Annotated in this window: 107 protein-coding genes (2 of these 107 cut by a window edge); 75 read left to right on the plus strand and 32 right to left on the minus strand. The window is 71.7% G+C overall.

Annotated elements, in window-relative coordinates:
- On the minus strand, nt 1–136 hold the start of the coding sequence (locus FBY23_RS12515; protein ID WP_141798444.1) for a DUF418 domain-containing protein. It extends 1,013 nt beyond the left edge of the window; 136 of the gene's 1,149 nt are visible here — the first part of the coding sequence; it begins with the start codon at nt 134–136; the stop codon falls past the left edge of the window.
- Between the two features lie 291 nt (nt 137–427).
- Between FBY23_RS12515 and FBY23_RS12520 the strand changes: the two genes are divergently transcribed.
- From FBY23_RS12520 to FBY23_RS12540, 5 genes are all read left to right on the plus strand, one after another.
- Nucleotides 428–1,369: a helix-turn-helix domain-containing protein gene (locus tag FBY23_RS12520; RefSeq protein ID WP_141798445.1), complete on the plus strand. Its 942-nt coding sequence runs from the start codon at nt 428–430 to the stop codon at nt 1,367–1,369.
- Between the two features lie 11 nt (nt 1,370–1,380).
- Nucleotides 1,381–2,733, plus strand: coding sequence for a PucR family transcriptional regulator (locus FBY23_RS12525; RefSeq protein ID WP_141798446.1), 1,353 nt, complete (start codon nt 1,381–1,383; stop codon nt 2,731–2,733).
- Nucleotides 2,734–2,844: 111 nt separating this feature from the next.
- Nucleotides 2,845–4,167: an NAD(P)/FAD-dependent oxidoreductase gene (locus FBY23_RS12530; RefSeq protein WP_141798447.1), complete on the plus strand. Its 1,323-nt coding sequence runs from the start codon at nt 2,845–2,847 to the stop codon at nt 4,165–4,167.
- Complete coding sequence (gene speB / locus FBY23_RS12535; protein WP_141798448.1) at nt 4,164–5,102, plus strand: agmatinase; 939 nt, start codon at nt 4,164–4,166, stop codon at nt 5,100–5,102. Before FBY23_RS12530 ends, speB begins: the two co-directional genes overlap by 4 nt.
- A gap of 279 nt (nt 5,103–5,381) precedes the next feature.
- A complete protein-coding gene (locus FBY23_RS12540) occupies nt 5,382–6,488 on the plus strand; it encodes an HNH endonuclease signature motif containing protein (RefSeq protein WP_141798449.1) in 1,107 nt (368 codons plus the stop codon).
- 8 nt (nt 6,489–6,496) lie between these two features.
- Here FBY23_RS12540 and FBY23_RS12545 read toward each other — a convergent pair whose 3' ends face one another.
- From FBY23_RS12545 to serA, 3 genes are all read right to left on the minus strand, one after another.
- Nucleotides 6,497–7,030, minus strand: a complete 534-nt coding sequence (locus FBY23_RS12545; RefSeq protein WP_141798450.1) for a PKD domain-containing protein — start codon at nt 7,028–7,030, stop codon at nt 6,497–6,499.
- A 202-nt stretch (nt 7,031–7,232) separates the two neighbouring features.
- Nucleotides 7,233–7,811, minus strand: coding sequence for a DUF6318 family protein (locus FBY23_RS12550; RefSeq protein ID WP_141798451.1), 579 nt, complete (start codon nt 7,809–7,811; stop codon nt 7,233–7,235).
- 126 nt (nt 7,812–7,937) lie between these two features.
- On the minus strand, nt 7,938–9,131 hold the full coding sequence (serA, locus tag FBY23_RS12555) for a phosphoglycerate dehydrogenase (protein ID WP_141798452.1): 1,194 nt from the start codon (nt 9,129–9,131) through the stop codon (nt 7,938–7,940).
- Nucleotides 9,132–9,267: 136 nt separating this feature from the next.
- Between serA and FBY23_RS12560 the strand changes: the two genes are divergently transcribed.
- Nucleotides 9,268–9,909, plus strand: a complete 642-nt coding sequence (locus FBY23_RS12560; RefSeq protein WP_160158227.1) for a hypothetical protein — start codon at nt 9,268–9,270, stop codon at nt 9,907–9,909.
- 33 nt (nt 9,910–9,942) lie between these two features.
- On the opposite strand, the gene FBY23_RS12565 is transcribed toward FBY23_RS12560, so the two are convergent.
- Genes FBY23_RS12565 through gabT form a run of 3 tightly spaced genes read right to left on the minus strand, consistent with a single transcriptional unit; the run spans nt 9,943 to nt 13,978 of the window.
- The gene (locus FBY23_RS12565) at nt 9,943–11,325 is read right to left on the minus strand and encodes an NAD-dependent succinate-semialdehyde dehydrogenase (protein ID WP_141798454.1); all 1,383 of its coding nucleotides are present in this window, start codon (nt 11,323–11,325) and stop codon (nt 9,943–9,945) included.
- A gap of 26 nt (nt 11,326–11,351) precedes the next feature.
- Nucleotides 11,352–12,623, minus strand: coding sequence for a Glu/Leu/Phe/Val dehydrogenase (locus FBY23_RS12570; RefSeq protein WP_141798455.1), 1,272 nt, complete (start codon nt 12,621–12,623; stop codon nt 11,352–11,354).
- A complete protein-coding gene (gene gabT, locus FBY23_RS12575) occupies nt 12,623–13,978 on the minus strand; it encodes a 4-aminobutyrate--2-oxoglutarate transaminase (protein WP_141798456.1) in 1,356 nt (451 codons plus the stop codon). The genes FBY23_RS12570 and gabT overlap by 1 nt, the downstream gene beginning before the upstream one ends.
- Before the next feature lie 84 nt (nt 13,979–14,062).
- On the opposite strand from gabT, the gene FBY23_RS12580 reads away from it, so the two are divergent.
- Both FBY23_RS12580 and FBY23_RS12585 read left to right on the plus strand, forming a co-directional pair.
- On the plus strand, nt 14,063–15,541 hold the full coding sequence (locus tag FBY23_RS12580; protein ID WP_141798457.1) for a PucR family transcriptional regulator: 1,479 nt from the start codon (nt 14,063–14,065) through the stop codon (nt 15,539–15,541).
- A gap of 49 nt (nt 15,542–15,590) precedes the next feature.
- Nucleotides 15,591–16,043: a hypothetical protein gene (locus FBY23_RS12585; RefSeq protein WP_141798458.1), complete on the plus strand. Its 453-nt coding sequence runs from the start codon at nt 15,591–15,593 to the stop codon at nt 16,041–16,043.
- 8 nt (nt 16,044–16,051) lie between these two features.
- On the opposite strand, the gene FBY23_RS12590 is transcribed toward FBY23_RS12585, so the two are convergent.
- Nucleotides 16,052–17,326 (minus strand): class I adenylate-forming enzyme family protein, encoded by a 1,275-nt coding sequence (locus FBY23_RS12590; protein WP_141798459.1) that lies wholly within the window; start codon nt 17,324–17,326, stop codon nt 16,052–16,054.
- Nucleotides 17,327–17,439: 113 nt separating this feature from the next.
- On the opposite strand from FBY23_RS12590, the gene FBY23_RS12595 reads away from it, so the two are divergent.
- Both FBY23_RS12595 and coaE read left to right on the plus strand, forming a co-directional pair.
- Nucleotides 17,440–20,205 carry a PQQ-dependent sugar dehydrogenase gene (locus FBY23_RS12595; protein WP_141798460.1) on the plus strand — a complete coding sequence of 922 codons (2,766 nt, stop codon included), beginning with the start codon at nt 17,440–17,442 and terminating at the stop codon, nt 20,203–20,205.
- Between the two features lie 17 nt (nt 20,206–20,222).
- Nucleotides 20,223–20,813: a dephospho-CoA kinase gene (gene coaE / locus FBY23_RS12600; RefSeq protein WP_141798461.1), complete on the plus strand. Its 591-nt coding sequence runs from the start codon at nt 20,223–20,225 to the stop codon at nt 20,811–20,813.
- A gap of 83 nt (nt 20,814–20,896) precedes the next feature.
- Here coaE and FBY23_RS12605 read toward each other — a convergent pair whose 3' ends face one another.
- The 3 genes from FBY23_RS12605 to FBY23_RS12615 all read right to left on the minus strand — a co-directional run bounded on the left by FBY23_RS12605 (nt 20,897) and on the right by FBY23_RS12615 (nt 25,541).
- The gene (locus FBY23_RS12605) at nt 20,897–21,871 is read right to left on the minus strand and encodes an RNA polymerase sigma factor RpoD/SigA (RefSeq protein WP_260805936.1); all 975 of its coding nucleotides are present in this window, start codon (nt 21,869–21,871) and stop codon (nt 20,897–20,899) included.
- 183 nt (nt 21,872–22,054) lie between these two features.
- Nucleotides 22,055–24,208 (minus strand): S9 family peptidase, encoded by a 2,154-nt coding sequence (locus FBY23_RS12610; protein WP_141798462.1) that lies wholly within the window; start codon nt 24,206–24,208, stop codon nt 22,055–22,057.
- Between the two features lie 10 nt (nt 24,209–24,218).
- Entirely contained in the window at nt 24,219–25,541 is a 1,323-nt protein-coding gene (locus FBY23_RS12615) for a DNA polymerase IV (protein ID WP_141798463.1), read from the minus strand.
- 296 nt (nt 25,542–25,837) lie between these two features.
- Between FBY23_RS12615 and FBY23_RS12620 the strand changes: the two genes are divergently transcribed.
- Nucleotides 25,838–26,851 carry a DUF4192 domain-containing protein gene (locus FBY23_RS12620; RefSeq protein ID WP_160158228.1) on the plus strand — a complete coding sequence of 338 codons (1,014 nt, stop codon included), beginning with the start codon at nt 25,838–25,840 and terminating at the stop codon, nt 26,849–26,851.
- 18 nt (nt 26,852–26,869) lie between these two features.
- On the plus strand, nt 26,870–28,333 hold the full coding sequence (locus tag FBY23_RS12625) for a glutamate-cysteine ligase family protein (RefSeq protein WP_141798465.1): 1,464 nt from the start codon (nt 26,870–26,872) through the stop codon (nt 28,331–28,333).
- Here FBY23_RS12625 and FBY23_RS25965 read toward each other — a convergent pair.
- On the minus strand, nt 28,330–28,773 hold the full coding sequence (locus FBY23_RS25965; RefSeq protein ID WP_160158229.1) for a hypothetical protein: 444 nt from the start codon (nt 28,771–28,773) through the stop codon (nt 28,330–28,332). The genes FBY23_RS12625 and FBY23_RS25965 overlap by 4 nt on opposite strands.
- Nucleotides 28,774–28,851: 78 nt before the next feature.
- Here FBY23_RS25965 and FBY23_RS12635 point away from each other — a divergent pair, with 78 nt between their 5' ends.
- Nucleotides 28,852–29,673 carry a sulfurtransferase gene (locus FBY23_RS12635; protein WP_141798467.1) on the plus strand — a complete coding sequence of 274 codons (822 nt, stop codon included), beginning with the start codon at nt 28,852–28,854 and terminating at the stop codon, nt 29,671–29,673.
- Here FBY23_RS12635 and FBY23_RS12640 read toward each other — a convergent pair.
- The 5 genes from FBY23_RS12640 to FBY23_RS12660 form a co-directional block, all read right to left on the minus strand.
- A complete protein-coding gene (locus FBY23_RS12640; protein WP_141798468.1) occupies nt 29,654–31,699 on the minus strand; it encodes an SDR family oxidoreductase in 2,046 nt (681 codons plus the stop codon). The two genes, FBY23_RS12635 and FBY23_RS12640, sit on opposite strands and share 20 nt — an antisense overlap.
- 47 nt (nt 31,700–31,746) lie before the next feature.
- Complete coding sequence (gene sepH, locus FBY23_RS12645) at nt 31,747–32,739, minus strand: septation protein SepH (RefSeq protein ID WP_141798469.1); 993 nt, start codon at nt 32,737–32,739, stop codon at nt 31,747–31,749.
- Nucleotides 32,740–32,833: 94 nt separating this feature from the next.
- On the minus strand, nt 32,834–33,238 hold the full coding sequence (locus FBY23_RS12650; RefSeq protein WP_141798470.1) for a YchJ family protein: 405 nt from the start codon (nt 33,236–33,238) through the stop codon (nt 32,834–32,836).
- Nucleotides 33,231–34,571, minus strand: coding sequence for a D-arabinono-1,4-lactone oxidase (locus FBY23_RS12655; protein ID WP_141798471.1), 1,341 nt, complete (start codon nt 34,569–34,571; stop codon nt 33,231–33,233). Before FBY23_RS12655 ends, FBY23_RS12650 begins: the two co-directional genes overlap by 8 nt.
- Nucleotides 34,519–35,766, minus strand: coding sequence for an MFS transporter (locus FBY23_RS12660; protein WP_141798472.1), 1,248 nt, complete (start codon nt 35,764–35,766; stop codon nt 34,519–34,521). Before FBY23_RS12660 ends, FBY23_RS12655 begins: the two co-directional genes overlap by 53 nt.
- A gap of 32 nt (nt 35,767–35,798) precedes the next feature.
- Between FBY23_RS12660 and FBY23_RS12665 the strand changes: the two genes are divergently transcribed.
- From FBY23_RS12665 to FBY23_RS12675, 3 genes are all read left to right on the plus strand, one after another.
- Complete coding sequence (locus FBY23_RS12665; RefSeq protein WP_141798473.1) at nt 35,799–36,893, plus strand: ferrochelatase; 1,095 nt, start codon at nt 35,799–35,801, stop codon at nt 36,891–36,893.
- The gene (locus FBY23_RS12670) at nt 36,890–37,693 is read left to right on the plus strand and encodes an inositol monophosphatase family protein (protein ID WP_141798474.1); all 804 of its coding nucleotides are present in this window, start codon (nt 36,890–36,892) and stop codon (nt 37,691–37,693) included. The genes FBY23_RS12665 and FBY23_RS12670 overlap by 4 nt, the downstream gene beginning before the upstream one ends.
- A gap of 137 nt (nt 37,694–37,830) precedes the next feature.
- Nucleotides 37,831–38,121, plus strand: coding sequence for a DUF4193 domain-containing protein (locus FBY23_RS12675; protein ID WP_141798475.1), 291 nt, complete (start codon nt 37,831–37,833; stop codon nt 38,119–38,121).
- 68 nt (nt 38,122–38,189) lie between these two features.
- On the opposite strand, the gene FBY23_RS12680 is transcribed toward FBY23_RS12675, so the two are convergent.
- Entirely contained in the window at nt 38,190–38,480 is a 291-nt protein-coding gene (locus tag FBY23_RS12680; protein ID WP_141798476.1) for a DUF4235 domain-containing protein, read from the minus strand.
- A 20-nt stretch (nt 38,481–38,500) separates the two neighbouring features.
- On the minus strand, nt 38,501–38,965 hold the full coding sequence (locus FBY23_RS12685; RefSeq protein ID WP_141798477.1) for a DUF3093 domain-containing protein: 465 nt from the start codon (nt 38,963–38,965) through the stop codon (nt 38,501–38,503).
- Between the two features lie 61 nt (nt 38,966–39,026).
- Here FBY23_RS12685 and dut point away from each other — a divergent pair, with 61 nt between their 5' ends.
- Genes dut through FBY23_RS12705 form a run of 4 tightly spaced genes read left to right on the plus strand, consistent with a single transcriptional unit; the run spans nt 39,027 to nt 41,317 of the window.
- Complete coding sequence (gene dut / locus FBY23_RS12690) at nt 39,027–39,488, plus strand: dUTP diphosphatase (RefSeq protein WP_141798478.1); 462 nt, start codon at nt 39,027–39,029, stop codon at nt 39,486–39,488.
- A gap of 40 nt (nt 39,489–39,528) precedes the next feature.
- The gene (locus FBY23_RS12695; RefSeq protein ID WP_260805937.1) at nt 39,529–40,182 is read left to right on the plus strand and encodes a DUF3710 domain-containing protein; all 654 of its coding nucleotides are present in this window, start codon (nt 39,529–39,531) and stop codon (nt 40,180–40,182) included.
- An 8-nt stretch (nt 40,183–40,190) separates the two neighbouring features.
- Entirely contained in the window at nt 40,191–40,550 is a 360-nt protein-coding gene (locus FBY23_RS12700; protein ID WP_141798479.1) for an OB-fold nucleic acid binding domain-containing protein, read from the plus strand.
- A 2-nt stretch (nt 40,551–40,552) separates the two neighbouring features.
- The gene (locus tag FBY23_RS12705) at nt 40,553–41,317 is read left to right on the plus strand and encodes a DUF3159 domain-containing protein (RefSeq protein WP_141801022.1); all 765 of its coding nucleotides are present in this window, start codon (nt 40,553–40,555) and stop codon (nt 41,315–41,317) included.
- A 1-nt stretch (nt 41,318) separates the two neighbouring features.
- Here the strand turns inward: FBY23_RS12705 and FBY23_RS12710 are convergent, their stop codons facing one another.
- Both FBY23_RS12710 and FBY23_RS12715 read right to left on the minus strand, forming a co-directional pair.
- Nucleotides 41,319–41,993, minus strand: a complete 675-nt coding sequence (locus tag FBY23_RS12710; RefSeq protein ID WP_141798480.1) for a TrkA family potassium uptake protein — start codon at nt 41,991–41,993, stop codon at nt 41,319–41,321.
- 13 nt (nt 41,994–42,006) lie between these two features.
- Nucleotides 42,007–42,672 carry a TrkA family potassium uptake protein gene (locus tag FBY23_RS12715; protein ID WP_141798481.1) on the minus strand — a complete coding sequence of 222 codons (666 nt, stop codon included), beginning with the start codon at nt 42,670–42,672 and terminating at the stop codon, nt 42,007–42,009.
- A 44-nt stretch (nt 42,673–42,716) separates the two neighbouring features.
- Here FBY23_RS12715 and FBY23_RS12720 point away from each other — a divergent pair, with 44 nt between their 5' ends.
- Genes FBY23_RS12720 through FBY23_RS12745 form a run of 6 tightly spaced genes read left to right on the plus strand, consistent with a single transcriptional unit; the run spans nt 42,717 to nt 50,422 of the window.
- The gene (locus FBY23_RS12720; protein ID WP_141798482.1) at nt 42,717–44,759 is read left to right on the plus strand and encodes an APC family permease; all 2,043 of its coding nucleotides are present in this window, start codon (nt 42,717–42,719) and stop codon (nt 44,757–44,759) included.
- On the plus strand, nt 44,756–45,892 hold the full coding sequence (locus tag FBY23_RS12725; protein WP_141798483.1) for a class I SAM-dependent RNA methyltransferase: 1,137 nt from the start codon (nt 44,756–44,758) through the stop codon (nt 45,890–45,892). The genes FBY23_RS12720 and FBY23_RS12725 overlap by 4 nt, the downstream gene beginning before the upstream one ends.
- A gap of 49 nt (nt 45,893–45,941) precedes the next feature.
- A complete protein-coding gene (locus FBY23_RS12730) occupies nt 45,942–46,679 on the plus strand; it encodes a cysteine hydrolase family protein (protein WP_141798484.1) in 738 nt (245 codons plus the stop codon).
- A gap of 2 nt (nt 46,680–46,681) precedes the next feature.
- The gene (locus FBY23_RS12735; RefSeq protein WP_141798485.1) at nt 46,682–47,854 is read left to right on the plus strand and encodes a M20 family metallopeptidase; all 1,173 of its coding nucleotides are present in this window, start codon (nt 46,682–46,684) and stop codon (nt 47,852–47,854) included.
- Between the two features lie 22 nt (nt 47,855–47,876).
- A complete protein-coding gene (locus FBY23_RS12740) occupies nt 47,877–48,488 on the plus strand; it encodes a hypothetical protein (protein ID WP_141798486.1) in 612 nt (203 codons plus the stop codon).
- Nucleotides 48,485–50,422: a YhgE/Pip domain-containing protein gene (locus FBY23_RS12745; RefSeq protein ID WP_141798487.1), complete on the plus strand. Its 1,938-nt coding sequence runs from the start codon at nt 48,485–48,487 to the stop codon at nt 50,420–50,422. Before FBY23_RS12740 ends, FBY23_RS12745 begins: the two co-directional genes overlap by 4 nt.
- Before the next feature lie 4 nt (nt 50,423–50,426).
- Here the strand turns inward: FBY23_RS12745 and FBY23_RS12750 are convergent, their stop codons facing one another.
- Nucleotides 50,427–51,002, minus strand: a complete 576-nt coding sequence (locus FBY23_RS12750; protein ID WP_141798488.1) for a dihydrofolate reductase family protein — start codon at nt 51,000–51,002, stop codon at nt 50,427–50,429.
- A 158-nt stretch (nt 51,003–51,160) separates the two neighbouring features.
- Here FBY23_RS12750 and FBY23_RS12755 point away from each other — a divergent pair, with 158 nt between their 5' ends.
- The 13 genes from FBY23_RS12755 (at nt 51,161) to FBY23_RS12820 (ending at nt 67,983) form a co-directional block, all read left to right on the plus strand.
- Nucleotides 51,161–53,080, plus strand: coding sequence for an ABC transporter ATP-binding protein (locus FBY23_RS12755; protein ID WP_141798489.1), 1,920 nt, complete (start codon nt 51,161–51,163; stop codon nt 53,078–53,080).
- Between the two features lie 131 nt (nt 53,081–53,211).
- The gene (acnA, locus tag FBY23_RS12760) at nt 53,212–56,031 is read left to right on the plus strand and encodes an aconitate hydratase AcnA (RefSeq protein WP_141798490.1); all 2,820 of its coding nucleotides are present in this window, start codon (nt 53,212–53,214) and stop codon (nt 56,029–56,031) included.
- Nucleotides 56,032–56,139: 108 nt separating this feature from the next.
- Nucleotides 56,140–56,946, plus strand: coding sequence for a nucleotidyltransferase domain-containing protein (locus FBY23_RS12765; protein WP_141798491.1), 807 nt, complete (start codon nt 56,140–56,142; stop codon nt 56,944–56,946).
- Nucleotides 56,947–56,970: 24 nt separating this feature from the next.
- Nucleotides 56,971–57,270 (plus strand): thiamine-binding protein, encoded by a 300-nt coding sequence (locus FBY23_RS12770; RefSeq protein WP_141798492.1) that lies wholly within the window; start codon nt 56,971–56,973, stop codon nt 57,268–57,270.
- A gap of 125 nt (nt 57,271–57,395) precedes the next feature.
- The gene (locus tag FBY23_RS12780) at nt 57,396–57,989 is read left to right on the plus strand and encodes a DUF3105 domain-containing protein (protein ID WP_160158230.1); all 594 of its coding nucleotides are present in this window, start codon (nt 57,396–57,398) and stop codon (nt 57,987–57,989) included.
- Nucleotides 57,986–58,420 carry an NUDIX domain-containing protein gene (locus FBY23_RS12785; RefSeq protein WP_141798494.1) on the plus strand — a complete coding sequence of 145 codons (435 nt, stop codon included), beginning with the start codon at nt 57,986–57,988 and terminating at the stop codon, nt 58,418–58,420. The genes FBY23_RS12780 and FBY23_RS12785 overlap by 4 nt, the downstream gene beginning before the upstream one ends.
- 10 nt (nt 58,421–58,430) lie before the next feature.
- Nucleotides 58,431–59,369 carry an SMP-30/gluconolactonase/LRE family protein gene (locus FBY23_RS12790; RefSeq protein WP_141798495.1) on the plus strand — a complete coding sequence of 313 codons (939 nt, stop codon included), beginning with the start codon at nt 58,431–58,433 and terminating at the stop codon, nt 59,367–59,369.
- Nucleotides 59,370–59,387: 18 nt separating this feature from the next.
- Nucleotides 59,388–61,307 carry a 1-deoxy-D-xylulose-5-phosphate synthase gene (gene dxs / locus FBY23_RS12795; protein WP_141798496.1) on the plus strand — a complete coding sequence of 640 codons (1,920 nt, stop codon included), beginning with the start codon at nt 59,388–59,390 and terminating at the stop codon, nt 61,305–61,307.
- Entirely contained in the window at nt 61,288–62,553 is a 1,266-nt protein-coding gene (locus FBY23_RS12800; protein WP_141798497.1) for a hypothetical protein, read from the plus strand. The genes dxs and FBY23_RS12800 overlap by 20 nt, the downstream gene beginning before the upstream one ends.
- Complete coding sequence (locus FBY23_RS12805; RefSeq protein ID WP_141798498.1) at nt 62,550–64,031, plus strand: amino acid permease; 1,482 nt, start codon at nt 62,550–62,552, stop codon at nt 64,029–64,031. The genes FBY23_RS12800 and FBY23_RS12805 overlap by 4 nt, the downstream gene beginning before the upstream one ends.
- A 9-nt stretch (nt 64,032–64,040) precedes the next feature.
- Nucleotides 64,041–64,991 carry a PAC2 family protein gene (locus tag FBY23_RS12810; protein ID WP_141798499.1) on the plus strand — a complete coding sequence of 317 codons (951 nt, stop codon included), beginning with the start codon at nt 64,041–64,043 and terminating at the stop codon, nt 64,989–64,991.
- Nucleotides 64,988–65,851: an acyl-CoA thioesterase II gene (locus FBY23_RS12815; RefSeq protein WP_260805938.1), complete on the plus strand. Its 864-nt coding sequence runs from the start codon at nt 64,988–64,990 to the stop codon at nt 65,849–65,851. Before FBY23_RS12810 ends, FBY23_RS12815 begins: the two co-directional genes overlap by 4 nt.
- Nucleotides 65,852–65,904: 53 nt before the next feature.
- Complete coding sequence (locus FBY23_RS12820) at nt 65,905–67,983, plus strand: elongation factor G (protein WP_141798500.1); 2,079 nt, start codon at nt 65,905–65,907, stop codon at nt 67,981–67,983.
- 5 nt (nt 67,984–67,988) lie between these two features.
- Here FBY23_RS12820 and FBY23_RS12825 read toward each other — a convergent pair whose 3' ends face one another.
- Nucleotides 67,989–68,834: a MaoC/PaaZ C-terminal domain-containing protein gene (locus FBY23_RS12825; RefSeq protein WP_260805939.1), complete on the minus strand. Its 846-nt coding sequence runs from the start codon at nt 68,832–68,834 to the stop codon at nt 67,989–67,991.
- An 11-nt stretch (nt 68,835–68,845) separates the two neighbouring features.
- The gene (locus FBY23_RS12830; RefSeq protein WP_141798502.1) at nt 68,846–70,180 is read right to left on the minus strand and encodes a 3-oxoacyl-ACP reductase; all 1,335 of its coding nucleotides are present in this window, start codon (nt 70,178–70,180) and stop codon (nt 68,846–68,848) included.
- 96 nt (nt 70,181–70,276) lie between these two features.
- Between FBY23_RS12830 and FBY23_RS12835 the strand changes: the two genes are divergently transcribed.
- A complete protein-coding gene (locus FBY23_RS12835; RefSeq protein WP_141798503.1) occupies nt 70,277–71,557 on the plus strand; it encodes an acetyl-CoA C-acetyltransferase in 1,281 nt (426 codons plus the stop codon).
- Between the two features lie 60 nt (nt 71,558–71,617).
- Here FBY23_RS12835 and FBY23_RS12840 read toward each other — a convergent pair whose 3' ends face one another.
- The 3 genes from FBY23_RS12840 to FBY23_RS12850 are packed head-to-tail and all read right to left on the minus strand — an operon-like array spanning nt 71,618 to nt 74,486.
- Entirely contained in the window at nt 71,618–72,304 is a 687-nt protein-coding gene (locus FBY23_RS12840) for a TetR/AcrR family transcriptional regulator (protein WP_141798504.1), read from the minus strand.
- A gap of 47 nt (nt 72,305–72,351) precedes the next feature.
- Nucleotides 72,352–73,866 carry an ATP-dependent DNA ligase gene (locus tag FBY23_RS12845; RefSeq protein WP_141798505.1) on the minus strand — a complete coding sequence of 505 codons (1,515 nt, stop codon included), beginning with the start codon at nt 73,864–73,866 and terminating at the stop codon, nt 72,352–72,354.
- 14 nt (nt 73,867–73,880) lie between these two features.
- Entirely contained in the window at nt 73,881–74,486 is a 606-nt protein-coding gene (locus FBY23_RS12850) for a TetR/AcrR family transcriptional regulator (RefSeq protein ID WP_222117811.1), read from the minus strand.
- A 121-nt stretch (nt 74,487–74,607) separates the two neighbouring features.
- On the opposite strand from FBY23_RS12850, the gene FBY23_RS12855 reads away from it, so the two are divergent.
- The 16 genes from FBY23_RS12855 to FBY23_RS12930 all read left to right on the plus strand — a co-directional run bounded on the left by FBY23_RS12855 (nt 74,608) and on the right by FBY23_RS12930 (nt 91,813).
- On the plus strand, nt 74,608–75,564 hold the full coding sequence (locus FBY23_RS12855) for a DNA-3-methyladenine glycosylase (protein WP_141798506.1): 957 nt from the start codon (nt 74,608–74,610) through the stop codon (nt 75,562–75,564).
- A gap of 102 nt (nt 75,565–75,666) precedes the next feature.
- Nucleotides 75,667–76,491: an ABC transporter permease gene (locus tag FBY23_RS12860; RefSeq protein ID WP_141798507.1), complete on the plus strand. Its 825-nt coding sequence runs from the start codon at nt 75,667–75,669 to the stop codon at nt 76,489–76,491.
- Nucleotides 76,491–77,360 (plus strand): ABC transporter permease, encoded by an 870-nt coding sequence (locus FBY23_RS12865; protein WP_260805940.1) that lies wholly within the window; start codon nt 76,491–76,493, stop codon nt 77,358–77,360. The genes FBY23_RS12860 and FBY23_RS12865 overlap by 1 nt, the downstream gene beginning before the upstream one ends.
- Nucleotides 77,361–77,369: 9 nt before the next feature.
- The gene (locus FBY23_RS12870) at nt 77,370–78,428 is read left to right on the plus strand and encodes an MlaD family protein (RefSeq protein ID WP_141798508.1); all 1,059 of its coding nucleotides are present in this window, start codon (nt 77,370–77,372) and stop codon (nt 78,426–78,428) included.
- Nucleotides 78,425–79,441 carry an MCE family protein gene (locus tag FBY23_RS12875; protein WP_141798509.1) on the plus strand — a complete coding sequence of 339 codons (1,017 nt, stop codon included), beginning with the start codon at nt 78,425–78,427 and terminating at the stop codon, nt 79,439–79,441. The genes FBY23_RS12870 and FBY23_RS12875 overlap by 4 nt, the downstream gene beginning before the upstream one ends.
- 5 nt (nt 79,442–79,446) lie before the next feature.
- On the plus strand, nt 79,447–80,421 hold the full coding sequence (locus tag FBY23_RS12880; protein WP_160158231.1) for an MCE family protein: 975 nt from the start codon (nt 79,447–79,449) through the stop codon (nt 80,419–80,421).
- Nucleotides 80,418–81,446, plus strand: coding sequence for an MCE family protein (locus tag FBY23_RS12885; RefSeq protein ID WP_141798511.1), 1,029 nt, complete (start codon nt 80,418–80,420; stop codon nt 81,444–81,446). Before FBY23_RS12880 ends, FBY23_RS12885 begins: the two co-directional genes overlap by 4 nt.
- 8 nt (nt 81,447–81,454) lie before the next feature.
- On the plus strand, nt 81,455–82,681 hold the full coding sequence (locus tag FBY23_RS12890) for an MCE family protein (protein WP_141798512.1): 1,227 nt from the start codon (nt 81,455–81,457) through the stop codon (nt 82,679–82,681).
- A 1-nt stretch (nt 82,682) separates the two neighbouring features.
- The gene (locus tag FBY23_RS12895; protein WP_141798513.1) at nt 82,683–83,771 is read left to right on the plus strand and encodes an MlaD family protein; all 1,089 of its coding nucleotides are present in this window, start codon (nt 82,683–82,685) and stop codon (nt 83,769–83,771) included.
- Complete coding sequence (locus tag FBY23_RS12900) at nt 83,768–84,334, plus strand: hypothetical protein (protein ID WP_141798514.1); 567 nt, start codon at nt 83,768–83,770, stop codon at nt 84,332–84,334. The genes FBY23_RS12895 and FBY23_RS12900 overlap by 4 nt, the downstream gene beginning before the upstream one ends.
- A gap of 30 nt (nt 84,335–84,364) precedes the next feature.
- Nucleotides 84,365–85,627: a phosphatidylserine/phosphatidylglycerophosphate/cardiolipin synthase family protein gene (locus tag FBY23_RS12905; protein WP_260805941.1), complete on the plus strand. Its 1,263-nt coding sequence runs from the start codon at nt 84,365–84,367 to the stop codon at nt 85,625–85,627.
- A gap of 594 nt (nt 85,628–86,221) precedes the next feature.
- Nucleotides 86,222–86,818: a TetR/AcrR family transcriptional regulator gene (locus FBY23_RS12910; RefSeq protein WP_141798515.1), complete on the plus strand. Its 597-nt coding sequence runs from the start codon at nt 86,222–86,224 to the stop codon at nt 86,816–86,818.
- Between the two features lie 21 nt (nt 86,819–86,839).
- Nucleotides 86,840–87,721, plus strand: coding sequence for an SDR family oxidoreductase (locus FBY23_RS12915; protein ID WP_141798516.1), 882 nt, complete (start codon nt 86,840–86,842; stop codon nt 87,719–87,721).
- A complete protein-coding gene (locus tag FBY23_RS12920) occupies nt 87,718–88,269 on the plus strand; it encodes a carboxymuconolactone decarboxylase family protein (RefSeq protein WP_141798517.1) in 552 nt (183 codons plus the stop codon). The genes FBY23_RS12915 and FBY23_RS12920 overlap by 4 nt, the downstream gene beginning before the upstream one ends.
- Nucleotides 88,270–88,314: 45 nt before the next feature.
- Nucleotides 88,315–90,444, plus strand: coding sequence for an excinuclease ABC subunit UvrB (gene uvrB, locus FBY23_RS12925; RefSeq protein ID WP_141798518.1), 2,130 nt, complete (start codon nt 88,315–88,317; stop codon nt 90,442–90,444).
- Between the two features lie 58 nt (nt 90,445–90,502).
- Nucleotides 90,503–91,813: a nitrate/nitrite transporter gene (locus tag FBY23_RS12930; RefSeq protein WP_260805942.1), complete on the plus strand. Its 1,311-nt coding sequence runs from the start codon at nt 90,503–90,505 to the stop codon at nt 91,811–91,813.
- On the opposite strand, the gene FBY23_RS12935 is transcribed toward FBY23_RS12930, so the two are convergent.
- Nucleotides 91,794–92,480 (minus strand): ion channel, encoded by a 687-nt coding sequence (locus FBY23_RS12935; protein ID WP_260805943.1) that lies wholly within the window; start codon nt 92,478–92,480, stop codon nt 91,794–91,796. The genes FBY23_RS12930 and FBY23_RS12935 overlap by 20 nt on opposite strands.
- 197 nt (nt 92,481–92,677) lie before the next feature.
- Between FBY23_RS12935 and FBY23_RS12940 the strand changes: the two genes are divergently transcribed.
- Genes FBY23_RS12940 through FBY23_RS13010 form a run of 15 tightly spaced genes read left to right on the plus strand, consistent with a single transcriptional unit; the run spans nt 92,678 to nt 106,406 of the window.
- Nucleotides 92,678–93,436 (plus strand): ABC transporter permease, encoded by a 759-nt coding sequence (locus FBY23_RS12940; protein WP_141801029.1) that lies wholly within the window; start codon nt 92,678–92,680, stop codon nt 93,434–93,436.
- Nucleotides 93,436–94,272, plus strand: coding sequence for an ABC transporter permease (locus FBY23_RS12945; protein WP_141798519.1), 837 nt, complete (start codon nt 93,436–93,438; stop codon nt 94,270–94,272). Before FBY23_RS12940 ends, FBY23_RS12945 begins: the two co-directional genes overlap by 1 nt.
- A gap of 7 nt (nt 94,273–94,279) precedes the next feature.
- On the plus strand, nt 94,280–95,593 hold the full coding sequence (locus FBY23_RS12950; RefSeq protein ID WP_141798520.1) for an MCE family protein: 1,314 nt from the start codon (nt 94,280–94,282) through the stop codon (nt 95,591–95,593).
- Complete coding sequence (locus FBY23_RS12955; RefSeq protein WP_141798521.1) at nt 95,590–96,681, plus strand: MCE family protein; 1,092 nt, start codon at nt 95,590–95,592, stop codon at nt 96,679–96,681. The genes FBY23_RS12950 and FBY23_RS12955 overlap by 4 nt, the downstream gene beginning before the upstream one ends.
- A complete protein-coding gene (locus FBY23_RS12960; protein WP_141798522.1) occupies nt 96,678–97,667 on the plus strand; it encodes an MCE family protein in 990 nt (329 codons plus the stop codon). The genes FBY23_RS12955 and FBY23_RS12960 overlap by 4 nt, the downstream gene beginning before the upstream one ends.
- Nucleotides 97,668–97,675: 8 nt before the next feature.
- A complete protein-coding gene (locus FBY23_RS12965) occupies nt 97,676–98,902 on the plus strand; it encodes an MCE family protein (RefSeq protein ID WP_160158232.1) in 1,227 nt (408 codons plus the stop codon).
- Complete coding sequence (locus FBY23_RS12970) at nt 98,899–100,239, plus strand: MCE family protein (protein WP_260805945.1); 1,341 nt, start codon at nt 98,899–98,901, stop codon at nt 100,237–100,239. The genes FBY23_RS12965 and FBY23_RS12970 overlap by 4 nt, the downstream gene beginning before the upstream one ends.
- Nucleotides 100,236–101,507 (plus strand): MCE family protein, encoded by a 1,272-nt coding sequence (locus FBY23_RS12975; protein ID WP_141798524.1) that lies wholly within the window; start codon nt 100,236–100,238, stop codon nt 101,505–101,507. Before FBY23_RS12970 ends, FBY23_RS12975 begins: the two co-directional genes overlap by 4 nt.
- A gap of 2 nt (nt 101,508–101,509) precedes the next feature.
- Complete coding sequence (locus FBY23_RS12980; RefSeq protein ID WP_141798525.1) at nt 101,510–102,094, plus strand: hypothetical protein; 585 nt, start codon at nt 101,510–101,512, stop codon at nt 102,092–102,094.
- Nucleotides 102,095–102,116: 22 nt separating this feature from the next.
- Nucleotides 102,117–103,028, plus strand: coding sequence for a hypothetical protein (locus FBY23_RS12985; protein WP_141798526.1), 912 nt, complete (start codon nt 102,117–102,119; stop codon nt 103,026–103,028).
- Nucleotides 103,029–103,047: 19 nt separating this feature from the next.
- On the plus strand, nt 103,048–104,049 hold the full coding sequence (locus FBY23_RS12990) for an NAD(P)/FAD-dependent oxidoreductase (RefSeq protein ID WP_141798527.1): 1,002 nt from the start codon (nt 103,048–103,050) through the stop codon (nt 104,047–104,049).
- Nucleotides 104,050–104,055: 6 nt separating this feature from the next.
- Entirely contained in the window at nt 104,056–104,523 is a 468-nt protein-coding gene (locus FBY23_RS12995) for a pyridoxamine 5'-phosphate oxidase family protein (RefSeq protein ID WP_141798528.1), read from the plus strand.
- A gap of 13 nt (nt 104,524–104,536) precedes the next feature.
- Nucleotides 104,537–104,737 carry a ferredoxin gene (locus FBY23_RS13000; RefSeq protein ID WP_141798529.1) on the plus strand — a complete coding sequence of 67 codons (201 nt, stop codon included), beginning with the start codon at nt 104,537–104,539 and terminating at the stop codon, nt 104,735–104,737.
- Nucleotides 104,734–105,648, plus strand: a complete 915-nt coding sequence (locus FBY23_RS13005; RefSeq protein WP_141798530.1) for a 3-oxoacyl-ACP reductase — start codon at nt 104,734–104,736, stop codon at nt 105,646–105,648. Before FBY23_RS13000 ends, FBY23_RS13005 begins: the two co-directional genes overlap by 4 nt.
- Before the next feature lie 2 nt (nt 105,649–105,650).
- Nucleotides 105,651–106,406, plus strand: a complete 756-nt coding sequence (locus tag FBY23_RS13010) for a glucose 1-dehydrogenase (RefSeq protein WP_141798531.1) — start codon at nt 105,651–105,653, stop codon at nt 106,404–106,406.
- Here the strand turns inward: FBY23_RS13010 and FBY23_RS13015 are convergent, their stop codons facing one another.
- On the minus strand, nt 106,407–107,018 hold the full coding sequence (locus tag FBY23_RS13015) for a TetR family transcriptional regulator (RefSeq protein WP_141798532.1): 612 nt from the start codon (nt 107,016–107,018) through the stop codon (nt 106,407–106,409).
- A 151-nt stretch (nt 107,019–107,169) separates the two neighbouring features.
- On the opposite strand from FBY23_RS13015, the gene FBY23_RS13020 reads away from it, so the two are divergent.
- From FBY23_RS13020 to FBY23_RS13030, 3 genes are read left to right on the plus strand one after another with little or no spacing between them, the layout of a single operon-like run.
- Nucleotides 107,170–108,456, plus strand: a complete 1,287-nt coding sequence (locus tag FBY23_RS13020) for a glycosyltransferase family 4 protein (RefSeq protein ID WP_141798533.1) — start codon at nt 107,170–107,172, stop codon at nt 108,454–108,456.
- Between the two features lie 11 nt (nt 108,457–108,467).
- Nucleotides 108,468–109,217, plus strand: coding sequence for a class I SAM-dependent methyltransferase (locus FBY23_RS13025; RefSeq protein WP_141798534.1), 750 nt, complete (start codon nt 108,468–108,470; stop codon nt 109,215–109,217).
- Nucleotides 109,214–110,356: a prenyltransferase gene (locus tag FBY23_RS13030; protein ID WP_141798535.1), complete on the plus strand. Its 1,143-nt coding sequence runs from the start codon at nt 109,214–109,216 to the stop codon at nt 110,354–110,356. The genes FBY23_RS13025 and FBY23_RS13030 overlap by 4 nt, the downstream gene beginning before the upstream one ends.
- 17 nt (nt 110,357–110,373) lie before the next feature.
- Here the strand turns inward: FBY23_RS13030 and FBY23_RS13035 are convergent, their stop codons facing one another.
- Entirely contained in the window at nt 110,374–111,048 is a 675-nt protein-coding gene (locus tag FBY23_RS13035; protein WP_260805946.1) for a class I SAM-dependent methyltransferase, read from the minus strand.
- Between the two features lie 91 nt (nt 111,049–111,139).
- On the opposite strand from FBY23_RS13035, the gene FBY23_RS13040 reads away from it, so the two are divergent.
- A complete protein-coding gene (locus tag FBY23_RS13040) occupies nt 111,140–113,131 on the plus strand; it encodes an acyl-CoA dehydrogenase family protein (RefSeq protein WP_141798536.1) in 1,992 nt (663 codons plus the stop codon).
- On the opposite strand, the gene FBY23_RS13045 is transcribed toward FBY23_RS13040, so the two are convergent.
- Both FBY23_RS13045 and FBY23_RS13050 read right to left on the minus strand, forming a co-directional pair.
- Nucleotides 113,128–113,568, minus strand: coding sequence for an iron chaperone (locus tag FBY23_RS13045; RefSeq protein WP_141798537.1), 441 nt, complete (start codon nt 113,566–113,568; stop codon nt 113,128–113,130). The two genes, FBY23_RS13040 and FBY23_RS13045, sit on opposite strands and share 4 nt — an antisense overlap.
- Before the next feature lie 101 nt (nt 113,569–113,669).
- Nucleotides 113,670–114,083, minus strand: partial view of an alpha/beta hydrolase gene (locus tag FBY23_RS13050; protein WP_141798538.1) — the 3' portion only. The gene runs 837 nt beyond the window's last position; only the last 414 of its 1,251 coding nucleotides appear in the window; its start codon lies beyond the right edge, outside the window; its stop codon occupies nt 113,670–113,672.

Genomic DNA, 114,083 nt, shown 5'->3' on the forward strand with positions numbered 1-114,083 from the left:
CGAGGCCGGGCTGGCCGGCGAAGGCGCAGTTGCCTGCGTTGGCGAGCGCGATGAACAGCAGCATCGCGCCACGGATCAGGTCGGGGGCGAGCGCACGCTCGCTGCGTCGGGTGGGCCCGAGAGTGGTGGTGGTCATGGCTCCACGCTCGTCGCCGCAGGCGGTGACCGCGCGGAGTCCAGGCCCCGAACCGGAGGTGGGGATATCCCCACCTGCCCGTGCGGGTCAGTCGAACCAGGTGGGCTGCTGGCGGATGAGCAGCCCGTCGCGGTGTGCCCAGTGGAGGAGCCCGCCGAGCCCGGCGAGAAGCAGGAGGAGGATCAGTGCGATGGTCATGGCAGAAATCATGCTCTGGCGCAGTTCCTGCCACCAGTGGCAGAAAAGACGCACTGCATTGATTATCTGCCACTCTGCTGCGAGAGTGGTCCGGTGCTGACCAACGTGGCCGTGATCGCCTTCGACGGCGTCGCTCCGTTCGAGCTGGGGATCCTGTGCGAGGCCTTCGGGATCGACCGCACCGACGACGGCGTGCCGGCGATCGACTTCGCCGTGTGCGCCGAGGACGACCGCCCGATGCGCACCTCGATGGGCTTCACCCTGCAGGCCGCCCACGGTCTCGACCGGGTCGCCGAGGCCGATCTGGTGGCGATCCCCGCGATCAAGAACGGCGATGCGTCGCCGGCCGTCCTCGACGCGATCCGCGCCGCCCACGACCGCGGTGCCCGGCTGATGTCGGTCTGCAGTGGCTCCTTCGTGCTCGGCCAGGCCGGCCTGCTCGACGGCCGCGAGTGCACGACGCACTGGATGCACACCGAGCGGCTGCAGCGCGAGTACCCGCTCGCGAAGGTGATCCCCGAGGTCCTCTACGTCGACGCGGGCCAGGTGGTCACCGGCGCCGGCAGTGCGGCCGGGCTCGACGCCGCGCTGCACATCTGGCGCCAGGAGTACGGCGCCGGCATCGCCAACATCGTCGCGCGTCGGGCCGTCGTGCCGCCGTACCGCGACGGGGGACAGGCCCAGTACATCGCCCGCGCCGTGCCCGACTGCGACGCCGACACGCTCCGCCCGCTGCTCACCTGGATCCTGGAGAACCTCGGCGAGGACCACTCCGTCGAGGCGCTCGCCAAGCGCGCGCTGATGTCGCCACGCACCTTCGCCCGCCGCTTCCGCGACGAGACCGGAACGACCCCGCACCACTGGGTCACCCGGCAGCGGGTCAGTGCCGCCGAGGAGCTGCTGGAGCGCACCGAGCAGCCGGTCGAGTGGATCGCCGGCGAGGTCGGCTTCGGCAACGCCGCGACGCTGCGCCACCACTTCGTGCGGGTCCGCGGCGTCAGCCCGCAGAGCTACCGCCGCCAGTTCGCCTGCTGAGCGGGGCGGACGTGCTGCTCCACGAGCTGCTCGACGACCCGGCGCTCGGTCTCGAGGTCCTGGTCCCCGGTGCTGTGGACCGGGAGGTGCGCATGGTGCACAGCATCGAGGTCGCCGACCCGGGGGAGTTCCTCCGTGGTGGCGAGGTCGTGCTGACCACCGGTGCCTGGCAGCGACTCGGTCAGGCGCCCGCGGCATGGGTGGACGAGGTCGCCGATGCCGGTGCGATCGCGATCGGCTTCGGCCGGCTCGCAGCCGACGACGAGGCGCCCGCCGACCTGGTGGCCGCCGCCGCGGCGCGCGGGCTGACCTGCTTCGCCGTACCCGTCGCGGTGCCCTTCGTCCAGGTGGCGGAGGTGTTCGTCGCCGCCAAGCGGGTCGAGTGGGAGGCGCCGCTGCGCCGCCAGCTCGAGCACCACGGCGCCATCGTGGCCGCGCTGCGCGCCGAACGGGGTGTCGACTCGGTGCTGCGCGTGCTGCGTCGCCGGCTCGGCATCGAGGTCGCCGTCGTCGCCGGTACGACGACCCACGGCCCGGTCCCCGAGGGCGGCTGTCCGGTCACGCTGATCGGTGAGGGGCTCGCCGACGCGTCACTGGTGCTCCCGCGCCCGCTCGCCGCGCTCGACGTCGACGTCCAGGCCGCCGTCTCCAGTGCGATGCCCTTCCTGGCGCTGGAGCTGGAGCGGGAGCGGGCGGTGCGTGCCACCGAGCAGCGCTACGCCCGGGAGGTCGTCGAGTGGATCGCCACCGGCGCACCGGCCGCGACGGTGACCGCGCGGCTCGAGGCGCTGGGTGTCCCTCTCGGCCGCATGCTGCGCTGCGTGGTCGCCCGGGGCGTGACCCCGGCTGCGGTCGCGGCCGCGCTGGCGCCGTACCTCGTCGTGGAGCGGGCCGATGACGTCGTGTGCCTCGTGGGGGACGACGTCGCCCGGGTGCCGGTCGTGGGCTATGTCGGTGTCGGACAGGCCGCTGCCGCGGAGGACCTGCGGGTCAGCCTGCTCCAGGCGCGGCACGCGGCCGACGCCCTGGTGGCACGCGGTGTCGAGGGCTGGCTGACCCACGAGGAGCTCGCCAGCCCGGCGGTGCTGCTCGCCGCACAGGACCCGGCGGTGCTGCAGGCGCTGGCCCGCACGGTGCTCGGCGGGGTGCTCGACAGCGACCGCGACCGTGGGACCGAGCTGGTCGCCACCCTGCGTGCCTTCCTCGACGGCGGCGGGCGCTGGCAGGAGACGGCCGACGCGCTGCACGTGCACATCAACACGCTGCGCCACCGGATGAAGCGCGTCGAGGAGCTGACCGGACGCTCGCTGGCCTCCACCGCCGACCGGGTCGACCTCTTCCTGGCGCTGCGCGCCCTGCCCTGAGGTGGAGGATCCTCCAACGCTGGTCGACGAGATTGGAGGATCCGACCCTGCCCTCCGGGCGTGGCATGGGTCATCCTGAACGGGCATTCAGTTTTCGACCAGGAGCGCCCGATGAACCAACCGCACTACGACGTCATCGTGATCGGCGCCGGCTTCTCCGGCCTGACCGCGGCCCGCGAGCTGGGGGAGGCCGGCCGGAGCGTCCTCGTCCTGGAGGCGCGTGACCGGATCGGCGGCTCCACCTGGTACCGCACCGACCTGCTCGGCGGCGTCGGCCTGGAGATGGGCGGCACCTGGATCGTCCCGCAGCAGACCCACGTCTGGGGTGAGGTGGAGCGCTACGGCGTACCGATCCAGGACTCGGTGCTCCCGGACCGGATGACCTGGTCGGACCACGGCAAGGTGCTCGAGACACTGCTGCCCTGCACGCCCGCGGAGTACGGCGACCTCGAGCACGCCGTGCGCCAGCTGCTCGCCGCCGGCGACCGCCTCGACTACACCCGGCCGCTGTCCGAGCAGGACCTCGCGGACCTCGACGTGCCGATCGAGGAGTGGGCCGACAGCGTCGGGATGAAGGGCAACGCCCGCGAGCTGCTGATCTCGTGGTTCTGCGGCTGCGCGAACGCGCACGAGTCGATCGGCTCGGCGCTCGACATCATCCGTTGGTGCGCCTCGATGGACAACTCGCTGTGGGGCATGGTCCAGGCCTCGGTGCTGGGCCACACCTTCACCGACGGCACCCGGTCGCTGGCCGACGCGATCCGCGCGGACCTGGCCGGTGAGCTGAAGCTGTCCTCCCCGGTGCGCTCGGTCGTGCAGGACGCCGACGGCGTGACGGTGACCTACGACGGCGGCACCGCCACCGCCGGGCGGGTCCTGGTGACGGTGCCGATCGGCGTACTCAAGGACATCGCGTGGGAGCCCGCGCTTCCCGCCGACAAGCTCGCCGCCTCGCAGGAGAACCACGCCGGCCAGGGCCAGAAGGTCTGGGCGCTGGCGACGAACGTGCCCGACGACATCAGCGGCTACGGCTGGGGCACGTCGTTCGACTACGTCGGCGCGATGCACGAGTCGCCCGAGGGCACCGTGCTCGTCTGCTTCGCGCCCGAGCACGACCGAGTCGACGCGAGCGACCTCGCCGACGTCCAGCGCGCCGTACGGGAGTACGCGCCGGACGCCGTCGTCGTGGACGCCGCCACCCACGACTGGGTGCACGACGAGTTCTCGTACGGCACCTGGGCGACCTTCCGGGCCGGCCAGTTCGCGAAGTACGAGCAGGCGCTGGCCCGCCCCGAGGGCCGGGTGCACTTCACCGGCTCGCACACCGCGACCCGGTGGCGCGCCTTCATTGACGGCGCCATCGAGTCGGGGAAGCGTGGAGCCCGCGAGATCATGGACGCAGCAGACAACCAGAGCCAGGGAGGCGCAGCATGACCGTCGGACCCGTCGACGCGACCCAGATCCCGCGGTACGCGGGGGACACCACCTTCGCGCGCCTGCCGCGGCTCAGTGACGTCGGCGACGCCGACACCCTCGTGTGGGGCGTGCCGTTCGACGGCGGCGTCTCCTACCGGCCCGGCGCCCGCTTCGGCCCGAACCACATCCGCCAGTCCTCGCGGCTGCTGCGTCCCTACAACCCCGCCAACGACAGCGAGCCCTTCGCCCGGGCACAGGTCGCCGACGCCGGTGACCTCGGCGCCAACCCGTTCTCGCTCGACGAGGCGATCGCCTCCATCGAGGCCGGCGCCCGCGAGCTGTCCGGTACCTCGCGCACCCTGCTCACCATCGGCGGCGACCACACCATCGCCCTGCCGCTGCTGCGGGTCCAGGCCGAGCGGCACGGGCCGATCGCCGTCCTCCACTTCGACGCACACCTCGACACGTGGGACACCTACTTCGGCGCGCCGTACACCCACGGCACGCCGTTCCGGCGCGCCTCCGAGGAGGGGCTGATCGACTTCACCCACGCGATGCACATGGGCATCCGCGGGCCGCTCTACAGCAAGCTCGACCTCGACGAGTCCGAGGCGCTCGGCTTCTCCGCCGTCCACGCCCGCGACTTCGTGCGCTCGCCCATCGACGACATCATCAACCGGATGCGCGAGCGCCTCGGCGACCGCCCCGTCTACGTGTCGCTCGACATCGACGTCCTCGACCCCGCCTTCGCGCCCGGCACCGGCACCCCCGAGGCCGGCGGCCTCTCCAGCGCCCAGCTGCTCGAGGTGCTGCGCGGCCTCGAGGGTCTCAACGTCGTCGGCGCCGACATCGTTGAGGTGTCCCCGGCGTACGACCACGCCGAGATCACCGGCATCGCCGCCGCCCACGTCGCCTACGAGCTGTTGTCGGTGCTGCCGGGCAAGCCCGCCTGACCCTCGTCGGCCCGGGGGCGGGACGCGGGGGTTTGTGTCGGACCCCTCGTGTTCGATCGGGGCATGGTCACCGATCGGGCGGTGGCAGACCTGAAGGGTCTGCCTGCAGTGGGGGTCCTCGACTTCGTCGAGGCTGCTCATGCTGCCCGGGTGGAGGCCGAACGCCGGATCCTGCAGGCGGCCTACCAGTGGGCGGTGCTGCACCATCCTGATCGGCTTCCTGTCTCGGATCGACGTGGCCGGACGCGTGCTCGTCGGGTCGGCGGAGCGGGCACTCCGTTGATCACCGAGCATGCGGCCGCTGCCTTCGGCGCGCGGATCCAGACGAGTCCGTACGGCGCACGCCGGCTGATCGCGGACGCGGTCGACCTGGTGCTGCGGCTGCCGAAGCTGTGGGCCGGCGTGCAGGCCGGGACGGTGCGGGTCTCGCACGCGCGATGGGTGGCTGCGGCGACCCGCGAGCTCGCCGTCGACGAAGCAGGGTGGGTCGACGGCGAGGTGGTCCAGGTCGCGGACGGCCGACTGGCGTGGTCCCGCTTCGAGCTGCTGGTCCAAGGCAAGGTCGCCGCCGCGGCGCCCGAGCTGGCCCGCGTCCGTGAGCAAGCAGCCGCCAAGGAGCGCTGTGCACGGGCCTCGCGGGTCAACCTGCACGGCATGGCGACCTTCACCATCCGCGCCGATGCCGTGACCATCGCGGGCATCGACGCCGCGGTCACGGCGGTCGCGGAGCGGTTGAAGGGCGCGATGCCCGATGCCGCGCTCAACGATCGTCGGGTCGCGGCTGCTGCGTTGTTGCTCAACCCCGCCGCCCACCGCGACCTCGACGAGGTGGACGCGACAGCGGGCCCGGTGAAGGTGCGGGCCAAGGTCTACCTCCACCTCTACGCCGACTCACCGGTCGCCCGGCTCGAGGGCCATGGACCGGTCACGGTCGGCCGGATCGTCGAGCTGCTGGCCGGCACCGCCGCGCGAGTGCAGGTGACGCCGGTCCTCGATCTTGCGGGGATGGCGCCGGTCGACGCCTACGAGATCCCCGCCCGCATGCGTGAGGCGGTCCACCTGGTCCATCCCGGCGACGTGTTCCCGTTCGCGGCCAACACCGGCCGGCGGATGGACCTGGACCATGCCGTCCCTCACGCCCAGGGCGGTCCGACGAGTGTCGACAACCTCGCGCCGCTGACGCGGACCCATCACCGGATCAAGACCCATGCCGGCTGGCACGTACGACATCCGTTCCCCGGGATCGTGATCTGGCGCGATCCCTACGGGGCTCACTACCTGGTCGATCCGAGCGGCACACGACGCATCACCGCCCCGCGGGCGGATGAGGTACCGACGCGCGCCGACATCATGGTGACGACGTTGCTGCTCGACAACGCCGCCTGAGACGCCGGTCAGTAGCCGACCAGCTTGGGTTGGGCCTCGATCGCGCGCAGCGGTTGGGTGGGCCCGTCGATGGTGACGGTGCCGGGGATGGTCTGCCAGGGTCCGGCGCCGATCTTGTAGCGGCCGGTGTAGGTGGTGGAGAGGCTGGGGCGGTAGTCGCCCTTGCGGAGGTATTCGTGGGTGATGGTGAGGGCGGGGTAGGCGGCGCCGGGTTCGGTGGTGCTGGTGGTCTGGCCGTCGCCGAAGTGCCAGGTGTAGGTGGCGGGGGTGGCTTCGAGGGTGACGGGTTGGTCGAGGAGGGTGACGGTCAGGGTCGTCGGGGTGGTTGTGGTCGTGTAGAAGTTGGTCTTGAAGTTGACCAGGGTGAGGCCGTCGGGTGGTTGGATGACGAGGGTGCCGGGGTCGAGCTTGAGCTCGGCGAAGGCCTGCTGGACGTCGGCGAGCGTCAGTGTGGGCTGCTGGTCGTCTCCGCATACAGCAACGCCGATCTCGGAGCCGGTGACGACCTCCGCGGCGCTGCACGCTGCGGTGCCGACGGCCAACGCCGTCGGTTCTGAAGGTCCGTCGCCGACGGTCGGCTCTGCCGCCCCCTTTCCCTGCTGACCCTCGCGCTCGTCGCCGGCCGCCGCCCAGAACCCACCGTCGCCTGCGCCTGTGTCGACCGGCGGCGGATGGGGAGGCGGGTCTGGCGTCGCGATCGAGAGCGCGGCGACAAGGGTTGTGGCGGCGAGATATCTGGGCATCTCAAACGACCTGCATCACGTCGAGCCGCCAGTGGTCCTCCACCCAGAGCACATCGACGACGTAGCTCTTGGTCGATGCGGCGAACTCCTCGCGTCTCCCGCTTGCCTCCACCGCAGCGTGTGCGACGTTGCTGACCTGGGTCTTCGCCTCGAAGGCGTAGAAGTTCCGATCGTCGGCTGTCAGCTGCGTCACCGAGGTCAATGAGGGCGTGTACTGACCGTCAGTGATGTGACCTCCCGCGCGATAGACCTGCTTGATCCCGTCGATGCCGGCATCACACCGCTCGCAGTTCGGCCCTGACACCTTCTTGAGCGCCTTCACATCGCCAGTGACCTGGGCGTAGTTGACCAGCTCCCAGTAGTACTCGATGAACGCCCGAGCCCCGACCTCGCTCGCCTCGGCCGCCGCAGCAGGAAGTTCCGGCTCGACCGGGTCGGGCGCGGCGGAGGTGGGTGTCTCCATCTTCCCCGTCGGGCTCCAGGTCGAGGTCGGGTCCCGTGGGGACGGGCCGTTGTCGGAGCAGCCGGCAGCAAGCAGCAGCACGGCAGCTGCGGCGGCGGCGCGGAGCGTCGTACCCATGGGTCCTCCCGAGAATTGCAGCGCCCGGACCGGGGACGCGTTCGTGACGCTATCCCGATCCGGGCGGCAGGCGCCACCAACAGGCGGCGAGCTGTGGAAAGCCCCGAAGGGCGTCCACTCAGGTGGTCACCAGGTGCGCGCCCAGACGGTGTACTCGGCGGCGCGGAGCCGGTCGAGGGCGGCGCTGGAGAGTGGCTCGGCGGCGTCGATGACGACGTAGCCGAGGCCGTCCTTGGTGGAGAGGAGCTGGTCGACGACGTTGTCGCCGGCCTCGGCGAAGGTGGCGTTGAGGTCGGCGAGGACACCGGGGACGTTGCGGTGCAGCAGGCCCAGGCGCCGGCCGGTGGGCAGCTCGGGCGGCTGGACGGCGGGCAGGTTCACCGACAGGGCGGTGCTGCCCTCGAGGGCGAAGCGGGCGAGCTTCTCGGCGACGAACCAGCCGATCTCCTCCTGCGCCTCCTGCGTGGAGCCACCGATGTGGGGCGTCAGGATGACGTTGTCGAGGCCGCGCAGCACCGAGTCGAACGGGTCGCCCTGGGCCTTCGGCTCGGCGGGGAAGACGTCGACGGCGGCACCGGCGACATGGCCCGACTCCAGGCAGTCACGCAGGGCCTCGTAGTCGACGACCATGCCGCGCGAGGCGTTGATGAACAGCGCCCGCGGCTTCATCTGGGCGAACTCGGCGGCACCGAAGAAGCCGGCGTTGCCGGGGCGCCCGTCGACGTGGAGGCTCACGACGTCGGAGATCTCGAGCAGCTCGCGCAGCGAGCGAACGCGGCGGGCGGTGCCGTGGGCCGGGCGGTCGGCGGTGTCGTAGAACACGACGTTGAAGCCGAGGGCCTCGGCGACGGTGGAGAGCTGCGTGCCGATGTTGCCGTAGCCGACGATGCCGAGCGTCCGCCCGCGCACCTCGTGGCTGCCCTTGGCCGACTTGTCCCACACGCCCTCGTGCATGCGCTGGGTCTTCTCGGGCAGGCGGCGGGCGAGCGCGATGATCTCGGCGATGACCAGCTCGACGACGCTGCGCGTGTTGGAGTACGGCGCGTTGAACACCCCGATGCCCGTGGCGGCGGCGGTCTTGAGGTCCACCTGGTTGGTGCCGATGCAGAAGCAGCCGACGGCGACGAGGTCGGACGCGGACTCGAGGACCTTGGTGGTCACGTTGGTGTTGGACCGTACGCCGAGCAGGTGGACGCCGGGGAGGGCGGCGATCAGCTCGTCCTCGGACAGGGAGCCCGCACGCAGCTCCACGTCGTAGCCGCGGGCCTCCAGGGTCTCGACGGCGGCCGGGTGGATGTTCTCGAGGAGTAGGGCCTTCACATCGGAATCCTACCGGCGCGGCGGCCCCGACCCCGCGTCAGGCCGCTGCTGTGGACACCCGCGAAAAGTCGCGATCAGGCCGGTGAGTTCCACCGTCGCCGCGAGTACGTACTCCAGAGGTACCGGCCCCGCGATCATGCCCGGCTCCCTGCGTGCTGGCCGGGCGGCCGTCTGCGACGCCATGGCGGCGGGCTTCGCCGGTCCGCTCAGAGGCAGCACCGCCGTCGACACCCGGGTCAGCCTGCGCTTCCTCGGCGCCGACGCGGTGATCGCCCGCAGCGAGGCGGGGATCCTGCTCGCCGGCGAGACCGGGCGCCCGCTGCCGTCCGGGCTGGTCCCGGAGACGGACCCGCGCAGCCCGTTCGAGATGGGGGAGGTGCCGTGGTTGCAACCGCTGCCGGATGTCCGGGTGCCGGGTGTCGACCCGGTGGTCTCGGTCAACAGCGCGCTGCTGCGCGCCCGGGCCAGCATGGCGAAGGCCGACCCGGACCGCACCCGGGAGCCGGACGCGGCCGACGTGATCATGGAGATGCCGCCGATGACCAACTGGTTCACCGGGCCGGAGAGCTACGGCGTGTTCATGGACTGGGTGTTCGCGGCCAACGGCACGCACTGGCGCACCGTCCCGGTCCGCGCCAACGGCCAGGCCGGCTTCGCGGCGTATGTGCTCCGTGACGGCCACGGTCTTCAGCGACGAGCAGGTGCTCGACGCCTTCGACCTGCCGCCGCGGCTCCCCGACCGAGATGGCGGAACCGCCCCGCACCGACACAGCGGTGAGGGGCGGTTCCGGAGCTGAACCTCGTGACTGACTCAGCTCCAGTCGACGCTGTAGTAGCGCGTCTCCTGGTACTCGCGGATGCCCTCGTGGGCGCCCTCGCGGCCGATGCCGCTCTGCTTGACCCCGCCGAACGGCGCGGAGGGGTCGGACACGATGCCGCGGTTGATGCCGACCATGCCGGCGTCGATCCGCTCGCCGAGGCGCAGCGCGTCCTGGAGCCGGCCGGCGAAGACGTACGCCGCGAGGCCGAACTCGGTGTCGTTGACCGACGCGAGCAGCTCCGCCTCGTCGGTCCAGGTGACGACCGGCGCGACCGGGCCGAAGATCTCCTCGGACAGGATCGGCGCACCGACGGGTACGTCGACCAGGATCGTCGGCGGGAAGAACCACCCCTCGGCCGGGACGGTGCCCTGCACGGCCACCTTCGCGCCGTCCGCGACAGCGGCGTCGACCAGCTTGGTGATGCCGGTGAGCGCCTTCTCGCTGATGACCGGGCCGATCTGGTTGGCCTCGTCCGCGGACGGGCCGACCTTGAGCGCGGCGACGGCAGCCGAGAACTTCTCGACGAACTCGGTGGCAACGTCGGCGTGCACGTAGAACCGGTTGGCGGCGGTGCAGGCCTGGCCGCCGCCGCGGAACTTCGCGATCATCGCGCCGGCGACGGCCGCGTCGATGTCCGCGTCGGCGGTGACGACGAACGGGGCGTTGCCGCCGAGCTCCATGCTGGAGTTGAGGACCCGGTCGGCGGCCTGGCGCAGCAGGGTGCGGCCGACGCCGGTGGAGCCGGTGAAGCTGACCTTGCGGACACGGGGGTCCTCGAGCCAGGCGGTCACGACGGCAGCGGCGTCGGTGGTCGGGACCACGTTGACGACGCCCTCGGGCACGCCGGCCTCGAGCAGGATCCTCGCCACGGCGAGCGCGGTCAGCGGGGTCTCCGCGGCCGGCTTGAGGACGACGGTGCAGCCGGCGGCCAGGGCGGGCGCGATCTTGCGGGTCGCCATCGCGGCCGGGAAGTTCCACGGCGTGATCAGCGCGGCCACGCCCACGGGGGCGTAGGTCACCAGGGTCTTGGCGTTGCCGGCCGGCGCGTCGCCGTACGTGCCCTCGCCACGGACGGCCTCCTCGCTGAACCAGCGGAAGAACTCGGCGGCGTAGGTGACCTCGGCACGCGCGTCGGCGACGGACTTGCCGTTCTCGGCGGCGATCAGGCCGGTGAGCAGGTCGGCGTCGCGGACCATCAGGTCGTAGCAGCGGCGCAGGATCTCGGCACGGACCCGGGCCGGCGTCGCGGCCCAGGCAGGGAACGCGGCGGCGGCCGCGTCGACCGCTGCGGTCGCGTCGGCGACGGTGCCATCGGCGACGGTGTCGATGACCGCGCCGGTGGCGGGGTCGTGGACCTCGAAGGTGTTCGTCATGGTGGTCTCCAGATCAGGGGTGCGGATCACGGGTAGAGGCCGCGCAGCTGGTGCGCCTGGGCGACGCGCTCGACGGCGAGGCAGGTCGCCGCGGTGCGCAGGGGTACGTCGAGGCGGGTGGCGGCGGCGTTGACCGACTCCCACGCGTCGAGCATGCGCTCGGCGAGGCGGGCCTCGACCTCGGTCTCGCTCCACCAGTACGCCTGGTTGGCCTGCACCCACTCGAAGTAGGACACGATCACGCCGCCGGCGTTCGCCAGGATGTCCGGTACGACGAGGCGGTCGGCCTGCTGCAGGATCCGGTCGGCCTCGGGCGTGGTGGGTCCGTTGGCGCCCTCCACGATCACCGCGGCGCGCACCCGGCCGGCGTTGTCGGCGCGGAGGACTCCTTCGACCGCGGCGGGGACGAGCAGGTCGACCTCGGCCTCGAGCACGTCGTCGTTGGTGATCGCCTCGGCGCCGGCGAAGCCGACGACCGAGCCGGTGGCGTCGACGTGCGCCTCGAGGGCGACGATGTCGAGTCCGGTCGACGCGAACACCGCGCCGTACTGGTCGGACACCGCCAGCACCCGGGTGCCGGCCTCGGCGAGGAAGCGGGCGGCGTACCGGCCCACCTTGCCGAAGCCCTGCACCGACGCCGTGGCTGCGTCCGGCGAGATGCCGCGCGAGCGCAGCGCCGCCAGGGCGACGTGGACGACACCGCGTGAGGTGGCGGTGGCGCGGCCACGCGAGCCGCCGAGGCTGATCGGCTTGCCGGTGGTGACGCCGAGGACGGTGTGGCCCTGCTGGACGGAGTAGGTGTCCATCAGCCAGGCCATGGTCTTCTCGTCGGTGCCGATGTCCGGCGCCGGGATGTCGCGCTCGGGGCCGATCAGCGGGCTGATCTCGCTGGTGTAGCGGCGGGTCACGCGCTCCAGCTCCGCATCGGAGTAGTTGCGCGGGTCGATCCGGACGCCGCCCTTCGCGCCGCCGTACGGAACGTCGAGCAGGGCGCACTTCCAGGTCATCCACATCGCCAGCGCGCGGACCTCGTCGAGGTCGACGTCGGGGGAGTAGCGCAGGCCGCCCTTGGCCGGGCCGCGGGAGAAGTTGTGCTGGACCCGGTGGCCGACGAACAGCTCGGTGGTGCCGTCGTCGCGGCGCAGCGGGATGCTGACGGTCACCTCGCGGCGCGGGGTGGCGAGCATCTGGTGCAGGCCCTCGTCGTACCCGAGCAGCGTGGTGGCCTCCCGCAGCTGCGTGCGGGCGTCGTTCAGCGGCCCGGTCGCGGTGGCGACGGGCTCCTGGAGCGCGGTCATCAGTTCTCCTGGAAGACTTCCGTGAGGAGGTCGAGCGCCTCGTCGAGGAGGTGGTCGGGCATCGACAGCGGCGGGAGGAAGCGCAGCACGTTGCCGTAGGTGCCGCAGGTCAGCACGACCATGCCCTTGGCGTTGGCGGCGGCGGCGACCTTCTTGGTGAGGTCGGCGTCCGGGTCGGTGCTGCCGGGCTTGACCAGCTCGACTGCGATCATCGCGCCGCGGCCGCGGACCTCGCCGATGCGGGGGTCGTTCTCCTGCATCGCGGCGAGCCGCTCGGTCATGGTCTTGCCGATGGTGCGGGCGCGGTCGACCAGGCCTTCGGCCTCGATCGTCTCGAAGACGGCGAGCGCGGCGGCGCAGGCGAGCGGGTTGCCACCGTAGGTGCCACCGAGGCCGCCCGCGTGCGCGGCGTCCATGATCTCGGCGCGGCCGGTGACGGCGGCGAGCGGGAGGCCGCCGGCGATGCCCTTGGCGGTCACGATCAGGTCGGGCACGACGCCCTCGTGGTCGCAGGCGAACAGCTCGCCGGTGCGGGCGAAGCCGGTCTGCACCTCGTCGGCGACGAAGACGACGCCGTTCTCGCGGCACCAGGCCACCAGGGTCGGCAGGAAGCCCTCGGCCGGGACGATGAAGCCGCCCTCGCCCTGGATGGGCTCGATCACGACGGCGGCCAGGTTGCCGGCGCCGACCTGCTTCTCGATGACGTCGATCGCCCTGCGGGCCGCCTCGACGCCGTCGAGGCCGCCGTCGCGGAAGGGGTAGGACAGCGGGGCGCGGTAGACCTCGGAGGCGAACGGGCCGAAGCCGCTCTTGTAGGGCATGCTCTTCGCCGTCATCGCCATGGTGAGGTTCGTGCGGCCGTGGTAGGCGTGGTCGAAGACCACGACGGCCTGCTTGCCGGTGGCCGAGCGGGCGATCTTGACGGCGTTCTCGACCGCCTCGGCGCCGGCGTTGAACAGCGCCGAGCGCTTCTCGTGGGTGCCGGGGGTGAGCTCGTTGAGCTTCTCGGCGACGGCCACGTAGCCCTCGTAGGGGGTGACCATGAAGCAGGTGTGGGTGAACTCGGCGACCTGCCGGGTCACGGCCTCGACCACGCGCGGCGAGCTGTTGCCGACGGTGGTGACGGCGATGCCGGAGCCGAGGTCGATCAGCTGGTTGCCGTCGGCGTCGACGAGGATGCCGCCACCGGCCGCGACGACCTGGACGGGCAGGCCGACGGCGACGCCGGAGGCGACCGCCTTCGCCTTGCGGGCCGCGAGCTCCTGCGAGCGCGGGCCGGGGATAGCGGTGACGAGGCGTCGCTCCTGGGTGATGCCAGGGCCGCCGGAGGTGTGCCCGGAGGTGGTGTCGGTCATGAGTACGACGGTAGGACCGCCCGGCCTGTCCGGCCATGCTCGATCTGCACAATCTTGCTCGACTGATTGTGCAACAATGTCACCGTGGTGACGGTGGCCGACCTGGTGGCGATGCCTGGCCTGGGCCTGCGCCCGGCCGAGGGCGCCCCGGCGCTCGACGGGCCGGTCCTGCGCTGGGTCGCGACGAGCGAGCTGGCCGACCCGACGCCGTACCTCGAAGGTGGGGAGCTGCTGCTCACCACCGGCCTGGGCACCCGTGGGTGGAGCCGGGAGTGGGCGTCGTACGTCGACCGGCTGGCCGACGCCGGCGCCGCGGCTCTCGGCCTCGGCACCGGGCTCACCCACGACCGGCTGCCGCCGGCCCTCGTCGCCGCCTGCGCGGCGCGCGGGCTGGTGCTGCTGGAGGTCCCGCGGGCCACGCCCTTCGTCGCCGTCTCCCGCGCCGCGGCCGAGCTGCTCCAGGACCAGGAGGCGGCCACCACCCGCCTCGCGCTCGACCTTCAGCGCCGCCTCACCCGGGCCGCGCTCGGCCTCGACCTGCGCCCGCTCGTCGAGCGGCTGGCCCAGCTCCTCGACGCGAGCGTGGCGCTGGTGCAGCGCGACGGGGCACCGGCCGAGGGGCCGCTCGGCGCGCACCCCGAGACCCTCGACCTCGACCTGGTCCGGGGCGAGGTCGCCGGCATCAAGGGCCAGGGCCTGGGCGCCGTCTCCACGACCACGCGCGCCCGCGACACCACCGTCGTGCGCCCGATCGGCCTCGCTGGACGGCCCGAGCTCTACCTCGCGGTCTGCCTGCCGGGTGGTCTCGACGAGCCGCAGCGCTCCGCGGTCAGCACCGCGGCCGTGCTGCTCAGCCTGGCCGTCGAGCGCCGCGCCGAGCGCCGCGCCGCCGACCGCCGGCTGCGCGGGCGCGCCCTGGAGCTGCTCTGCGCCGGGGACCTGCGCTCGGCCGAGGTGCTGCTCGACGCCGCCGAGGGCGGCCGGTCGGTGCCCGAGCGGCTGCGCGTCGTACGGATGACCGGGCCCGAGGAGACGCTCGGCGACGTGCTCGAGCGCCTCGAGGACGACCTCGCCGACGAGGGCGTGCTGGCCGGCTTGCTCGACGGCGAGCTGGTGGCGGTCGCCGTGCCGTCGCGGATCGGGGCCGTCCTCGCCCGGGCCGGCGGACTGCGGGCCGGCGTCGGGCGGGCGGTGCCGGCACAGGACGGGCGCCGTGGCGCCGAGACCGCCGGCCACGCCCTCGACCGCACCACCGCGGCGAGCCCGGTCCGGCGCTGGGAGGAGGTCGCCGACGCCGGTCCGCTGGCGCTGGTGCCCGAGGCCCTCGGCCATGAGTACGCCGCCGCCTTCCTCGCGCCCCTCGACGACGAGCACCGCACCACGCTGGCCGCCTTCCTGCGCCACCACGGCTCCCGCGGCGCGGTCGCCGACGACCTCGGCGTGCACCGCAACACCGTGCGCAACCGGCTGGCCGAGATCGAGCGGCTGACCGGGCTCGACCTCGACGACCCCGCCGCCCGGGTGGGTGCGTGGCTGGCGCTCGAGCTCGCGGCAGGTCGGTGACCGGAGCCTTTGCTGGACAGCAGCCGAGGAGTCGGGTGACCATCCGGTCATGACACGCTCGGGTGTGCTGTGGAGTGCCGTGGCTGTGCTCGTGGTGGCCGTCCTGGGTGTCGCCGGCTGGCGGCTGTTCCGCGCCGACTCGTCGGACGTTGCCGAGGACCCGCCGCGGCGGCTGCAGACCGTCCCCGCCGGCGCGCCCATCACCTGGGACCACCTGAGCGTCGCGGCCGAGGACCGCCTCGTCGTCGGGTACGGCGGCAGCGCCTGTCAGGAGTCCAACGGCAACCTGGTCGAGGAGCACCCCGACCGCGTGGTCATCACCGCGTATGCACAGGACTCGGCGCAGATGTGCATCCTCGTGCTCGAACGCTATGAGATGACCGTCGAGCTGGCCGCGCCGCTGGGCGAGCGCGCGGTGTACGACGGTGCCTGCCTCTCCCAGACCGAGGATGTGGGAGCCGGAGCGGCCCCGGACCCGCGGTGCCTGCGCACTCCCGCCTGATCACGTCATCACGGGGCCCGCAGCTCGTTCCGCCGGACCTTGCCGGTGAGGGTGCGGGGCAGCTCGGCGAGGAAGGTGTAGTCCTTGGGCCGCTTCGGCGGTGCCAGGTGCTCGCGCGCGAACGCCCGGATCGCCTCCTCCGAGGGTCCGTCGGGGCCGGCCACCACCGCGGCGCAGACCCGCTGGCCCCACTGCGGGTCGTCGACGCCGTAGACCGCGATGTCGAGGACGCCGGGGCAGGTGCCGAGGACCTGCTCGACCTCGGTCGGGTAGACGTTGACGCCGCCGCTGATCACCAGGTCCTCGCGGCGGCCGTCGAGGTAGAGGTAGCCGTCTGCGTCGAGGCGGCCGAGGTCGCCGACGGTGAACGCCGGTCCGTCGGGGGTGTCGCGCCAGGCGGTGGCGGTCTTCTCGGGCGCGCCGAAGTAGGAGAAGCAGGCGTTCGGCGGGACGGCGCACCAGATCGTGCCGTCGGGGTCGGTCGTCAGGGTGCGGCCGGGTCGGGCGCGGCCGACGGTGCCGGGCCGCTCCAGCCACTCCTCGCTGCGACACGCCGTGAACTGCCCCTCCGTCGAGCCGTAGAACTCCCACGTCGAGCCCGGCGGGAAGGCGTCGATGATGCGGTGCTTGAGCTCGGTCGGGCAGGGTGCGCCGGCGTGCGCGACCAGTCGGTACGACGACAGGTCGGGCCTCCCGTGCTCGTCCCAGTACGCGAAGAGCCGCTGCAGGTGGGTCGGCACGCAGAACATCGTGGTCGGCCGCTCGGCCTCGATCGCCGCCGTCACCGCTGCCGGGTCGAACGGCCCGGGGATCACGAGCCGGCCGCCCGCGAGGATCGTGCCCATCGCGAAGCGTAGCGGTGCGGAGTGGTAGAGCGGGCTCAGGACCAGGTTGACGTCGTCGGGGGAGAAGCCCCACAGGTCGCGCTCCTCGGCGACCAGTGCCGCCGCGTCGGGCGGCGACAGCAGCCCGGACCAGACTCCCTTCGGCACCCCGGTCGTGCCGCTGGTGCAGTGCATCGGCCGGCCCAGCGGGAGACCGGCGCCGGGGAGGGGCGCCACGAGGGCGGCCAGCTCGTCCGTCGTCCGTACGACGGCCGTCGGCGCCAGGCCTTCGAGGATCCGTGACTGCTCGGCGGGGGTGAGTCGCGGGTCCAGCGGGATCGGGAAGACGCCGGCGGTGAGCATCCGGAGCACCGCGTCGACGTACGCATGGGAACCGGGCACGAGCAGCGCGACCCGGTCGCCGGGGTGCAGGGTCGGCTGCGAGGTGGGCTCGTCCATCGGGCGCATCATCGCAGGTGCGTCGACGCCGACCGGACGGCGTATCAGGGACCTTGGCCCCGGGTGGTCGCCATTCGCCCGCGCCGCCCGCGGCGGTCGAGCAGGCTGGCGCGGTGGTGCGTGCTCTCCTGACCAGCCTGCTCGTGGCTGTCGTCGTCCTGCAGACGACCGGGTCGGATGCCGCCGCGCCCTCGGGCTCGGCGGCGCGTCCCACGGTGAGCGTCTCGCCGTCGTCCCCCCGGGTCGGCGAGGCGGTCCGCCTGCGCACCCGACTGCCCGGCGACGGCCGGCGGCCGGTGCGCATCGAGGAGTCGGTCGCCGGCCGTTGGGTCCGCGTCGCGCGGACCCGCACCGACCGCCGCGGCGTCGCCCGGGCCGAGCTGGTCGCCACCGCGGGTCCGGTCCGGTACCGCTTCCGGGCGCCGGCACACCGATCCGGCGGGCGCCGGCTGCCGGCCGCGGTCAGCCGCGTCGTCACGGTCACCGGTACGACCACGCCCGCCCCCGAGCCGCTCCCGCCGCCGCCCGGCGTCACCGTCGCCGTCGAGGGGCGCACGATCACCGCCACGACGACCGGCCGGGCGGACCGGGTCCGCTTCCTCGTCGACGGCGTCGCGGTCGCCGAGGACCCCGTCCCGCCTTGGCAGGCCGACCTGACCGCCGCCTCCGGGACGCACGACGTCGTGGCCCGCGCGATCGGCCGCGGCGGGAGCACGCTGAGCGAGGCGGTGCTGGTCGACGTACCGGCGCCCGTCATCGGGGTCGACTCCGGCGTCGCCGACGGCTTCGCGATCGAGAAAGTGCAGGGCGGGCTGTCCCTGCCGACCAGCGCCGCGGTGCTGCCGAGTGGCGCGGTGCTGGTGACGGAGAAGGCCGGCCTGGTGCAGGCGGTCGAGCCCACCGGCGAGGGCGGCTTCGCCCCGCCGCGCGAGGTGCTCGACCTGCGCGACCTGGTGCGCGACGAGGGCGACGCCGGCCTCACCGGCATCGCCGTCGACCCCGGCTTCACTGACAACGGCTACGTCTACCTCGCCCACGTGCTGGCCGACCCGGCCGACCCGGCCGACGGTACGGCGGACCGGCACAGCCAGCAGGTCGCGCGCTACACCTGGGACGGCGACGCGCTCGACCCGTCGTCCCGCACCGTCGTGCTCGGCAGCGTCACCGGTCCCGGCTGCTGGGCCGACGAGAACGTCCGCACCCCCGACTGCCTCCCGCTGCGCGGCGACGCCCACACCATCGGCGACCTCGGCTTCGACGCCGCGGGCCGGCTGCTGGTGGGGGTCGGCGACGGCTCCCTCTACCTCACCTCCAACGGCGTGCGCGGTCGCCTCGAGACCCTGCGCGCCCAGGACCCGCAGGTGCTCGCCGGCAAGGTGCTCCGGATCGACCCGGCCACCGGCCGCGGCGTGCCCGGCAACCCCGCCTACACCGGCGACGGCTCCGACAACGCCTCGCGGGTGCTGGCGCTCGGGCTGCGCAACCCGTTCCGGTTCGGCCTCCAGGGCGACCTGCTGATGATCGGCGAGGTCGGCGAGGGCAGCGCCGAGGAGGTCGACGTGGTCGACCTGGCCGCCTCCGCCGCCGCGCCGGCCAACTTCGGATGGCCCTGCCGGGAGGGCGCCGCCGCGACCGACCTCGGCGACGTCGACGACCCGGAGAGCCCGTGGCACGCGTGCGCGGCGGTCCGGGCCGACGGCGGGGCACGCGCGCCGTCGTACTCCTACCCGCACGCGACCGGCGGCGGCTCGGTCACCGGCGGCACGGTGCTGGCCGATCCGGCGTACCCGACCGGCACGCGTGGTCGCTACGTCTTCGGCGACTACGCCCAGAACCGGATCTGGACCGCCCACCTCGCCGTCGACGGCGACGTCACGGGTGTGGAGGTGCTCGCCGACACCACGGCGGCCGAGGGCCCGGTGAAGTTCCTGACCGGTCCGGACGGCCTGGTCTGGACGCTGTCGATCTACACCGGCAGCCTGCGCCGGATCCGCCCGACCGCCGCGGCGACGCCCGACCGGTGCCCCGAGGGCAGCTTCCGGCGTACCTTCCACGACCTCGACGGGGCCGACTCCGTGTTCGACCTGGACCTCGACCAGGTCGACCCCGCCTGGCGCTGGGTCTATCCCTACACCGCCGCGCAGCTGCCGGCCGAGCCGCTGGCCGAGGCGACCTGCGAGGCCGGGATCCGGCTCGAGCCGACGTCCGGCTCACCGTGGGCCGGCGCCGAGCACCCCGACGAGCGCGCCCACCCCGGCGACCGGTTCGGTACGGCGTGGCGCGGCCGGGTCGACCTCGCCGCCGGGACCTACCGGTTCTCGGTGCGCAGCGGCGAGTGGGTGCGGCTGTGGGTCGACGACCAGGTGGTCCACGACTTCTACGCCGGCAGCTTCTGGGCCGCCAGCCGCGACCACGACGTGGTGCTGGCCGACGGGCTGCACGCCGTCCGTGCCGAGCTGGTCCACGGCGACGTCGCGAACGCGTCGGCCGAAGTGACCTGGACCCGGACCGGCGGCCCTCCGGTCGTGGCGCTGGCTGCGCCCGCCAACGGCTACGTCGCCGCCACCGGCGAGGTGTCGTTCACGATCGCCGCCAGCGACCCCGACGATGCCGACGACCCCGACGGGACCGTGCTGGCCGACGGCGCCGAGCTCGCGGTCGACTTCCTGCACTACTCCGGCGGCACCTTCCACGCCCACCCCGTGCAGCGCGTCGACGGCGTGGTCGCCGGCACCGTCCAGGTCAGCGACCTGCACGCGCCCGGTGCCGGGGTCGTCCGGCTGCGGGCCACCGTCACCGACAGCAGCGGGATCCGGAGCACCAGCGCGCCCGTCTACGTCTGCTTCCCGGGCGCCGCGGTCGGGCCGTGCGCGCCGTAGCCGGATAGGGTCCGCGTGTGCGCGTCGGATTGACCGGGGGGATCGCCTCGGGGAAGAGCACTGTCTCGTCGATCCTGCGGGAGCTGGGTGCGGTCGTCATCGACGCCGACCAGATCGCGCGCGAGGTCGTCGCGAAGGGGACCCCCGGGCTCGCGGCCGTCGTCGAGGCGTTCGGGCCCGAGATGCTGACGGCCGACGGCGAGCTGGACCGGCCGCGGATGGGTGCGCTCGTCTTCGGCGACGAGTCCGCACGGCGCCGGCTCGAGGGGATCGTGCACCCCCTCGTCTTCGAGAGGTACGCCGAGCTCGAGACCGCCGCACCGGCCGATGCGATCGTCGTCCACGACATCCCGCTGCTGGTGGAGTCCGGCCGCGCGGAGGAGTTCGACGCCGTGATCGTCGTCGACGCCCCCGAGGACGTCCAGCTCGAGCGGATGGTGCGCGACCGCGGCTGGACCGAGGAGGACGGCCGCTCCCGGATCGCCGCCCAGGCGAGCCGCGAGCAGCGGCGGGCCGTGGCGACGTACCTCATCGAGAACACCGGCACCCGCGAGGACCTGCGCCGCGCGGTCGTCGACGTCTTCGACGCCCTGAGTCGACCCGCCTGACGTCGAGGCGCGCCGAGCCCGGACGCACGAGGACCTCCGTCCTCAGATGACGGAGGTCCCCGCGGAGCCGGGCAGCGGTCGGTTCAGGCGGCCATGTCGGGGTCGCCGAGGCGGCGCAGCTTCTGCAGCGCCTCACGCTCGAGCTGGCGCACCCGCTCGGCGGAGATGCCGTGCTTGACGCCGATGTCGGCGAGCTTGTGCTGGCGGCCGTCGACCAGGCCGTAGCGCTCGCGGATGATGTCGGCGGCCCGCGCGTCGAGCTGGTCGACCAGGGTGTTGAGCCGCTCGCGGGCCTCGACGTCGAGCACCGTCAGGTCGGGGCCGGGCGCGGTCTCCTGCGCCATCAGGTCACCGAGCGAGGTGTCGCCGTCCTCGTCGACGGGGGTGTCGAGGCTGACGTGCTCGCGGCCCCACGCCATCAGGTCGAGGACCCGGTCGACCTCGAGGCCGAGCTCGGCGGCGATCTCCGCGGGCTCGGGGTCGCGGCCCAGCTGGCGCTCGAGGGTACGGCGGGCGCCGCCGACCTGGTTGAGCTCCTCGACCACGTGCACGGGCAGCCGGACCACGCGGGCCTGCTGCGCGATGCCGCGGGTGATGGCCTGGCGGACCCACCAGGTGGCGTAGGTGGAGAACTTGTAGCCCTTGGCGTAGTCGAACTTCTCGACCGCGCGGATCAGGCCGGTGTTGCCCTCCTGGATGAGGTCGAGCATCGGCATCTGCGCCCGGCCGTACTTGCGGGCGATGGACACCACCAGGCGCAGGTTGGCGTTGATGAACTCCGTGACGGCCTTGCGGCCCTCCTCGGCGATCCACTCGAGCTCGGCCTCGGTGGCCTGCTTGGGGGCGCCGCCCTTGCGTCGGCCGATCCGGCCCTCGGCGAGCAGGTGCTCGGCGTACAGGCCGGCCTCGATCGCCTTGGCGAGCTCGACCTCCCGCGCCGCGTCGAGCAGGGGGGTGCGGGCGATCTCGTCGAGGTACAGCCCGACGCTGTCGCGCCCCTCGATCTCGCGTCCGGTGTTGCGCGTCCTCTTCACTGTCGCGGTCATCGTCGCTGCCATGGCGTCCCTCCTTGCCCCGTGCGGCTGGAGCCCATCCGCACCTGTGGTTCCCAACACCGGCGAGGTACCCGGGATTCCCCGGAACCTTCGGTGTTGCTCTCACCGGCTTTGACGTCTGGGAATCCCCGGAAGTTGCCCCTGACGACGAATCTCAGGGAGTTCTCAATTTCGGGGGGTCAGCGCTCAGGAACGCGGCTCGGCGTCGGCGAGGCCGAGCCGGTCCAGGATCCAGGCCAGCGAGAACGCCCGGTCCTCCCACGCGCGGTAGCGCCCGGACACGCCGCCGTGCCCGGCCGCCATCTCGGTGCGCAGCAGCACGTCGGCCTGCGGCGCGCGCTCGCGCAGTCGCGCGACCCACTTGGCGGGCTCCACGTAGAGCACCCGGGTGTCGTTGAGCGACGTCTCGGCCAGGATCGGCGGGTAGGGGAGGTCGGCGACGTTCTCGTAGGGCGCGTAGCCGGCGATCCGCTCGTAGGCGACCGGGTCGTCGCTCGGGTTGCCCCACTCGTCGTACTCCGGGACGGTCAGCGGCAGCGTCGCGTCGAGCATGGTGGTGAGGGTGTCGACGAACGGCACGCCCGCCACGAAGCCGCCGAACGCCTCGGGCGCCTGGTTGGCGACTGCGCCGATGAGCAGCCCGCCGGCGCTCGCGCCCTCCGCGACGATGCGGTCCGGGGTGGTCCAGCCGGCCTCGACGAGGTGGCGGGCCGCGGCGATGAAGTCGTCGAAGGTGTGCTGCTTGTGCTCGAGCTTGCCGTCGTCGTACCAGTGACGGCCCATCTCGCCGCCCCCGCGCACGTGGGCGATCGCGAACGCCGCGCCGCGGTCGAGCAGGGAGAGCCGGGCGACCGCGAAGTAGGGGTCGATCGAGGCCTCGTAGGCGCCGTAGCCGTAGAGGTGGACGGGGACCCGGTCGGTTCCGTCGGGGCCGCGCACGCCCTTGCGGACCACCAGCGAGATCGGCACCTGGACGCCGTCGACCGAGGTCGCCCACAGGCGGTGCTCCTCGTAGTCGTCGGCGTCGTAGCCGCCCAGCACCGGTGCCTGCTTGCGCAGCACCAGCTCGCCGGTGCGCAGGTCGTGGTCGTAGACCGCCGAGGGGCGCGCGAGGCTGGTCATCCCGACCCGGATGGTCGGCTGCTCGAACGCGGGGTTGCTTCCCGCTCCGACCGTCGCCAGCTCGCCGGGGAACTCGACGAACCGGTCGCCGGTCACCGGGCTCTGCGGGTCGTCGCCGAGGTCGAGGACGCGGACCTGGCTGCCGCCCCCGCTGCGCTGCTGGACGACGAGGTGGCCCTCGAACGCGTCGACGTCCTCGAGCCGCACCGCGAGGTCGTGGGGGAGCAGCGGCTGCCACTCCTCCGGGGGAGTCGGTACGGCGGGGGCGTGGCCCAGCTCGAACTCCGGCCCGGTCGCGTTGTGCAGCACCAGGAACCGGTCCTGGCCGCCCACGACCGCGTGTTCGAGGGAGTACTCGACGCCGTCGGTGCGCTCGGCGAAGCAGACCGGCTGCGCCTGCGGGTCGGCCGCGTCGAGGACGTGGAACTCGGAGGTCGTCTTCGAGCTGGCCGCGATCATCACGTAGCGCCGGCTGCGGGTGCGCCCGACACCGACGAAGTAGCGGCCGTCGGGCTCGTGGAACACCAGCTCGTCATCGGCCTGGGCGGTGCCGAGGCGGTGCCGCCAGACCTTGTCGGGACGCCAGGCCTCGTCGACGGTCGTGTAGTAGAAGTGGTCCGGAGAGCCGCCCCAGGTCACGCCGCCGAGGACGTCGGTGAGCACGTCGTCGTGCAGCGCACGGGTGGCCAGGTCGAGCACGCGGACGGTGTAGCGCTCGTCGCCGACCACGTCGACGGCGTACGCGAGGAGCTGGTCGTCGGGGCTGACCGAGGAGCCGCCCAGGCTGAAGAAGTCGTGACCCTCGGCGAGCGCGTCGAGATCGAGCAGCACCTCCTCGCCGGGCAGCGCCGGCTCGTCGGGACGCGCGTCGGCGGCGGGCTGCGGGGGAGTCCAGTCGTCCGGGTCGCTGACCGGGACGCGGCAGCTGGCGCCGTACTGGCGGCCCTCGAAGGAGCGGCCGTAGTACCAGAACCCGCGCACGCGGGTCGGCACCGACAGGTCGGTCTCGAGGGTGCGGGCCTTGATCTCCTCGAAGATCCGCCCGCGCAGGTCGGCGAGGTGCGCGGTGCGCTCCTGGGTGTACGCGTTCTCGGCCTCGAGGTGCGCGATGACCGCCGGGTCCTCCTTGTCGCGCAGCCAGTCGTACTCGTCGGTGCGGGTGTGGCCGTGGTTCGTCGTAGTGACCGGGTGGCGCGGGGCGCTCGGCGGGACGGGCATGCCGGGAACGCTACTGCCAGCGTGTCAACGCCGGGTCGTCGGCAGGGAACGAGCGGACCGGTCCCGGCGGCGTCTCGGCGGTCTCGAAGCGCACCGTGACCACCCCCTTGCCCGATCCCCACACCCAGCCCCGGCCGTGCTCGGCGTGCACGACGTCGATTCCGGGGGCCCAGCTCTGCGGACCGGCGTTGCGCCACCGGGCGCCGGCCTGGTCGGGCTCGGCGGACTCCTCCTCTTCCTGGTCGTCGTCCGTCTCGGACTCGGTGGCGAACAGGTCCTCCTGGATCCAGTCGGCCAGGCCGGAGACGCCGACGCCGAGCAGGCGTACGCCGCCGGAGGTGTCGAGGTCCTCGAGCAGGGTCCGAGCCAGGCGGGCGACGGTCGCGGGGGAGTCGGTCGGGGCGGGGAGGGTGGAGGAGCGGCTCAGTGTGGTGAAGTCGTAGAGGCGGACCTTGATCGTGACCGTGCGACCCGACAGCCCGCTCTTCCGCAGCCGCTTGGCGACCTCTCCCGCCTGGCGGGTGACGATCGCGCTCATCTGCTGGCGGTCGGTGAGGTCGGTCTCGTAGGTGCCCTCGACGCTGACCGACTTCGTCTCGCGGTCCGGTACGACGGCCCGGTCGTCCTCGGCACGGGCCAGGTGGAACAGGCCCTGCCCCTGGGCCTTGCCCACGAGCCGGACCAGCTCGTCCAGGCTGACCCGCTCCAGCTCGGCGACGGTGTGCACGCCCGCCCGGCGCAGCCGCTCGACCGTCGCCGGCCCGACCCCCGGGATCACCGAGACGTGCAGCGGGCGCAGCAGGTCCAGCTCGGTGCCGGGCTCGATGACGACCAGCCCGTCCGGCTTGCGCAGGTCGCTGGCGATCTTGGCGAGGAACTTCGACGAGGCGACGCCCACCGACGCGGTCAACCCGCCGGTCACCTCGCGGACGCGCTGCCGCAGCTCCTCGGCGAGCGCGGTCACCGTCGGCACCTCGAGGTCGGCCAGGCCGGCCTCGGCCAGGTCGACGAACGCCTCGTCCAGCGAGAGCGGCTCGACCAGCGGCGAGCAGTCACGCAGGACCGCCATCACCGCGGTACTGGTGGAGCGGTAGGCCTCGAACCGGCCGGAGAGGTACGCCGCGTGCGGGCACCGAGCGCGCGCCTCCCGGGTCGACATGGCCGAGCGGACGCCGTACGCCCGGGCCTCGTAGGACGCCGTCGACACCACCCCGCGCCCGCCGGTCCCGCCGACGACGACCGGCTTGCCGCGCAGCGAGGGCTTGTCACGCTGCTCCACCGCCGCGAAGAACGCGTCGAGGTCCAGGTGGAGGACCGAGGCGTGGGGGCGCACTAGTGGACACGCCCGGGCGCTCGGCGGGGGCGTCCCGTGCGCCGGGTGCGTGCATGGCAAGGCGGCGGAGCGAAGTCGTACTGGGTCGTCCATCGAGCGACGCCAACGCAGCCAGGTGCGTGCCCGGAGTGCGGGACGCACGGCGAGCGCTCGGGGGTGGCCACTGGGTCACGTTAGTGCGCAGTGCTGACAGCCGGGTCCCTCGGCTCTCCACAGCCGACGTGCCGACGGTCGTTCTCCACAACCCGTCCCTGCCGTTCGGGCTCGCGTCGGACCTCCCGGCGACCGTCGTCGTCATGACCACGACCCCTCGCCCCATCACCTCCCTCACCGTCCGCGGCCACGCCGACCTGCTCGCCGCCGCTCCCGTCCTGCTCGGCTTCTGGCCCGAGGAGTCCGTGGTGCTGATGACCTTCGGCGCCCACCATCCCTTCCATGCGCGCGTCGACCTTCCGCCGCTCGCCGCGCAGCGGCCCGCCGTGCGCCGCGAGCTCGCCGAGGTGCTCCTCGAGCCCGCGCGGCGCCACGGCGCCAGCCACGTCGTGCTCCTCTACTACACCGACGAGCCCGCGGCGGCGCAGGCCGTGCACCGCTCGCTGCGCCGGGCCTGCCGGCGCACCGGCCTGGTCGTCATCGCCGCGCTCGTCGCCGACCGCACCCACCTGCGCGACCTGAGCGCCCCCGACCCCGACGAACGGCGCCGACGGCATCCCTACGACGTCAGCGCCCATCCGTTCGTGCTCGAGGCATTGGTGTCGGGGCGGCTCGCCCACCGCTCCCGGGCCGACCTGGTCGCCTCGCTCGACCCCGACCGGGCGGCGGCCGCCGCGGTGAGCACGGCGCTCGTGGCCGGCCGCTACGCCGACGCGGGTGTGCCGACGAGTGGCCGTGCGATCCGTGCCGCCGGCGAGTGGGTGCACCACGCGGTCCACGACCTGGTCGCCGACGACGCCCTTCCCGACGACACCGACCTGGCCCGCCTGCTGTGGGTGATGCAGGCCACCCGGGTGCGCGACGCTGCCTGGGCCCACCTCGGCCGTCGCACCGCCGAGGGCCACGTCCGGCTGTGGACCGATGCCGTGCGCCGCGCGCCCGACCCCCTGGTGGCCGCCCCGGCCGCGCTGCTCGGCTGGGCGGCCTGGCAGGCCGGCGACGGCGCCCTCGCCTGGGTCGCGGTCGACCGGTGCCTGCGGGCCGAGCCGGGCTACCGGATGGCCGAGCAGCTGGGCTCGATCCTCCAGGGCGCCGTGCCGCCGCAGAGCTGGGAAGGAGGATTCGCATGGGACGAGGGGCTGCCGGACGCTGGATGAGTTATCTAAGGTCGGTGCATGGGAGACGACGTCGCGGCCCAGCAGTTCACCCCCGCCGACCGGACCCGCTACCGGGAGAAGGTCCGGCGCTGTCTCGACGTGTTCGAGCGGATGCTGCGCGAGTCGGCCTTCGACACCGACGATCCGTGGACCGGCGTCGAGGTCGAGCTCAACCTGGTCGACGATGCCGGGGACCCGGCGCTGCGCAACGCCGAGGTGCTCGAGGCGATCGAGGACCCCGACTTCCAGACCGAGCTCGGCCAGTTCAACATCGAGCTCAACCTGGCGCCGGGACCGCTGGCCGGCGGCGGTCTGGAGGGCTACGAGAAGCAGCTGCGGGCCAGCCTCAACCACGCCGAGGAGCGGGCGGCGCCGCTCGGGGCCCACCTGGTGATGATCGGGATCCTGCCGACACTCGCGCCCGAGCACCTGCGGGCCGAGGTGATCAGCGCCAACCCGCGCTACCGCCTGCTGAGCGAGCAGATCCTGCGCGCCCGCGGCGAGGACATCCTCATCGACATCCGCGGCGTCGAGCGACTCCACACCACGGTCGACACGATCATGCCGGAGGCGGCGTGCACCAGCACCCAGTTCCACGTGCAGGTGAGCCCGGACCAGTTCGCGTCGTACTGGAACGCGTCCCAGGCCATCGCCGGCATCCAGCTCGCGGTGGCGGCCAACTCGCCGTACCTGCTCGGCAAGCAGCTGTGGTCCGAGACCCGGATCCCGCTGTTCGAGCAGGCCACCGACACCCGCGGCGAGGAGCTGAAGGTGCAGGGCGTGCGGCCGCGGGTGTGGTTCGGCGAGCGCTGGATCACCTCCGTGTTCGACCTGTTCGAGGAGAACGTCCGCTACTTCCCGCCGCTGCTGCCCGTGATCGACGAGGAGGACCCGCTCACCGTCCTGGAGGCGGGCGGCACGCCGAACCTGTCCGAGCTGCGGCTGCACAACGGGACCATCTACCGCTGGAACCGCCCGGTCTACGACATCACCGGCGGCCTGCCCCACCTGCGCGTCGAGAACCGGATCCTCGCGGCGGGCCCGACGGTCGTCGACACGGTCGCCAACGCGGCGTTCTACTTCGGACTGGTCCGCGCGCTCGCCGACAACGACCGGCCGCTGTGGTCGCAGATGTCGTTCAGCGCGGCGGAGGAGAACTTCCACAGCGCGGCGCGCCACGGCATCGACGCGGAGGTCTACTGGCCCCAGCTGGGCCGGGTCCGGGCGACCGAGCTGGTCGTACGCCGCCTGCTGCCCCTGGCCCACGAGGGCCTGGCCGCCTGGGGCGTCTCGTCAGAGGAGGCCCACCGCTACCTCGACGTGATCGAGCAGCGCTGCCTGGCCGGCACCAACGCCTCGGACTGGTTCACCCGGCGGGTGCAGGAGCGTGACGACGCCGACCGCTACGACGCGCTGCGGGCCGTGCTGGCCGAGTACCGGCAGCGGATGCACGACAACGAGCCGGTGCACACCTGGGCCTAGGTCTCCGGGGCCCGGGCCTCCTCGGGGCGCGGCCGCCGCAACCGGGTCCACCGCCGGCCCACGCCCGAGCGCGGGTCGCGCCACGACCTGCGGGTGACGACGACCAGGTCCAGCCGGACGCCGAGCTCGGGACCCGCGCAGCCCACGGCGGCCGCCCAGGCGAGGTCCTCGACGTCGTGGCCGTCCGGGGTCCGGGTGAGCCAGACGAGCGGGACGACGTCGCGCTCGAGGTGGTCGCGGCACATCGCCTCGAGCACCTCGGTGCGCAACGTGAGGTCGAGCCGCTCGCCGGCGACGATCTCGAAGGCGCGGACCTCGGCGCCGGGGATGCCGACGTGGAGCGTGGGCGGCAGCTGGCAGCGGCCCTCGGCCTCGGCGTGCTCGCGCACCGCGCGCAGGAGCACACGCTCGAGCAGGGTCGGGACCGGCTCCTGGATCATGCGGGGGAGCCTGCCTGATCGGCGCCGGTCGCGGGAGCGTCCTCCACAGGCCCGGCCCGCCCCTCCTAGGCTCGCCCCATGAGGTCCGGACTGATCAGCGTCGACGAGCTCCACGCCAGCCTCGGGGAGGTGACCCTCCTCGACGTGCGCTACCGGATGGGCGGGCCCGCCGGGCCGGCGGAGTTCGCCGCGGGCCACGTCCCCGGGGCGGCGTACGTCGACCTCGACCGCGACCTCGCCGCCGAGCCGGGGGAGCGTGGCCGGCATCCGCTGCCGGACGTCGCGGTCTTCGAGGCGGCGATGCGGCGGGTCGGGGTGCGGGCCGACCGGCCGGTGGTGGTGTACGACGACTGGTCGGGGCACGCGGCGGCGCGGGGCTGGTGGCTGCTGAGGTACCACGGCCACGCCGACGTCCGAGTGCTCGACGGCGGCTGGACCGCCTGGCGCGAGGCGGGCGGCGAGGTCGCGACCGGCGACGGCGCGCCCCGGGTGGCCGGCGACTTCACCGCCGCTCCCGGCGCGCTGCCGGTGGTCGACGCGACGACCGTGCGGGCAGCGGGCGTGCTGGTCGACGCGCGGGCGGCCGAGCGCTACCGCGGCGAGGTCGAGCCGATCGACCCGGTGGCCGGGCACGTGCCGGGCGCGGTCAACGTGCCGACCGGCCGCAACCTCGACGAGCGCGGCCGGTTCCGGAATCCCGCGAGCCTGGCGGCGACGTACGCCGAGGTGGGTGCTGTGCCCGGCGCCGACGTCGCGGTCTACTGCGGGTCGGGGGTCACGGCGGCCCACGACGTGCTCGCGCTGGAGCTCGCCGGGGTCACCGCCGCCCTCTACCCGGGCAGCTGGAGCGAGTGGGTGGCCGACCCCTCGCGTCCGGTTGCTACCAGTGAACGCCCCTGAACAGCTGGGCCATCAGCATCTGCTCGGTCTCGCGCCGGTTCGAGGCGGGCGCCTCCTCGGCGGCAGCCGCCGCCTGTGACGCGGGCTTCTGGCCCTTCGCCGCGGCCGAGTCCGGGAATACCTGGTAGGCCAGGTTGAGCACCCGGAACGCGGTGCGCGGCGCGATCGTGTGCGCGAGCTCGCCGGCGGTACCGAGCGCGGTGTTGATCTCGTGGGGCTTGTCGACCATCGCCTTGATCACCACGTCGGCGGCCTGGGCGGGGGAGATCGTGGGGAACTTGTCGTAGATCTTGGTCGGCGCGATCATCGGCGTGCGCACCAGCGGCATGTGCACGTTGGTGAAGGTGATGCCGTGCCCGACGACCTCGGAGGAGACGACATTGCTCCAGGCGTCCAGGGCCGCCTTCGAGGCGACGTACGCCGAGAACCGGGGCGGGTTGGTCTGCACGCCGATCGAGGAGATGTTGACGATGTGGCCCGAGCGCTGCTCGTGCAGCTGCGGCATCAGGCCCATCACGAGCCGGATCGCGCCGAAGTAGTTGAGCTGCATGGTGCGCTCGAAGTCGTGGAACCGGTCCTGCGACAGCTTGAGGGAGCGCCGGATCGAGCGGCCGGCATTGTTGATGACGTAGTCGACGCTCGGCAGCTCGGTGCTCAGCTGCTCGCACAGCCGGTCGATCGCCTCCAGGTCGGACAGGTCGCAGGGGAACACCTCGGCCCGGCCGCCGCGCAGCTCGATGATGTCGCGGGTCGCCTCGAGCTTCTCCTTGCCGCGGGCCACGAGCACCGGGATGCCGCCCGCCTGGGCGACCTTGAGCGCCACCACCTGGCCGATGCCGGAGGAGGCGCCGGTGATGACGACGTACTTGTCCTTCAGTGCGGCCACGGCCTTCGGGTCGCGTCCGGTGGCGTCGTCGAGGTTCTCCTCCCAGTAGCCCCACAGCGCGCGCACGTAGGTCTCCAGCGGAGGCACGCTGATCCCGGAGCCGGCGAGCGCCTTCTCGGTGATGCGCGAGTCGAAGACCGACGGGAAGGAGGTGTGGGCCAACACCTCGGCGGGGACGCCGAGCCGGCCGATCGTCTGGTCGAGGACCAGCTGGGCCGGGGCGGAGCGGACGACCGCGTTCATCACGTTGATCGGGCGCAGCGCGCGCGGGATCAGGGCGAGCGGGCCGGCGGTGGTGATCGAGCGGTCGACGGGCGTCGCGAAGCGCGGGGCGCCGGCCGCCGAGCAGAACGCGTTGATCATCTCGATCACGGGCTGCGGCTCCGGGTTGACCAGGTGGAACGCCTCGCCGTCGCGGTCGGGCAGGTGGCCGAGGTGGTCCATCGCCTTGGCGACGTAGTCGACCGGCACCAGGTTGGTGTCGCCGAGGTCGAGCCCGACCAGCGGGAGCCAGGCCGGCAGCGAGTCGCGCAGTCGCTTGATCAGCGGGAAGAAGTAGTAGGGCCCGTCGATCTTGTCCATCGCGCCGGTCTCGGAGTGGCCCACCACGATCGCCGGCCGGTAGACACGCCACGGGATGGTGGCCTCGTCGCGGACGATCTTCTCCGACTCGTACTTCGTGCGGTGGTACGGCGAGGGCAGCGGCTGGCCCTCCTCGAACATGGTCTCGTCGAACCGGCCGTGGTAGTCGCCCGCCGCGGCGACCGAGGACACCTGGTGGAACACCCCGGCCCGCAGCTCCTCGGCGAGGGCGAGGGCGTTGCGGGTGCCGTCGATGTTCATCGCGTCGTTGGTCGCGTCGTCGGCGGTGATGTCGTAGATCGCGGCGAGGTGGAAGAAGTGGTCGATCGTCCCGGCATGCTCGGCGACCCAGGCCGGGTCGACCCCGAGCCCGGGCCGGGTGAGGTCGCCGACGACGGGCTGCACCCGCTCGGAGCCCCACTGCCGGACCAGTGCCTCCATGCGCGGGAGCGACGACGCACGCACGAGGACGAAGACCGGGCCTTCCCGGTGGTCGACGAGCTCGGCGATGAGGTGGCGCCCGATGAATCCAGTGGCGCCGGTCACGAAGTAGGCCATGCGCGAACGCTACGCGCTTTTGCCCTGCTCCGTTACTGGTCAGTTAACTACTGGTCGCCGCCGCCGAACATGATCTCGTCCCAGCTCGGGACCGACGCGCGACCGCGCTTCTTCTGCACCGGCCGGCGATGCTTGGCGCGCTCCGCCTCGGTCTCCGCCGCGGCCTCCTCGGCCGTCGGCTCGGCCGCCGCGGCCGGCTCCTGGGTCGTCGCGCGGATCGGCTCGTCGGCGAGCGGATCGGCCGCCTCGCCGGTCACCAGGTCCAGGGCCTGGTCGATGGAGTCGCCGAGCGGCAGCGTCTCGTCGACGTGGTCGAGCGCCTCGCCGCCCAGCGGCAGGTCCTCGGGTACGGCGGCCAGCCGCCGCTCGCGGACCTGCTGCAGGTCGTCGCGGGCCGGCGGGACGGCGGGCGCGAGCACCTCGCCGATCAGCCAGCGGGCGTCGTCGTTGTCGGAGAGGACGTAGTTGCCGGGGGCGTCGTAGGTGAACCGCGCGACGCCGCCGCGCTCTCCGGTCTCGAAGGTGCCGGTGAGCACCCAGCGACCGGTGTCGCGCCGGTAGGCGTCCCAGGCCACGGCCTCGGGGTTGCCGCCGCGCCCGCGCAGGTGGGCGGCGACTGCGTCGCCGAGCACGCGGCTGGCGGAGGGACCGGACTGCCCCTCGCCGGGAGTGCGCCGGACCGAGGCCTTCTGGGCCCGCGCGGCGACATGCTCGCGCTCGGCGAGCACGGGGGCGACGTAGGGCATGATCGCCTCGACGGACGTGCCGGCGGCCTCGGCCACCGCCTCCGCGGACTCGCCGGAACGGATCCGGGTCTGGATCTCGCGGGGCCGGATGCTGCTGCTCATCGGTGTCTCCAATCGACGCGGTGAGTCGCCGCGCACGGCTGCGCGCAGGTCGGGGGTGATGTCGAGCGTGAACTCACCGCCCTGGTCGTCGACCAGCAGCAGGCGCCGCCGGTCGGACCCGGACGACTGGCCGTCGGCGAGGGTCAGGCGCACGGGGCGGCCGGTGCCGCCCTGGTCCGCCGTGTCGGTCATGCTGCCCTCGGGTCGTCGATGCTCTGTGTCGTCAGTGCTGTCGTCAGTGCTCTGCGGATGCTGGTCTGCGTCGTGCTCAGGTTATCGGGCGAGCCTACGCCCTCCAGCGGGCCCGTCCGCGGACGTAGAGCCAGGTGTCGCCCTGCCTGCGGAACCGGCTGATCTCGTGGAGCGAACCGGGCAGGTCGTCGCGCGTGAAGCGGGCGACGAACTCGACCATGCCCCGCTTGTCCTCGGGGCCACCGGCCTGGGCCGCGAGCACCTCGAGGCCGGTCCACTCGATGCGGTCGTCGAGCTGCAGCGAGGAGGGCTGGGTGGCGGGGTGCCAGGTGTGGAGCAGGTAGGACGCGAGCCCCTTCACGAACGCGGAGTACCGCGAGCGCATCAGCGCCTCGGCGGTCGGCGCCGAGCCGGGGTCGCGGTGGTAGGGGCGGCAGCAGTCGTCGTAGGTCCGCCCGGAGTCGCACGGGCAGGCAGGACGTTCCCCGGGCTCAGCCACCGAGCACCCGCTCGAGGTAGGCGTTGGCGAAGACCCGGTCGGGGTCGAGCCGCTCGCGCAGGGCGAGGACGTCGGGCAGTCGCGGGTAGAGCCCGGCGACGTCCGCGGCGTCGAGGGTGTGCAGCTTGCCCCAGTGCGGTCGGCCGCCGTGGGCCCGCAGGATCGGCTCCATCACTGCGAAGTAGGCGTGGTGGTCGGCGCGGCGGTGGGTGTGGAAGGCGAGGTAGAAGGAGTCGCGGTCGTACGACGTCGACAGGGGCACGTCGTCGGCCGGCGCCACCCGGATCTCGACCGGGAAGGAGACGGTGAGCCCGGAGCGCTCGAACGCCGTGCGGCACTCGCGCAGCGCGTCGAGCCCGGCCTCGCGGGGGACGGCGTACTCCATCTCGCGGAAGACCACGTCGCGCTCGGTCGTGAAGACCTTGTGGGCGAGGTCGGTGTAGGTGCGCGGCCCGAGCAGCCGCGACGCGAAGCGGTTGGCCGCGGGGATCGCGCGGGGCACCAGGTTGAGCGCCGCGGTCTGTGCCCCGAAGACCTTGTTGGACAGCAGGTCGTCGTCGAGCCAGGCCCGCCAGCGGGCCAGCGGCTCGGCGGCGGTCAGGTCGGTGCCGAGCCGGGTGTTGCGCTTGGTCAGCATCCGGTCGGAGTGGGGGAACCAGTACATGTCGACGTGGTCGTGGGCCGCGGTCAGGTCGTCGAAGGCGGCCAGGGCGTCGGTCCACGACATCGGCTGCTCCTCGGCGCGGAGCAGGAACAGCGGCTCGACGGCGAAGGTGATCGTGGTCAGCACGCCGAGCGCGCCGAGGCCGACCCGTGCGAGGTCGAGGACGTCGGGGTTCTCGGCGGCGCTGGCGCGCAGCACCTCGCCGGTGCCGGTGACCAGCTCGAGGCCGACGACCTGGGCGGCGAGGCCGGCCGCGCGTCCGCCGGTGCCGTGGGTGCCGGTCGAGATCGCGCCGGCCAGGGTCTGTTCGGCGATGTCGCCCATGTTGTGCAGGCTCAGCCCGAGCCGGGCGAGCTCGGCGTTGAACACCTTGAGCTGGGTGCCGGCCAGCGCCGTGACCGTCATCGCGTCACGGTCGACGGCCACGATCCCGCGCATCCGCTCGGGGCGCAGGTGCACGTGCCGCGGGGTCGCGATGCCGGTGAAGCTGTGCCCGGTCCCCGCGCTCTTGACCGTCCGGCCCGCGTCCCGGGCCCGGCGGACGATCTCGGCCACCTCGACGGCGTCGGCCGGCTGGACGACCTCGAGGCCGTCGGCCGACTCGAGGCCGGACCAGTTACGCCAGCTCGGCGCGGTCTGCCCGGTCGGTCTGCTCGGGGTTGTGCTCATGGGGAGGCACGCTATCCGGCCGCGGCCCGACCCGGATGAGCAGCGCGCCGACGAGGACGAGGACGCCGCCGACCAGGCACACGAGGTACGCCGGCGAGGCGCCCGCCTCGTCGATGACGACCCCGGCGACGGCGGCGCCGGGCGCGAGGCCCACGGCCAGGCCGGTCTGGATGAACGCCATGCCCTCGGTGAGCCGTGCGTGCGGGAGCACCTGCTCGGCCAGCGACATCGTCGCGATCAGGGTGGGGGAGATGGCCAGGCCGCTGAGCAGCAGCACCGGCGCCATCACCACCAGGTTGGGCACGAAGGCGAGTGGCAGGGTGGCGACGACCATGCCGATCGCCCCGATCCGCAGCCGCGCCAGCGGGCCGCGCCGCCAGGTGATCGCCCCGGACACCACCCCGGCGAGCAGGCTGCCGAGCGCCCAGACAGCGAGGTAGATGCCGGACAGGGACTGGTGGCCCTGCTCGTCGGCGAAGGCGACGGTGACCACCTCGGCCCCGCCGAACACGATGCCCAGGGCTGCACCGACGAGAGTGAGCGGCGCGATCGCTCCCCACGGCATCGGCGGGCGGGCACTGGTCCGGTCGGCGCGCGGGTGGGCGGGCGGCTCGGTGGCGCGCTGGAGCGCGAAGGCCCAGGTCCCGGCGAGGCCGACCACGAGCGCGGTGCCGAGCCCGGCCGCCGGGTGCACGGAGGTCGCGAGCAGGGTGACCGCGACCGGGCCGGCGATGAAGACGGCCTCGTCGCCGACGGCCTCGAACGAGAACGCCGTGTGCAGTAGCGCCGGCCGATCGGCCAGCGTGTGCGACCAGCGGGCTCGTACGCAGGTGCCGACCGACGGCAGCGAGGCGCCGGCCAGCATCGCGAAGGCGTACGTCGACCAGGTCGGCCAGTCCCACGACAGCGAGCCCATCGCCAGCGCCAGGCCCACGCCCCACAGCGTGATGACGACCGGCAGCACCCGGCCCTGGCCCAGCCGGTCGATGAGCCGGCCCTGCGGGATCGCGAAGACCGCGTTGGCGATGACGGCGACGGCGGACACCGAGCCCGCGAACCCGTAGGACCCGGTCTCGTGCTCGGCGAGCAGGACCATGCCGAGCCCGACCATGGAGATGGGCAGGCGGGCGACCAGCCCGACGAGGCTGAAGCGTGCGGTGGCCGGCGTGAAGATCTGGCGATAGGTCTGCAACATTGCGTGCTCATCGTCCTCCCTACGATGGGCACGTGCCCAATCAGCAGCAGGTCGCGCCGGACTCCCGACCGACCGAACGATCGACCGACCCCTACGACGCGCTCCTGCTGCTCTCCTTCGGCGGACCGGAGAGGCCGGAGGACGTCGTACCGTTCCTCGAGAACGTCACCCGCGGCCGCGGGATCCCACGCGAGCGCCTCGAGGCGGTGGGGGAGCACTACTTCCTCTTCGGTGGCCGCTCGCCGATCAACGACCAGAACCGGGCGCTGATCGCGGCGATCGAGACGGACCTCGCCGAGCACGGGCTCGACCTGCCTGTCTACTGGGGAAACCGCAACTGGGACCCCTACCTGGCCGACACGGTCGAGCAGATGGCCCGCGACGGCGTACGACGGGTGCTGTGCCTGGCCACGTCGGCCTACTCCTCCTGGTCGAGCTGTCGCCAGTACCGCGACAACCTGGAGGCGGCGCTCGCCGCCGTGCCCGAGGGTCTGGTCGCGCCGGAGATCGACAAGGTCGGCGCCTACTTCGACCACCCGGGCTTCGTCACCGCGAACACCGACGGGGTGCTCGCCGCCCTGGCCGACCTGCCCGACGAGGTCCGCGACGCCGCCCGGCTGGTGTTCGTCACGCACTCGATCCCGATCTCGATGAGCGAGTCCAGCGGTCCTCCCGCGGACCGACCAGAGGGCGGCGCGTACGTCGCCCAGCACCTCGAGGTCGCCGCCACCGTCGCCGCGCAGGTCGCCGCCGCCACCGGCGTCGAGCGACCCCACGAGCTCGTCTACTGCTCGCGCTCCGGCGCACCCCACGTCCCGTGGCTCGAGCCCGACGTCAACGACCGGCTCGAGGAGCTCGCCGGCGAGGGGACCGCGGCCGTCGTCCTGGTCCCGGTCGGCTTCGTGTCCGACCACATGGAGGTCGTCTACGACCTCGACACCGAGGCGCTGGCGACCGCCGAGCGGCTCGGCCTCCCGGCCCGCCGGGCAGCCTCCGCGGGCACCCACCCGGCGTTCGTGGCGGCGATCCGCGACCTGCTGCTGGCCCGGGCCTCCCGCGAGCGCACGCTGACGCCGGTGCCGCGCGACCACTGCCCCCTGGGCTGCTGCACGGCCGGCCGCGGATGAGCGAGCCCGCCGCCCTCCGCGCCCTGGCCGAGGACGTCGCCCGCGCGGCCGCCGTCCTGGTGCGCGAGCACGCCGCGAAGGGGGTCTCGGTCGCCGCCACCAAGTCCAGCGATATCGACGTGGTCACCGCGGCCGACCGGGCCAGCGAGGAGCTGATCCGCCGCCTGGTCCTCGAGGCCCGCCCCGACGACGCCTTCCTCGGCGAGGAGGGCGACGACCTCGCCGGCACCTCCGGGGTGCGCTGGGTGGTCGACCCCATCGACGGCACCGTCAACTTCCTCTACGGCATCCCGGAGTACGCCGTGTCGATCGCCGCCGAGGTCGACGGCGAGGTGGTCGCCGGCGTCGTGATGGACGTGGCCAAGGACGTGCTCTACGCCGGCCACTCGGGCGGCGTACCGACCCGCGACGGCGTTCCCCTGACGGTGCGTGGTCCCGCGCCGCTCGCGCACCGGCTCGTCGCCACCGGCTTCAACTACACCCGCCCGGTGCGCGAGGTCCAGGCCGCCGCGGCGGCCCGGCTCCTGCCGCACATCCGCGACATCCGGCGCACCGGCTCGTGCGCGCTCGACCTGTGCCGGGTGGCCGAGGGAGCCCTCGACGGGTACGTCGAGGAGGGGGTCCACCTGTGGGACCACGCGGCCGGCGGGTTCCTCGCCCGGCTCGCCGGGGCGCGGCTCCTCGTGACCGTCGGCGCCGGCGGACAGGAGGCCGTCGTTTGTGGCCCCGATCACGGGTTCGACGAGCTCCTGGAGGCCGTCCGGACCGCCGGATTCCTCGCCGTGGCGACCGGGGAATAGGACCGCCCCGTCCACTGTTCTGGGGACTCGCACCGACCCGGGTGTCGCGAACCGGCTCCCATGGTGCACAATCTGCCGCGCCCATCCGCACGCTTCCCGTGCGGGTGGCGGCCACTGAGGGGAGAGAGCAACCGGTCATGGCGACTGACTACGACGCACCGCGCAAGAACGAGGACGAGCAGTCCGAGGAGAGCATCGAAGAGCTCAAGGCGCGCCGCCACGACAAGAACTCGGGCAAGGTCGACGAGGACGAGACCGAGGCAGCAGAGTCGTTCGAGCTGCCCGGCGCCGACCTTTCCCACGAGGAGCTCGCGGTCGAGGTGAAGCCCAAGCAGGATGACGAGTTCACCTGCATGAGCTGCTTCCTGGTCCACCACCGCAGCCAGCTCGCAGATCCGAAGAAGATGATCTGCAAGGACTGCGTCTGACAGACGACGAGCGGCCGGGGCGGTCTGACCGCCACGGCCGCTCTGTCATTTCCTGACCGGTCGGTCCCTCAGGCGTCGCCCTTGCGCAGGCCCGGGGGCAGCTGGCCGGTCGACTTCAGGTAGTAGCCGGCGGCCCGGCGCTGGGCGAGCATCTTGGCGAGCGCGATGAACGTGCCGCTGGCCGCCGCCCACGCGACCGCCTCCCAGACGTCGACATCGGGGTCGGCCGGGTTGACCGGCGGCTTCTTGCCGGTCGCGGCGCGCCAGCTGGTGTCCAGCCCCTTCTTGGCCACCGACGCGGCGCCGAGCGCAGCGACGAGGGAGAACGCCGACCAGACCTTGGAGCTGTCCTTTGCCATGCACCCGAGCCTAGTGGGTGCTAGTGGTCCCGGGTGTTGAGCGCCGTCGCCAGGGCGCGCGGGTGGCGGGAGCTGACCAGCCAGTACGGCGCCGGGTCGGCCGGGTCGGTGATCTCCACCTTGACCGATTGACGCAGGTAGGGGCGCAGCAGCAGGTACGCCCGAGCGTCGGCCTCGGGACCCGACACCCGCCGGGTACGGTCGGCGTCGAGGGCCTCGGCCGCGCCGACGTACGACATCTCGATCCGGGCCCGGCCCGCGCGGAACCAGCCGTCGGACACGACGATCCGGGCTCCACCGTAGGACCGCAGCCAGGCCGCCATCGCCACCAGGACCAGGCCGGTCACCACCCACGCGAGCCAGGCGGCGTGGCCGATCAGCGCGACGATCAGGGTCAGCCACAGGGTCGCGACGAGCATCGTGCCCTGGGCCCACCAGCGCAGCGGGACCCGCAGCCGCTCCTGGTAGCTCGCACTCTCGCTCACGGGGAGGATGATCCCATCCGGCCGGTCGGACCTCGTCGTGAGGGGTCGCTAGGGTCTCCCCGTGCCTGACGACTCCGCTGATCTGGTGATCGCCGTCCAGCAGCTCGACCCCGCGCTGCCCCTGCCCGCCTACTCCCACCCGGGTGATGCGGGCGCCGACCTGGTCGCCGGTGTCGACGTCGACCTGGCCCCCGGTGAGCGGGCGCTGATCCCGACCGGGATCGCGATCGCACTGCCCGAGGGGTACGTCGCGCTCATCCACCCGCGCTCGGGCCTGGCCGCGAAGCACGGCCTGTCGATCGTGAACACCCCGGGAACCGTGGACGCGGGCTACCGTGGAGAGATCAAGGTGCTGCTGATCAACCACGACCCGGTGGAGGCGATCACGCTGCGCCGGGGAGACCGCATCGCCCAGCTGGTGGTCCAGCGGGTCGAGCGGGCCCGGTTCGAGGCGGTGAGCGCCCTTCCGGACAGCGTGCGTGGCAGCGGCGGCTACGGTTCAACCGGAGGATTCCAGTCGTGAGGGCCGACAGCGGCCCGAGCGGCGTGACGAGGAGGACACAGTGAGGCTGCGGCGCAAGGCTGCCGACCCGTCGGTCGACGACGCGGTGGACGAGACCACCGGTGCCCGCGAGACCGCCGAGGCCGCGGGTGACGCGGCCGCCGGTCCCTATGACGCCGACGACCTCCCCGACGACGGCGTGGCCCGGCTGGACCTGGGCTCCCTGCTCGTCGCGCCGACGGAGGACCGTGAGCTGCGGGTGCAGGTCGACGAGCAGTCCGGTGCGGTCCGTGCCGTGCTCCTCGCCAGCGACGCCGGCGCCCTCGAGCTGCGCGCCTTCGCGGCGCCCCGCAACGGCGACCTGTGGAGCGAGATCCGCCCGCAGATCGCCGCCGACGCCGCGCGCCGAGGTGGCACCGCCACCGAGCGCGAGGGCCGGTTCGGCACCGAGCTGGTGTGCGAGGTGCGGATGACCCGCCCCGACGGCGCCACCGGCACCCAGACCTCCCGCGTCATCGGGATCAACGGCCCCCGCTGGCTGCTGCGCGCGACGCTGCTCGGCGACCCGGCCCGCGACCCCGAGACGGCCGACGCCTGGGAGGCCGCGATCGCCCAGGTCGCCGTACGCCGCGGCGCCCACGCCATGCCTGTCGGCGAGCAGCTCCCTCTTTCGCTGCCTGAGGGCGCCACGCCGCGCGCCGTACCCACCAGCTGACCGGTCCCATGCGCACCAAGAGCCGCCTGCGGCGCACGATCAGCAAGTGGGCCAATCCCGACGAGGCGGAGGCCCGTGACCTCCGTGCCGAGTTCAGCGGCAGCGGAGTCGTCTGCATCGGCGACGCACCCGACCGCGAGCCGGTCCGGCTGCGCGGCACGCTGCGCACAGTCACCCTGCGCCCCCGGGGCGGCGTGCCGGCCCTCGAGGCCGAGCTCTACGACGGCACCGGCGTCGTGACCGTCATCTGGCTGGGCCGCCGGCGCATCGCCGGCATCGATCCGGGCCGCGCGCTCGAGGTGCGGGGCCGGATCGGCACCCAGGACGGCACCCGGATGCTCTACAACCCGCGCTACGAGCTGCTGTGAGCATGCCGGAGGACGCACCGCAGCGCGCCGTGGAGGACACGGCGAGCTCCCACCCGATCGGCGTCGACACCGTCGAGGCACTCGTGCGCCGTCAGCTGGCGACGACCCTCGGCGGCCGGCGGGGCGCGATCGAGGCGGCGCTGCCGGGTCTCGTGTTCACCCTGCTCTGGCTGCCGACGAAGCAGATCGAGCTGGCCCTGGTCGCCGCCGGCATCGTGGCCGCGATCGCCCTGGTCCTGCGGCTGGTGCAGCGCAGCACCACGCAGTACGTCTTCAACGCGATCTTCGGCCTCGCCATCGGTTGGGTCTTCGTCCGCTGGGCCGCGGGCTCGGGCGGCGACGCCTCGGACCAGGCGCTGGCCTACTTCCTGCCCGGCATCCTCTACAGCGGGGTCTACTCCATCGTCCTCGCCGCGACCTGCCTGCTGCGCTGGCCGATGCTCGGCTTCATGCTCGGCGTGGGCGCCGAGGACCCGCTCGAGTGGCGCAAGAACGACCAGGTGGTCCGGCTGTGCAGCCGGCTCACCTGGCTGATGCTGGCGCCCGGCGCCATCGGCGTGCTCCTGCAGGGTCCGGTCTGGTTGCTCGGCCACCACGACGTGATCCGCGCCGAGGTGGCGGTCACGATCATCGCGGTGCTGCGGCTCGGGCTCGGCTGGGTGCTGCGGATCGCGGCGTTCTCGCTGATGTTCTGGCTGCTCGCCCGCAACGCGACGCCGCTGGAGGCGGCCGCGGGTGAGCCCGACGCGGACGCCGAGCCCGCCTGACCTACTTCTCCGGGTGCGAGCCCGGCGCCAGCAGCCGCTCCAGCTCGTCCTCGGCCTCGGCCGGGACCACGAACAGCAGCTCGTCGCCGGACTCGACCGGCTGCTCGGGCGTCGGAACGTAGACCTGGCCGTCGCGCAGGATCGAAACCAGGGCGCAGTTCTCCGGGAGCGGGATCAGGCCCGAGGCCTTGCCGACGTACGGCGAGTCGGCCGGCAGCACCATCTCGACCAGGTTGGCGTTGCCCTTGCGGAAGGTGAACAGCCGCACCAGGTCGCCGACGCTGACGGCCTCCTCGACCAACGCCGACATGATCCGCGGCGTGGAGACGTTGACGTCCACGCCCCAGGCCTCGGTGAACAGCCACTCGTTGTTGGGGTGGTTGACCCGGCCGACGGTGCGGGGGACCCCGAACTCGGTCTTGGCGAGCAGCGAGGTGACCAGGTTGGCCTTGTCGTCGCCGGTGGCGGCGATGACCACGTCGCACTTGTCGAGGCGGGCCTCCTCGAGCGAGGAGAGCTCGCAGGAGTCGGCGAGCAGCCACTCGGCGTCGGGGACCCGCTCGGGCCGGATCGAGGCGGGGGACTTGTCGATGAGGAGCACCTCGTGGCCGTTCTCGATCAGCTCGCGGGCGATCGAGCGACCGACGGCACCTGCTCCGGCGATGGCGACGCGCATCTCTGGTTCCCTCTCAGCCCTCGTGCTCGGGCCCGCGGGCCAGCACCTTGTACGCCTGGTCCGCGGACTCCTCGCGGGTGACCAGGTGCAGCATGTCGCCCTCCTGGATCACGCTGTCGCGGTCGGGCAGCAGGCCCTCGCCGAGACGGTCGATCCACGCGACGCGGCAGCGGGCCTGCTCCTGGAGCTGGCCCACCCGCGCGCCCACCCAGACCTCGGGGGTCGGGATGTGGTCGACGCGGATCGTGCCCGACGGGTCGCGGAAGTCGGGCTCGGCACCGGCCGGGAGGATCCGGCGCAGCACCTGGTCGGCGGTCCACTTCACGGTGGCCACCGTGGTGATGCCGAGTCGCTGGTAGACCTCGGCGCGGCCGGGGTCGTAGATCCGGGCGACGACCTGCTGGATCCCGAAGGTCTCCCGGGCGACCCGGGCCGCGATGATGTTGGAGTTGTCACCGCTGGACACCGCGGCGAACGCGTCGGCGCGCCGGATGCCGGCCTTCTCCAGGACCTCCTGGTCGAAGCCGATCCCCGGGATCTTGTCGCCGTTGAAGCCCGGGCCGAGCCGCCGGAAGGCGTCCGGCTCGCTGTCGATGATCGACACGGTGTGGTTGCGGTCCTCGAGGCTGCGGGCCAGGGTCGAGCCGACTCGTCCGCAGCCCATGATCACGACGTGCACGGTGAGCACGCTATCCCACGGGAGATGCCCTACCGTTGTCGCTCGTGGGTGTCGGAGACGTATCGAAGCGCATCCTCCTCGGACGCAAGCTGCGCAGCGCCCAGCTCGGGGAGACACTGCTTCCCAAGCGGATCGCGCTCCCGGTGTTCGCCAGCGACGCCCTGTCGTCGGTGGCGTACGCGCCCGACGAGGTCTTCATCATGCTCGGGATCGCCGGCGCGAGCGCCTACACCTGGTCGTGGAAGATCGGCCTCGCCGTCGCCCTCGTGATGTTCACGGTGGTCGCGTCGTACCGCCAGACCGTGCACGCCTATCCGTCGGGCGGCGGCGACTACGAGGTCGCCACGGTCAACCTCGGCAAGACCGCCGGCGTGACCGTCGCCAGCGCCCTCCTGGTCGACTACGTGCTCACGGTGGCGGTGTCGATCTCCAACGCGTCCCAGTACGCGGCGAGCGCGATACCCGAGCTGATCGGCCACGAGGTCATGGTCGCGACGATCGCGGTGGTGCTGCTCACGGCCGTGAACCTGCGGGGTGTGCGCGAGTCGGGCACGTTCTTCGCCATCCCGACCTACCTGTTCATGTTCGCCATCCTCGGCATGTGCGCCTACGGGCTGGTCCAGCTGCTGGCCGGCAGCCTGCCCGACGCGGAGAGCGCGGACCTCAAGATCGTCCCGGAGGAGGGCTGGGAGGGCCCGCTCAACCAGGTCGCCCTGATCTTCCTGCTCGCTCGTGCCTTCTCGTCCGGCTGTGCGGCGCTGACCGGCGTCGAGGCGATCTCCAACGGCGTCCCGGCCTTCAAGCGACCCAAGAGCAAGAACGCGGCGACCACGCTGCTGCTCCTCGGCCTGATCGCGGTCAGCATGATGATGAGCATCATCGTGCTGGCCAAGCAGATGGCGATCCGGTTCGTCGACCCGCACGCATTGGAGCGACTGCGCACCGCCGGCGGCGACGCCGTGCCGGACGACTACCAGCAGCACCCGGTGATCTCGCAGATCGCGAACGGCGTCTTCAGCAACTTCTCGCCGGGCTTCTACTTCGTGGTCACCGTCACCGGCATCATCCTCGTGCTGGCCGCCAACACCGCCTTCAACGGCTTCCCGGTGCTCGGCTCGATCCTCGCCCGGGACGGCTTCGCCCCCCGTGCGCTCGGCTCGCGGGGAGACCGGCTCGCCTACAGCAACGGCATCGTCTTCCTCGCCGTCATGGCGATCGTGCTCATCGTCGTGTTCGAGGCCCAGACCACCAAGCTCATCCAGCTCTACATCGTCGGCGTCTTCGTCTCGTTCAACCTCAGCCAGCTCGGCATGATCCGGCACTGGACGCGGCACCTCGCGACGGAGACCGACGCCGGCGAACGACGGCGGATGCAGCGCGCACGGGCGATCAACACGTTCGGCCTGGGCCTCACCGCGGTCGTCCTGGTCATCGTGCTGATCACCAAGTTCCTGGCCGGCGCCTGGATCACCATCCTCGCCATGTGCTTCTTCTTCGCGTTGATGAAGGCCATCAAGAAGCACTACGACAACGTGGCGCGCGAGCTCGCCGCCGACGAGACCGACAAGGCGCTGCCGACCCGGGTGCACGCCATCGTGCTCGTCTCCAAGCTGCACAAGCCGACCCTGCGGGCGCTGGCCTTCGCGAAGGCGACCCGGCCCAACGCGCTCGAGGGCGTCTACGTGTCGGTCGACCAGAAGGACACCGCCCGGCTGCTGGAGGAGTGGGACGAGCGCAACACCGGGGTCCCGCTCAAGGTGCTGCACTCGCCGTACCGCGAGATCATCAAGCCGATCGTGGAGTACGCCTCGGCGATCCGCCGGTCCAACCCGCGCGGCGTGGTGGCCGTCTACATCCCCGAGTACGTCGTCGGGCGCTGGTGGGAGCAGTTCCTGCACAACCAGACCGCCCTTCGACTCAAGGGCCGGCTGCTGTTCACCCCCGGCGTCATGGTCATCTCGGTGCCCTACCAGCTGCGGTCCTCCAAGCTCGCGCTCGAGCGTGAGGAGCGCGAGGAGCACCGCGTGCACGCCGGCGACCTGCGTCGTGGTCGGGTGGTCGGCAACGACCGGCAGACCCCGCGGTGAGCCGGCCCGCCCGCCGACCGTCGCGCCGCCCCCGGGCCCGCACCGCCCGCGGCAGCTCGGTGGCCGGCCGCCGTTTCGAGGCCGAGGTCGGCCCGGTCGCGCACGGCGGCCACTGCGTCGCCCGCGTCGAGGACCGGGTGGTCTTCGTGCGCCACGCCCTGCCCGGTGAGCGGGTGGTCCTCGAGATCACCGAGGGCACCGAAGGCGACCGGTTCTGGCGCGCCGACGCCGTGGAGGTGCTCACGCCCTCGCCCGACCGGGTGCCCGCGCCCTGTCCGTACGCCGGCCCCGGGCTGTGCGGCGGCTGCGACTTCCAGCACGTCGCGCTCCCGGCCCAGCGCGCCCTCAAGGCGGAGGTCGTGCGCGAGCAGCTGCGCCGGGTGGCCCGCCTCGACGTGGAGGTGAGCGTCGAGGCCGTGCCCGGCGACGAGGACGGACTGCGCTGGCGCACCCGCCAACGCTACGTCCCGCTGCCCGACGGCCGGCGCGGCATGCGCAAGCACCGCTCCCACGACGTGATCCCGGTTGACGAGTGCCTGCTCGAGGCGCCCACCGGTCCGTCGTACGACGTCCGGGGGCGGGGCTTCGAGGTCGCTGACGGTGGCTTCTGGCAGGTCCACCCGGGCGCCCCGGAGGCCCTGGTCGGTGCGGTGCTCGAGGCCCTCGACCCGCGGCCGGGGGAGAGCGCGCTCGACCTGTACGCCGGCGTCGGGCTGTTCAGCCGGTTCCTGTCCGAGGCCGTCGGGCCCACCGGACGGGTGGCCGCCGTCGAGGGCGACCTGGCCGCCTCGGCCCTGTCCGAGCGCAACTGCCCGGGACTCACCGCGGTGCCGGGCGACGTCGCCTCCGTGCTCGCGACCGGCCTGCCCGCCGCCTGGGGTCACGCCGACCTCGTCGTCCTCGACCCGCCCCGTGCCGGTGCCAAGCGGGCCGTCGTCGAGCAGGTCGTTGCCCGCGGACCCCGCGCGGTGGCCTACGTCGCCTGCGACCCCGCCGCGCTCGCCCGCGACGTCGCGATCTTCGCCGAGCACGGCTACCGGCTCGCGTCGCTGCGCGCCTTCGACCTGTTCCCGATGACGCACCACGTGGAGTGCGTCGCGCTGCTGACGAGGACCGGCACCCCTTTACAGTGAGGGCACACCATTTCGCGCTCGGGCGCCGCCCTCACAGACAGGACCCCTCATGACCTCGACTCCGTCCGCCGTCACCGACGAGATGGTCAACGCCTTCGCCGACACCTACTACGGAGGGCTCAGCTCCAGCATCTACGCGACCCCGGTGCCGCTCGACCCGGCGGACACGGTGCTGGTCCTGATCGACATCCAGGAGTGCATCACCAAGGACGCGTTCCTCAAGACCTTCGCCGCGCTCGGCGTCGACTCCGAGCCCATGCTCCCGGTCCTCGACCGCATCGAGGCCGACATGCGGGCGACGGTGGCGAACATCTCGGCCGTGCTGGAGCGGTGCCGCGAGACCGGGATCCGCCCGATCCACGTGCGCATCCAGTCCCATCTCCCCGATGCGGCCGACACCGGCGCCCTGCACCGGTCGGCCGGCATGTTCTACCCGCCGGGCTCGAAGGACTCCGAGTTCCTCCCCGAGGTGATGCCGCGCGAGGACGAGGTCGTCCTCAACAAGACCTGCTCCGGCATCCACGTCGGCACCCACATCGACCAGGTGCTGCGCAACCTGGGCGCCCGGAAGGTGCTGGTGGTGGGCTTCTACACCGACCAGTGCATCAGCGCGTCGGTGCGCGACCTGTCCGACCTCGGCTACCAGGTCGACCTGATCGAGGACGCCGTCGGCGCGCTCAGCCCGCAGCGGCACGAGTACGCGTTGCAGGGCATCCGGAAGATCTACGCGAACTCCGAGACGACCCACACGCTGCTGGGCCGGCTCGCCGAGCTCCCGGCGCGCTAGCGGTGTCCACGGACGTCGTGGCGGCCGCGTCGGCGACGGCCCTCGCGGTGCGCCGGTCGATCCACCAGCACCCCGAGCTGAGCTTCGAGGAGCACCGGACCGCCCGACTGGTCTGCGAGCACCTTGACCGGATCGGCCTGCCGTACCGCCCCGGTGTCGCCGGGACCGGGGTCGTCGCCACCCTCGACACCGGTCGGCCGGGCCCGGTCACCGCCTTCCGCGCCGACCTGGACGCGCTGCCGATCACGGAGGAGACCGCGCTGCCGTTCCGGTCCGCGGTGGCGGGCGTGATGCACGCCTGCGGGCACGACATGCACACCGCGATCCTGCTGGGGCTGGCCGAGCGGCTCGCCGCCGAGGCGGATGGGCTGACCGGCACCGTCGTCTTCGTCTTCCAGCCGGGAGAGGAGGCCAACGGCGGCGCGCAGCGGGTCATCGACGCCGGAGGGCTCAGCGACGCCGGGGTGGAGCGGATCTTCGCGCTGCACGTCGTCCCGGAGCTGCCGACCGGCTCGATCGCGCTCCGCGACGGTGCGCTGACGGCGACCGACGACGAGTTCGAGATCTCCGTCGCCGGACGTGAGGCGCACAGCTCCCAGCCCGAGCTCGGCGTCAACGCTGTGTCGGTGGCCGCGCGGATCGTCACGGCGCTCGACGGCCTGTGCGCGACGCTCAGCCCGTTCAGCGTGGCCACGCTGAACGTCGCATCGGTCCGCGGCGGCGACGCGGTCAACGTGATCCCCGGCGCCGCCGAGGTGCGAGGCATGATCCGGTGCGTCGAGTCGGCCGACAAGATCCTGCTGCGTGAGCGACTGACCACGACGGCCGAGGCCGTCGCCGCGTCGATGGGCGCGCACGCGGGCGTGCGGATCGTCGAGGGCTTCCCGCCGGTGGTCAACGACCCGGACCTGGCCGCCACCGTCCGGATGGCGGCTCGTGAGGCCCTCGCCCCGGGAGCGCAGCTCATCGAGCTGGAGCGACCGCACCTCGGCTCGGAGGACTTCGCCTACTACCAGCAGGTGGTGCCGGGCGCGATGTTCATGCTCGGTTGCGGGCGGGCCGGTGCCGCCGGCGGAGGCCTGCACACCGGGACCTTCGATCCCGACGAGGACGCCCTGGCCGTCGGCCTGGCGGTCTTCTCGGCGATCGCGCACCGGGTCCACGGCACGACCTGACCGACACGGCAGACTGGCCGCCATGGCGAACCTGGTCATGACGGACGGGGCGGTCTCGGGGCTGCTGGAACCCACCTCGGTGGAGCTGGTCGCCGGCGAGGTGGTGGTCGCCGTGGGCCGGCCGGGCCACGGCAACGTGGCTCTGGCCCTCGCCCTGGCCGGGCGGCTCCGGCTGACCGGCGGCACGGTCGCGCTCGGTGAAGACCCCGAGCCAGGAGCGCTGCAGGCGGCGGTGGTGCTGGTCGACGTACCCGGGGTCACCGAGCCGGACGACAGCGTGCCGTTCCGGGTGGTCGTGGCCGAGGAGCTGGCCCTCGCGGGTCGGCCCGCCGGCCCGCGGGCGGCGTCGGCGTGGTTGCGCGAGCACCGGCTCGCCACCGGGCCGGGGCTGCGGACCGAGGACGTGCCGCCGGCCGACCGGATCCGCTCGCTGACTGAGCTGGGGGCGGCGCGACCCGGCGCGCGGTTCCTGGTGCTGGTCTCGCCGGACCGGCACGGCCTGCACCGCCGGGACTGGTGGCCGGTCGTCCGGGCCGCCGCGGACGACGGGCTCGGCGTCCTCGTGACGGTGAGCGAGGCGGTGGACCTGGCGGGCGAGGTCGTCCACACGGCCACGATCGGAGGTGCGGCGTGAACACCCTGCGCATCGCCTGGAGCGAGCTCTCCCGCCTGCTGAGCATCCGGATGGGCCGCATCACCGTGCTGGCCCTGGTCACGGTGCCGACCATCTACGCCGGCCTCTACCTCTATGCCAACCACGACCCCTACTCGGCACTGGACCGGGTTCCGACCGCCCTGGTCGTCGAGGACACCGGTGCGACCGGGCTCGACGGCAAGCAGCTCGACGCCGGGCGCGAGGTGGCCGACCAGCTGCTGGAGTCCGCCGACTTCGGCTGGCACGAGGTCTCTCGCGCCACCGCCGAGGCCGGCGTCGACGACGGCACCTACGACTTCGCGCTGCTGATCCCGCGCGACTTCTCCGCCGCCCTGACCAGCAGCTCCGGGAGCGACCCGGAGCAGGCGCGGATCACGATGCTCACCAACGACGCGAACTCCTACCTGTCGACCACCATCGCCAACACCGTCGCCACCAAGGTGCGCGACGCGATCGGGCAGAAGGTCTCCCAGGAGGCGGTCGGCACCTTCCTGCTCGGCATCGCCGACGTCCGCCAGGGCCTCCAGCAGGGTGCCGACGGCGCCGGCCAGCTGCAGGACGGGCTGACGCAGGCCCGCAAGGGCTCACGCAGGCTCGTCGACGGCAGCGCCCGGCTCGCCGACGGCACCGGGCAGCTGCACGACGGCGCGACCCAGCTGCACGACGGGTTGACCACCCTCGCCACGCGTACGGCGCCCCTGCCCCAGCAGGCGAGGAAGCTGGCGAACGGCGCCCGTCAGGTCGCCGACGGTGACCAGAAGGTCGCCAACGCGGGCAACAGGATCGCGGGTGCGGTCCACGGCGCCCGGCTCGCGTACGACGGCGGCCGGGCCGATCTGGTCGCCCAGATGAACCAGCTCGGGATCGACCAGGGCGCCCAGGACCGGCTGCTCGCGGTCTACGACCGGGTCGGTGGCAAGGTCCACGACGTCGACACCAAGGCGGGCGACGTACGCAAGCAGCTCAACCAGCTCGCCGGCGGCGCCGACCGGGTCGCCGACGGTGCCGACCAGCTCGCCCGCTCGGCGCCGGCTCTCCTCGACGGCATCCGCCAGGCGCGCGACGGCGCCGGGGAGCTGGAGACCGGAGCAGCCCGCCTCGACAAGGGCGCCGCCACCCTGCACGACGGCACCGTCGAGCTGCGCAAGGGCCTGCGCCAGCTGACGACGGGTGCCGGCACGCTCCGCGACGGGCTCGCCGCCGGCGTCGAGAAGGTGCCCGACACCACCGAGGAGTCACGCCAGCAGATCGCCGAGACGATCGCGAACCCGATCGACGTCCAGGCCCGCAGCGACGCGGCAGCCCGCAACTACGGCGCGGGACTGGCGCCGTTCTTCCTGGCCCTGGCCGCCTGGATCGGCGGCTACGTCCTCTTCCTCCTGGTGCGCCCGCTGTCCAGCCGGGCCCTGGCCGCCAACCAGCACCCGCTGCGGATCGCCGTCGGCGGCTGGCTGCCGCCGGCCCTCATCGGGGCGGCCCAGATGACCCTCGCCTTCGCCGTGGTGGCGCTCGCCCTCGACGTCGGGATCGTCGAGAGCCTGCGGACCTGGCTGTTCATGATCCTGATCTCGGCGACCTTCGTCGCGATCGTGCACCTCATGAACGCCCTGCTCGGCACGCCGGGCCAGTTCCTCGCCCTGGTCCTGATGGTGGTGCAGCTGGTCACCGCCGGCGGCACCTTCCCGTGGCAGACCATCCCCGAACCGCTGCACTGGCTGCACCAGATGCTGCCGATGAGCTATGCCGTCGACGGCCTGCGCCAGCTGATGTACGGCGGCGACCCGGCCCGGGCGTCCACGGCGGTGCTGGTGCTGGCGGCGTACCTGGTCGGTGCGCTGGTGCTCACCTCGCTGGTCGCGCGCAGGCACCGGGTGTGGACGCCGAGCCGGGTCAAGCCGACGGTCGTGCTGTAGGGCGTCAGCGCACGACGGCGTAGCAGAGCTTCTGCACGCCGTTCGCGTAGGACTCGCTCTCGACGAGCTCCAGGCGCTGGCGGTCCTTGTCGGTCTCGCTCCACATCCGCTTGCCGGCGCCGAGGACCCACGGGAACACCAGCAGGTGGTAGCGGTCGAGCAGGCCGGCGTCCGCCAGGCCGCGGGCCAGGCTCGCGGAGCCGTGGATCGAGATCGGGCCGCCGTCGGTCTCCTTCAGTGCGGCGACGTCGTCGACGGAGCGCAGGATCGTCGTCTCGCCCCAGTCGGTGACGAGGTCGTCCTCCTTGAGGGTGGTGGAGACGACGTACTTCGGCATCGCGTTGTACTTCGGGAACTCCTCGGTCATCGTCGGCCAGACCGGGGCGAAGGCCTGGTAGCTGACCCGGCCGAGCATCAGCGCGCCGGCCTCCTCCTGCTCGCGGCCCTTGAGCTCGTAGACCTCCGGGAGGAAGTCGATGCCCTGGAAGGTCCACCCGCCGTTGCGGTAGTCGGGCTCCGGGGCCGGGGCCTGGACGACGCCGTCGAGCGAGACGAAGGCGGTGTAGATCAGGGTGCGCATGGATGACCTCCGGGGTCGGGATGGGGGCGCTGACATCCTCTCCACGAACGGCGCAGGGCCGGTACGACAGGCCGGACGAATCTTTTTTCGGTGATTTTCCCCGGTCCTGACCTCTCCGGCTTGTCCTCATGTCGGCTTGAGGTTCTACCTTCGGCGACATGAGCATGGAGTCGATCGCCTGGAACCAGGTGTACCGGGGGATGCACGGACCCGACGAGGAGCGGGAGTTCAGCACCGCGACCGCGAAGCGGATCCTGCGCTTCGCGCGTCCCCACCGCCGCAAGCTGATCGGGTTCGTGGTCCTCAGCGTCGTGACAGCCGGGCTCGCGGTCGCGACACCGGTGCTGGCCGGCGACGTCGTCAACGCGATCGTCGCCGGCGACAACCGCTCGGTCGTCCTGCGGCTGGCGATGGCGATCGCGGTGCTGGCGGTGCTGGACGCGGGACTCGGGCTGGTGTCGCGCTGGCTGTCGTCGAGCATCGGCGAGGGGCTGATCCTCGACCTGCGTACGGCGGTGTTCGACCACGTGCAGCGGATGCCGGTCGCCTTCTTCAGCCGGACCCGCACCGGTGCGCTGGTCAGCCGGCTCAACAACGACGTGATCGGGGCACAGCGGGCGTTCAGCCAGACCCTCTCGGGCGTGGTCGGCAACCTGGTGACCCTGGTGCTGACCCTGGTCGTGATGCTCGGCATCTCCTGGCAGGTCACCCTGCTCGCGCTCGTGCTGCTCCCGGTGTTCGTCGTCCCGGCGCGGCGGATGGGGCGCCGGCTGGCCGGCATCCAGCGGGAGGCGGCCGACCACAACGCCGCGATGGGCAACCAGATGACCGAGCGGTTCTCGGCGCCGGGGGCGACGCTGGTCAAGCTGTTCGGCCGCCCCGAGCAGGAGTCGGTCGAGTTCGCGGCGCGGGCGGAGCGCGTCGCCGAGATCGGCGTGCGCACGGCGATGGTGCAGACCACCTTCGTCACCGCGCTCACCCTGGTGTCCGCGCTCGCCGTGGCTGTCGTCTACGGCCTCGGCGGCACCCTTGCCCTCGACGGCACGCTCGACGCCGGTGACGTGGTCGCCCTGTCCCTGCTGCTCACCCGGCTCTACGCGCCGCTCACCGCGCTGGCCAGCGCCCGGGTCGAGGTGATGAGCGCGCTGGTCAGCTTCGAGCGGGTCTTCGAGGTGCTCGACCTCGAGCCACTGATCACCGACCGGCCCGACGCCGGCACGGTCCCGGACGGTCCGGTCGCGGTCGAGCTCGACGACGTCCGGTTCGCCTACCCCTCGGCCGACAAGGTCTCGCTCGCCTCGCTGGAGGCGGTCGCCACGCTCGACACCCGCGGCGGCGAGGAGGTGCTGCACGGCATCTCCCTGCGTGCCGAGCCCGGGCAGGTCGTGGCCCTGGTCGGCTCCTCGGGCGCCGGGAAGTCGACCATCGCGCAGCTCGTGTCCCGGCTGTACGACGTCGACGGGGGCGCCGTACGCCTGGCGGGGGTGGACGTGCGCGACCTGACCGCCTCCTCGATCCGCGGCGCGGTCGGCATGGTCACCCAGGACGGCCACCTGTTCCACGACACGATCCGCGGCAACCTGCTGCTGGCCCGGCCGGAGGCGGACGAGCAGGACCTGTGGGACGCGCTGTCCCGGGCCCGGCTGGCCGACCTGGTGCGCGGGCTGCCCGACGGACTCGACACGGTCGTGGGGGAGCGCGGCTACCGGCTCTCCGGCGGCGAGCGCCAGCGGCTCACCATCGCCCGGCTGCTGCTCAAGCAGCCCCGGGTGGTCATCCTCGACGAGGCGACGGCGTCCCTGGACTCCACCTCGGAGGCCGCCGTCCAGGCGGCGCTGGGGGAGGCGCTCGCCGGGCGGACCGCGCTGGTGATCGCGCACCGGCTCTCCACGATCCGGGCCGCCGACCTGATCGCCGTCGTGGAGGACGGCCGGATCGTCGAGCGGGGCACGCATGCCGCGCTGCTGGCCGCGGGCGGTCGCTACGAGGAGCTGTACCGGACCCAGTTCGCCGAGGACGCTCCCAACGCGCCGGCGCCGGACCTCCATGGAGATCTGCCCGCCGATCGTGTATCTTGACGTCAAGAGATATCGGGAGCCCGGTGTCCGCAAGACTTAGGTCAGCCTCACTATCCGATCCGCCGCTCGCGGCGGCAGGATGCAACAGGAGACCTACCGACAACGATGAAGTCGATGAGGACGGAGACGCGATGGCCAGCAAGAACAGCTTCGGCGCCAAGAGCACCCTGGACGTGGACGGCAAGTCCTACGAGATCTTCCGCCTCGACGCGGTCAAGGGTGAGGGCCTCGACGTCGAGAGCCTGCCCTTCTCGCTGAAGGTGCTGCTCGAGAACCTGCTCCGCACCGAGGACGGCGCGGACATCACGGCCGAGGACATCAAGGCCCTCGCCGGCTGGGACGAGACCGCCCAGCCCGACAAGGAGATCCAGTTCACGCCTGCCCGCGTGATCATGCAGGACTTCACCGGCGTCCCCTGCGTCGTCGACCTCGCCACCATGCGCGAGGCCATGGCCGACCTGGGCGGCGACGCCACCAAGATCAACCCGCTCGCGCCGGCCGAGATGGTCATCGACCACTCCGTCATGGCCGACGTCTTCGGCACGCCCGAGGCCTTCGCCCGCAACGTCGAGATCGAGTACGAGCGCAACCGCGAGCGCTACCAGTTCCTGCGCTGGGGCCAGGGCGCCTTCGACGACTTCAAGGTCGTTCCTCCGGGCACCGGCATCGTCCACCAGGTCAACATCGAGCACCTCGCCCGCACCGTCTTCACCCGTGAGGTCGACGGCGAGCTGCTGGCCTACCCCGACACCTGCGTCGGCACCGACTCGCACACCACCATGGTCAACGGCATCGGCGTCGTCGGCTGGGGCGTCGGCGGCATCGAGGCCGAGGCCGCGATGCTCGGCCAGCCGGTCTCCATGCTGATCCCGCGCGTGGTCGGCTTCAAGCTGTCGGGCGAGCTGCCCGAGGGCTCCACCGCCACCGACCTGGTCCTCACGATCACCGAGATGGTCCGCAAGCACGGCGTCGTCGGCAAGTTCGTCGAGTTCTACGGCCCCGGCGTCGCGGCGCTGCCGCTGGCCAACCGTGCCACCATCGGCAACATGTCGCCGGAGTTCGGCTCGACCATCGCGGTGTTCCCGATCGACGGCGAGACCACCAGCTACCTGCGCCTGACCGGTCGCTCCGAGGAGCAGATCGCTCTCGTCGAGAAGTACGCCAAGGAGCAGGGCATCTGGCTCGACCCGGCCGCCGAGCCGCGCTACTCCGAGAAGCTCGAGCTCGACCTGGCGAGCGTCGTCCCCTCGATCGCCGGCCCGAAGCGCCCGCAGGACCGCGTGCTCGTCTCCGAGGCCAAGGAGTCCTTCCGCACCGCGCTGGTCGACTACGCCGGCGAGGTGCAGCACACGACGGGCTACGACGAGGCCGTCGAGGAGTCCTTCCCGGGCTCGGACGCCCCCTCCCACGACCCGGCGCAGTCCAACGGCGAGGACGCGCCCAACGCGCACCTCTCCGCGGCGGCGACCGACGGCGGCCGCGCTTCCACGCCGGTCGAGGTCACCCTCGAGGACGGCACCAGCTTCACGCTGGACCACGGCGCGGTGACGATCGCCTCGATCACCTCCTGCACCAACACGTCCAACCCGTCGGTCATGATCGGCGCCGCGCTGCTTGCCAAGAAGGCCGTCGAGAAGGGCCTGACCCGCAAGCCGTGGGTCAAGACCACCCTCGCCCCCGGCTCGCAGGTCGTGTCGGACTACTACGACAAGGCCGGCCTGACGCCGTACCTCGACAAGCTGGGGTTCAACCTGGTCGGCTACGGCTGCGTCACCTGCATCGGCAACTCGGGCCCGCTCATCCCCGAGGTCTCGGCCGCGGTCAACGAGAACGACCTCGCCGTCGTCTCGGTGCTCTCGGGCAACCGGAACTTCGAGGGCCGGATCAGCCCCGACATCAAGATGAACTACCTGGCGTCCCCGCCGCTGGTCGTCGCGTACGCGCTCGCCGGCTCGATGGACGTCGACCTGTTCAACGACGCGCTGGGCCAGGACGCCGACGGAAACGACGTCTTCCTCAAGGACATCTGGCCCTCGCCGGCCGAGGTGGAGGAGACCATCGCCGGCGCGATCAACTCGGAGATGTTCGCCGAGTCCTACGCCGACGTCTTCAAGGGTGACGAGCGCTGGCGCTCGCTGCCCACCCCCGAGGGCAACACCTTCACCTGGGACGAGGCCTCGACCTACGTCCGCAAGGCTCCGTACTTCGACGGCATGCCCGACGAGCCGGCCCCGGTCACCGACATCTCCGGTGCCCGCGTCCTGCTCAAGCTCGGCGACTCGGTCACCACCGACCACATCTCGCCGGCCGGCTCGATCAAGGCCGACTCGCCCGCGGGCATCTACCTCACCGAGCACGGCGTCGCCCCGCGTGACTTCAACTCCTACGGCTCGCGCCGTGGCAACCACGAGGTCATGATCCGCGGCACGTTCGCCAACATCCGCCTGCGCAACCAGATCGCGCCCGGCACCGAGGGCGGCTTCACCCGCGACTTCACGGTCGAGGGCGGCCCGGTCAGCACGGTCTACGACGCCTCGGTGCACTACCAGGAGGCCGGCACCCCGCTCGTCGTCCTGGCGGGCAAGGAGTACGGCTCGGGCTCCTCGCGCGACTGGGCGGCCAAGGGCACCTCGCTGCTGGGCGTCAAGGCGGTCATCGCCGAGAGCTACGAGCGCATCCACCGCTCCAACCTCATCGGCATGGGCGTCATCCCGCTGCAGTTCCCCGAGGGCCAGAACGCCGAGTCGCTCGGCCTGACCGGCGAGGAGACCTTCTCGATCGCCGGCATCACCGAGCTCAACGACGGCACCACGCCGGCGACCGTCAAGGTCACCACCGACACCGGTGTCGAGTTCGACGCGGTCGTCCGCATCGACACCCCCGGTGAGGCGAGCTACTACCGCAACGGCGGCATCATGCAGTACGTCCTGCGGAACCTGCTCCGCGGCTGACCCGCCACGCTGGTCGAGGAGGTTGCGCAGCAACCGTCTCGAGACCGACGGCCCGTCCCTCCGCAACGGAGGGGCGGGCCGTTCGGCATGTGTCGTACGGTGCCGCCCATGCGCTCGATCCCCGATGACTTCGACCCGGCGACCGTCACGGCGATCGACGCGCGACTGGGCGACATCGCGGCGTCGTACGGCGTCCGGGTGCCGTGGGCGATCGAGAGCGGGAGCCGGGCGTGGGGGTTCGCGTCGCCGGACAGCGACTACGACTGCCGGTTCCTCTTCGTCCGGCCGCGGCGCGACTACCTGTCGCTGTGGGCGCCGCGCGACGTCATCGAGACCCCGCTCGAGGGGCTTCTCGACGTCAACGGCTGGGACCTGGCCAAGGCGGTGCGCCTGGCCACGGCCGGCAACGCGACGGTCGGGGAGTGGCTGCGCTCGCCCCACGTGTACGGCGGCGACCCGGCGTTCCGCGACGACCTGCTCGACCTCGTGGCCGCGGTGACCGACCCGGCGCGGGTGCGGCGCCACTACCTGCACGTCGGGCGCGGCCAGTGGGCCAACGCCCGCGTCGGCGCGGACCTGGTCCGGCTCAAGCGGGTCTTCTACGCCGTGCGCCCCGCCGTGACCCTGCGCTGGTTGGACGGGAACGTCGGCGTCCCGCCCATGAACCTCGACGAGCTGCTCGCCGAGTCCGAGGTCCCCGGTGGAGTCCGCGCCGAGCTCGAAGGGCTGCGCAACCTCAAGGCCCGCACCCGCGAGCTGGGCGACGCCCCCGTCCCGCCGGCCATCGCCGCCTGGGTGGAGGGGGTGTTCGTGACCGATCCCGACATCGGCGGCACGCCGAGCGCCGCTGTCCGGGAACGCGCGAACGAGGGTTTCCTCGACCTGCTCGACCGCTGGGCGCCCGCCGGCGGCTGAGGCCCGCGTGACTACGGTGGGCGCATGCTCGTCGCGTTCAGCATCAGCCCGTCCAGCTCCGACGACACCGGTGGCGTGTCCGAGGCCGTGGCCGCCGCGGTCCGGGTGGTCCGCGAGTCGGGTCTGCCCAACGAGACGACGTCGATGTTCACGACGATCGAGGGGGAGTGGGACGAGGTGATGGCCGTCGTCAAGCGGGCGGTCGACGTGGTCGCCGCGACCTCGCCCCGGGTCGGGCTGGTGCTCAAGGCCGACATCCGGCCGGGCTTCAACGGTGAGCTCACCGCGAAGGTGGAGCGGGTGGAGCGGGCGCTCGAGCAGTGAGCCAGCCGCCGTTCCCGCCGCCGCCGCCCCCTCCTCCTCCGCCCCCGGGCCCACCCCCGCCGTACGGGCCGCCCCCCGGCTTCGCGCCTCCGCCGCCCCCGCGCAGGCGCTCGCCGCTGCCGATCGTGTTCGCCGTGCTCGCCGCGGTCCTGGTGGTCGCGGCCGCGGTGCTGGTCCCGGTCGTGCTGTCGAAGGACGACGACTCCGGGACGGACGCCGGCGACGGCGACACCTCCGCGCAGGTCGACACGAGCAACCTGGACGCCGTGCAGGAGTACGCCGGGCTGACCAACCAGCACCTGGCGCCCGGCAAGGAGTTCGACTACCCGCAGTCCCCGCCGGCGGGCGGCGACCACGCGCCGTACTGGCTCGAGTGTGGTGTCTACGACGAGCCGGTGCCCGAGGCGAACGCCGTCCACGACCTCGAGCACGGCACGGTGTGGCTGACCTACCGCACCGACGACGTCGACGCCGCCGGCATCGAGCAGCTCGCCGAGCAGCTGCCGGACAACGGCATCCTGTCGCCGTACGACGACCAGGAGGCACCGGTCGTGATCACGGTCTGGGGTCGCCAGCTCGCGCTGACCGGGCCGGACGACCCGCGGATCGGGATGTTCGTCGCGGAGTTCGGCGCGGGCGACACCGCACCCGAGCCCTTCGCGTCCTGCCACGGTGGCGTCGACCCGGCCGACCTGCCGTCGGGCGGAATCGCCGCGTGAGCCAGCGGTTCGCGGCCGTGCTGCTGGTCGACCCGCGCGGCTGGCTGCTGCTGCAGGAGCGCGACGAGCACCCGCGGCTCGATCCGGACTGCTGGGGCTTCGTGGGCGGCCACGTCGAGCCGGGTGAGGACCCGGACGCCGCCGCCCACCGCGAGCTGGCCGAGGAGACCGGCCTGACCGCCGAGGAGCTGCCCCTGTGGCGGGAGTTCGCCGTCTCCCACGAGGCCAACGGCGCCGACGACGTGGTCGGCCTCTACGCCACCCCGACCCGGGCCACCGATGCCGACGTCGTCGTCGGGGAGGGGCGCCAGATCGTGTTCGTCGACCCGGCGGCCCTGGCCGGGCGCCCGCTGAGCCGCGCGGCGCGGGAGATCCTGCCTGCCTTCCTCGCCTCCGAGCGCTACCGCGAGCTCACCGACCACGGGGGCTAAGGTCGGATCCGTGACCTCCCTCACCGTGATCCCCGTTCCCGGCCACGGCGCGGAGGACGTCGTCGTGGCGACGTCCGGGCCCGACCTGGGCTGTGTGTTCACCGGCACCGAGGACGGCGCGATCTTCCGGGTCAGCCCCGACGGCACGAAGGTCGATCGGGTCGCCCACACCGGCGGGCGCCCCCTCGGCATCGAGTTCGCGCCGGACGGCCGGCTGCTCGTGTGCGACGCGCAGCGCGGTCTGCTCTGGGTCGACCCGGCGAGCGGCGCCGTCGAGCTGATCACCGCGGACGTCGCCGGCCGGCCGATGGTCTTCTGCAACAACGCGGCGATCGCCGAGGACGGCACGATCTGGTGGTCGGACTCCTCGACCGAGTTCGGGATCGCCCGCTGGAAGGACGACTTCGTGCGCAACACCCGCACCGGGCGACTGCTGCGCCGCGACCCCGATGGCACCGTCGCGGTCGTCCTCGACGGGCTCGCGTTCGCCAACGGCGTCGCGCTCTCGGCCGCCGGCGACTTCGTCTGCGTCGCCGAGACCGGTGCCCGCACCGTCGTACGCCACTGGGTCACCGGCGACAAGCAGGGCAGCCGCGACCTCCTCGCCGCCGACCTGCCCGGCTACCCCGACAACATCTCCCGCGGCACCGACGGGCTGATCTGGATCACCATCGCCAGCCCCACCGACCCGCTCGTCGAGCGGCTGCAGCGCGGCCCGATGGTGCTGCGCAAGCTGGCCACGAGGCTGCCGGAGGAATTCCAGCCGAAGCCGAAGCAGACCGTCCGCGTCGTCGCGTACGACGAGCAGGGCACCCTCGTGCACGACCTCGACCTCGCGCCGGGCGAGCACGGCGCGGCGTACCACATGGTGACCGGCGTGCGGGAGCACCGCGGCCGGGTCTGGCTGGGCAGCCTGCACGAGCCCGCGATCGCGTTCACCGACCTCTAGCCCCGTAGACTGGCCCCCATGTCTGTCCTCGAGACCATCACCACCCCGCGTGACCTGCGGGCCCTGTCCGAGGACGAGCTCACCCAGCTGGCGGCCGAGATCCGTGACCTGCTCATCCGCACCGTCGCCACCAACACCGGCCATCTCGGGCCCAACCTCGGCGTCGTCGAGTTGACCCTCGCGATCCACCGGGTCTTCGACTCCCCGCGCGACAAGATCGTCTTCGACACCGGCCACCAGTCCTACGTCCACAAGCTCGTCACCGGCCGTGCCGGCGACTTCGGCACGCTGCGGCGCGAGGGCGGGCTGAGCGGCTACCCGAGCCGGGCCGAGTCCGAGCACGACCTGGTCGAGAACTCCCACGCCTCCACGGCGCTGAGCTACGCCGACGGCATCGCCAAGGCGTTCCGCATCCGTGGCGAGGACCGGCACACCGTGGCCGTCATCGGCGACGGCGCGCTCACCGGCGGCATGGCCTGGGAGGCGCTCAACAACATCGCGATCCAGCACGACTCCAAGCTCGTGATCGTGGTCAACGACAACGGCCGCTCCTACACGCCGACCATCGGCGGTCTCGCGACGGCGCTCACCAGCCTGCGCACCAACCCGCGCTACGAGCACGTCCTCGACGTCGTCAAGCGTCGCCTCAACGCGGTGCCCGGCGTCGGCGCGGCGGCCTACGACGCCCTGCACGCCATGAAGAAGGGCATCAAGGACGCGCTCGCGCCGCAGGGGCTCTTCGAGGACCTCGGGCTCAAGTACGTCGGCCCGGTCGACGGCCACGACCGCTCGGCCATGGAGCAGGCACTCGCCCAGGCCAAGCGCTTCGGCGGCCCGGTCATCGTGCACGCGATCACCCGCAAGGGGTTCGGCTACGACCCTGCCGAGCGGCACGAGGCCGACCAGTTCCACGCGCCCGGGCCGTTCGACGTGCAGACCGGCGCCGAGAAGCCCAAGGGCCCGATCTGGACCGACCACTTCGCCGACCACGTCGTCGCGATCGGCGAGCGCCGCCCCGACGTCGTCGCGATCACCGCGGCGATGATGCACCCGGTCGGCCTCGACAAGTTCCAGGCCCGGTTCCCCGAGCGCACCTTCGACGTCGGCATCGCCGAGCAGCACGCCGCGACCTCCGCGGCCGGCCTCGCGATGGGCGGCATGCACCCCGTCTTCGCGGTCTACGCGACCTTCCTCAACCGGGCCTTCGACCAGGTCCTGATGGACGTCGCGCTGCACAGGTGCGGGGTCACCTTCGTGCTCGACCGCTCCGGCGTCACCGGTGACGACGGCGCCAGCCACAACGGCATGTGGGACATGTCCATCCTGCAGGTCGTGCCCGGCCTGCGCCTGGCCGCGCCCCGTGACGTGACCCGGATGCGCGAGCTGCTCGACGAGGCGGTCGAGGTCGCCGACGCCCCGACCGTGGTCCGCTTCCCGAAGGGCCCGCCGCCCGAGGACGTGCCGGCCATCGGCGCCGAGGGCGGCTGCGACGTGCTCGTCCGCAACGGCGCCCGCGACGTGCTCATCGTCTCCGTCGGCTCGATGGCGCCGGTCGCCGTCGACGTCGCGCAGCGCCTGGTCGACCAGGGCATCGGCGTCACCGTCGTCGACCCACGCTGGGTCAAGCCGGTCGACCCCGCGCTCGTCGAGCTCGCCCGCACCCACCGCCGGGTCGTCACGATCGAGGACAACGGCGTCGTCGGCGGCGTCGGTGCGGTGCTGCTGCAGACCCTCGCGGCCGCCGACGTGCGCACCCCGGTGCGCATCCACGGCATCCCGCAGGACTTCCTCGACCACGCCAAGCGGGCCGCGATCTTCGAGCGGATCGGGCTCACCTCCTCGGCGATCGCGCTCGAGGTCCTCCACGACATCGCTCGGGACAGCGCGGACCCCGCCCCGGAAGGACGGGCGCTCCTCGATGTCGACGGCTCGCGCTAGGGGATTCCTCCCGGCCCTGGCCCTGCTCCTGCTGTCGCTCACCGCCTGCTCCGACGACCCGCCGCCGCCGACGTACTCCGGCTCCGGATACGACGACGTCGCGACCCTGATGCAGAAGACGCTGGACAAGCGGGCCCGAGGGCTGCGCACCCACGACGTGGCCCGGTTCCGCAAGGCGCTCGACCGCGGGGACGCCGGCCTGGTCGAGGAGCAACAGGCCTACTTCGACAACCTCGCCCAGCTGCCCGTCGGGGAGCTCCACTACGAGGTCGCCGCCGACACGATCACGCCGGTCGAGGGCAGCGAGGACTACTGGGTCGAGGTGGTGCTCAGCCTCGGCCTCGACGGGTACGACGCCACGCCCACCCGCACCCGCGACCGGTTCCTGTTCACGCCCTCGCCCGACAAGAGCCGGCTGGTCATCACCTCGACCACCGACTACTCGTGGGAGACCGCGCACCCGGGCAACCTCCAGCCCTGGGACCTCGGCCCGATCCAGGTCCGGGAGGCGGTCGGCGTCCTCGGCGTCTTCGACGACACGACGGTGCGCAACGCCGGCAAGGTGCTCGACGCGGCCGGCAGCGGGCGCTCGGACGTGCGCAGCGTGATCGGGTCGACCAGCGCGACCGCCCCGACGGGCGTGGTCGTGTACTCGCTGCGCGACCCGGCCTTCCTGCGCGGCCTCGCCGACCAGACGGTGGGCGACCCCGACCGCGCCGACGGCCTCACGATCGCGGTGCCCGTCGACGGGATGGACGCGAGCCAGGGTGTCGCGTCGTACCGGATCTTCCTCAACCCACGGGTCCTCGAGCAGCCGGTCGGGGTGCTCGGCCGCCTGGTCCGCCACGAGCTCACCCACGCCACCCTCGGCTCCCGCGGCCACGGGGCCCCGCTGTGGCTGAGCGAGGGCGTCGCCGAGTACGTCTCGGTGCAGCCGATGGCGCCGGCCCGCCGCCGGCTCCCGGCCCGGGCGCTCGACCTCGCCGCGACCGTCACGGACCTCCCCGGCGCGGCCCAGTTCGGCGGCCCCGACGCCGAGGCCTGGTACGCCGTGTCCTGGTGGGTCTGCGAGTACGTCGCCAGCGTCTACGGCCGGCCGGTGCTGTTGCTGCTCCTCGACCGGCTCGCCGACGGCGCCGACCAGGCGCAGGTCCTGCCCGAGGTCCTCGGTGTCACTCCCGCACAGCTGGCCCAGCGGGGTGTAGGACTGATGGAACGCACCTACTCGGGACAGGAGGGCCCATGAGCCTCTTCCGCACCAAGTCGGTCGAGCAGTCGATCGCCGACACCGACGAGCCGGACCACCGGCTGCGCAAGGACCTCTCGGCGCTCGACCTCACCGTCTTCGGCGTCGGCGTCATCATCGGTGCCGGCATCTTCGTGCTCACCGGCACCGTCGCCGCCAGCAACGCGGGTCCGGCGCTCGCGCTGAGCTTCGTGATCGCCGCCGTCGCCTGCGGCCTCGCGGCGCTCTGCTACGCCGAGCTCGCCTCGACCGTGCCGGTCGCGGGCAGCGCCTACACCTTCAGCTACGCCACGCTCGGCGAGCTCGTCGCGTGGATCATCGGCTGGGACCTGGTGCTGGAGTTCACCGTCGGCGCCGCGGCGCTCTCGACCGGGTTCTCAGCGTACCTCCAGGAGGTGCTGGGCATCGTCGACGTCACCCTGCCGACCCAGATCAGCTCCGCCGCCGACGGCCTCATCGACCTGCCCGCCGTGGTGATCGCGCTGCTCGTCACATTCCTGCTGATCCGCGGCACCAAGTTCTCCAGCCGCTTCAACCAGGTCGTCGTCGCGCTCAAGCTGGTCGTGGTCGCCGCCGTGATCGTGGTCGGCATCGCCCACATCGACGTCAGCAACTGGACCCCGTTCATCCCGGACGCGCAGCCCGCACCCGAGTCCAGCGGCGGCTTCGCCGACGTACCCCTGATCACCAGCCTGCTCGGCCTCGAGCCGGCGGTGTTCGGCCTCGCCGGCGTCATCTCCGGCGCCGCGATCGTGTTCTTCGCCTTCATCGGCTTCGACATCGTCGCCACCACCGCAGAGGAGACGAAGAACCCGCAGCGCGACGTCCCGATCGGCATCCTCGGCTCGCTGGCGATCGTCACCGTCCTGTACGCCGCGGTCAGCCTCGTCGTCACCGGCCTGCGCAGCTACAAGGACATCGACCCCGACAGCGCGGCGCCGCTCGCCGACGCCTTCAAAGCCTCCGGCGTCGACTGGATGCCCGACCTGATCTCGATCGGCGCCTGCATCGGCCTGGTCGTCGTGGCCATGATCCTGATGCTCGGCCAGTCCCGGGTCGGCTTCGCGATGGCGCGCGACGGACTGCTCCCGCGCGGGCTCGCCAAGGTGCACCCGACCTGGGGGACGCCGTACCGGATCACCATCCTGACCGGCGTCGCGGTGGCCGCCATGGCCGGCTTCATCGACCTCAGCACGCTCGCCCACCTGGTCAACATCGGCACCCTGTTCGCGTTCATGCTGGTCAGCATCGGCGTCGTCGTGCTGCGTCGCAGCCGACCCGACCTGCCCCGCGGCTTCCGTACGCCGGCCGCCCCCGTCGTCGCGGCGGTCTCGACGCTGATGTGCTTCTACCTGATGCTCAACCTGACCGGGGACACCTGGATCCGGTTCGGCGTGTGGATGCTGATCGGGTTCGTCGTCTACTTCGCCTACGGCCGCAGCCACAGCCGGCTGCAGCAGCGACCGCCGACCGAATAGGCTCTCCGGGTGACCTCATCGCCCCGTCTCGTCCACATCGTCGACGAGGTGCCCGAGCTGGAGGGCGTCGAGAACCTCGCGCTCGTGGTGGCGCTCGAGGGCTTCCTCGACGCCGGCAACGCCGGCGCGCTCGCCGCACGCCACCTGGTCCGTGCCGGCGCGTTCTCGACCGACGGCGGGGGAGTGGTGGTCGCGACCTTCGACGTCGACCAGCTCCACGACTACCGCGCCCGGCGTCCCCCGATGACCTTCGCGCGCGACCACTACGAGGGCTACGAGGCCCCGCGGCTGGTGGTGCGGATGCTGCGCGACGCCGGCGGTACGCCCTACCTCCTGCTGCACGGTCCCGAGCCCGACATCCGCTGGGAGGCGTTCTGCCGCGGTGTTCGGGAGGTGGTCGAGCGCTTCGACGTCGCGCTGGTCGTCTCGATGGGCTCGGTGCCCATGGCGGTGCCCCACACCCGGCCGATCGCGATCACCCACCACGCCAACAACCCCGACCTGCTCACCGGCTCCAGCCCGTGGCGCGGTGAGCTGCGGGTGCCGAGCAGTGCCCAGGCACTGCTCGAGGTCCGGCTCGGCGACTGGGACCACGACGCCCAGGGCTTCGTCGCCCACGTGCCCCACTACCTCGCCCAGCTCGACTACCCGCGGGCCTCGGTGTCGCTGCTGGAGCAGGTCGAGCTGGCGGCCCGGCTCACCGTCGACCTCTCCGAGCTGCAGGAGTCCGCCGACGAGCGGGAGGAGGAGATCGGTCGCTACCTGTCCGCCAACGACGAGGTCGCCGACGTGGTCACCGCGCTGGAGCAGCAGTACGACACCTTCGCGCGCGCCGAGGAGGAGGGCAGCAGCCTCCTGGCCGAGGACGAGCCGCTGCCGACCGGCGAGGAGATCGGCCGGCAGTTCGAGCAGTTCCTGGCCGGCCTCGAGGGGCCTGACGAGACCGGAGGAACGCCATGAGCGAGCGCGTCATGGGGGAGGCCACACGAAGGCTGGTCGAGCTGCTCGACCTCGAGCAGCTCGACACCGACCTGTTCCGCGGCCAGCAGCCCGAGACCATCCGGCAGCGGGTGTACGGCGGCCAGGTCGCCGCGCAGGCGCTGATCGCCGCGTCCCGGACGGTCGACGAGGGCATGAAGGTGCACTCGCTGCACTCCTACTTCCTGCTGCCCGGCGACTACAAGGTGCCGATCATCTACGACGTCGAGCGGATCCGCGACGGCAAGTCGTTCGCGACCCGGCGAGTCCTCGCGCGCCAGCACGGCCGCCCGATCTACTACCAGTCGCTCAACTTCCAGCGTGCCGAGGAGGGCCTCGAGCACCAGGACGTCATGCCCGAGGTCAGGCCGCCCGAGGACGGCCTGGACCTGATGGCGCTGATGGCCGAGCGTGGCACCGACGACGGGCTGAGCAAGGAGTGGGCAGCGCTCGACGTGCGCTGGCTCGGCAACTCCGCCCACGGCATGGACCCCGACCCGATGCACCCGTCGAAGACCCAGGTCTGGATCCGGGTCGACGGGCGACTGAGCGACGACCCGATGGAGCACCTCGCGACGTTCACCTACGCCAGCGACGTGTCGCTGCTCGGCGCGACCCTCGCCGCCCACCCGGAGCACGGGCCGCACAAGGTGCAGATGGCCTCCCTCGACCACACGATCTGGTTCCACCGGCCGTTCCGGGCCGACGAGTGGTGGCTCTACGACCAGTGGTCGCCGTCGGCCAGCGGTGGCCGGGGCCTCGCCCTGGGCCGGATCTTCACCCAGGACGGCACGCTCGTCGCCACCGTCGCCCAGGAGGGGCTGATCCGCCCGACGCGCTGACCCTCCCGTGTCCGGGGGTTGTCTCCGGGCCGCCACAGGAGTTACGTGAAGCCATGGCGGACAAGCGCGGAGAGAGGCGGGGCGAGCACGACCTCGCGGCAACCGGGCCCGACCAGGTACGCAACGTGGTCCTGGTCGGGCCTTCCCACTCGGGCAAGACCTCCCTCGTGGAGGCCCTTCTCCTACACACCGGCGCGATCAACCGGGCGGGTACGACGGCCGACGGCACCACGGTGTGCGACAGCGAGGACGCGGAGCGCAGCCACGGCCGCTCGATCTCGCTCGCGGTGGCGCCGCTGGTGCACCGGAAGGTGAAGGTGAACCTGATCGACACCCCCGGGTACGCCGACTTCGTCGGTGATCTGCGGGCCGGGCTCCGCGCCGCCGACTGCGCGCTGTTCGTGGTCGCGGCCAACGAGGAGGTCGACGAGGGCACCCGCGCCCTGTGGCGCGAGTGCGACCAGGTCGCCATGCCGCGCGCGGTCGTGGTCACCAAGCTCGACCACCCGCGCGCCGACGTCGATGCGGTCGTCGCCCAGGCGAGGGAGGCGTTCGGCGGCAAGGTGCTGCCGGTCTACCTCGCGGGGGCCGATGGCCTCACCGGGCTGCTTTCCGGCGGCACCGACGACCCGCGTCGTGGCGAGCTGATCGAGGCGATCATCGAGGAGTCCGAGGACGAGGACCTGATGGACCGCTACGTCGGCGGCGAGGAGGTCGCCCTCGACGTGCTGGTCGCCGACCTGGAGACCGCCGTCGCCCGCGCCAGCCTCCACCCCGTCGTCCCGGTCTGCGCCACCACCGCCGTCGGGCTCGGCGAGCTGCTCGACCTGTGCGTCGACGGCTTCCCCTCGCCCCTGGAGCACTCCTCGCCCGAGGTCTTCACCCCCGCGGGTGCGTCCGTCGGCCGGGTCTCCTGCGACCCCACCGGTCCGCTGGTCGCCGAGGTGGTCAAGACCGCCGGCGACCCGTACGTCGGCCGGATCAGCCTGGTCCGGGTATTCTCCGGCACCCTCCAGCCGGACACGGCGGTCCACGTGTCCGGGCACTTCTCGTCGTTCTTCGCCGCCGAGGGCGGGCACGAGGACCACGACGAGGACGAGCGGATCGGCGCGCTCGGGCACCCGTTCGGTGCCGCGCAGGTGCCCGCCGCGCGGGTGCTCGCCGGCGACCTGGCCACGGTCGCCCGGCTGTCTCGCGCGGAGACCGGCGACACCCTCTCCGCCGTCGACAAGCCGCTGGTGCTCAAGCCCTGGTCGATGCCCGACCCGTTGCTCCCCGTCGCGATCGAGGCGGCCACCCGCTCCGACGAGGACAAGCTGTCGCAGGCGCTCGGCCGGCTGGCCGCGGAGGACCCGAGCCTGCGCATCGACAACAACGCCGACACCGGTCAGCTCGTGCTGTGGGTGATGGGGGAGTCCCACGCGGACGTCGTGCTCGAACGACTGGCGGAGCGGCACGGCGTGGCTGTCGAGCAGCGCGAGCTGCTGGTCCCGCTGCGCGAGTGCGTGACCAGTCCGGCGAAGGGCCACGGCCGGCACGTCAAGCAGTCCGGCGGTCACGGCCAGTACGCCATCTGCGACATCGAGATCGAGCCGCTCCCCGAGGGCAGCGGCTTCGAGTTCGTCGACAAGGTCGTTGGTGGCGCGGTGCCGCGCAGCTACATCCCCAGCGTCGAGAAGGGCGTGCGCGCCCAGATGGAGCGCGGCCTGCGCCACGGGTACCCGGTCGTCGACCTGCGCGTCACCCTCACCGACGGCAAGGCGCACAGTGTCGACTCGTCCGACATGGCGTTCCAGAGCGCGGGCGCACTGGCCCTGCGCGAGGCGGCGCAGGCGTCCGGCGTCTCGATGCTGGAGCCGTACGACGACGTCAGCGTCCTGGTCCCCGACGACCTGGTCGGGCCGGTGATGAGCGACCTGAGCGCACGAAGGGCCCGGCTGCTCGGCAACGAGAACGTCGACGGCGGCCGGACCCTGGTGCGGGCCCACGTCCCGCAGCGCGAGCTGGTCCGCTACGCGGTGGACCTACGCGCCTCGACGCGCGGCGCGGGCACCTTCACCCGCTCCTTCGCGCACTACGAGCCGATGCCCGAGGAGCAGGCGCGGCAGGTGACGCCGCGCCTGCACCACTGACGCGGCTAGAGGGCGGTGGTGCGACCCAGCAGGTGGGGCGCACCACTCTTCGGGTTGACCAGCGTGAAGTCGTAGCCCGCCGCGTTGGCCTCGGCACCGAACTGCGCCTTGCCCGGCAGGAAGATCGGCTTCTTGAACGCGACCTCGACCTTGACCGCGTCCGGCAGCCGGTTCTCCAGGGCCGCGATGCAGCGGGCCTTGCTCCACATGCCGTGTGCGATGTGGCGCGGGAAGCCCAGCGCCTTCGCGGTCAGCGGGTAGAGGTGGATCGGGTTGCGGTCACCCGACACGGCGCCGTACGTCCGGCCGATGTTCTCCGGGATGCTCCACACCGGGCCCTTGGCCGCGATCGAGCTCAGCGACATCCCGGGGTCCCCGTTCTCCTTGTCTCCCTTGCCGACGCGCAGGTACGTCGACACCGACTCCCACACGACCTCCTCGCCCACGGTGCCGGTGACGTTCATGTCCCAGGCGCGGCCCTTGGTGCTGGCCCGCAGGTTGTCGGCCTTCAGGGACAGCGACACGGTCTCGCCGATCGCCACCGGACGGTGCTGGACGATGGTGTTCTCCAGGTGCACCGACCCGATGGCCGGGAACGGGAACTTGGCGTCGGTCATCAGCTGCATGTGCAGCGGGAACGCCAGCATGTGCAGGTACGGCACCGGCGCGACGTCGCGGTTCGGGAAGCCGCACACGGCGGCGTACCGCTCCACGGCCGAGCGCTCCACCAGCACGTCGTCGCGGGACAGGGTGAGGTCCGGCAGCGCGCCGCCGGTCTTCTTGATGCCCGGCAGCTGGTTCACGCCGGGGACCGCGGGCAGCGCGGCCTTCAGCATCACGGGGAGAGCCATCCCACCCATGATCAGGCTCCCAGCATCATCTGGCCGCAGACCCGCACCACGTTGCCGTTGACGGCGGTCGAGGCGGGGGACGCGTACCAGGCGATGGTCTCGGCGACGTCGACCGGCAGCCCGCCCTGCGCCATCGCGTTGAGGCGCTGGCCGACCTCGCGGGTGGCGAACGGCACGGCGGCGGTCATCTGGGTGATGATGAAGCCCGGCGCGACGGCGTTGATCGTGACGCCGTCCTCGAGCTTGTCGGCCAGCGAGTCTACGAAGCCGATGACGCCGGCCTTGGACGCGGCGTAGCTGGTCTGGCCCAGGTTGCCGGCGATGCCGGCGATGGAGGCGACACCGATGATCCGGCCGTTGCTGTTGACGACCTTCTGGTCGAGCAGCTCGGCGGTGATCCGCTCGGGCGCCTCCAGGTTGATCTGCAGCACCTTGCCGAAGCGCTCCGGCGTCTGGTTGGCGAGCTTCTTGTCCATCGTCACGCCCGCGTTGTGCACGACGATGTCGACGCCGCCGTGCTTCTCCTTGAGGTGGTGCGCGATCCGCTGCGGGGCGTCGGCGGCGGTGATGTCGAGGGTGAGCCAGTCGCCGTCGAGCTCGTTCATGACCTTGACCAGCTCGTCGGCGGCCTGCGGGACGTCGAGGCCGACGACCTTCGCGCCGTCGCGGTGCAGCACCCGGGCGATCTCCTCACCGATGCCGCGGCTCGCGCCGGTCACGAAGGCGACCTTGCCGGCCAGCGGCTGGGTCCAGTCGGCGAGCGCCGAGCCGTGGGACTCGGCGTGGGCGCCGATCCGGACGACCTGGCCCGAGACGTAGGCCGACTTCGGGCTGAGCAGGAAGCCGAGGGTCGACAGGACCGAGTCCTCGTAGCCTTCGGCCACGTAGACCAGCTGGACGGTGCCGCCCTTGCCGATCTCCTTGCCGAGGCTGCGGGTGAAGCCCTCGAGGGCGCGCTGCGCGATCTCCTCGCTGCCCTCGACCAGGGCGGGCGGCGTACCGATGACGACGACGCGGGCGCAGCTCTTGAGGCTGCGCATCAGCGGGGTGAAGAAGGCCTGCAGCTCGACGAGCTGCTCGACGCTCGTGATGCCGGTGGCGTCGAAGACCAGGCCCTTGTACTTCTCGCCCTCGGTCTGCGCGCCGACCGAGGCGATGCCGAGCACGTCGAGGAGCCCCGGCAGGGACTCGGCGAGGCGGCCGCGGCCGCCGACGAGGACGGTGCCGTCGACCAGCGGGTCGCCGGCCTGGTAGCGGTCCAGCTTGGTGGGGTTCGGCAGTCCGAGGTTCTTGACGAGGAGCTTGCCGATCGGGGAGCTCACGAAGCCCTGGTACTTGTCAGTCATGACACCATGTAACTAGATGTGTAACTCTGAGTCCACATTTCGTGATCTCGCCCTCAATCGGTTCTCCGGAGGGCCCCGCTGCGTGAGGATTGATCCATGACCGAGACTGTTCGCCGGGCCGCCGTACTGGGCGGTAACCGTATTCCGTTCGCCCGCTCCAACGGCGCCTACGCCACCGCCTCCAACCAGGAGATGCTGACCGCTGCCCTCGACGGCCTCGTGGCGCGCTTCGGGCTGGAGGGTGAACGTCTGGGTGAGGTCGCCGGTGGCGCCGTCCTCAAGCACAGCCGCGACTTCAACCTGGTCCGCGAGTCGGTGCTCAGCACCCGCCTCGCCCCCGAAACCCCGGCCATCGACCTGCAGCAGGCCTGCGGCACCGGCCTCCAGGCGATCAACTACATCGCCAACAAGATCAAGCTCGGCCAGATCGACTCCGGCATCGGCGGTGGCGTCGACACCACCTCCGACGCGCCCATCGCGATCTCCGAGAAGCTGCGCAAGAAGCTGATCCAGCTCAACAACGCGCGCTCCACCAAGGACCGCCTCGCGATCCTGGCGACCATCCGCCCCGGCGACATCGGCCTCGCGGTGCCGTCCAACGGCGAGCCGCGCACCAAGCTCTCCATGGGCGAGCACCAGGCGCTGACGGCGCTGGAGTGGCAGATCGCCCGCGAGGCCCAGGACGAGCTGGCCGTCGCCTCGCACCACCACCTCGCGGCGTCGTACGACGAGGGCTGGCAGGACGACCTGATCACCCCGTTCCGCGGCCTCGAGCGCGACAACAACCTGCGCGCCGACTCCTCGCTGGAGAAGCTCGCCAAGCTCAAGCCGGTCTTCGGCAAGGGTGAGGCGGCGACCATGACCGCCGCCAACTCGACCCCGCTGACCGACGGCGCGTCCGCCGTCCTGCTCGGCTCGGACGAGTGGGCCGAGGCCCACGGCCTCGAGGTGCTCGCCTACTTCGTCGACTCCGAGGTCGCCGCCGTCGACTTCGTCAACGGTGCCGAGGGGCTCCTGATGGCGCCGGCGTACGCCGTGCCGCGGATGCTCGAGCGCAACGGCCTGAGCCTGCAGGACTTCGACTTCTACGAGATCCACGAGGCGTTCGCCTCGCAGGTGCTCTCGACCCTCGCCGCGTGGGAGAGCCCGGTGTTCTGCAAGGAGCGCCTCGGCCTCGACGCGCCGCTCGGCTCGATCGACCGCGCCAAGCTCAACGTCAAGGGCTCCTCGCTCGCCGCGGGCCACCCGTTCGCGGCCACCGGCGGCCGGATCGTGGCCAACACGGCCAAGCTGCTGAAGGCCAACGGCGGCGGTCGGGCGCTGATCTCGGTCTGCGCGGCCGGCGGCCAGGGCGTCGTCGCGATCATGGAGCGCTGAGCAGGACATCGGCGTCGATCGGACGAACCAGGTTCGTCCGATCGACGCCGATGTGGTTCTTCAGGCGGTGACCAGGGCGAGGGCCGAGCGCACCAGGTAGGAGCGCACCTGCGCCGCCGAGATCTGCCCGACCGTCGGGATGCCGGGCGCGACCTCGCTGACGAGGATGCCCAGCCGGGCCAGCTGCAGGGCCCCGAGCCCGCTGGCGTACAGCGCGTTGGCGAGCAGCACCGGGTCGTCGCTCAGCTCGAACGCGCCCGCCTCGACTCCCTGGCTGAGGGTGTCGGACAGGACGGTCAGGCAGGAGGTGATGCCGCGCCCGAGCCGGAAGAGCGGTCCCTCGGCGATCTCGTCGAGGAGCTCCTCGCCGGGACGCACCATGAGCGCCTGCGCACAGTCGACGAACGCGGGGTGCGCCACGCCGTAGTCGACGAACGCCCCCACGATCCGCTCGAGCCGCTCGCCCGGAGCACTCCCGCTCGCCGCGGCCGCCGCCATCGCGTCGTGCAGCTCCTCGAGGTAGCCGACCAGGGTGAGCGCGAACAGCTCCTCCTTGCCGGTGAAGTGCCGGTAGACGATCGCCCGGTTGATCCCGACCGCGCTCGCGATCTCCTCGATCTGGACGTCCCGCACGCCCTTGGAGTCGAAGATCTGGCGCGTCGCCGCGATGATCTCCGCCTGCCTTGCCTTCCGACGCGCGGCCGCCGCCTTGCGACGGCCGTCGGTGGCTGGTGCATTGGTCGCCATGGGGGAAGTGTACGAGACGTGCAACTCGGTGTTGCAACATCTCCCCGTCAGGGCGTCGCGAGCCCCCGCACCGTCTCGATCGTGTCCGCCTCGTCGGCGCCCTTGTCGTCGCGGTACCGCACGACCCGCGCGAACCTCAGCGCCAGCCCGCCCGGATAGCGCGTCGAGTGCTGCAGCCCGTCGAAGGCGATCTCGACGACCTGCTCTGGGCGGACGGTGACGACCCACCCGTCGTCGGCGACCTCGAGCGAGCGGAAGCGCTCGGTCTGCCAGGCGAGCATCTCGTCGGTCATGCCCTTGAAGGTCTTGCCCAGCATCACGAAACCGGTGGGGGAGGACGGGTCGCGGGCACCGAGGTGGATGTTGGACAGCCAGCCGCGGCGGCGACCGGAGCCATGCTCGACGGCGAGGACGACGAGGTCGAGGGTGTGGACCGGCTTCACCTTGACCCAGGCGGACCCGCGGCGACCGGCGTCGTACGGCGCGTCGAGGGACTTCACGACGACACCCTCGTGGCCGGAGGCGAGCACCGAGTCGGTGAAGGCCGCTGCCTCGTCCACCGAGGAGCCGATCCAGCGCTGCACTCGGTGCTCGGCGGGGACGAGGTCCTCGAGGACCTGCCAGCGCTCGTGGGCGGGACGGTCGATCAGGTCGGTGCCGTCGAGGTGCAGCACGTCGAAGAAGTACGGCGACACGACGGACTCCGCGGCGGCGGCCGAGGCCGTGCGTGAGGCGGTCTCCTGGAACGGGCGCGGGCGGCCGTCGGCGGCCAGCCACAGCGCCTCCCCGTCGAGCACCACCCGTGAGGCGGGCAGTGCGCGGGTGATCGCGACCACCTCGGGCAGGCGGTGGGTGATGTCGTCGAGGCTGCGGGTGGCGACCAGGACGTCGTCGCCGTCGCGGTGCACCTGGATCCGGATGCCGTCGAGCTTCGCGTCGACGCCGATGACCCCGGAGCCCGCCTTCGCGACGGCTGCGGCCACGTCGGGCGCCGACGAGGCGAGCATCGGCAGCACGGGCCGGCCGACGGTCAGCCCGACCGAGCCCAGCGCCGCCGGGCCGGCGAACGCCTCGTCCACGACGTACGTCGCACCGCCGGCCAGCATCGCGGCCCTGCGTACCGCGGCCAGGGGCACGCCGGCGGCGACTGCGAGGGCCTCGGTGACGACCGCCTCGAGGGCGCCCTGGCGGACCTCGCCGACCGCGACCGCGCGCAGCCACTCCTGCTCGGCCGCGGTGGCCCGGCCGAACAGGTCCGCGACCGCGGCCGAGCGCAGCCCGACCGAGCCGGGCCCGCCGAGCAGCGACATCGCCTCGAAGGCGGCGTCGACCTCGCTCACCTCGAGGGACGACGCTTCGGCGGGGGAGGGCAGGGTCTGCAGTCCCCGCCACCCGAGTCCGGTACGACGCTGCCGGAGCCGCCCGCTGAGGTAGCGGGCGACCAGCGCCCGCTCCCCGGCCGGGGCAGCAACCAGCAGCGAGCTGATCAGCCGGGTCTTCTCCTTGCGCGAGCGCGTCGCGGCGACCTGGCGGGAGACGTCGACGAGGTCGCGAAGCAGCATGGCTCGGCCGGGGCTCAGCGCGTGGCGTCCAGCGAGGCAGCGGTGACGGCCCCGTCGATCACGTGCTCGTAGACCTCGTCGAGGTCGAGCTCGGCATTGGTGCCGGACAGGTCGCCGAAGTAGCCGGCGACCTCCAGCGACACGAAGCCGTGCAGGCACGCGAACAGCGCCATGGCGTTCTGCAGGAGCCGTTCGTCGGGCAACCCGGCGGAGCGACCCATGATCGCCAGTGCCTCGATCGCGTCGAGCGCGGCGGCGTAGAAGGCCTCACGGTCGATCGGGGGGCGGGTGAGGGCGGCGTACCGCTGCGGGTGGGTGCGGGCGAACGCGCGCAGCGCGTGGCTGAGGGCGCGCAGCCCGCCGACGCCGGCGTGGCCCATCGCGGCACCGCGGACGTGGTCGCCGAGCAGGCGCATCGCGCGCACCTGGATCAGCGCGCGCAGGTCCTCGAGGTTCGCGACGTGGTTGTAAAGGGAGGAGACCCGGGCCTCGAGCTCGGCGGCGAGCGAGGTCATGGTGAGGGCGTCGTAACCGTCGCGGTCGACGAGCGCCTCCGCCGCCTGGAGCACCGCCTCCTGGTCGAGGCGGGCCCGGCGACTGCGGGTCGTGTCGATGCTCAACTGCCCTCCGGAGCCTGAGGAAGAGGTCGGTGACGAACGAAAGACATTCGTCGTTGCGTGAGAGAGCCTAGTCTCTCGCGACCCGGAGCGCAGCGACCAGCCATGGACCTACAGTGCTCCCGTGACCTCCCCGGACGAACCGGTCGCCCCGGACGCGGAGCGCGTGTGGCTCCCCGGTCGTCCCGTCCCGGTGGGCGCGCTGCTGCGCCAGCAGCGGCACGGCGGAGGTGACCCGACCCATCGGCTGGCGCTCGCCGGCCGGCACTGGCGCGCCTGCCGTACGCCCGACGGCGTGGCGACGCTCGCCGTCTCCGAGCAGGACGCGAGCGGCGCGATCGCGGCGCGCGCGTGGGGGCCCGGCGCCACCTGGGCGACCGAGCAGTTGCCCGCTCTGCTCGGCGAGTCCGACGACTGGTCCGGCTTCGAGCCGCGCCACCCGGTCCTCGCGGAGGCCCGGCGCCGGCACCCGCACCTGCGGCTGGGACGCACCGGCCTGGTGCTGGAGGCCCTGGTGCCCGCGATCATCGAGCAGAAGGTCACCGGCCAGGAGGCCTTCGCCGGCTTCCGGGCACTCGTACGGCGATACGGCACCCCGGCGCCGGGACCGGGTGCCGCGCTCGGGCTGATGGTCCAGCCCGACGCCGCGGCCCTGCGCCGGGTCCCGTCCTGGGAGTGGCTGCGCCTGCACATCGACCCTGCGCGCAGCCGGGCGGTGGTGACCGCCGCCCGGCATGCCGAGGCCCTGGAGCGAGCCGCCGGCCTGCCGGAGGAGGAGGCCGAGGCACGGTTGCGCGCACTGCCCGGGATCGGGGTGTGGACGGCCGCCGAGGTCCGCCAGCGCGCGCTCGGCGACCCCGACGCGGTGTCCTTCGGCGACTACCACGTCGCCAAGGACGTGGGTTGGGCGTTGGAGGGACGGCTGTTCGACGACGCCGAGCTGGCCCGGTACCTGCGCCCCTGGGCGGGGCACCGGGGCCGCGTCCCGTTCCTCGTGGCGGCCGCCGGGCTGCACCGCCCCCGGCGCGGTCCGCGGATGGCGCCACGTGAACATCTCAGGAGCCGTGACCAAATTGCGTGATAAGTGTTACACCGAGCAACAGGCAGTCACGGGGGGCTGGCTGGAACCGGTTCCACCGGTGAGACAGGCAGGGGTGTTTATGCACGAGAGGCGGTTGCCCTGATGAGCACCGTGGTCGCCGGGGGACGGTCCGTCCTCGACAACATGACCGGTCGGTTCAGGGCCGGGGTGATCACCACCGGCGAGCTGGTCAAGCTCGCCGTGGAGTCCATCCAGTGGGGGTTCTCCGACATCGTCGCCCGCAGGTTCTCGTGGTCCGAGTTCCTGCTGCAGTGCTGGTTCATGACCCGGGTCTCACTGCTGCCGACCATCCTGGTCGCGATCCCGTTCGGCGTCATCACGTCCGTGCAGATCGGCGCCGCGGCCAACCAGATCGGCGCCCAGTCCTTCATCGGTGCGGTCAACGGCATCGGCGTGCTCCGGCAGGGTGCGCCGCTCGTGACCTCGCTGATGATCGCGGGCGCGGTCGGGTCCGCGGTGTGCGCCGACCTCGGCGCCCGCACCGTGCGCGAGGAGATCGACGCCCTCAAGGTCATGGGCATCTCGCCGATCCAGCGACTGGTCGCGCCCCGCATCCTCGCGGCCCTGCTGGTCTCGGTCCTGCTGACGATCATCGTCGCGATGACCGCCATGACGACCGCGTTCGTGATCGTCGTGGGCGGCGGCCAGATCTCGTCGGGCACCTACCTCGACTCCTTCGTCGGGCTCGCCCAACCGGGTGACCTGATCCTCGCCGAGTTCAAGGGCCTGCTGTTCGGCTTCGTCGCGATCATCGTGTGCGCCCACAAGGGACTCAGCGCCCACGGCGGACCGAAGGCCGTGGCCGACGCCGTCAACCAGGCCGTCGTGCTCAGCGTCATCATCCTCGCCGTGATCAACGTCGGGCTGACCCAGGCCTACGTGATGCTCTTCCCCGGAGGTGCCTGATGTCCGGGGTCCAGCTTGGTCGGGGCGTCGGAGCCCGGTTCTCCGACGCACTCGTCGGCATCGCCGACTCGGTGATGAGCACGCTCGCGATGCTCGGCTCCTTCGTGAGCTTCTCCGGCAAGGTCTTCCGCGAGATCCCCGCGACGATCGCCCTCTACCCCAAGGAGGTGCTGCGCCAGATCAAGGACATCGCCTGGGGCAGCGGCGCCCTCCTCGTCGGTGGCGGCACGGTCGGCGTGATGATCCTGCTCTCGGTCGCCGCCGGTACGTCGATCGGCATCGAGGGCTTCAACGGCCTCGAGATCGTCGGCCTGGCGCCGCTCACCGGCTTCATCTCCGCGAGCGTCAACACCCGTGAGCTGGCGCCGCTCATCGCCGCCCTGGCGCTCGGCGCCCAGGTCGGCTGCCGGTTCACCGCCCAGATCGGCTCGATGAAGATCCACGAGGAGATCGACGCCCTCGAGGTGATGGCGGTCAGCGCCGTGCGCTACGTCTGCACCACCCGGGTCATCGCCTGCATGGTCGCGATCCTTCCGCTCTACCTGATCGGCCTGATCGGCAGCTACGTCGCCTCGCAGGCCTCGGTCGTCATCCTGTTCGGGCAGTCACCAGGCCAGTACGACCACTACTTCTCGACGTTCATCCAGGGCAGGGACATCGTCTTCTCGATCATCAAGATCCTGATCTTCGCCCTGACCGTGGCCCTGATCCACTGCTGGTACGGCATGCGCGTCGGCGGCGGTCCGCAGGCCGTCGGCGAGGCGACGGGCACCGGCATCCGGGCCAGCATCGTCTCGATCGTGCTCCTCGACATGGTCCTCACCCTGGTGTTCTGGGGCGGCGACCCGGGCTTCCGGATCTCCGGGTGAGGTGACGACATGGCTCGAGAGATCTCCCGCAACCAGCTGGCCCGACGCGGCCTGATCGCGATCGTCGCGCTCGCCGTCATCGGTGCCTTCATCACCCTGCGCAGCAACGGCACGTTCGGCTCGAAGCCGCACGTCACCGCCGAGGTCGCCAACGCCGGCGGCGCGCTGCGGTCCGGCTCCGACGTCAAGATGAACGGCGTCATCGTCGGCAAGGTCACCCAGATCAGCCGCGCCGCCTCGGGCGGCGTCACCGTCGACATGGAGATGTCGAAGAAGGACATGGACGTCGTGCCCGGCAACGTGGTGGCGCGGATCCTGCCCGCCACGGTGTTCGGTACGACGTTCGTCGACCTGGTCGTGCACGGCAAGCCCGCCGGCGAGCTCAAGGCCGGCGCGAAGGTGCAGGCCGACAGCACCCAGGAGACCCTGGAGCTGCAGCAGGCCCTCGACGACATCGACCGCCTGGTCAAGGCGCTGGGCCCGGCCGAGCTCGCCTCGGCGATCGGCTCGGCGGCCGAGGCGCTCGACGGTCGCGGCGGCCAGATCGGGCAGACCGTCCGCACATTGAACGACTACCTCGACCGGATCAACCCGCGGATGCCGCAGGTCCGGGCGGACCTGCAGGCGCTCGCCTCCACGACCCAGCTCGTCAACCAGATCGCGCCCGAGCTGCTCGACGCGACCGACGACGTCCTGGTCACGCTGCACACGATCGTCACCCAGGAGGCAGCGATCACGGCGCTCATCAGCGGCGGCACCAACCTGGCGAAGACCTCGCGTGCCTTCCTGAACAAGAACGAGAAGAACCTGGTGGACTTCATCAACGGATCGGCGGTGCTGCTCGACGCGGTCTACGACAACCGGAAGGCCGGCATCACCGACGCGCTGGCGGTCAACATCCTGCTCGGCACCAACCTGCCCGAGGCGGTCCGCGGCGGCTTCGTGAAGACCGACGGCACGCTGCGCCTCTCGCCGCCGCCCTACTACACGAGCGGCCAGCAGCCCGTCTACCGCACGGGCAGCACCGACCCCGCGGGTGTCGGACGACTCTGGGGGGAGGGCCGATGACCGGGCTGCGCTCGATCGCGATCAAGTTCACCGCGTTCGCCATCGTGAGCGGGCTGATGCTGCTGCTGCTGGTCAACACCATGCAGAACGGCGTGCCCGGCGGGACCCACGAGTTCAAGGCCGAGTTCGCCGACGTCAGCGGCCTGCGCGTCGGTGACGACGTCAAGGCGGCCGGCGTCCGGGTCGGCCAGGTCAAGGACATCAAGGCGACGACCGACGGTGCCGAGATCAAGGTCGAGCTGGTCAAGGACCAGCCGCTGCTCGACACGACCAAGCTGGTCATGCGCTACCAGAACCTCCTCGGCCAGCGCTACATCTCGCTGATCCAGGGGGCACAGCGCGGTGCCGCGCTGAAGGACGGCGCCACGGTGCCGATCGCGCGGACCGACCCGGGCTTCGATCTGACCGGCCTGCTCAACGGGTTCCGGCCGCTGTTCAAGGTGCTCCAGCCCGGCGACGTCAACAAGCTCGCGTCCTCGCTGGTCAAGGTGCTCCAGGGCGAGGGCGGCACGGTCGAGCAGCTGCTCGCCCAGACCGGTCAGCTCAGCAACTTCCTTGCCGACCGCGACACCGTGATCGGTGAGGTGATGACCAACCTCAAGCCCGTGCTCGACAACATCGCCGGCCAGGGGGACGAGCTCTCCCAGACCGTCGTCGAGCTGCGCAAGCTGATGACCGGGCTGGCCGAGGACCGCAAGTCCATCGGGGCGTCGATCGACGGTGTCAGCCGGCTCGTCGGTGCGACCAGCTCGCTGCTCAAGGAGGTCAAGGTGCCCCTGACCAAGACGACCGACCGCCTGGTCACGGTCGCGGACATGTTCGAGAGGTCCCGGGGGAGCCTGGTGCAGGCGATCCCCGCGTTCACGACGGTCTTCGAGTCGCTCGGCCGGGCCACGTCGTACGAGAACGCGCTCAACGTCTACGTCTGCTCGCTCTCCGTGGCGCTGACGGAGAACGGTGCGGGCATCAACCCGGTCGGCAACAACGGCCCGTGGTCGGCGGCGTGCCGATGAAGCCCATGAACGAGCGCAACCCGCTGCGCGTCGGCATCGTGACCCTGGTCGTCATCGGGCTGGTGGCCGGGCTGGTCATCTTCCTCAGTGTCAGCACCTTCGGCACGAAGAAGTACACCGCCCTGCTCGAGCACACCGCCGGACTGCGCAAGGGGGAGGACGTCCAGGTGCACGGCGTGATCTCCGGCAAGGTCACCGGCATCGAGATCCAGGACGACCACGTCCAGGTGACCTTCGCCCTCGACTCGGACATCTCGCTGGGCGACCGCTCGACCGCGACGGTCAAGGTGGCGACGCTGCTCGGCACCCACTACCTCGAGGTCGACCCGCACGGCACCGGCGGCCTGGCGGGCAACCGGATCCCGCTCGAGCGGACCTCGGTGCCCTACAACCTGCAGGACGTCATCGAGAAGGGCACCGACGCCCTCGACGAGCTCGACCCCGAGCTGCTCGCCAAGGCGCTGACCGCCATGGCCGGCACCCTGGGCGCGAGCCAGGACGAGATCGGGCCGGCCCTCGAGGGCGTCGCCCGGCTCTCCGAGGTCGTCTCGAAGCGCTCCGACCAGGTCGGCGACCTGCTGGAGTCGACCCGCAAGGTCACCGACCAGCTCTCGGCCAGCAGCCAGGACATCGTCGGGCTGATGCAGCAGACCAACCTGGTCGTCAGCGAGATCACCGCCCGGCGCCAGGCGATCCACCGGCTGCTCGTCGAGACCACCGACCTGTCCAAGGCGCTGACCGCGATCGTGAAGTCGACCAACGGCAAGCTCAAGCCGGCGCTCAAGGACGTCAAGGCCGTCCTCGACACCCTCAACGGCCAGGACAAGCAGCTGACCAGGCTCCTGGAGAACATGGCGCCCGCGATCCGGTACGTCGCCAACGCCACCGGCAGCGGCCCCTACCTCCCGCTGTACGTCAAGCCGCCGGCGATCCCTGCCGACGACACCACCTGCAAGCTGGAAGGGACGTGCCAGCGATGACCGGGGCACTCAAGAAGGTGGGGGCGGCCGTCGCGGTCCTCGCGGTCCTGCTCACCACCGGCTGCGGCGTCGTCGGCGGGTCCGACAAGATGACCGTCAAGGCCTACTTCGCCGACTCGGCCGGCCTGTTCGTTGGCAACGACGTGGGCGTCCTCGGCGTCACAGTCGGCAAGGTCACCTCGATCGAGCCCGAGGGCGACAAGGTGCTGGTGACGATGGAGGTCGACTCCGAGCAGCCGGTCCCGGCTGACGCCGGTGCCGTCGTGGTGGCCCGGTCGGTCGCGACCGACCGCTACGTCGAGCTCACGCCCGTCTACCACAAGGGTGACAAGAAGCTCGCCGACAACGCGACGATCGCGCTCGACAAGACCCAGACCCCGGTCGACTTCGACCAGGTGCTGGCCTCCCTCAACGACTTCGCCACCGGCATCGGCGGCAACGCCGAGACCACCAAGGCGGTCCAGCGGTTCATCGACGCCGGCACCACGGCCCTCCAGGGCCGCGGACCGCTGCTGAACCAGACGATCCACTCGCTGGCCAACGGAGTCGACGGCATCGCCGCCCACCGCGAGGACATCGCCGCGACCCTGAAGTCGCTCGACGTGCTGCTCACCACCATCTCGGCGAACGAGGACACCGCGCGCACCTTCATCCAGCAGGTGTCGCAGGCCTCGCAGCTGCTCGCCGACGAGCGGGGCAACTTCCAGCAGGCGCTGCGCTCGCTCGACGAGGCGGTGACCACTGTCGCGAAGTTCGCGGTCGACAACCGTCAGTCCATCGTCGACAGCCTGGACGGCTCGACCAAGCTGATGAAGACCCTGCTGACCAAGCAGGACCAGCTCGCCGAGATCCTGCGGGTGATGCCGCTGGCGCTGCAGAACCTGCAGCTGATCCAGGGCGACCGGCTCCCGGTCCGGATCGACCCGTTGATCCTCGACCCGCTGGGTGGCGTCCTGCAGCAGCTGTGCAAGGGCCTGCTCGGCCCGCTGTGCAGCTTCATCAACGGCACGCAGCCGGGATCGTGAGGGGAGCGATGACTGCGATGAGGCTGACGGCGCGCACGACCGCCGTACGGACCGCCCTGGTCGCGCTGCTGGCGCTCGCGCTGGGCCTGCTGTCCGCGTGCGGCACCACCATGCGCGACCTGCCGATCCCCGGGACCGGGGTCTCCGGCGACACGATCGAGATCCAGGCCCAGTTCGACGACGCGCTCAACCTGGCCGTCGGTGCACCGGTCAAGGTCAACGGCGTCGACATGGGCAAGGTCAAGTCGATCGAGGCCGACGACTTCACCGCCCGCGCCACGCTGACGGTGAAGAAGGACGCCGAGGTCCGCGACGGAGCCCAGGCGCGACTGCGCTACACCACGCCGCTCGGCGAGCTCTTCGTCGACGTGACCAACCCGGCCGACGGCAAGGTACTGGCCGACAAGGCGGTGCTGGCGCGCGAGAACACCACGACGGCGCCGTCCGTCGAGGACGCCCTGGCCCAGGCCTCGCTGCTCATCAACGGCGGCGGCCTCGACCAGCTGCAGACCGTCACCGAGGAGCTCAACACCGCGCTCAACGGCAACGAGGGCGACTACCGGGCGCTGCTCGACAAGGCCTCGGTGTTCCTCACCCAGGCCAACTCGACCACCCAGGCGATCGACAGCGTGCTCACCTCGATGAACGCGCTCTCGACCACACTCAACGGGCGCAAGAAGACGATCAACCGGGCACTGAAGGACATCCGCCCGGCGGCCAAGGTGCTGCGGGAGAAGACGCCCGCCTTCACCGAGCTGCTGGCGGAGGTCGAGAAGTTCAGCGGAGCGGCGAACGACACCGTCACCAAGACCCGTCAGCAGCTGCTCTCGATGCTCAGCGAGCTCGAGCCCGTGCTGGCCGAGTTCGCGGCCAACAACGGCACGTTCGAGAAGTCGCTGCAGGCCGTGATCAAGGCGTCGGGCTCGGCCGACGCGGTGATCGGGACCGACTACCTCAACATCGCGCTCGAGCTCCACATCGACAACCTCAACGTCGGCGGACTGCTCGAGGGCACGGTCAACGGGGTCGTGGGCGACCTGCTCGACCTGGTCGGGCTCGGTGACCTGCTCAAGGGCCTGCCCCTGCTCGGCGGCAACAAGACCGGCGCCAAGGCCGGCGCCAAGGGCAGCGGTACGCCGGCCACCGACGGCGCCGCCGGCGGGACGGGGACCACCACCCCCGACCCGCTCGGACTCGACGGCCTCCTGAAGGCCCTGTTCGGACGGGGGGCCTGAAATGCTGAAGCTGCTGGGCAACAAGCTCTACCTCAGCCTCGCGGGCATCATCGTCGTGCTCATCGTGACGACCGCCTACATCTTCGCGGCCGTCCTCGACCAGCCGCTGACCTCGCGGCCGGTGGAGGTCAAGGTCGAGCTCGCGCAGACGGGCGGCCTGTTCGAGGGGTCGGTGGTGACCTACCGCGGCATCAAGGTCGGCAAGGTCCGCTCGATCGTGCCCACCTCCAAGGGGGTCGAGGCCACGATCGCGATCACCACCGGCACCGAGATCCCCAGGGACTCGCTCGCCCGGGTGCGCAGCCTCTCGCCGGTCGGCGAGCAGTACCTCGACTTCCAACCGAAGCAGGTCAAGGGGCCCTTCCTCGCCAGTGGCGACAAGATCCCCGCCGAGTCGACCGACGTACCGAAGAGCCTGAGCTCGACGGTCGTCGCGGTCAACAACGTGCTGCGCCAGATCGACGACAAGAAGCTGCGGATCGTCCTCGGCGAGCTCAGCACGGGCCTCAAGGGGACCGGTGACGACCTCGGCCAGATCCTCGACCAGGGCACCGCGATCCTGCAGACCCTCGACGAGGTGTGGCCCGAGACCGACCGGATCATCAGCAGCTCCGGCGGCGTGCTGTCCATCGCTACCGACAACGCCGACTCGCTGCGGCAGCTCGCGACCTCGGCCAAGCAGTTCGCGAGGTTCCTGCGCAACTACGACCCGGAGCTGCGCGACCTGCTCAAGCGCGGCCCCGGCCAGGTCAACGAGCTGATCAAGCTGGTCAAGGACGCCGACCAGGTGCTGCCCGGGTTCTTGTCGACGGGCGTTAGCTTCACTGACGTGTTCCGTTCCTACGAGCCCCACCTGCGCGCCCTGCTGCAGAACTACTCGCCGGGCCTGCGGTCGCTGCTGTCCAAGGTCCGCGACGGCGAGCTGCGCATCGAGCTGATCCCCGACATGGATCCGCGGTGCAGCTACGGCACGTCCCGCCTCGACCCGAAGAAGACCGAGCGCCGGGCGCTGCAGAAGGACGGGCGCTGCGCGGCCTCCTTCGCCACGTTGCAGCGCGGTGCCGCCCACGCCCCGGGGCCGGTGCAGTGAGCCGGACGACGACCAGCACCCGGCGCGGCCGCGGTCCGCTGGCCCTGCTGTGCGCCCTGCTGCTCGCGCTGGGCCTGCTGGCCGGCGGGTGCGGCTCGAGCTCGGACGACAAGGCGCTGAAGGACGCGCTGGCCAAGGTCGACGAGCTCACCGCACGCGACGACGCGGAGAAGGCGGCGCTCGATGCCGCCAAGGAGCTGCTGGTCCAGATCACGTCGTACTCCTGGAAGGACGGCGAGCACGACTTCGCCTGGGTCGACAAGATCGCCAACACCGAGCTCAAGGACAAGCTGGCGCCCAACGTCGGCGACCTGCAGAAGGCGATCGTCGACGGCAAGGTCACCGCGAAGGGCCAGGTCGTAGACGCCGCCGGGCGGGTGGTCGACGACACCCAGGTCGAGGTGCTGGCCTTCGTCGACCAGGCGATCACCGACGACAAGAACGCCGACGTCAAGGTCGAGGAGCAGCGGGTCAGCATGACCATGAAGCTCGTCAAGGGCGAGTGGCTGGTCGACCGGCTGGACCTGCTCAGCGGCACCAACAGCGGCGAGGGTGCGCAGTAGCGTCGCGACCGACCCACTAGATTGACGCGCGTGGCGCACGACGACGGGGACTCGCTTGCCGGCCTGAGGACCGTGCTGCGGCGCGTCCTGCTGACCCTGATCGGCATCCCGTTCGTCGTCGCCATCGCGATGTCGCTCGTCGACTCCTACCGCCGGCGCGGCAAGCGGCCCAAGCCGTTCCCGACCACCGACCCGCGCACGGTCGCGGTCGGCGACGGGGACGTGACGACGTACACCTTCGGTCGTGACCTGTACGACGACATGCTCGCCGCGATCGAGGGCGCCGAGCGCCAGATCCTCTTCGAGACCTACATCTGGAAGGGCGACGCGACGGGGGAGCGGTTCAAGCGCGCCCTGATCGCGGCCGCCGAGCGCGGGGTCGACGTCTACTGCATCTACGACGGCTTCGCGAACCTCGTGGTCTCGCCGGCCTTCCAGCGCTTCCCGCCGAGCGTGAAGGTGCTGCGCTATCCCGTCTACACGGCCGGCTGGCGGTTCTTCGACCTGCGCCGCTACGGCCGCGACCACCGCAAGATCCTGGTCGTCGACGACAACGTCGGCTTCGTCGGCGGCTACAACATCGGCTCGGCCTACGAGTCGGAGTGGCGTGACACGCACGTCCGGATCACCGGTCCGGCGGTGTGGGACCTCAAGCGGGCGTTCGCCGACTTCTGGAACCTCAACCGGCGACGCCGGCTGCGCTCCTCCGAGCGGCCGCTGCTGCTCGAGACCGCCTCGACCTGGGAGCCGCGGGTCCGGGTGCAGCGCAACGTGCCGCGGCTGTGGATGTTCCCGATCCGGGCGATGTACATCGAGGCGATCAACCGGGCCAGCCGCAATGTGTGGATGACCCAGGCCTACTTCCTGCCCGACGAGGACTTCATCGACGCGGTGAAGGCGGCGGCGCGACGCGGGGTCGACGTACGACTGCTGCTGCCGCTCAAGTCCAACCACATCGTGGCCGACTGGATCTCCCGCGGCCACTTCACCCAGCTGCTCGACGCGGGCGTGCGGATCCTGCGCTACCGCGACGCGATGGTGCACGCGAAGACCGCCACCGTCGACGGCACGTGGGCGACGGTCGGCACCGCCAACATCGACCGGCTCAGCCTGACGGGCAACTTCGAGATCAACGTCGAGATCATCGACGAGGGCTTCGCCCGCGAGCTCGAGGAGATCTTCGAGGTCGACCAGTCGAACTGCCTGGAGCTGACCAGCGGCGAGTGGGAGGCCCGCGACGTGCACCGCAAGTTCACCGAGGCGGTGCTGGCCCCCCTACGGCCTCTCTTGTAGCCGGGTGGGTCGGGGCTGGTGCGCTGCGTGATCGGCTCACGGTGTTGGTTTGGCGCTCGCTTCGCTCGCGCATGTCGGGCGCCCTTTAACGCGTGATCTTCCCTCGCTGCGCTCGCTTCCTCGCGGGCGCTCGGTCGCTCGCTCCGCTCGGTCCAGATCACGCGGGGCGCCCGACGGGGTTCAGCCGAACGACGGTTCGCGCGCGCGACATGCGAGCGCAGCGAGCCAACAAACAGGCTGGTGCGCTGCGTGAGCGGCTCACGGTGTTTGTTTGGCGCTCGCTTCGCTCGCGCATGTCGGGTGCCCTTTGGCGCGTGATCTTCCCTCGCTGCGCTCGCTTCCTCGCGGGCGCTCGGTCGCTCGCTCCGCTCCGTCCAGATCACGCGGGGCGCCCGACGAGATTGCGCTGAATGACGCTCGCCGGCGCACGTCATTCAGCCGGACCCGTCGCGCGCGCCGCGTTGCCTGGACGGAGCGGAGCGAGCGCCAGCGAGCGCAGCGGAGGAAGGCAACGCGTCAAAGCGCGCGCGACATGTGAGCGCAGCGAGCAAATTGACATTGACGAACACTGATGTTCGTGAAACTCTCCCGGACATGGCGACCCTGCCCCGCGGCCGGCACGGGCTGAGCCGTGCCGAGGTGGCCGCGGACCAGCGCGAGCGGATGTTCCACGCGCTGGCGGCGGCGATGACCGAGCGCGGGTACGTCGCCACTCCAGTCGCCGAGATCATCAAGCGGGCCGGCGTCTCGCGCGAGACGTTCTACCAGCACTTCGGCTCCAAGCAGGACTGTTTCATCGCGGCCTACGCGTGGGCGACCGACGCCCTCCGGGCCGGCTTCGCCGCCGGGCTCGCCGCCAGCGGCACTCCGCAGGAGCGCTTCGCCACGCTCCTCGAGCGCTACCTCTCCGCCCTCGCCGAGGACCCGGGTCGCGCCCGGCTCTTCCTCGTCGAGGTGTACGCAGCCGGCCCCGAGGCGATGCGCCGTCGCGTGGAGGTCCAGCAGGAGGCGGCCGCGGCGCTCGCCACGGTCTTCTCGGCCCGGACCGCGCAGGAGCGGTTCGCCTGCGAGGCGCTGCTCGCCGCGATCATCCAGATGGTGACCGCCCGGATCACCCTCGGCGAGCCCGAGGAGCTCGCCGGGCTGCACCCGCCGCTCGTCGCCCTCGCCGCCTCGCTGTTCCCGCACTGACGACCGATCCAGGAGAAGTCCATGTGGTTCCGTGCTCCCGTCCGAGACCTGACCGGCAAGCAGGTCCTGGTCACCGGCGCCGCCAGCGGCATCGGCCGCGCCGTGGCCGAGCAGGCCGCCGACCGCGGCGCCGTGCTGCACCTCACCGACGTCCAGCCCGAGCGGCTGGCCGAGGTCGCCGACGCCATCCGGGCCCGCGGCGGGACGGTCGGCACCGCCGAGGTCGCCGACGTCTCCGACCACGGCCAGGTACGCCGCCTCGCGGCGCTGGTGACCGAGCGCGCGGGCGCGATGGACGTGGTCCTCAACGTCGCCGGCATCGCGATCTGGGGCACCGTCCGCAGCCTCGAGGCCGAGCACTGGCAGCGCCTGGTCGACGTCAACCTGATGGGTCCGATCCACGTGATCGAGGAGTTCGTGCCGCCGATGATCGACGCCGGCCGCGGCGGCCAGCTGGTCAACGTCTCCTCGGCCGCGGGGATCATCGCGATGCCGTGGCACGCGGCGTACAGCGCGTCGAAGTTCGGCCTGCGCGGCGTCTCCGAGGTGCTCCGCTACGACCTGCGCAAGCATCGGATCGGGGTCAGCCTGGTCTGCCCCGGCGGCGTCGACACCGGCCTGGTCGAGACCATCCGGATCGCCGGGATCGACCAACAGAACAAGGCCTTCGTCCGGGCCCGACGACACTTCCAGAAGCGTGCGGTCTCGCCCGAGCAGGCCGCCACCGCGATCTGGAGGGGCGCGCTGCGCAACCGCTACTGGGTCTACACCTCGCCCGACATCCGGCTGGTCCACTGGCTGCAGCGCTACTTCCCGCCCGGGTACGCCATCGCGATGCGGGTCTTCAACTACGGCGCCAACCGGGTGCTGCCCGCGGTCGAGCAGGCCCGGAGGACCGCATGAGCGGGGCCGGGACCACGGCACGGATCACGCCGGGCGGCTGGCGCGAGGTCGGCCCGTTCGTGGCCGCCTTCGCCCGGATCGCGGGCCGGGTGCAGGGCACCGAGCCGCCGGCGGTCTTCCTGACCCTGGGCCGGCACCGGCGCCTGTTCTGGGGCTGGCTGCACTTCGCGGGCCGGCTGATGCCGGGCGGCCGGCTGTCCCGGCGGGAGTCGGAGCTGGTCATCGTCCGGGTCGCGGCGCGCCGCGGGTCGGCCTACGAGCTCGAGCAGCATCGCCGCCTGGCCCGCCGGGCCGGGCTCTCGCGCGAGGAGGTGGCGGCGATCGAGTCCTTCGGCGAGCACCCGGGACTGAGCGAGCGCGAGCGGCTGCTGCTGCGCGCCACCGACGAGCTGCTCGCCGACCAGGACATCCCCGACGGCCTGTGGGCCGAGCTGGGGGAGTGCTTCGAGGACCGCGAGCGGATCGAGATCGTGATGCTCGTGGGCCACTACGCGATGCTCGCCACCGCGCTGCACGTGTTGCGGGTGCAGCCGGACCGTCCGAGGTAGGGCAGCGCCAGGAGGACTGTCGGTGGCCCCTCGTACGCTGGAGCCATGCGTCCGGTCACCGATCTCGAGCGTCGCGTCGCGCCCTTCCACGTGCAGTCCGACTACCAGCCCTCGGGCGACCAGCCGGCCGCGATCGCCGAGATCACCAAGCGTCTCAACGACGGTGTCGAGGACGTCGTCCTGCTCGGCGCGACCGGCACCGGAAAGACCGCCACCGTGGCGTGGGTGGCCGAGCAGGTGCAGCGGCCGCTGCTGGTGCTCCAGCCCAACAAGACGCTGGCCGCACAGTTCGCCAACGAGCTGCGCCAGCTGTTCCCCGACAACGCGGTCGAGTACTTCGTCTCCTACTACGACTACTACCAGCCCGAGGCCTACGTCCCCCAGACCGACACCTACATCGAGAAGGACTCCTCGATCAACGAGGAGGTCGAGCGGCTGCGGCACTCCGCGACCAACAGCCTGCTCACGCGGCGCGACGTGATCGTGGTGTCGACCGTGTCGTGCATCTACGGCCTCGGCACCCCGCAGGAGTACGTCGACCGGATGGTCCGGCTGCGCGTCGGAGAGGAGCACGACCGCGACTCGGTGCTGCGCCGGCTGGTCGAGATCCAGTACACCCGCAACGACCTGGCCTTCACCCGCGGCACCTTCCGGGTCCGCGGCGACACGCTCGAGATCTTCCCGGTCTACGAGGAGCTGGCGGTGCGGATCGAGTTCTTCGGCGACGAGATCGAGCGGCTGATGACGCTGCACCCGGTCACCGGCGAGGTGCTCACCGAGGACCAGGAGCTCTACGTCTTCCCCGCGAGCCACTACATCGCCGGCCCGGAGCGGATGGAGCGGGCGATCAACGGCATCGAGGCCGAGCTCGCCGAGCAGCTGACCACGTTCGAGCGGCAGGGCAAGATGCTCGAGGCGCAGCGGCTGCGGATGCGCACGACGTACGACATCGAGATGATGCGGCAGGTCGGCTCCTGCTCGGGCATCGAGAACTACTCGATGCACATGGACGGTCGTGGCCGGGGGACCGCCCCCAACACCCTGCTCGACTACTTCCCCGAGGACTTCCTGCTCGTGGTCGACGAGTCCCACGTCGCGGTCCCGCAGATCGGCGGCATGTACGAGGGCGACATGTCGCGCAAGCGCAACCTGGTCGAGCACGGCTTCCGGCTGCCCAGCGCGATGGACAACCGGCCGCTGCGCTGGGAGGAGTTCCTCGAGCGGATCGGGCAGACCGTCTACCTGTCGGCGACGCCGGGCGACTACGAGCTCGACAAGGTGCAGGGCGACGTCGTCGAGCAGATCATCCGCCCGACCGGCCTGGTCGACCCCGAGGTCGTGGTCAAGCCGACGAAGGGCCAGATCGACGACCTGATCCACGAGATCCGCACCCGGGCCGAGAAGCAGGAGCGGGTCCTGGTCACCACGCTGACCAAGAAGATGTCCGAGGACCTCACCGACTACCTCCTCGACGCAGGCATCCGCACGCGCTACCTCCACTCCGAGGTCGACACCCTCAAGCGGATCGAGCTGCTGCGCGACCTGCGGCTGGGTGCCTACGACGTCCTGGTCGGCATCAACCTGCTCCGCGAGGGCCTCGACCTGCCCGAGGTCTCGTTGGTCTCGATCCTCGACGCCGACAAGGAGGGCTTCCTGCGCTCCGACAAGTCGCTCATCCAGACCATCGGCCGCGCGGCGCGCAATGTGTCCGGCGAGGTGCACATGTACGCCGACCGGATCACCCCGTCGATGGAGTCGGCCATCGACGAGACCAACCGGCGCCGGGCCAAGCAGGTCGCCTACAACGAGGCCCACGGCATCGACCCGCAGCCGCTGCGCAAGAAGATCGCCGACATCACCGAGATGCTCGCCCGCGAGGACGAGACCACCCAGGAGCTGCTGCAGACCTGGGCCGACGTCGGCCAGAAGGGTCGCGCCGGAGGAGTGAAGCCGAAGAAGTCGCCCACGCCCCAGCTGCGCACGACCGACATCGGCGGGCATGCCGCCGAGCTGGCCGGGCTACCGAGCTCGGACCTGGCGCAGCTCATCCAGGACCTGACCGACCAGATGAAGGCGGCGGCCGCCGAGCTGCAGTTCGAGCTGGCCGCGCGGCTGCGCGACGAGATCGGAGAGCTCAAGAAGGAGCTGCGCCAGATGCTCGAAGCGACCAAGTGAGCCGTCGCACGTCCTCGCGAAGGCGGTCTGGGCCACCCGGAGCCGATAGCCTGCTGGTGTGAGCAACGAGCCTGGGCCGGTCCCCGGGCGTCGCTACACCGTGTGGATCGTCGGCCTCCTCGCCTACGGACTCGCGGTCTTCCACCGCAGCAGCCTCGCTGTCGCCGGGCTCGCCGCGACCGAGCGCTTCGACATCTCGGCCAGCCAGCTGGCGTCGTTCACCGTGCTCCAGCTGCTGGTCTACGCCTCCATGCAGATCCCGGTCGGGCTGATGGTCGACCGGTTCGGCTCACGGACCGTCCTCACGGCGGCCATCGTCGTGGTGAGCACCGGCCAGGCGGCCTTCGCCTTCGCCGACAGCTACGCGCTGGCGCTCGGCGCCCGGGTGCTGGTCGGTGCGGGCGACGCGATGACGTTCATCTGCGTGCTGCGCCTGGTCACCTCCTGGTTCCCGCGGCGCCAGGTGCCGCTGATCAGCCAGCTGACCGGCAACCTCGGCCAGCTCGGCGCCCTCGCCGCGGCCGCGCCGATGACCTGGGCGCTGGGCCACCTCGGCTGGACCCGCGCCTACCTCGGGGGCGCGCTCGCCGGGGCGGCGATGCTCGTGGTGCTGCGGGTGCTGCTCCACGACACGCCGACGCAGGCACACCTGCGCGGCGTACCGCTGAGCGCCCGGGCGCTGGTCGCCAGCCTGGCCGCGTCGTGGGCTCAGCCCGGCACCCGGCTGGGGCTGTGGATGCACTTCTCGACGCCGTTCAGCACCACCCTGATGGGCCTGCTGTGGGGCTTCCCGTTCCTGGTGACGGCCGAGCACCTCTCCGCCGGTACGGCGAGCGCGCTGCTCTCCCTGCTCGTCGCGACCTCGGTGGCCTACGGCCCGCTGCTCGGGTGGCTGGTCGGGCGGCACCCGTGGCACCGCTCGACGACCTCGCTGGTCATCGTCGGGGCCCTCGCGACGGCCTGGGGGCTGGTGCTGCTGTGGCCCGGCGACGCCCCTCTCCCGCTGCTGGTGCTCCTGATCGTCGTCGTCGGCGCGGGCGGGCCGGGATCGATGATCGGCTTCGACGTCGCCCGCACCAGCAACCCTGACCACCGCACGGCGAGCGCCAGCGGGATCATCAACGTCGGCGGCTTCACCTCGGGCCTGCTCGCGGTCCTCGCGGTCGGCGCGGTCCTCGACGCGCTGACGCCGGGCGCGCAGGACTACACGCCCGAGGCGTTCCGGTGGGCTATGGCGACCCAGTACCTGCTGTGGACCCTCGGGGTGGTCCAGGTGCTGCGCTACCGGCGCCGGGTCCGCTCGCTGACCACCCGTGAGCAGGTGGCCGGAGGCTCCTCGATGGTGGACCTCACACCCGACGCGCGCTGAGCCCGACGAGACGGGCGACGACGAGCGCGACGTAGAAGACGCCCGCGACCTGCTCGACCATCACGAACGACCGGGCCTGGTTCACGACCGGGTAGACGTCGGACAGGCCGACGCTGGTCAGCGTGGTGAAGGAGAGGAAGAGCAGCTCGAACCAGCTCAGGGGTGAGCCGCCGTCGGGACTGTTGAAGCCGACGAAGGAGCCCGGCCAGAGCACCTGGGCCGCGGCGTAGAGGTAGGCGAACGCCCACGCCACGACGGTGAACGCCGCGCCGGTCGCGAAGATCTCGTCCACCGTGACCCGGTCGTCGTGGAAGAGGTAGCGGATCATCGCGTACGACACGAAGAAGTAGAACGGGACGTGGAAGGCCGCCGAGGCGAGCACGATCCAGTCCACGTCGGGCTGGACGGCCTCGAGCACGGCGAGCACGACGGCAGGGGCGCCGAGGAGGAGGACCACCCACCGCAGGGTGGCCGTCCGGCGTACCGCCCAGACCGCGGACAGTACGACGACCATCTGGAACACCCCGACGACCGCCCGTCCCGCGGCCGATCCCTCGAGCGCCGGGTAGGCGAGCACGACCACCAGCTGGGCCGCCAGCAGGAGTGCGGAGGGGTGACGGCCGATGACTTCCAGTGGCCGGGACGGCCTCGCGGCGGAGGACTGCACGAGCCGATCCTAGGAAACCGCCCGGCGTGACCCCGGCCACCACGGCGGCGTTGTGCGAGGGGAGGCGGCAAAAAGGACCAAGGGCCGGCCAAGTTGCCTTGGTCACAACGAGAACGTGTTCTAATATCGCCGGGTCCCTGGAGCGGGACCCGCTTGAACACCGTGGGGAGAGGAGTCGGGGCGTGGCTTTCAATGCCATGGCGGTCGTGCGTGGCCCTGGCGAGATCGCGCTGATGGTCGTGGAGGTGACCAAGCGGATCTTCACCCGGCCCTTCCAGGTGCGGGAGTTCCTCGAGCAGGCCTGGTTCGTCACCAGCGTGACGCTGATGCCGACCATCATGGTCTCGATCCCGTTCGGCGCGGTCATCTCGCTCCAGGTCGGCAACCTGACCGGTCAGCTGGGCGCCCAGTCCTTCGCCGGCGCGACCGCGGTGCTCGCCACCGTGCGCGAGGCGGCGCCGATGGCGGCGGCGATGATCATCGCCGGCGCCGCCGGCTCGGCGATCTGCTCCGACCTCGGCGCGCGCAAGATCCGCGAGGAGATCGATGCCATGGAGGTCCTCGGCATCGACCCGCTCGAGCGCCTGGTCGCGCCCCGCGTGGTGGCGACCATGTTCGTCGCCTTCATGATCAACGGCATCGTGATCGGCACCGGCATCGGCGGCGGCTACTTCTTCACCGTGATCGTCCAGGGCGGGTCGGCCGGCGCCTTCCTGTCCTCGTTCACCGCTCTCGCCTCCCTGCCCGACCTCTACATCGCGATGATCAAGGCGATCATCTTCGGCTGGCTCGCCGCGATCATCGGCGCCTACAAGGGCCTCAACGCCGGCGGCGGACCGAGCGGCGTCGGCCGGGCGGTCAACGAGTCGGTGATCATCGCCTTCATGGCGCTGTTCTTCCTCAACGCCGTGATCACCGCGATCTACTTCCAGGTCGCCCCGCCGGTGGGGTTGTGATGGCTGCCGCCGACTTCTTCGCCAACAGCTACAAGAGCGGGCGCTCCACCCTCGAGGGGTACGGCGACCAGCTGCTCTTCTACGTCAAGGCGCTGACCTGGGCGCCGCGGGCCGTCAAGCGCTACCCCCGCGAGATCATGAACACGCTGGCCGAGGTCGCCTTCGGCTCGGGCGGCCTGAGCCTGATCCTCGGCTCGGTCGGCGTGATCGCGTTCATGGCGTTCTTCGCCGGCACCGAGGTCGGCATCCAGGGCTACGCCTCGCTGAGCCAGATCGGCGTGGCGAAGTTCAGCGCCTTCATCTCCGCGTACTTCAACACCCGCGAGGTCGCACCGCTGGTGTCCTCGATCGCGCTCGCCGCGACCGTGGGCTGCGGCTACACCGCGCGCCTGGGCGCGATGCGGATCTCCGAGGAGATCGACGCGCTCGAGGTGATGGGCATCCCGTCGCTGCCGTTCCTCGTCACGACCCGCATGGTCGCCGCGTTCATCGCGGTCATCCCGCTCTACATCGTGGCGCTGTGCGCGTCGTACCTCTCGCCGAGGCTGATCGTCACCATGATCTACGGCCAGTCGGGCGGCACCTACGACCACTACTTCCTGCAGTTCCTGCCGCCGATCGACATGGTCTGGTCGTTCTTCAAGCTGCTGTTCCTCGCGGTCGCGGTGATCCTGATCCACTGCTACTACGGCTACACCGCCTCGGGCGGGCCTGCCGGCGTCGGCCGCGCCGTCGGCAAGGCGATCCGCACCAGCATCGTGACGATCGTGATGGCCGACTTCTTCCTGACCTTCGCCATCTGGGGCTCGACGACGACCGTCCGGATCACGGGGTGAGCTGCCGATGCTGGTGAACATCCATCACGACAGTGCCCGGGAGCACAACCGGCTCCTCGTCGCCGGGGCCGTGTTCCTGACCGTGATCGCGCTGCTCGTGTGGCTCTCGATCGCGATCTACAACAAGACCTTCGACAGCTCGACCACCGTCACTGTCAAGGCGGACCGCGCCGGCCTGCAGCTGGCCAAGTTCGGCGACGTGCGGATCAACGGCGTGCTGGTCGGCCGGGTCGACAAGATCGACCAGGACGGCAAGCAGGCCGAGATCACCCTCGCCATCGACAACGACGCCGCGAAGAAGATCCCCGCCAACGTGAGCGTGCGGATCCTGCCGACCACGCTGTTCGGCCAGAAGTTCGTCGCGCTGGTCCGGCCCGAGGCCGCCAGCGGGCACCTGCAGGACGGCGACGTCATCGCGTCGGACCGGGTGGACACCAACGTCGAGCTGAGCCAGGTGCTCGCCAACCTGTTCCCGCTGCTGCGCGCCGTGCGCCCCGCCGACCTCAACGCCACGCTGCACGCCCTGGCCACCGCGCTCGAGGGCCGCGGCGAGAAGCTCGGCGCGACCATGGACCAGCTCGGCGACTACATCGGTGCGATCGACGACCACCTGCCGACGCTGCGCAAGGACCTGGTCGCGCTCGCCGACGTCGCCGACGCGTACGACGTCGCCGCGCCCGACCTGCTCGACGTCCTCGACAACGTCACGGTCACCAGCAAGACGGTCACCGAGAAGGCCAAGGACCTCGACGTCTTCTTCTCCGACCTCACTGGCCTGTCCGACACCGCGACGAAGTTCCTCGCCGAGAACGAGCAGAACCTGATCCGGATGGGCCAGGTGACCGCGCCGGTCCTCGACCTGCTCGCGGAGTACTCCCCGGAGTTCCCCTGCCTGATCCGCGGTGCCGCCAACTACGCGCCGATCCTGTCCAAGACGTTCGAGGGCAACGTGGTCAAGCAGTACATCGAGTTCTTCCAGCCGCAGTTCCGGCCCTACGACGAGCGCGACCTGCCGTCGTACGGCGAGGTCGGGCACGGCCCGTGGTGCCTCGGGCTGCCGGACTTCACCATCCCGGCCCCCGCGCATCCCCTCGACCAGGGCTCCGACATCGACGAGAAGGGCGGCTTCTCGCCGCTGCCCCTGCAGGGTCTGCTGGGCCGGCCCGCCGCCATCGACAGCGGGTACGCCGGCAGCGTGGCCGAGCAGCGCGTGGTCAACGCGATGCTCGCCGGCGTGAGCGGTCACGACCCCGCGGCGTACGGCTCCCTCGGCACGCTGCTCTACGGGCCGGTCGTCCGGGAAGGGAAGGCGGCCGGATGAACCCCGGAGGGAACCAGCGCAACGCGGCCACGACGGCCGCGGCGATCAAGCTCGGCATCTTCACCGTCGTGTCGGTCTTCGTGACCGGCCTGCTGGCCGTGATCATGGGCAACGTCGGCTTCGGCGACCGCAACGAGTACCAGGCGATCTTCACCAACGCCACGATGCTGGAGAAGGGCGACGACGTCCGGGTCGCCGGCGTCAACGTCGGCGAGGTCAAGAAGGTCGAGCACTACCACCGCACGATGGCCAAGGTGACCTTCAAGGTCGACTCCGGCGTCAAGATGACCACGGCGTCCGAGGCCAAGATCCGGTTCCTCAACCTGGTCGGCGACCGCTACATGGCCCTGGAGCAGGGGACCGGCGCCGCGGAGGCGAAGGCACTGCCGGACGGCGCCACCATCCCGGTGCGCAACACCGAGCCGGCGCTCGACCTCACCGTGCTCTTCGACGGCTTCAAGCCGCTGTTCGCGGCGCTCACGCCCGACCAGGTCAACGAGCTGAGCATGAACCTGGTCCAGGTGCTCCAGGGCGAGGGAGGCACGGTCAAGAGCCTGCTCGACCACACCGCGTCGCTGACCTCGACCCTCGCCGACCGTGACCAGCTGGTCGGTGACGTGATCACGAACCTCACCCAGACCCTGAAGACGGTCGACGACCGGCACCAGCAGCTGAGCTCGCTCATCGTCTCCCTCAAGGACTGGATGACCGACCTCGCCAGGGACCGCGACACGATCGGCTCCTCGCTCGACAACATCTCCGAGCTGACCGTCGCCGTGGCCGACCTGCTGCGCCGCGGCCGGCCCCTGGTCAAGGAGGACATCGCCGCGCTGCGCGACCTGGCCAAGCTGCTCAACAAGAAGGAGAACCGGGACAACCTGGCCAGCCTCCTCGACCGGATGCCAGAGATGATGACCGACCAGACCCGCACCGGTACCTACGGCTCCTGGTACCAGTACTACGTCTGCGGCGTCTCCGCCCGGATCCGGCTGCCGATCATCAAGGACCTGCCGATCCTCAAGGAGATCGAGGACTACATCACCAACTTCTCCTTCAAGTCCAAGGCGCCGAGGTGTCAGGACCGATGAACAAGCACCAGCGCGCCCGCGACGCCCGCGTCCTCCGCCTCGGCGTCATCACCTTGGTCGTGATGGCCGTCGTGTCCGCCGCGACCTTCAACCTGGGCAAGTTCCCGGGCTTCCGCGGTACGACGTACTACGCCGAGTTCAGCGACGCCAGCGGCATCCACAAGGGCAACATCGTCCAGGTCGGCGGCATCCGCGTCGGCCGCGTCGCCGCGGTCACGCTCGCCGGCGACCGGGTCAAGGTGAAGTTCGAGATCGACGGTGACGTCGACTTCGGCAAGGAGAGCAGTGCCTCGATCGAGGTGCTCAACCTGCTGGGCGAGAAGTTCCTCGACCTCACCCCCGGTGGCAAGGGGCAGCTCGCCGAGGGCGGCACCATCCCGATGGAGCGCACCCAGGCGGCCTACGACATCGTCGGTGTCTTCGGCGACCTCACCACCACGACCGAGGAGATCGACACCCAGCAGCTCGCCACGGCGCTGGACACGGTGGCCGACACCCTCGACGAGTCCGCACCCGAGATCCAGGCGTCCTTCGACGGCATCTCCCGGCTCTCGCGGAGCATCGCGTCGCGCGACGCCGAGATCCAGACCCTGTTCGAGAGCTCGAAGGAGGTCACGAAGGTCCTCGCCGACCGCAGCGACGACATCGTCGACCTGATGAAGAACAGCGACCTCGTGTTCCAGGAGCTGACCAAGCGCAGGGACGCGGTGCACGCACTGCTCGTCAACGCCCGCTCGCTGGCCAAGGAGCTGCGCGGCGTGGTCGAGGACAACGAGCAGCAGATCGGCCCCGCGCTCAAGGAGGTCGACGGGCTGGTGAGCTTCCTGGTCTCCAAGAAGGACAAGCTCAAGGCGACCCTGGCCGCCCTCGGTCCCTACGTGTCCATCCTCAGCAACATCATCGGCACCGGGCCCTGGTTCGACGCGTACGCCGCGAACGTCCTCGCGATCCCGACCGGTGAGTTCGTCCCCGGAACGGGGCTGTGATCGCCATGGTGTCCACCGTCCTCAAGCGCATCGACCGGCGCGTGATCGCTCTCGTCGCCGTCGTGCTGCTGCTCGCCGTGACCATCAACCTGGTCCGTTCGCCCGCCGAGACGAAGACCGTGACCGCGCACTTCCCGCGCGCGGTCAGCGTCTACAAGGGCACCGACGTGCGGATCCTCGGCGTCAACGTCGGCAAGGTGACCGCCGTGATCCCCGAGGGCAACTCGGTCCGCGTCGAGATGGAGTACGACGCGTCGTACGAGGTCCCGGCTAAGGCGCAGGCCGTCATCGTCACGCCCACCCTGGTCGCGGACCGCTTCGTCCAGCTCACCCCGGTCTTCCAGGGCGGCGACGTGATGGCCGACGGCGCCGACATCGCGCTGCCCGAGACGGCCGTGCCGGTCGAGCTCGACCGCATCTACGGCAGCCTGCAGGCGCTGACCCGCGCACTCGGCCCCAACGGCGTCAACGCCGACGGCACCCTCGACCACCTGCTGGAGGCCGGTAACAAGGCGTTCAGCGGCCAGGGCGCCAAGGGCAACCAGATGATCCAGGACCTCGCCGACGCGGCGAAGACCTTCGGCGACGGCGCCGGTCCGCTGTTCGAGTCGGTCACCCAGCTCGCGAAGTTCACCAGCACGCTCGCCCAGAACGACTCGCTGGTCCGGGGCTTCATGCAGGACCTCACCGGCGTCTCGGCGATGCTGGCCGACGAGAGCGACGAGCTGCAGAAGGCCGTCGCCGCCGTCGCCAAGGCGGTCGGCAGCGTCAAGGGCTTCGTCAAGAACAACCGCGACGCCTTCGTCGCCGACATCGCGAAGCTCACCGACGTGATGAGCACCATCGCCTCGGAGAAGGACAACATCCAGACCGCCGTCGAGGTGGCGCCGGTCGCGATGGGCAACCTGGCGATGGGCTTCGACCACGTCAGCGACAGCCAGAACTCCCGCTTCGCCATCGGCGGCAACGTGTGGGACGCCGACGGCTTCATCTGCGGCCTCATCCAGCAGCACCCGGCGATGCCGCCGGCGCTCAAGGACACCGCCTGCGAGCTGATCGAGAAGCTCATCGAGCCGATCGTGACCCAGCTGCCGTGGCTGCCGCCCGGCTACAAGCAGTACCTGCCGAAGCAGGCCGCCTCGAAGAAGGGCATCCAGGTGCCGGAGATCTCCGACGTGTCCTACTCGACCGGCGACGACGCGTCCGTCCAGAACCTGCTGGGAGGTGGCTCGTGAACGGCACCCTCCGCCGCGTCCTCGCGCTGCTGCTCGGCACCGCCCTGCTCACCGGCTGCAGCAGCTTCGACGGCGCCTACGACCTGCCGCTGCCCGGTCACCCGGTCGACGCCGACGACGCGTTCGAGGTCACGGCGTACTTCCACGACGTGCTCAACGTGGTCCCGCGCTCGCCCGTCATGGTCGACGACGTGGTCGTCGGCGAGGTGACCCAGGTCGAGCGGTCCGGCTGGAACGCCAAGGTCACCCTGCGGGTGCGCAACGACGTCGGGCTGCCGGACAACTCGATCGCCGACATCCGCCAGGTCTCGCTGCTCGGCGAGAAGTACGTCTCGCTGCAGGCACCCCAGCAGGAGGCGCCGAGCGGGCGCCTCGGCCAGGGCGACGAGATCGCGCTGGCCAAGACCGGCCGCAACCCGGAGGTCGAGGAGGTGCTCGGCGCGCTGTCCTTCCTGCTCAGCGGTGGCGGCGTCGCGCAGCTCGGCACGATCACCAAGGAGGCCAACCTGGTCATGTCCGGGCGCGAGGACCGCCTGCGGGCCCTGCTGTCCTCGCTGGACTCGGTGGTCGGGACCATCGACCAGCAGAAGCTCGACATCATCTCGGCGCTCGAGTCGCTCAACAACCTCACCTCGACGCTGAACGCCGAGAAGAAGACGATCGGCGACGCGCTCGACGCCGTCGGGCCCGCCGTCGACGTGCTGGCCGCCCAGCACGACGAGCTGATCGCGATGCTCGGCTCGCTCGACAACCTCGGCAAGGTCGGCACCCGCGTGATCAACGCCAGCAAGGAGGACGTGCTCAAGATCCTCGCCGACCTCAGCCCGATCCTGCGTCGGCTCACCGAGGCCGACGAGCAGCTCGCGCCCGGCCTCAACCTGCTGGTCAGCTTCCCGTTCCCGCAGGCGGCCAACAACATCGTCCAGGGCGACTACGCCGACACGATCATCCGCGCCGACCTCAACCTCGAGAACCTCTACAAGACGCTCGGCCTGCCCGAGGTCGAGCTGCCCGACCTCGGCGAGGTCCTCGACTCGGTCAGCAAGTGCCTCAAGAGCGGCAGCCTGACCAGCGTGTCCTGCCTCAAGGTGCTCAGCGACGTCAACCTGCTCCAGGACCTGCAGACCAAGTGCCAGGACCCGAAGATCAGCGGCAGCCCCGTCTGCAAGCTGCTGACCTCGCTGCCGAACCTCGACCTCGGCGGGTTGCTCACCGGCTCCAACGGAGTCCTCGGCCCCGACGGCCTGCTCGGCGGACTGCTCAAGGGTCTCACCGGAGCCCAACGGTCGTCGTACCAGACCTCGCCGGAGAACCTGCTGGGCGGGGGACTGGCATGACCAGGGGAGTCCGGATCCGGCTGATGGCGTTCGTCGTCCTCAGCGCCGTCGGCATCACCTACATCGCCGCCAGCTATCTCGGCATCATCGACCGGATCACCGGCCGGGGGATCACCGTCACCGCCAGCCTGCCCGGCTCTGGCGGCCTGTTCGAGGGCAGCGAGGTGACCTACCGCGGTGTGAAGATCGGGCGCGTCGCGAAGATGGACACCACCGAGAAGGGGGTCGACCTGACCCTCGACCTGGAGGAGAACACCCGACTGCCGCTGGACTCGCGGCTGTTCGTGCACAACCTCTCGGCCGTCGGCGAGCAGTACCTCGACTTCCAGCCGCCCGACGAGAAGGGCCCGTACGCCGAGGACGGCTCGACCTTCGCCGGCGACGACCAGTCACTGCCCGTCGACGAGGGCGACCTGCTCGTCGACCTCAGCCGCTTCGTCGACTCCGTCGACAAGGACAGCCTCGAGAAGGTCGTCAAGGAGCTCGGCACCATGTTCACCGACACCGGTGACGACCTGCAGGAGCTGCTCGACGGCGGCTCGGCGTTCATCGCCGAGGCCAACGCCCACACCGACGAGACGATCCAGCTGCTTGACAGCGGCCTCGCGGTGCTGAAGACCCAGCAGGGCCAGAAGGAGAACATCCGCCGGTTCGCCGACGACCTCAACACGCTCACCACGGCGCTACGCGGCAGCGACGGCAACCTGCGCACGGTGCTGAGCGCGACCCCCGGCGCCGCCAGGGCGCTGACCCGGCTGCTCAAGGAGCTCTCGCCGACCGTGCCGGTGCTCCTCGGCGACCTGGTCACCGTCGACCAGGTGCTGGTCACCGAGCTCGACGGCATCGAGCAGCTGCTCGTCACCTACCCCGTGCTCATCTCCGGCGGCCCGACCGGAAGCACCGCGGACGGCTGGGGTCACGTCAACCTGCAGTTCGACTACAGCGTGCCGCCGTGCACCCAGGGCTACGTCCCGCCGTCCGAGTGGCGCTCGACCCAGGACCTGACCGACAAGAAGCCTGCCGACGTCAGCTGCACCGCAGGGGCGCCGTACTCGATGCGCGGCAGCAAGTACGCACCGGCGTACCGCAAGAACCGGGCCTCGCCCGGTCGCGTCTACAGTGGCACCTACGACCCGTCCACCGGTCAGGTGCCCGGGCTGGTCGACAACCAGGGGACTCCGGTCGAGCTGCGGCAGCCGGAGGACCTTTCCGTCCTGGGAGGGGATGCGTGGAAGTGGCTGTTGGTCGGTCCGGTGGCGAGCAAGTGAGCGTGGACAGGAGCCGGGTCCGTCTCAACATCGCCCTCTACGCCGCCACGGTGCTGTGCGGGTGCGTGGCTCTGCTGCTGCTCTACCTCCACGTGACCACCTCCGACAACGAGGTCAACGGCACCGACGTCGTCCCCGGCGCGGGCCAGGACGTCGGCCGCGGCCTCGTCGAGGCGGTCCCGCTCGCTGACGACGCCGAGCAGGAGCGCACCGCCGCGCAGCTCGAGGCCGCGAGCAAGATGGTCACCGCGTTCGTGAACTTCGACTACCAGGACCCGGCCCGCACCATCGAGGCGGTCAAGTCGATGGCGACCGGCACCTTCCTGTCGCAGTACAGCAAGGGCGCCAAGGACCTCGAGAAGCTCGCCACCGAGGCACAGTCGAGCATGGTCGCCGAGGTCGTCTGGACCGGCTTGGTCGCCGGCGACGAGGACACCGCGACGGCCATCGTCGCCACCAGCGGCACGGTGAAGAACAAGACGACGAACTTCCAGCCGGAGGCCCGCAACTACCGCATCCAGCTCGAGCTCGTGCGGGAGGACGGTCGCTGGTTGACCAAGGACCTCCAGTACGTCGCGCTGGGCTGACGCTGCGCAGGACGAGGAACAGATGAGCCGCCCCACCCCCCGCAAGCCCGCCAGCTCGCGCGGCCAGACGCCACGGCCGCGCCGGATCGCCGGTCAGGCCGGAGCCACGCGTTCGGCCGCCGACGACACGAACGACACCCCCGAGGCGGCCGACACGCCCGTCGACGGAGCTGTCGACGGAGCTGTCGACGGAGCTGTCGACGGAACCGTCGACGGACCCAGTGGGACCGATGTCGTCGACGCGCCCGCCGGTGCCGGCGTCCTGGCCCGACCGCGGACCACCCGGATCCTGATAGCCGTGCTCGCGCTGGTCACGATCGCGCTGGTCGCCGAGTTCGCGCTGCTCGTCGTCGACCGGATCGGCGACGACGACAAGGCGTCCGCGCGCGACACCGACGGCGCCGGCAGCCTGGCCGTGCCCAAGGGCCGCCCGGTCGTCGCGTCCGCGCTGCAGTGGCGCGACGGCGTCGAGGCCGCGGCCAAGGCCGCCCAGGAGCTCGTGTCCGTCGACTACAGCAAGTACGACGACGAGGTGAAGAAGGCGGTCGCGCTCACCACCTCGCGCTACGAGAAGGACTATCTCAAGACGATCGGGGACGTGAAGGAGCAGGGCATCGCCCAGCAGCTCAAGGTCCAGGCGAGCGTCGTCGCGCAGGGCGTGGTGCGGGCCAACCGGACCCGGCTCGAGGCGCTGGTCTTCCTCAACCAGGTCGTGGAGCGGGTGCGTGACGGAAAGAAGGAGACCGTCGTGACGCCCTACCGCGTCCTGGTGACGATGGTCCACACCGACCACGGCTGGCTCGTCGACCGGCTCGACACCGACGACCCGTCCGCGGGGACCAAGCAGGACACCCCGTCCAGCGGTACGCCGTCGGGTACGCCGAGCAGCGACGCGCCGTCCGAAGACACGCCGACCCAAGACAAGACGAACTAGAACACGTTACAGTTCGGTCGTGGCCACCCGAGGAGAGAACACCGTGGACTGCGACCTGGTCGTGGTCGGCGCCGGTCCCAGCGGTCTGTTCGCTACCTACTATGCCGGATTCCGCGGGATGCGGGTGGCACTCGTCGACTCGCTGCCCGAGCTCGGCGGCCAGATCACCGCGATGTACCCGGAGAAGGCGATCCTCGACGTCGCCGGATTCCCGGACGTCAAGGGCCGCGACCTGGTCGAGGGCCTGGTCGCCCAGGCCCTGACCGCGAAGCCCGAGCAGCTGCTCGGCTGCACCGCCACCGACCTGGTCACCGACGACGAGGGCCTCACGCTCGCGCTCGACGACGGCACCGCCGTACGCGCGAAGGCGATGGTCATCACCGCCGGCATCGGCAAGTTCAGCCCCCGCCCGCTCCCGGCCGCCGAGGGCTGGATCGGCCGCGGCGTCGAGTTCTTCGTGCCCGCCTTCGAGCCCTACCGCGACCAGGACGTCGTCATCGTCGGCGGCGGCGACAGCGCGTTCGACTGGGCGATCCACCTCGAGCCGATCGCCCGCTCGGTCACCCTCGTCCACCGCCGCGACGCCTTCCGAGCCCACCAGCGCACCGTCGACCAGGTCCTCGCGTCCTCGGTCCAGGTCGTCACCAAGGCCGAGGTGGCCGCGCTACGCGACGCCGACGGCGGTACGACGGGCGCGCTGGCCGAGATCGAGCTGGTCGCCGACGGCGCCACCAAGGTGCTGCCCGCCCAGGCCGTGGTCGCGGCGCTCGGCTTCGTCGCCGACCTCGGCCCGCTCCAGCAGTGGGGCCTGGAGACCCACCGGCGCCACGTGGTCGTCGACCCCTCGATGCGCACCTCGCTGCCGCGCGTCTTCGCGGCCGGCGACATCACCGAGTACCCCGGCAAGGTCCGGCTGATCGCCGTCGGGTTCGGCGAGGCCGCGACCGCCGTCAACAACGCGGCGGTCGTGATCGACCCGACCGCCCACGTGTTCCCCGGCCACTCCTCGGAAGGAAGCTAGGCACAGATGAGCTCTGGACGCGACAAGGTCAAGCTGAGCGACGAGGAGGTCCAGGCGCTGCTGGGGGAGAACCTCAAGGTGCAGGTCGCGGCCAACGGCCGCGACGGCTTCCCGCACCTGACGACGCTGTTCTACGTCGTGCGCGACGGCAGGATCGCGTTCTGGACCTACGGCCGCAGCCAGAAGATCCTCAACCTCGACCGCGACCCACGGGTGAGCGCGCTCGTCGAGGACGGCACCGACTACTTCGAGCTGCGCGGCGTCTCCATCGAGGGCCGTGCGGAGATCGTGCGCGACCCCGAGGCCATCTTCGAGATCGGCTCGGCCGTCGCGACCCGCATGGTCGGCGCCGACTCGTTCGAGTCGCTGGGGGAGATCGGCATGCAGGCCGTGCAGAAGCAGGCGACCAAGCGGGTGGGCGTGATCATCCACCCCGAGCGGGTCGCGTCCTGGGACCACCGGAAGATGACCTGAGAGGGATGAACCGATGAAGATCAAGGTCGACTTCGACCTGTGCGAGTCCAACGGCCTGTGCGAGGCGATGGCTCCCGAGGTGTTCGAGCTGGACGACGACGACTTCCTCCAGCTGCACACCGAGCAGACCACCGACGAGAACATCGAGAACGTCAAGCGCGCCGTCGCGGCCTGCCCGCGCGCCGCCATCACCCTCGTGGAGGACGACGCGTGAGCAGCAGCACCGCCAGCACCAGCCTCGACGGCAAGGTCGCCGTCGTCACCGGTGCCGGCGCCGGTCTCGGCCGCGCCGAGGCGGTCGCCCTGGCCCGCGCCGGCGCGCGGGTCGTCATCAACGACCTGCCCGGCGCCGGTGACGAGGCCGCGGAGGAGATCCGCGCCTTCGGCGGCGAGGCGCTCGTCGTACCCGGTGACGTGAGCCGGCGCGAGACGGCCGACGCGATGATGACGGCCGCCGTCGAGCAGCTCGGCGGACTCGACATCGTGGTCAACAACGCCGGGATGACCCGCGACAAGATGCTCTTCAACCTGGGCGACGACGAGTGGGACGCGGTCATCGCGGTCCACCTGCGCGGCCACTTCCTCCTCTCGCGCAACGCGGCGGCCTACTGGCGCGGCAAGGCCAAGGAGAGCGAGTCCGGCACCGTCTACGGCAGCATCGTCAACACCGCTTCCGAGGCCTTCCTCGGCGGCTCCCCGGGCCAGGCCAACTACGCCGCCGCGAAGGCCGGTATCGCCGCGCTGACCCTGTCCAGCGCCCGCGGCCTGTCCCGCATCGGCGTGCGCGCCAACGCGATCTGCCCGCGCGCCCGCACCGCGATGACCGCCGAGGTCTTCGGCGAGGACCGGTCCGGCAAGGCCGTCGACCCGTACTCGCCCGAGCACGTCGCGCCCGTCGTCGCATACCTCGCCTCGCCGGCCGCCGAGCGGATCACCGGCCAGGTCATGGTCGTGTACGGCGGCATGGTGGCGGTCGTCGCGGCGCCGGTCGTCGAGGAGCGCTTCGACGCCTCCGGCGACCTATGGACCGCCGACGACCTCGACAAGCAGCTGGGCGGCTTCTTCGCCGGCCGCGACCCGCACGTCGGCTTCGCCGCCGACTCGATCATGAAGCTGACGGTGTGAGCATGGGGCGATTGGAGGACAAGGTCGCGATCGTCACCGGCGGCGCGATGGGCCAGGGTGCCGAGATCGCCCGGGCGTACGTCGCCGAGGGCGCGCGGGTGGTCATCGCCGACGTCGCCAAGGAGCAGGGCCAGGCGCTGGCCGACGAGCTGGGGGATGCTGCCCGCTTCGTGCACCACGACGTCAGTGACGCCGCGTCCTGGGCGAGCCTGGTCGAGGACGCCAACGCCCGCTTCGGGCCGGTCGACGTGCTGGCCAACAACGCCGGCATCCTGCGCTTCGGCGACATCGAGCGGATGCCCGCAGAGGAGGTCGAGCTGCTCTGGCGGGTCAACCAGCTCGGCGTCTTCCTCGGCATGCAGGCGGTCAGCCGGACGATGCGCAAGAACGGCGGCGGCTCGATCATCAACGCCTCGTCGGTCGAGGGCCTGGCCGGCATGCCGTCGTGCACGGCGTACGCCGCCACCAAGTGGGCGATCCGGGGCATGACCAAGTGCGCGGCGATGGAGCTCGGCCCCAAGGGGATCCGGGTCAACTCGGTGCACCCCGGGATGATCGACACCCCGATGACGCGGGTGCACGGCGGCGACGCCGCGATGGAGTACGGCGCCAGCAAGGTGCCGCTGCGCCGGGTCGGCACGCCCGAGGACATCGCCCCGGTCTACGTCTTCCTCGCGAGCGACGAGTCGTCGTACATCAACGGTGCCGAGATCGCGGTCGACGGCGGCGTGACGAGCACGCACGCCTTCGGTGCCTGATCAGTCGCGGAGGATGAGGTGAACGGCCTTCTCCATGTGCGTCGCGGTCTCCGCGGCCGTGGAGCGGCCGGTCACCCACGCCACCAGGGCGGAGAGCCACACGTCGCCGATGACCCGCGCGATGGCGACGTCCTCGTCGGTGAGGGCTCCCTCGACGGGCACGCCGCCGTGCATCGCGTGGGTCACGATCGAGGTCATCGCCATGCCGACGACGTGGATCTCGTTGGTCACACTGCTGTCGGCGAACATGAAGGCGCGGGTCAGCGCCTCGGTGAGCTTGGGGTCGCCCTGCATGCCGCGGGCCATCCGCTTGAGCACGTAGAGCACGCGCTCGGCCTGGGTGTCGCCGGGGATCTCGCGCTCGTTGAGTCGCGCCGAGGCGTCCTCGAACTGGCGGCCCAGGGCGGAGACCAGCAGGTGGATCTTGGACGGGAAGTAGCGGTAGAGCGTGCCGAGCGCCACGTCGGCCTGCTCGGCCACGGCGCGCATCTGCACGGCGTCGAATCCGCCCGACTTGGCCAGCTCGTAGGTCGCGTCGAGGATTCGCTTGCGGCGCTCCCGCTGCGCGGCCGATCCGAGATCGTCGGACGTGGTCGGGTTCGCGATGCTCACGGAGAGGTCCCCCTGGAGTGGTGTGACGAGTCGGGTCGATGTGGACCCAGTCGATAGGCTACCGGCAGGTAGCGCATAATTTGGAACACGTTCCACTACGTTTCTGTTTCGGCCCTGCTCCCCGGGAGCTCGAAAAGGGGAGAAGTACCTGATGCGAATCGCGATGCTGTCCTACCGCAGCAAGCCCCATGTGGGCGGCCAGGGGATCTACATCCGCCGGCTCACCCGAGAGCTGGTCGCGCTCGGCCACACGGTCGAGGTGTTCTCCGGCCAGCCCTACCCCGAGCTCGACGAGGGCGTGACCCTCACCAAGGTCCCCAGCCTCGACCTGTACCGGCCCGGCGACGAGTTCCGCAACCCGCGTCCTAGCGAGTTCCGCGACCTGGTCGACGTCGAGGAGTGGCTGACCATGCGCAGCGGCGCGTTCCCCGAGCCGCTGACCTTCAGCAGGCGCGTGGTCAAGCTGCTCAAGGCCCGTCGCGACGACTTCGACATCGTCTTCGACAACCAGACGCTGGCCACTCCGCTGCTCGGCATCGAGGACCCCGCGGGCGTCGGCCTGCCGCTGGCGACCACGATCCACCACCCGATCACCATGGACCGCCGCATCGAGCTCGCCTCCGCGGTCTGGGCCAAGCGCAAGCACGGCTCGCGGTGGCGCCTCGAGCTGCCCAAGATCGGTGTGTGGCGCTGGTACTCCTTCCTGAACCAGCAGAAGCGCACCGCGCCGCGCCTGCGTCGCGTGATCGTGCCCTCCGAGTCGTCCAAGCGCGACGTCGTGCGCGAGTTCCGGGTCGACCCGGCGCGGATCGACACGATCCTGCTGGGCGTCGACGACCGGTTCGCCCCGCCGACCGAGCCCCGCGTCCCCGGCCGCATCCTCGCGATGGCCAGCGCCGACGCCCCGCTCAAGGGCATCTCGATCCTGCTCGAGGCGTTCGCCAAGCTCGTCGTCGAGCGCGACCTCGAGCTGGTGCTGGTCACCAAGCCCAAGGAGGGCGGCGTGACCGAGAAGCTCATCGACAAGCTCGGCATCGCCGGCCGCGTCTCGTTCGCCAACGGGCTCACCGACGACGAGCTCGTCGCGCTCATGGGCTCGGCCGAGCTGGCCTGCGTGCCCTCGCTCTACGAGGGCTTCTCGCTGCCGACCGCCGAGCTGATGGCGTGCGAGACGCCGCTGGTCGTCTCCAGGGCCGGAGCCATCCCCGAGGTCGTCGGACCCGACGGCCTGTGCGCCGACGTCGTCGAGCCCGGCGACGTCGGTCAGCTGACCACTGCGCTGGCCGCGCTCCTCGACGACCCCGCCCGTCGGGCCGAGATGGGCGCCGCGGGCCGCCGTCGGGTCAAGGAGCTGTTCAGCTGGAGTGCCGTCGCGGCGAGCACTGCCGCCGTACTCGAAGACGTGATCGCCGAATACAAGGCCGAGAAGAAGGCCTGAGGAGAACTGACATGCTGACCGTTGACTTCGACCGCCTGGGCCTGCAGGCCGGTGACCGCGTCCTCGACATGGGCGCCGGTGCCGGCCGCCACAGCTTCGAGATGTACCGCCGCGGCGCGGACGTGATCGCGTTCGACCTCGACGCCGAGGAGCTCGAGAACGTCCGCAACCTGTTCGTCGCGATGAAGGAGGCCGGCGAGGTGCCCGCGGGCGCCGAGGCCGACGTCAAGCAGGGCGACGCGCTGGCGCTGCCCTTCGCCGACGGCGAGTTCGACCGGATCGTGTGCTCCGAGGTGCTCGAGCACATCCACGACGACGTCGCCGCGATCCGCGAGCTGATCCGGGTGCTGCGCCCCGGCGGCACCCTGGCGGTGACCGTGCCCCGCTGGCTGCCGGAGGTGATCAACTGGCGCCTGTCGGCCGACTACCACAACGCCGAGGGCGGTCACATCCGGATCTACACCGACCACGAGCTGGTCGACAAGGTCACCAAGGGTGGCCGCCTCAACGACGGCACTCCCGGCGACGCCATGGTGTTCGAGGGCAAGAGCTACACGCACGGCCTGCACGCGCCGTACTGGTGGATCAAGTGTGCCGTCGGCGTCGAGAACGACGACCACCCGCTCGCCAAGGCGTACCACAAGCTGCTGGTGTGGGAGATCATGAAGCAGCCCAAGGCGCTCCAGGTCGCCGGCAAGGTGCTCGACCCGATGATCGGCAAGAGCATGGTGCTGTACTTCCGCAAGCCGGAGGCGGCGTGAGCCGCGGCACCACGCCGGAGGTCCCCCTGAACCGCCTGCCGTACGTCGAGGGTGTGCTGTCGGCCCAGCAGGTGGCCGACACCGCCGCCGCGATCGCGGCGATGCAGGAGCCGTGGGGGGCGGTGCCGTGGACGACCGGTGAGCACGTCGACATCTGGAACCACGTCGAGGCCGCGATGGCGATGCTCGTCGGCGGCCAGGTCGAGGCCGCCGAGCGCGCCTATGCCTGGATCCCCACGATGCAGCGAGCCGACGGCTCCTGGCCGATGAAGATCGTGGGCGGTGTCGCCGACGACGAGCGCGGCGAGGTCAACATGTCCGCGTACTTCGCCGTCGGCCTGTGGCACCACTGGCTGGTGCGCCGCGACATCCGCTTCGTCGAGCGCTACTGGCCCTCGGTGCGCGCCGGCCTCGACTTCGTGGTCTCCCTGCAGAACCCGTTCGGCGGCATCCGCTGGACGCCGGAGGACGACTTCTGCCTGCTCACCGGCAGCTCCTCGATCTACCACTCGCTGCGGGCCGGTGTCGCGCTCGCCGACCTGATGGACGACCCGCAGCCCGAGTGGGAGCTCGCCGGAGGCCGTCTCGGCCACGCCGTGCGCACCCACCCGGACCGGTTCGCCGACAAGTCGACGTACTCGATGGACTGGTACTACCCGGTCCTCGGTGGCGCCGTGCGCGGCGACGCGGCCCGCGAGCTGCTCGCCCGGCGCTGGGACGACTTCGTCGTCCCCGGCCTCGGGATCCACTGCGTCGACACCAACCCGTGGGTCACCGGCGCCGAGACCTGCGAGCTGGCCATGGCCCTCGACGTCCTCGGCGACCCGGACTCCAGCAAGCGCGCGCTGACGCTGCTCACTGACATGCAGCACCTGCGCGAGGACGACGGCCGCTACTGGACCGGCTGGGTGTACGCCGACCCGACCCGCCCCGCGCCCGCGGACGAGCCGCGTGACGTGCACTGGCCGCACGAGCACACGACGTACACCGCCGCCGCGGTGGTGCTCGCCGTCGACGCGCTGGGGGAGACCTACGGTCACGCGACCCCGGGCTCGGGGATCATGCGCGGGACGTCACTGGCCCCGCACTTCGAGGAGATCGCGCTGGAGTGCGACTGCTCCTCGGCCCCGGTTCGCTGACGCAGCGAGCGCCAGAATCACAGCGGGTCGCCCGCTGACCCTTTGGTGCGCTGCAGGACACGGAGGGAGCCGGTGACGGCGACCTCCGTGTACTGCCCGCTCGCGAGGGCGGGCAGGTAGATCTGCTCGTACGGCGGCCGGCCGCCGTCCGCGGGGTCCGGGAAGACGTCATGGATGGCGAGATAGCCGCCCGCGTCGACCCAGTGCGCCCAGCCGGTGAAGTCGGCGCGGGCCGGCTCCTCGCCGTGCCCGCCGTCGATGAACACCAGCGAGAGCGGCGTGCGCCAGTGGGCGGCGACGGTGGCGGACTGGCCGACGACGGCGATCACGTGGTCCTCGAGGCCGGCGCGCGCGATGTTCTTGCGGAACTGGCCCAGCGTGTCCATCAGGCCGAACTCGGGGTCGACCACGCTGGCGTCGTGGTGCTCCCAGCCGGCCTGGTTCTCCTCGGAGCCGCGGTGGTGGTCGACGGTGAACACGACCGCCGTCTCGCCCGTCTGGTCGGTGACCTGGCGGGCGGCGGCGCCGAGGTAGATCCCGGACTTGCCGCAGTAGGTGCCGACCTCGAGCGCGGGACCGTGGGGGAGGCGCTCCAGTGCGACCCGGTGCAGCAGCGCGCCCTCGTCCTCGGGCATGAAGCCCTTCGCGGCGCGGGCATGGTCCAGCAGGTCGGACGGCATGGTGTCGGTCACCCGTGCACTCTAGTAGAGTTAGAACGCGTTCTAGTTTGGCGCTCCGCAGGTTGAGGTGCGAGCGCAGCGAGCCTCGAGACCAAGGAGCACCATGTCGATCGGCATCACCGACGAGCAGGTCGAGCTCGCCGACAGCCTGCGCAAGTGGGCCGCGAGCCTGTCCCCGCTGGCGGCGGTCCGCGCCGCCGAGGGCGAGGTGGATGCCGACTTCGCCGCGATCTGGGCCGCGATCGAGGAGATGGGGGTCCACGCGATCGCCGTACCCGAGGCGGACGGCGGGGGTGGCGGCACCGTGCTCGACCAGGCGGTGGCCCTCGAGGCCTGCGCCCACGAGCTGCTGCCGGGCGGACTGCTCGGCGCGGCCGTCGGCGGCCTGCTGACCGGCACGCCCGGGCGGCACGGCGTGCAGCTCGACGACGACGGCGTCGTGTGGGACGGCGGTGCGGCGGGCCGCGGCGTCCCCGCGCCCGGCATCGACCTCTCGGCACGGCACGCCCGCGGCACCGGTCCCGGGCTCGCCGAGCCGGCCGCGCGGCGTACCGCGGTCACCCTGGCCGCGGCCGAGGCCGCCGGTGTGACGCGCTGGTGCCTGGAGACGGCGGTCGACTACGCCAAGGTGCGTGAGCAGTTCGGCCAGCGGATCGGCGCCTTCCAGGCGATCAAGCACCTGTGCGCCCGGATGCTCGAGACCGCCGAGGCCGTCACCGCGGCAGCCTGGGACGCGGCCGCGGCGGCCGGTGGCGCCGACGAGGAGCAGTGGGCCTTCGCGACCGACGTCGCCCACGTGACCTGCTTCGACGGCGCCGTCGAGGTCGCCAAGGCCTGCATCCAGGTCCTCGGCGGCATCGGCTTCACCTACGAGCACGACGCCCACCTCTACCTGCGCCGCGCGCTCACCCTGCGAGCCCTCGTCGGCTCCGCCGACCCCGCGGCGGAGCGGGTGACCGCCGCCGCCGTGTCCGGTGTCCGGCGTCGTGTCGACGTCGACCTCGAGGGCCGCGACGAGCCGATCCGGCCGGAGGCGCGCGCCGTCGCCGAGCGGATCGCCGGGCTGCCGGCGGCCGAGCAGCGGGCGGCCCTGGTCGACGCGGGCTACCTGACGCCGCACTGGCCCACCCCCTACGGCCTCGGTGCCGACGCCACCACGCAGATCGTCATCGACCAGGAGCTGGGCCGCGCGGGCGTCGTACGTCCGGACCTGGTGATCGCTGGCTGGGCCGTCCCGACGATCCTCGCCCACGGCACCGATGCGCAGCGCGAGCGTTTCGTGCGGCCCTCGCTGCTCGGCGAGCTGACCTGGTGCCAGCTGTTCTCCGAGCCCGGCTCCGGCTCGGACCTCGCCTCGCTGCGCACCCGCGCCGTGAAGGTCGACGGCGGCTGGTCGCTGACCGGGCAGAAGGTGTGGACCTCGGTCGCCGAGCGTGCCGACTGGGGCATCTGCCTGGCCCGCACCGACGCCGACGTCCCGCAGCACAAGGGCATCACCTACTTCCTCGTCGACATGCGCACACCCGGCATCGAGGTCCGGCCGCTGCGCGAGATCACCGGCGAGGCGCTGTTCAACGAGGTCTTCCTCGACGATGTCTTCGTGCCCGACGACTGCGTCGTCGCCGAGCCCGGCGACGGTTGGCGCCTGGCCCGCACCACCCTCGCCAACGAGCGGGTCGCCATGGCCGGCGCCCGGCTCACCAAGAGCGTCGAGCGCGCCGTCGAGCTCGCTGCGACCCGCGACCTCGGTCCCGTCGAGCGCGTCGAGGTGGGCCGTCAGGTCGCCCTCGCCACCGTCTGCGCGCTCCTCGGCGTGCGCACCACCCTGCGCGCCCTCGGCGGCCACGGCCCCGGCGCCGAGTCGAGCGTGGCCAAGCTGCTCGGCGTCCGCAGCCGTCAGGACTCCTCCGAGCTCGTCGTCCGGCTCCAGGGCGACGACCTCGCCCTGCTCGGCCCGATCGGCAAGGAGTCCGGCGACCCGCTCGCGGCCGACGTCTGGGAGCAGCTCAACACCCGTTGCCTGTCGATCGCCGGCGGTACGACGCAGATCCTGCGCAACGTCGCGGGCGAGCGCATCCTCGGGCTGCCCCGCTAGCGCACGGCCTTCTTCACGAGGTCCGTGAGGTTCTTCTCCACGCCCGGGCTCATCGTCGCCACGGCGAAGACGGTCGGCCACATGTCCCCGTCGTCGAGCCGGGCCCACTCCTGGAAGCCGACCTCCGCGTAGCGCATCGTGAACTTGCCCGCGCTCTTGAAGAACACCACGACCTTGCCGTCGGTGTTCGCATAGGCCGGCATCCCGTACCAGGTCTTCGGGGCCAGGCCGGGCGCGTGCGTGGTGACGATGCGGTGGAGCACCTCGCCGATGGTGCGGTCCGCGTCGTCCATCGCGGCGATCTTGTCGAGGCAGTCCTGCAGGTCGGCCTGGGCCTTCTTGGCGCCCGTGCCGCGGCCGGCGGCAGCCCGCCGCTCGGCAGCGGCCTCCTTCATGGCCGCCTTCTCCTCGTCACTGAAAGTGCTGTTCCTCGCCATCGGTCTTCCTCTCTCGTTCGGGTTCGCCACGAGCGTAGGAGGACGGATCGTCCGGTTGCTTCTTCGTTCCTGACCGGTTGTCCGGTGGTGCGCTCAGCCGCTCACCGCGGTGTGGAGTGCCGCTCCCGCCGCCATCCGTTCCAGTGCCAGTGCAGGAACCGGTCGGTGGCGCGGACCAGGTGCTGGGAGCGGATCGACGGGAAGATGTCGAACGCGTGCTGGGCGCCCGGCAGTTCGGCGTACGTCACCGTCCGCTTGGACGTCGAGCGCAGCGCCTCGACGAACGCCCGCGCCTGCCCGACGTCGACCAGGGTGTCGCGGGAGCCGTGGATGACGAAGAAGTCCGGGGCGTCGGCGGTGACCCGCAGCAACGGGCTCGCCTCCTCGAACACCTCGCGTTCGGTGCGCGGCGAGCGCTTGAAGACGATCGGGGCGAGGAACTTGTCGCGCATCAGCTCGGCGGTGCGCAGCCCGCTCGCGCCGGCGAGGTCGTAGACGCCGTAGTAGGGGACAGC

Origin of the sequence: Nocardioides sp. SLBN-35, from assembly GCF_006715725.1 — a bacterium.
GTDB lineage: Bacteria > Actinomycetota > Actinomycetes > Propionibacteriales > Nocardioidaceae > Nocardioides.

Bases quoted from the DNA above. Each gene is read 5' to 3' on its own strand.
- FBY23_RS12530 (WP_141798447.1), top strand. From the start codon at position 2,845: ATGAACCAACCGCACTACGACGTCATCGTGATCGGCGCCGGCTTCTCC.
- speB (WP_141798448.1), top strand. From the start codon at position 4,164: ATGACCGTCGGACCCGTCGACGCGACCCAGATCCCGCGGTACGCGGGG.
- FBY23_RS12550 (WP_141798451.1), bottom strand. From the start codon at position 7,811: ATGGGTACGACGCTCCGCGCCGCCGCCGCAGCTGCCGTGCTGCTGCTT.
- FBY23_RS12560 (WP_160158227.1), top strand. From the start codon at position 9,268: ATGCCCGGCTCCCTGCGTGCTGGCCGGGCGGCCGTCTGCGACGCCATG.
- FBY23_RS12565 (WP_141798454.1), bottom strand. From the start codon at position 11,325: ATGACGAACACCTTCGAGGTCCACGACCCCGCCACCGGCGCGGTCATC.
- FBY23_RS12570 (WP_141798455.1), bottom strand. From the start codon at position 12,623: ATGACCGCGCTCCAGGAGCCCGTCGCCACCGCGACCGGGCCGCTGAAC.
- gabT (WP_141798456.1), bottom strand. From the start codon at position 13,978: ATGACCGACACCACCTCCGGGCACACCTCCGGCGGCCCTGGCATCACC.
- FBY23_RS12585 (WP_141798458.1), top strand. From the start codon at position 15,591: ATGACACGCTCGGGTGTGCTGTGGAGTGCCGTGGCTGTGCTCGTGGTG.
- FBY23_RS12590 (WP_141798459.1), bottom strand. From the start codon at position 17,326: ATGGACGAGCCCACCTCGCAGCCGACCCTGCACCCCGGCGACCGGGTC.
- FBY23_RS12605 (WP_260805936.1), bottom strand. From the start codon at position 21,871: ATGGCAGCGACGATGACCGCGACAGTGAAGAGGACGCGCAACACCGGA.
- FBY23_RS12610 (WP_141798462.1), bottom strand. From the start codon at position 24,208: ATGCCCGTCCCGCCGAGCGCCCCGCGCCACCCGGTCACTACGACGAAC.
- FBY23_RS12620 (WP_160158228.1), top strand. From the start codon at position 25,838: ATGACCACGACCCCTCGCCCCATCACCTCCCTCACCGTCCGCGGCCAC.
- FBY23_RS12625 (WP_141798465.1), top strand. From the start codon at position 26,870: ATGGGAGACGACGTCGCGGCCCAGCAGTTCACCCCCGCCGACCGGACC.
- FBY23_RS25965 (WP_160158229.1), bottom strand. From the start codon at position 28,773: ATGATCCAGGAGCCGGTCCCGACCCTGCTCGAGCGTGTGCTCCTGCGC.
- FBY23_RS12635 (WP_141798467.1), top strand. From the start codon at position 28,852: ATGAGGTCCGGACTGATCAGCGTCGACGAGCTCCACGCCAGCCTCGGG.
- FBY23_RS12640 (WP_141798468.1), bottom strand. From the start codon at position 31,699: ATGGCCTACTTCGTGACCGGCGCCACTGGATTCATCGGGCGCCACCTC.
- sepH (WP_141798469.1), bottom strand. From the start codon at position 32,739: ATGACCGACACGGCGGACCAGGGCGGCACCGGCCGCCCCGTGCGCCTG.
- FBY23_RS12655 (WP_141798471.1), bottom strand. From the start codon at position 34,571: ATGAGCACAACCCCGAGCAGACCGACCGGGCAGACCGCGCCGAGCTGG.
- FBY23_RS12660 (WP_141798472.1), bottom strand. From the start codon at position 35,766: ATGTTGCAGACCTATCGCCAGATCTTCACGCCGGCCACCGCACGCTTC.
- FBY23_RS12670 (WP_141798474.1), top strand. From the start codon at position 36,890: ATGAGCGAGCCCGCCGCCCTCCGCGCCCTGGCCGAGGACGTCGCCCGC.
- FBY23_RS12675 (WP_141798475.1), top strand. From the start codon at position 37,831: ATGGCGACTGACTACGACGCACCGCGCAAGAACGAGGACGAGCAGTCC.
- FBY23_RS12680 (WP_141798476.1), bottom strand. From the start codon at position 38,480: ATGGCAAAGGACAGCTCCAAGGTCTGGTCGGCGTTCTCCCTCGTCGCT.
- FBY23_RS12700 (WP_141798479.1), top strand. From the start codon at position 40,191: ATGCGCACCAAGAGCCGCCTGCGGCGCACGATCAGCAAGTGGGCCAAT.
- FBY23_RS12705 (WP_141801022.1), top strand. From the start codon at position 40,553: ATGCCGGAGGACGCACCGCAGCGCGCCGTGGAGGACACGGCGAGCTCC.
- FBY23_RS12710 (WP_141798480.1), bottom strand. From the start codon at position 41,993: ATGCGCGTCGCCATCGCCGGAGCAGGTGCCGTCGGTCGCTCGATCGCC.
- FBY23_RS12730 (WP_141798484.1), top strand. From the start codon at position 45,942: ATGACCTCGACTCCGTCCGCCGTCACCGACGAGATGGTCAACGCCTTC.
- FBY23_RS12740 (WP_141798486.1), top strand. From the start codon at position 47,877: ATGGCGAACCTGGTCATGACGGACGGGGCGGTCTCGGGGCTGCTGGAA.
- FBY23_RS12750 (WP_141798488.1), bottom strand. From the start codon at position 51,002: ATGCGCACCCTGATCTACACCGCCTTCGTCTCGCTCGACGGCGTCGTC.
- FBY23_RS12755 (WP_141798489.1), top strand. From the start codon at position 51,161: ATGAGCATGGAGTCGATCGCCTGGAACCAGGTGTACCGGGGGATGCAC.
- acnA (WP_141798490.1), top strand. From the start codon at position 53,212: ATGGCCAGCAAGAACAGCTTCGGCGCCAAGAGCACCCTGGACGTGGAC.
- FBY23_RS12765 (WP_141798491.1), top strand. From the start codon at position 56,140: ATGCGCTCGATCCCCGATGACTTCGACCCGGCGACCGTCACGGCGATC.
- FBY23_RS12770 (WP_141798492.1), top strand. From the start codon at position 56,971: ATGCTCGTCGCGTTCAGCATCAGCCCGTCCAGCTCCGACGACACCGGT.
- dxs (WP_141798496.1), top strand. From the start codon at position 59,388: ATGTCTGTCCTCGAGACCATCACCACCCCGCGTGACCTGCGGGCCCTG.
- FBY23_RS12800 (WP_141798497.1), top strand. From the start codon at position 61,288: ATGTCGACGGCTCGCGCTAGGGGATTCCTCCCGGCCCTGGCCCTGCTC.
- FBY23_RS12805 (WP_141798498.1), top strand. From the start codon at position 62,550: ATGAGCCTCTTCCGCACCAAGTCGGTCGAGCAGTCGATCGCCGACACC.
- FBY23_RS12815 (WP_260805938.1), top strand. From the start codon at position 64,988: ATGAGCGAGCGCGTCATGGGGGAGGCCACACGAAGGCTGGTCGAGCTG.
- FBY23_RS12820 (WP_141798500.1), top strand. From the start codon at position 65,905: ATGGCGGACAAGCGCGGAGAGAGGCGGGGCGAGCACGACCTCGCGGCA.
- FBY23_RS12825 (WP_260805939.1), bottom strand. From the start codon at position 68,834: ATGGCTCTCCCCGTGATGCTGAAGGCCGCGCTGCCCGCGGTCCCCGGC.
- FBY23_RS12830 (WP_141798502.1), bottom strand. From the start codon at position 70,180: ATGACTGACAAGTACCAGGGCTTCGTGAGCTCCCCGATCGGCAAGCTC.
- FBY23_RS12835 (WP_141798503.1), top strand. From the start codon at position 70,277: ATGACCGAGACTGTTCGCCGGGCCGCCGTACTGGGCGGTAACCGTATT.
- FBY23_RS12840 (WP_141798504.1), bottom strand. From the start codon at position 72,304: ATGGCGACCAATGCACCAGCCACCGACGGCCGTCGCAAGGCGGCGGCC.
- FBY23_RS12845 (WP_141798505.1), bottom strand. From the start codon at position 73,866: ATGCTGCTTCGCGACCTCGTCGACGTCTCCCGCCAGGTCGCCGCGACG.
- FBY23_RS12860 (WP_141798507.1), top strand. From the start codon at position 75,667: ATGAGCACCGTGGTCGCCGGGGGACGGTCCGTCCTCGACAACATGACC.
- FBY23_RS12865 (WP_260805940.1), top strand. From the start codon at position 76,491: ATGTCCGGGGTCCAGCTTGGTCGGGGCGTCGGAGCCCGGTTCTCCGAC.
- FBY23_RS12870 (WP_141798508.1), top strand. From the start codon at position 77,370: ATGGCTCGAGAGATCTCCCGCAACCAGCTGGCCCGACGCGGCCTGATC.
- FBY23_RS12875 (WP_141798509.1), top strand. From the start codon at position 78,425: ATGACCGGGCTGCGCTCGATCGCGATCAAGTTCACCGCGTTCGCCATC.
- FBY23_RS12880 (WP_160158231.1), top strand. From the start codon at position 79,447: ATGAACGAGCGCAACCCGCTGCGCGTCGGCATCGTGACCCTGGTCGTC.
- FBY23_RS12885 (WP_141798511.1), top strand. From the start codon at position 80,418: ATGACCGGGGCACTCAAGAAGGTGGGGGCGGCCGTCGCGGTCCTCGCG.
- FBY23_RS12890 (WP_141798512.1), top strand. From the start codon at position 81,455: ATGACTGCGATGAGGCTGACGGCGCGCACGACCGCCGTACGGACCGCC.
- FBY23_RS12895 (WP_141798513.1), top strand. From the start codon at position 82,683: ATGCTGAAGCTGCTGGGCAACAAGCTCTACCTCAGCCTCGCGGGCATC.
- FBY23_RS12910 (WP_141798515.1), top strand. From the start codon at position 86,222: ATGGCGACCCTGCCCCGCGGCCGGCACGGGCTGAGCCGTGCCGAGGTG.
- FBY23_RS12915 (WP_141798516.1), top strand. From the start codon at position 86,840: ATGTGGTTCCGTGCTCCCGTCCGAGACCTGACCGGCAAGCAGGTCCTG.
- FBY23_RS12920 (WP_141798517.1), top strand. From the start codon at position 87,718: ATGAGCGGGGCCGGGACCACGGCACGGATCACGCCGGGCGGCTGGCGC.
- uvrB (WP_141798518.1), top strand. From the start codon at position 88,315: ATGCGTCCGGTCACCGATCTCGAGCGTCGCGTCGCGCCCTTCCACGTG.
- FBY23_RS12940 (WP_141801029.1), top strand. From the start codon at position 92,678: ATGGCGGTCGTGCGTGGCCCTGGCGAGATCGCGCTGATGGTCGTGGAG.
- FBY23_RS12945 (WP_141798519.1), top strand. From the start codon at position 93,436: ATGGCTGCCGCCGACTTCTTCGCCAACAGCTACAAGAGCGGGCGCTCC.
- FBY23_RS12950 (WP_141798520.1), top strand. From the start codon at position 94,280: ATGCTGGTGAACATCCATCACGACAGTGCCCGGGAGCACAACCGGCTC.
- FBY23_RS12955 (WP_141798521.1), top strand. From the start codon at position 95,590: ATGAACCCCGGAGGGAACCAGCGCAACGCGGCCACGACGGCCGCGGCG.
- FBY23_RS12960 (WP_141798522.1), top strand. From the start codon at position 96,678: ATGAACAAGCACCAGCGCGCCCGCGACGCCCGCGTCCTCCGCCTCGGC.
- FBY23_RS12975 (WP_141798524.1), top strand. From the start codon at position 100,236: ATGACCAGGGGAGTCCGGATCCGGCTGATGGCGTTCGTCGTCCTCAGC.
- FBY23_RS12985 (WP_141798526.1), top strand. From the start codon at position 102,117: ATGAGCCGCCCCACCCCCCGCAAGCCCGCCAGCTCGCGCGGCCAGACG.
- FBY23_RS12995 (WP_141798528.1), top strand. From the start codon at position 104,056: ATGAGCTCTGGACGCGACAAGGTCAAGCTGAGCGACGAGGAGGTCCAG.
- FBY23_RS13000 (WP_141798529.1), top strand. From the start codon at position 104,537: ATGAAGATCAAGGTCGACTTCGACCTGTGCGAGTCCAACGGCCTGTGC.
- FBY23_RS13010 (WP_141798531.1), top strand. From the start codon at position 105,651: ATGGGGCGATTGGAGGACAAGGTCGCGATCGTCACCGGCGGCGCGATG.
- FBY23_RS13020 (WP_141798533.1), top strand. From the start codon at position 107,170: ATGCGAATCGCGATGCTGTCCTACCGCAGCAAGCCCCATGTGGGCGGC.
- FBY23_RS13025 (WP_141798534.1), top strand. From the start codon at position 108,468: ATGCTGACCGTTGACTTCGACCGCCTGGGCCTGCAGGCCGGTGACCGC.
- FBY23_RS13040 (WP_141798536.1), top strand. From the start codon at position 111,140: ATGTCGATCGGCATCACCGACGAGCAGGTCGAGCTCGCCGACAGCCTG.
- FBY23_RS13045 (WP_141798537.1), bottom strand. From the start codon at position 113,568: ATGGCGAGGAACAGCACTTTCAGTGACGAGGAGAAGGCGGCCATGAAG.